Source organism: Lentzea sokolovensis (assembly GCF_033949975.1).
Lineage (GTDB): Bacteria > Actinomycetota > Actinomycetes > Mycobacteriales > Pseudonocardiaceae > Lentzea > Lentzea sokolovensis.
This window is the reverse complement of sequence record NZ_JAXAVU010000004.1, coordinates 115343-230685: the sequence shown is the minus strand read 5'-3', so window position 1 is coordinate 230685 and position 115343 is coordinate 115343. Positions and strand designations below refer to the sequence as shown.

Sequence of the window (115343 nt, the reverse complement as noted above, 5' to 3'; positions counted from 1 at the left end):
GGTACCAGGCGGCCAGGTCGTGGTCGAGCGGCTCGTCCGGGCGTCGGTTCAGGAACACCGGTGGCCGGACCGTCCTGCCCTCGAACTGGCCCTCGTGCCACAACGTCGCGCCCGGCAGCGTGGCGACGACGACCGCGGCGGCCCTGGCGGCGTCCGGCGGGAGCGTGGCCGCCAGCCTCGGTTCGTCCTGGTTCTCCAGGAACCGCACCAGCTTCGCCTGGTAGCCGATGTCGGCATGCAGGTGCGCGCGCACCCCCTCGACGTCCCGCGAGACGAGCCGGTCGTAGAGGCGTTTGTCGTAGCAGAAGGCGAAACCCTGCTGCTGCAACGTCCACTCCATGTCCCAGTACGCCTCGGCGATCAGCGAGGTCTCGGCGTGCTGATCACGCAGCCCGTCGATGATCTCCGGCCAGAACTCCCGTTCGGGCGCCTCGCGGCCCCAGGTGCGCGCGAACACGTCGTTGGTCATGAGCATCGCCATGTCGCACCGGATGCCGTCGCAGCGGGCCGCGATGCCGGCGAGCGTCGTCGCGGCCGCGGTCCGCAGGGCGGGGGAGAAGGCGTCGAGCTGCACGACGTCCGGCCACGGCGGGAAGTACGGGTCCCGGCCGCGCGCGAAGATGTGCTCGCCGATCGCGAGCCAGCGCTCGGGATTCTCCGCGTAGTCGTCCACGTCGCCGCGGACGAACAGTTCCGGGTGGTCGGTCACCCACGGGTGGTCCGGCGCCACGTGGTTCGGCACGTAGTCGAGCACCAGCCGCACCCCGCGTGACGCGAGCTCAGCCCGTGCCTTCGCGAGCGCCTCGTCGCCGCCGAACTCGTCGTCCACGACGTAGCGTCGCACGCAGTACGGCGACCCGCTCACGTCCTGCGGGCGCAGGTCCGGCAGCGCGGCCTGGAACGAGGCCCGCAGCCCGCTCCTCGCGTTGGCGAGCGCCAGCCCGGTGATGCTGCGTTCCCACACTCCCATCAGCCACACCGCGTCGACGCCGGCCGGTGTCACGGCGTCCCATGCCGCGGCGGGCACCTCGGCGAGCGTGACGGGCCGTTCGGTGGCCTGGGACAGCTCGCCCAGCCACACCGCGGTGTTGATCTCGTGGACGACGGGCCGGTCCGGCCATCCGCTCATCGCACGGCCTCCTTCGCGGACACGCGGGACAGCAGCGCCACGAGCGCCGTCCAGCCGGTCTGGTGGCTCGCGCCGATGCCCGCTCCGTTGTCGCCGTGGAAGTACTCGTAGAACAGCGGCAGGTCCCGCCAGTGCGGGTCGTCCCGGTACCGCGTCTGTCCACCGTGGACCGGACGGCGGCCGTCCTGCCCCGGCAGGAACGTCGCGAGCAACCGGTCGCCGATCTCGCCCGCCACCTGCTCCAGGGTGAGGCGCCGCCCTGACCCGGTCGGGCACTCGACGGTGAAGCCGTCCCCGTAATAGGTGTGCAGGTGCAGCAACGCGCGCACGACCATCGCGTTGATCGGGAACCACACCGGGCCGCGCCAGTTGGAGTTGCCGCCGAACATGGAGCTGTCCGACTCGGCGGGCTGATAGCCGACGCGATGCTCCACGCCGTCCAGCGTCAGCACGTACGGATGCTCGGCGTGCCACCGTGAAAGCGAGCGGACGCCGTACGGCCCCAGGAACTCGTTCTCGTCGAGCACCCTGGCGAGGATGCGGCGCAGCCGGCTCTCGTCGAACAGCGCGAACAACACCGGCCCGTCGCCGTCGGTCTGCGCGCCGTGGCCCCACAGCGCGGCCCGCACCGCGGGATGCCGGTCGAGGAACCCCCGCATGCCGTCGACGAGTCCGGGATGGTCGTGCCGCAGCTCGGCGCCGACCACGGTCGCGGCGGCGAGCGGGATCAGCCCGACCGCCGACTGGACGCGCAGCGGCGTCGACGTGCCGTCGGGATTGCGCAGCACGTCGTGGAAGAAGCCGTCCTCCTCGTCCCACAGCCCGTTGCCGACGTGGTTGGTCGCCGCCGCGATCCACGCGAGGTTCTCCAGCAACGTCGCGGCGTGCTCCAGGTAGACCGGGTCCTCGCGCGCGAGTTCCAGCGCGATCTGCAGGAGGTTCTGGCAGAACAGCGCCATCCACGCGGTGCCGTCCGCCTGGTCGGTGCGCCCACCGGCCGGCAGCGGCGCGTTGCGGTCGAACACGCCGATGTTGTCCAGCCCCAGAAAACCGCCCTGGAACAGGTTGCGGCCGTCGGCGTCCTTGCGGTTGAGCCACCAGCCGAAGTTGCGCAGCAGCGGCGGGAACACGCGTTCCAGGAACGCCCGGTCACCGGTTCCGGTGGTGTCGCGGTCGTACTGGTAGACGAACCAGGCCGCCCACGCGTGCACCGGCGGGTTGACGTCCCCGAAGTTCCACTCGTAGGCGGGCAACTGCCCGTCCGGGTGCAGGTAGCGGCGGCCGAGCAGCAGTTCCACCTGCTGCTTCGCGGCCGCCGGGTCCACCACCGCGAGCGGTACCGCGTGGAACGCGAGGTCCCAGGCGGCGAACCACGGGTACTCCCACTTGTCCGGCATGACGACGACGTCCCCGGCCGCCAGGTGCCGCCAGTCCTCGTTGGACAGACCGGTCGGTGCGCCGATCGGGTCGGCGCCGCGTTCGGTGAGCCAGCGCTCGACGTCGAGCCCGTAGTACTGCCGCGACCACAGCAGCCCGGCCAGCGCCTGCCGGCACACCAGCCGTTCGTCGCTCTTCGGATCGCCGCCGAGCACCTCGTCGTAGAAGTCGTCGGCCTCCTCGCGGCGGGCGGAGATCACCGCGTCGAACCCGCCGAACGGCTTGTCGGTGGCAGCGGTGGTGAAGCGGACGCGGACGGTCTCGCTGCCACCAGGGGGAATCGTCAGCACGTGGTGGGCGGCGGCTTTCGTGCCGACGCCGTCCGGAGCGAGCGCGGTCAGATCTCCGCGCAGCACGGCGCGTTCGACGCCGTCCTTCACGTACGGGGTGGTGTTGGGAATGCCGAAGACCCGTTCGTCGTCGGTCTCGTTGCCGGTGACCATCAGCTGGCCGTCGGCGTACCACCACCACACGCCGAGCTCGGGGTGCGCGGCTCGCACCGTGCCCGTGCCCAGCGTGTGCAGTGAGGGTTCGGTCGTGCCCGCCCACGACCACGTGTGCCGGAACCACAGCGTCGGCAACACGTGCAGCGTCGCCTCGTCCGGCCCGCGGTTGTGCGCGGTGACCCGCATCAGGACGTCCTCGGGGCCGGCCTTGGCGTACTCCACGACGACGTCGAAGTAGCGGTCGTCGTCGAACACGCCGGTGTCGAGCAACTCGTACTCCGGATCGTCCCGGCCGCGTTTCCCGTTGGTGGTGACCAGATCTTCGTAGGGGAAGGCCCGCTGCGGGTACTTGTAGAGCATCCGCTGGTACGACGAGGTGGGCGTCGCGTCGAGGTAGAAGTAGCACTCCTTGACGTCCTCGCCGTGGTTGCCCTCGCCGTTGGTCAGGCCGAACAGCCGTTCCTTGAGGATCGGGTCCGCCCCGTTCCACAACGCCAGCGCGAGACACACCCGCTGCCGGTCGTCGCTGAAGCCCGCGAGCCCGTCCTCGCCCCAGCGGTAGGCGCGATAGCGCGCCTGGTCGTGCGTGAACGACGTCCAGGCGTCGTCACCGTTCGACGCCTCCCGGACCGTGCCCCACTGCCGTTCCCCGAGATACGGTCCCCATCGCCGCCACTCGTCGGGTTCCCGCAGCCTTTCCTTCTCCGCACCGGCCACGTCGTCCTGCCTTTCGCTCGGCACATCAGGTGATCGCCAGGCTGGTGGCGGGCGGCGCGCGGCGGGTCACCCGGCGCGGGTGGTTCGGCAGGGGACCGGACTGGCCCCTCGTGAGCCGCCCCGCCCGGCGGCAGAATGGCTCGATGAAGACCGCGTTCGTATTCGCTGGCGGCGGAAGTCTGGGCGCGGTCGAGGTGGGCATGCTCGCGGCGCTCGTCGGCGAGGGCATCCAGCCCGACTTGGTCGTCGGCACATCGGTTGGCGCTGTCAACGGTGTTTGGCACGCGGCCCACCCCGGCTCCGAGGGGGTCCGCACCCTCACGGATCTGTGGACGTCGCTGTCGCGCAAGGACGTCTTCCCGATCCGGCCGGTGCGCGGCCTTCTCGGTGTCTTCGGGCTGAGCGACCACCTCGTGCCCAGCACGGCGCTGCGGCGCCTGCTGCGGACCCACCTCTCCGGCATCACGCTCCAGAACACGCCGACGCCCGCGCACGTCGGCGCCACGGACGTGTTGTCCGGAGAGGAGGTGGTGCTCTCCGAAGGTGACGCGGTGGACGCGTTGATGGCCAGCACCGCGATTCCGGCGGTGTTCCCACCGGTGTCGCTCGGCGGCCGGTACCTGATGGACGGCGGCGCGGTGAACAACAATCCCGTGTCGCACGCGGTGGCACTGGGCGCGGAAAGGGTGTGGGTGCTGCCGACCGGGTACGCGTGCGACCTCGAAGAGCCGCCGTGCAGCGCCCTCGGCATGGCGCTGCACGCGTTGACGTTGCTGGTGAACCACCGGCTCGCGGTGGACGTCGAGCGCTACCGGGACGAGGTCGACCTCCGCGTGGTGCCACCGTTGTGCCCGCTCAGCGTGTCGCCCGCCGACTTCAGCCGGTCCCGCGAGCTGATCGACGCCGCCCACCGGAGCACCCAGCGGTGGCTCGCGGCCGGTCGGCCGGAACGCGGCCTCCTGCACCCCGTCACCGGATGAGTCCTGCCCGCCGGTCCGCCGAGGTCACGATCACCAACGGGCACGGCGCGTGCGAGACGAGAGCCTGACTCGTCGAGCCGAGCAACATGCCGTCGAACCCACCGCGGCCGTGGCTGCCCACCACCAGAAGCTGCGCCTCGGCGCCGTACCGCATGAGCGCCCGCACAGGGCGATCCCGTGGCAGCGCGCGTTCCACCCGCACGTCGGGATACCGGGTCTGCCACCGGGTGAGCGCCTCGCGCGCGTCGTCATCGGCCTCGTCACGGGCCGCGGCGAACCGTGCGGTGCGATAAGCGCTCTCCACGGTGAAGCCGGGCCGGCACAGGATCACTGTGAGCCGGGCGGCGCGCAGTGAGGCGGCCGCGAAGGCGAACGCCAGCGCGGCCTCGCTCGCCGCGGAACCGTCGTGGCCCACCACGATCGGGCCGTCGGTCGCCGCCAGACCGCGCACGATCACCAGCGGGCACCTGCCGTGCGAGGCCAGCGCCGCCGCCGTCGAGCCGACCAGCAGGCCCCGGACGTTGCCGATGCCCTGCGCCCCGAGCACCAGCAGGCGCGCGTGCCGGGACTCCTCGATCAGCAGGGTCGTCGCGCTACCGCCGAGCGGTTCGGTCGTGATCTCCACGTCCGGCCCCGCGGCACGGGCGGCCGTGGCGGCCTCGGCCAGGCACGCCGTGACCCGTTCCTGATCCGTCTGGGTGAGATGTTTCGGGGTGGGCAACGAGAACGCGTGCACCAGCCGCAGGGGTGCGTCGCGCCGGGCGCATTCGTCGGCGGCCCACATGGCCGCGGCGAGCGCGGACGACGAGCCGTCGACCCCGGCCACCACCGGCGCCGTCATCGGAGCGGTCCGAACGGGAGGAGTTCCTCGACGCCGCCCCGCGTGACGACGCACGTCGACTCGGGCACCTCGCGCCAGGCGCCGCGCAGGTCGCCCAGCGGTTCCGACACCACGAGCCGCGTGTCGGGGGAGAGCCCGTGCAGTGTCGGGTTGTCCGGGTACTGCTGCCGCAGTGTCGTGATGTCGGTGCTGTGGAACAGGGTGCGCGAGCGGTGTTCGCTGGAGTAGCGGAACGCCCAGGTGGTCTCGCCGTCGGTCGTGGCGAGCGTCATCTGGAGGGGATGCACCACGCCGTGGTTCCTGCCGATCGCCTCGACGAACGCGGCGGTGCGGGCGACGGCGATGGGTGGATCGTGCTCCAGTCCGAAGGTCAGGGCGAGGAAGAAGAGGATCTCCGAGTCGGTCGATCCCTCGATCTCGGAGTAGAGCGAGGGATCGACCACCAGCGAGAGTTCCCGGCGCACCAACGGGAAACCGGCGATGAGCCCGTTGTGCATCCAGAGCCGCCGGCCGTGCCGGAACGGATGGCAGTTGGTCTGCTGGACCGCCGTGCCGGTGGACGCGCGGACGTGCGCGAAGACGACGCCCGCCGTGGTCTGCGCGGACAACTCTCGCAGGTTGCGGTCGTTCCAGGCGGGTTCGGTGCTCAGGAACAGACCTGGCCGCGGCGCGGTCGCGTACCAGCCGACCCCGAAGCCGTCACCGTTGGTGGTCTCCACGCCCAGCCGCGAGTGCTTGCTCTGGGTGACGAGCGAGTTCGCCGGGACGTAGAGGAGCTCCTCCAGCAGAACGGGGGAACCGGAATACGCGAGCCATCGGCACATGCGGCCTCCTCAGAAGAAGTTCTTTCCTGGCAAAGAGTCGTCAGAGTCCACTTCGGACCTTGATGCGCCCGGTCCTGGCCGCCTCCGCGACGAGCTCGTGGTCCTGCTCGTTGCGATCGGCGTAGCGCTCGGCGAACTCGACGAGCGCGGTGTCGAACGTTTTGCCGTCGTCGAGGTACGCGGCCATCGCGATCCGGTCGCCGGTGCGCGCGTGCGCTCGGGCCAACGTCCACCCGCACAACGCGCCGTACAGCCGCAGGCCCGCCGCGTCCATGGTCTCGATCGAGGCCGAGCCCTTCCAGTCGCGCAACTGCCGGACGTGGAAGTCCCTGGTGAGCCCGTCGATGCCCTCAGCGGTCTCCCAGCCGAGGAAGATGTCGCCGGCGGCCTGCATCAGCCGCTGCCCGGCCACGACCCGTTCGCCCTCGCTGCGGTGGGACGTGCGCACGCCATCGGGCAGGTGGTCCGCGAGAACCGATCGCGACGCCTCCTTCACCTGCAGCAGCAACGGATCGTTCTCGTCCCGCCCGTGCAGCAGCACGATCCAGCACCGGGTCCCGACACTGCCGACCCCGACGACCTTGCGCGCCATGTCGACGAACCGGAACCCGTTCATCAGGTGACGCCGGTCAGCGGACAGGGTGGTGGCGTAGCCGGCGAGCAGGTCCTGGATCAGGAACTCCAGGTCCGCGCGGTCCGCGTCGGGCATCAGGTGGCCGACCGGGACGAGCAGCGGCGGATCCGCCGTGATGCGGCGGCACCCGTCGACGACGGAGGTCAGCTTGCGGTAGGCCTGAAGGCTGTCGCGCGCACGGGCTTTCGTTTGCTCACGGGCGAAACGGCGCTGCTTCGCCTTGTCCGCACGTGCCTTGAGCAGGATCTCGACCTCGTCGGCACCGGCGTGGGCGTACCAGACCTCCAGATCACCCCGCTGTGCGAAGCGCGTCATCGCCGACCGGTAGCGGCCGGTGGCGGCGCGCACGGCGGCCGCCCGTGCCTTGCGCCCCAGCCCGTTCTGCCGGCCGGCGACGGCGATGCTGGCCGCGAGGCGTTTGACGTCCCACTCGAACGGACCGGGCAGCGTCTCGTCGAAGTCGTTGAGGTCGAACACCAGTCGCCGCTCCGGGGAGGCGAAGACCCCGAAGTTGCTCACGTGCGCGTCCCCGCTGAGCTGGCAGGTCAGACCGGAGAACGGCGTGGCCGCCAGGTCACCTGCCATCACCGCGGCCGCACCGCGGAAGAACGCGAACGGCGAGGCCAGCATCCGGCCGTACCGGATCGGCACCAGCTCGGGCAGCCGCGTGGCGTCCTGCCCGGCGAGCACGTCCACCGGGTCGCGCCGGTCACGGCCGGCGGGCAGGTCCGCGTGTCCGGCGAGCGGAACCTCCTTGCGGGCAGCCAGACCCGCGGCGATTCTCGCGGCCACTGAACCGGTCATCGCGCAACCTCCCCGCCGACTGGACCGGTGGGGCTCCGGTCCACCTGCGACGCAACACCGCCGCGGTCGCCGGCACACCACCCGTCGCGGGGGAGCACCGGCGCGGGACCTCATCCGCGCCGCGTGAAGCGCTCGGGCCGTGGCCGCCGGAGTCTGCGTGAGTGGACTCCAACGCCTTGCGCAGAGTGCTCGTGCCCCTCGCCCTCGCCCAGTTCATCTGCAGCTTCGCCGGCTCCAACATGAACGTGATGATCAACGACATCAGCCGGGACCTGGACACGACCGTCCAGGGCGTCCAGCTCGCGATCACGATCTTCCTTCTGGTCATGGCGGCGCTGATGATCCCCGGAGGCAAGCTGACCGACCGCTACGGCCGCAAGCGATGTCTCACCGCCGGTCTCGCCGTGTACGGGCTCGGCGCGGTGCTGAGCGCGTTCGCACCCGGCCTGCCCGTCCTCATCGTCGGCAACTCGATCCTGGAGGGCGTCGGCACCGCGCTGCTGATCCCGCCCGTCTACATCCTGGCGACGATGCTGTTCGCCGGCGTCACCTCGCGCGCCCGTGCCTTCGGCGTGATCAACGGCATGGCGGGCATCGGCGCCGCCACCGGGCCGTTGATCGGCGGGCTCATCACGACGGTGCTCAGCTGGCGGGTGGCTTTCCTTTTCCAGGCACTGGTCGTCGTGGTGATCTTCGTGCTGAGCCGCCGGTACGTCCGGGACCCGCGGCCACCGGACCCGAGCCGCCCGTTCGACGTCCGCGGCGCGGTGCTGTCGTCGGCCGGGCTCGTCCTGATCGTCTCGGGCGTGCTGGCGGCGGACAACAACCTCTGGCTGATGCTGGGGCTGCTCGCCGCCGGAGCCCTCACGCTCGTGTGGTTCTTCCACTCCGTGCGCGCCAAGGAACGCGCCGGGGTGGAACCGTTGCTGTCGACGGAGTTGTTCCGCAGCCGCACCTCGAACCTCGGCCTGGTCACGCAGAACGTGCAGTGGCTCGTGCTCATGGGCATCTCGTTCGTGGTCTCGGCGTACCTCCAGGTCGTGCGCGGCTACAACGCGATCGAGACCGGCCTGATCCTCACGGCCGCCACGGCGGGTGTGCTGCTCGCGTCGCTGTCGGCCGAGCGTCTCGCCCGCCGGCACGCCCAGCGCAGCCTCGTGCTGACCGGGTTCGCCGTCACGATCGCCGGCATCGCGCTCTTCCTCGCGCTGCTGGCCCTTTCCCCACAGGTGTGGGCGTTCCTGCCCGGGTTGTTCCTGATCGGGCTCGGCATCGGCGCGATGCTGACGCCGTCGGTGAACGTCGTGCAGTCGAGCTTCCCGGACGAGCTGCAGGGCGAGATCTCCGGCCTGTCCCGCAGCGTGTCCAATCTCGGGTCCTCACTCGGTGCCGCGATCGCGGGCACCATCCTCGTCGCCGGCATCACCAGGACACCCGAACTTTCCTACGCGCTGGCGATGGTCGTGCTGGCGCTGATCGCACTCGGCGGCATGGCGGCGGCCGCGTTCCTGCCGCGCGCCGCGCAGAGCCAGGTGCGGTGACCGGGATGACGGACGAACTGCCCCGGTTGCGGGCACAGGTGTACGCGCTGCAGGCACGGCTGGATCAGCGAGAGCGGCGTGCGGCCACGGTCCGGATGCTCCGCCGGATCGGCGCCGCCGTGCTGATCGCGGTGACGGCGTTCGCGCTCGTGATGAGCGTCGTCGGCATCTGGAGCGCGCGCACCGCGCTCAACACCGACCGGTGGGTCGCGACGGTCGCGCCCCTGCCGAAGGACCCGGAGGTCGCCGCGGCGGTGGCGGACTTCGCGACCGTCAAGCTCTTCGAGGCCGTCGACGTCGAACAGCGGCTCCGGTCGGTGCTGCCCGAACAGGCCGCGTTCGTCGCCGGGCCGCTGGCGAGCCAGCTGCACGCCCCGGTGCGTGCGACGGCCACCAAAGTCCTGGGCAGCGACCAGTTCCAGCGCGTCTGGACCGAGCTGAACCGCCGCGCCCACCAACGCGCGCTCGCCGTCGTCGAGGGCGACAGCGACCTCGTGGCCGTCCACCAGGACCGGGTCGAGATCGACCTGCTGCCGTTGATCAACGAGGTGCTCAGGACGCTCAGCGCACAGCTGCCCACCCTTTTCGGCAAGCAGCTCTCGCTGCCGGACCTGAGCAGCGGGGAGATCCCCGCCGATCTGCGGATCCGGGTGCAGGACTCGCTCGGCGTGACGCTGCCGGAGAACTTCGCGCAGTTCACCGTCTACGACTCCGGGCAGCTGTGGGCGGCCCAGCAGGCCGTGACGACGGCCAAGCGAGGCCTCGTCCTGTTCCTGATCGGCACACTCGTGCTGCTCGTGCTCGCACTGCTCGTCTCGCCCGATCGCCGGCGCACGGCGCTGCAACTCGGCCTGTGGCTGGTGGTCGCCGCCGTGGCGGTCACGGCGACGCTGCGCGCGGTCCGCGAGCAGATCCTGCAGAACGTGCCGGAGGGGCTCTACCGCGACGGTGCCGCGGACGTGCTGACGACGGTCTTCAGCCAGCTGCGCACACGGGGTTGGCAGATGCTCTGGACGGGCGCGCTGCTCGCCCTGCTGATGTACGCGATCGGACCGGGCAGGGGACCGGTGTGGTTGCGCCGCAAGACAGTCCAGGTGTGGGACGCGATCCGCCGGGGTGGACGGGCGCTCGCCGCGCACGGTCCCAGTTGGACCGCACGGCACCTCGACGCCGTGCGCGTGGGCGGAGTCGCCGTGGCTGTCGTGCTCGCGTTGCTGTTCTCGTCGTGGACGGCCCTGTTGTCGATCGTGGTGGTGCTGGCGGCCTACGAGCTGCTCGTGACCGCGTTCGCCCTGCGTTCCACCCGCACCGGATGACGTGACTGATCGAACAGAGGAGAAGTCGTATGGCCATCGGGCCGATCCAACTGATCGTGCTGGGCTTCACCCACCCGGACTTCCGCGGTGAGGTGATCGCCGAACTGGAGAAACTCCGCAGGACCGACACCATCCGCGTGATCGACGCCCTGGCCGTCCACAAGGACCCCAAGGGCGCCATCGCGGTCGAGCACCTGAGCAACCTCTCGCCCGCCGAGGAGGTCGAGCTGGGCAGCAAGATCAGCGCGCTGCTCGGCCTCGGTGCGGAGGTGGGAGCCGAGTCGGCGCGGGAGAAAGGAGGCGTCCACCCGTTCAGCGACGCGGACGCGTGGGACGTGCTCGCCGAGATTCCCAACGACAGCGCGGCGGCGTTGCTGCTCATCGAGCACCACTGGGCCGTGCCACTGCGCGACGCCGTCGCCCGCGCTCAGGGGTTCCGCGTCTCCGACGGCTTCATCAGCCCGCTCGACCTGATCGCGATCGGGCTGGTGAGTGCGGAGGAGGCACAGGAACTGCACGACCTCGAAACAGCAGGATCGACCCGTTGAGGAGGCAGACATGTTCGGTTCACGCCGCGTGGCCCGCCGCACCGCACGACGCATGGTGCGGCGAAGCGGAGGAGCTCCAGGAATGTTCAGGGCACGCCGGGTAGTCCGGCGCCGCTGATCGGCGCTTCTCTGACCGTTGGCGAGGTGATCCACGCTTCGTGGTGCCGCCCCCACACCCCGTACGACCAGTACGAAATGTGGGGGCGGCACCACGATGCTCCCGTCTGCTGGTACTCGCGGACGCCACCGGCCGATCGCTCAGGACAGGGCCAGCTTGCGCAGGCGCGTCCAGTCGAGTTCCGGCCGTGCCCGCGGGACTCCGGGCCGGTGGCGTGGCACCCGTACCCGCAGCGCCCCCGGCCTGACCACGCACCGCACGGGAGTCGTCATCATGACCGCCTCGCCGTCCACGCCGACCGGCAGCAACGGGGTGTCCGCCGTGATGACGACCTCCGCCGCGGTCCGCAGGACCACGGCGTCCGACCGCCGCCGGCCGCGCAACAGGCCGGCGGCTTCCGCCGCGTCGCGCACCGTCACCGCGAGCACGCCCAGCACACCGCCGTCCAGTCGCGGCCTCCGCCCCAGGCCGGCCAGATCGCTCGACCCGTAGGGGTTGTTGCTGACCAGCACCGCCTGCGGCCCGTCCAGCCGGTCCTCGCCTGCCAGCACCCGCAGCGCCGCCGACCGCGGCCCGATCAGCAGGCCGGGCAACAGGTTCAGCGTCGTCCGCCTCTTGCCTTCGCGGTAGGCGGGACTCCGCACCACCTCGGCGTACGCGCCGAACGACGCGTTGTTGACGAAGGTGCGGTCCCCGGCCACGCAGAGGTCGACCCGCATCTCGACGCCGTCGGTGAGCGCGTCGAGGCAGCGGCGGGGATCGTCGCGATCCAGCCCGAGGTCCAGCGCGAAGTGGTTGCGCGTGCCCGCCGAGATGACCATGAACGGCACCCCGCGGTCCGCCGCGATGCCGGCCACGATCGCTTGCGTGCCATCACCTCCGGCCACCCCGAGCAGGTCGGCGCCGTCGTCCAGAGCCTGCCGGGCGAGCGCGGCGACGTCCTGCGAGCCGTCGAGCACGCAGACCTCCGCGCCGAGCACTCTGGCCAGGTCGGGCAGTCCGAACCGGCCGACCTTCCCGTCGCCGGACCTGGGGTTCATGATCAGGTACGGCCGCCGGGGCCGTGGCACCTCGAACTCGACCGGCCCGCCCGCCCCGCCGTTCGCGGAGAGCGCGCGCCGTCCGCAAGCCACCGCGACGAACCAGAGCAGAGCGCACACCACGACCACCCACGCCAAGCGGGCCTGGACGTACAGAACGACCACGATCAGCGGCACGAACACCACGAGCACCCCGGCCAGCCACCGCACGAGACCGCGATGGGCGAGGAACCACCAGGCGCCCGCCAGCGCGAGCGCCGTCCCCGTCGCACCGACCAGCACCAGCCCCACGCCGGCACGCACCCCGGCCGCCACCAGCACGACCACGACGGCCGTTCCCGCGGCCAGGAACGCGAGGCGGGCCGCCCAGCGTTGTTCCGGCGTTGTCACATCGGTCACGGCAACCTCCACAGTGGAATGTCTCTCCAGCGTGGCCGTGCACGGCGCGGGCGGCCTCACCCCTCGCGGATGAACGGGCCGGCGGACTCACCCACGACGGCGGAAGCGCCACCGTCAGTGCGTCACGACGATCAGTGCGGTGAAACCGTTGTGCGTCAACAAAGTCCTCTGCTCGGCGGCCGCGGCGCTGCTGGCTCTCACCGCCTGCGCGGCTCCCCAGCCCGTCGCCCAGGTCACCTCGACGACCGCCAGTCCCGTGCCGATAGCCACGAAGTCCGTCTCGCGTCACTTCCGCGCGCAGGTCCTCGCGCGCGTCCCCACCGACCGGGCCGACGCGCGGGGCCTGGAACTGGTCGGCGATCTGCTGGTGGAGAACACGGGCCCGGTGATCCGCGCGGTGGCACCCGCCACCGGAGAGGTCCAGGCGCAGCGGACCGTGTCGCCGGGCAGCGGAACCGCGCTGACACCGGCCGGTCTGTGGCACTCCGCCGTCCTGCTGGATCCGCGCTCACTGGCGGAACGACGCCGGGCCACGATCACCGACGAGGCCTGGGGACTGTGTTACGACGGAACGCACCTCGTGCAGTCCGACGGCACCACCACGCTGCTGCTGCGAGACCACGACACCGCCGAGTTGATCCGCGAACTTCGCATCGACGCCCGCGAGTGGGGGGCCGCACGGCTGGGCGAACTCCACTGCACGAGCGTCGACGGCCGCCCGCAGGTGTGGGCGGCCGTCGACGGCACGGACTGGATGATCCGCGTGGACCTCGCCTCGGGCACCGTCACCGCGGACGCCGACCTCACCGCCGTCACCGTCGCCGAGGTGCCGACGGGCCGGAACCAGGTGATCGGCGGCATCGCGGCGGTGCCGGGCGCGGCGGGGGAGTTGTGGCTCACCGGCAGGCACTACCACCACCGCTACCGGATCGGGCTGCTGCCTCGGACGTGATCCCTGGGGTCAGGACGTGAGGAGGCCGAGCTGCCGCAGCCAGGAGCTGACCGCGTCGTCCGCTCTGCCGACCTCTTCGCCCTTGACCGCCAGTCCGTCGGCGAACTTGGCGCCACGGCAGGACTTCGCGTAGTCGCGGGCTGTGGTGCCCAAGTCCCAGCTTGGTCAGTGAGGTCTCGAACGCGCCGTCTGCGCGCCGTCGCCGGCACCGCTCCGGACCTCACCAACCTCGTCGGCGAACTGCTCCTGAAGAGCCCCGACTTCGCCGGCCTGCGGGAACGCTACGAGGTCACCGGCCGCGAACCCCGCCCGGCCGGCGCATCGGCGTCTACACGGCGGAACCCGGCAGTCCCGACCACGACGCGCTGATCCTCCTCGACAACGCCACGCCCCGACGGCCGCGGCAACGTACGGCCGCCGAGCGGTAGCCGGACGTCACTTCCGCCAGAACAGGTGGTGCGTCACGCCGCTGGAACTCGGCACGACGTCGACGTGGAACCGGTCGAGCAGCTCGTCGGGCGACTTCCACAGCGGCACCCCGTGTCCGAGTTCGACCGGCGACACCGCGACGTGCAACGTGTCGATCAGGTCGGCGTCGAGGAACGCGCGGATGGTGGTGGCGCCGCCGCCGATCCGGACGTCCTTGCCCTGCGCGGCCTCCTTCGCGAGCGCGAGGGCGTGGGCCGGGGCGCCGTTGACGAAGTGGAACGTCGTGTCGGAGAGCGTGAACGACGGCCGTTCGTGGTGCGTCAGCACGAAGACCGGGGTGTGGAACGGCGGTTCGTCGCCCCACCAGCCCTGCCAGTCGTGGTTCTGCCACGGGCCGCGGTGCGGGCTGAACTTGCCGGCGCCCATGATCTCCGCGCCGATGTTGTGCGCGAAGTCGCGGGTCAGGTAGTCGTCGAGGCCGCGGGTGCCACCGGGGTCGGTGCGGTTGGGCCAGCTCGCCGTGGCACCCGCCCACGCGAACATGGTCCCGGGATCGGCGTGGCCGAACGGCCGGTCGAGGGTCTGGTCCTCACCGGCACCGAACCCGTCCTGCGACACGACGAAGTTCTGGACCTTCACCAGCTGGGTCATGGGCTTCCTTCCGTTCTTGGTCGACGTGATGACCACGGGGGCCGCGAGAACTCATCGGTCCCGGCCGGAAGATCATGCTCCCGCGCTGGATCCGCTGCCTCCCGGCAGCTTGATGACGCCGTGCGGGGGATCAGGAGGCCGTCGTGTTCGCGGAGGCTGAGCCGGGGTGGTCACGTCCCATGCCAGTACCGCGATGACGTGGCGGTCTGCGACTCGGCCGCGGCGGTCGGCAGCGGCCATCCGGTGCAGAACGTTCGTCTGCCGGGCCGGTCGTGACGCTGGGGACGGCGAAGAGCGGGAGCGGCTGAAGGACGACCTTGCTCACCAAATACACGCCTCATCCAGGCATTGGTCAACGCTGTGCGACTGTCCAGGTGTCCCATGAGCGCCGGCGGTGGCAGGCAGGACAGGACGGGCTCGAAACCGTGTCCTGCCTGCGGCGACAGCTTGATCCGCGAGAGCGGGACGGGTGAGTGAACCCGTCCCGCTCTCGCCTTCTGGCCCGAGCCCCGCAGTGCGGAGAGTCAGTTGGACGGGGACGGGACACGGTGGATTCGCAGGTGCCTCCAGGTGATCGCGTCGTTCGACTCTGTTCTCGCTGTCGCCGGCATCGACATCGACATCGACATCGTGAAGATTCCGCCGACCGCGAGATCCTGCTGCGCGCCGAGACCACGCGCGCTACAACCGCGCCGACGCGTCCTGCCCGTTCTCGAAGTACGACACCAACTCGGGGGCGAGGCCCTGCACCTCGTGCGGGACACCTCCAGCGCGAAGGGACTCGGTGGCCCGCACGCCGGCAGCGACGGCCATGCGCGCGGCAACGGGTGAGGTGTCCGTGATGCCGCCTTCCCGCACGAAACGCAGGAATTCGTCTACGAGAAGCGGATCGGCGCCACCGTGTCCGTCGTCGCCGTCGGCGCTCGGCACGTGGTACTGGGCGTCGGCCTGATCGTTGTAGGAGGGGCTGCGGGAGTTCCACACCTTCACCACCGCGCCGGGCCCGTCGCCGAAGTTCTCGAGGCGGCCGGCGTCACCGATGACGGTGTAGTTGCGCCAGTAGTCCGGGGTGAAATGGCACTGCTGGTAGGCGGCGAGCACTCCGTTGCCGAGGCGCAGGTTGACCAGCGACACGTCCTCGACGTCGATGACGGGGTTCAGTCCGCGCTGGGCGTGCGGTGGCCAGTTGGCGTTCTCGTGCCAGTCGGCGTGCTTGGGCTCGCCGGGGAGACGCCGGTGCGGGTTGTCGCCGTAGACCATCAGGTCGCCGAAAGCCTGCACCTGCCGGGTGTAGCCGTTCGCGAGCCAGTGCAGGACGTCGAGGTCGTGGCTGGCCTTCTGCAGCAGCAGTCCGTTGGTGTAACGGCGTTCGGCGTGCCAGTCCTTGAAGTAGTAGTCACCTCCGGAGCCGACGAAGTGCCGTACCCACACCGTTTTGACCTGGCCGATCTCACCTCGCGTGATGATGTCGCGCATCAGGCGGACCACCGGCATGTGCCGCATGTTGTGCCCTACGTAGAGGCGGCTGCCCGTCTCGTAAGCAGTGCGCAGCAGTTCGTCGCACCGCTCGATCGAGATGTCCAGGGGTTTCTCGACGAAGACCGGCTTGCCCGCTTTGAGGGCCTGGCACGCGAGATCGGCGTGGGTGTGGTCGGGGGTGAGGACCACCACCGCGTCCACGTCCGGGGACTCGATGACTTCCCGGTGGTCGGCGGTGATCAGCGCAGCGGGGAAGGCCTTGCCCGCTTCCGCCCGCGCGACCGCGTCGTGCTCGGCGAGTGCGACGACTCGGCTGCCCGCGCCAGGACGGTGGGCGGTGTGGGCGATCGAACCGCGAAGCCCGTAGCCGAGGACGCCGAGACGGAGATCGCGGTGGGTGTTGGTGGTCATGGGAAAGCCTTCCGCACGGCGCTGATGGTGGAGTGTGAAAGGCGGCCCGAGGCTCAGACGGCCTCGGGCCGCCCCTGTTCAGCTCACGGTGATCTTGTCGATGTCCGGCGCCCAGCCGGAGGGATTCGAGATGGTGACGGTGTTCCCCTGCCCGGCGCGCAGGTTCAGGGTCACGGTGGTGGTTCTCGGCGTGACCCAGTCAGGGGTGGGCTGGAAGCTGACGGTCTGGGGCGCCAGAGCGTTGGCCTGGATCCTGGCGCTGCGGGCCACCTGGGTGGCGTAGTGCAGCGTCACGGTGCGCGTCCCACCGGTACCGCCGTCGACGTTGTTGAACCTGAGGGTGCCGCCGTTGCCGAGGTAGCCGACCTTGCTGCCGCCGGAACATCCGCCGCACGCGCTGGTGGTGGCGCCGCCCGCAAGGGTGTTGCCCGCGGTTTCGGCCTCGTAGCTTCCCGCGGACTGGCCGGCGCCGACGCTCATCCCGCCGAGGTCGAGCCATCCGTCGGCGTTCTGGCCCGCGTTGGCGAAGCGCAGTTTCTTGGCGTTGGCGTTGATCGTCTCCAACGGGTTCTTGGCTTTCAGGACGAGCCGGTAGTCGCCGGTGTTCACACCGGACAGATCAACCGGGGCGTCGAAGTACCGGGCGTAGCCGAAGTCCCGGTACGTGGGGTCGGCGCCGACCCCCCAGTCGGGGAAGGCGCGGATGCGGGTGGGCTGAACCTGCCGCAGGTCCCAGGAGGTGTCCCACGTCCTGACCACGTTGCCGGCCGGGTCCTTCAGGCCGAGGCTGACGGTCCAGGGGTAGTAGAACGGGGCCACGCCGGTGTTGTCGATCTGCACGCCCACCTTCGTGGTGCCTTGCGCGGTGTTGTGGAAGTAGGCGTTGCGGACGGTGAGGTTGTAGCCCATCAACCGGACGGCCGCGGCCACGTTGGGGTCGGTGGGGGAGTACTCCAGACTGCGTTCGTTGATCTTCCACGTGGTGTGCTCGAGCTCGATGCACGCCTTCATGTTGTCGACGGGACCGGAGCCCCCCGGCCAGTTGGCGAACGCGACGGACTGGATCTCGGGGCGGACCTCACCGCCCATGGAGGCCGTGATCCACCGGTTCTCCACGCCGCGTTCCAGTGCCTTCTGCAACTGGGCCCAGGGTGCGCCGCCCATGGAGATCGGGAGTGTCACGCCCTGACCGCCTTCGCGGTAGCAGAAGGAGTCGTCGTGATAGCCGATGCGAGGCAGGGTGTTGGCGGCACCGCCCGCGTTGTCCGCGTAGCGCAGTTCGAGCCTGGTGCGCGTGAACGCGCGGTTGTAGGTGTTGAGGATGTCGGCGGCGTTCGCGTCGGTGGGCATGTAGTTGGGATAGGTGTCGCCCGAGGTGTCGGTGTCGTAGGGCCAGGTGTGCCACTCACCCCACAGGCCGATCAGTCCTAAGTGGATGTAACCGAGCCGGGGGTCGCCGTCGTAGCGCGCGCCGAACGCGGTGATGAAGTTCTTGAGCCCGGTCATCAGGAACGGGTTGTCGTAGTCCGGACTCGTCACGTCCCAGTAGGCGTTGTGCCGCATGGCGACCTGCCCGTTGAAGCACGCCGGGATGGCGTTGCCGGGATGGGTGCCCGTGCCGCCGCCGGGATACTCCATGTACAGGCGGATCGCCGCGTGGTTGCCGGCCGCCGCGATGGTGTTGAGCGCGTTGTCCACGATGCTCCAGTTGTAGCTGGAGCAGTTGTTCGGATCCGTCATGACCTCGGACAGGCCGAAGTAGGCCCATGTCAACGAGAGCGGGTAGCCGGCGTTCGGGTCGGTGCCCGGCTGGAGGAAGCGGGCGAACCCCTTGAGCGGGTTGTCCAGCGGCGCGTCGGCGGTGGCGAGGGCGTGGGCGGGCAGGCTGGGATCCGGGGCCGGGCCGGGAGCCGGGCGGTCCGGAACGCCCTGTGCGGACACGTCCGCGGCCTGAGTGAGTCCGGGCATCGCGGCGGGGAGCAGGGCGACAGCCGCGGCGCACAGTGCGGCCACCAACCTCCGGCGTCTGGGCGTGGCTGTGGGCATGGTGCGACCTCCAGGGGGATGAGGAGAGCTGCAGGGTCCCAAATAGTTCCGCTTGAGGATTGACAAAGTTTCACTATTCCTCATCAATATGTAGCAACAGCACCCCACTGGCAAGAGTGAGGCGCGAAGGTCCCTGATGCGGAGGCGTGTCCATGGGCGCCGGCAAGACTGCTGCACCGCCGCGGCGACGCGACGACCGCAAGGTGGCGTGGCTGTTCCTGGCGCCGGTGCTGGTGGGCTTCGTGCTGTTCTACGCGTACCCGACGGTGCTGGGCGTCTACTACTCGCTCACCGACTACGGCATGCTGGCGGCACCGAACCTCGTCGGAGCGGAGAACTACCGCGACCTCGTGGACGACGACAAGTTCTGGAACGCGCTCAAGGTCACCGGCTACTACGTCGTGCTGAACATCGTTTCGCAGACCGTGCTGGCACTCGCCCTGGCCACGTTGATGCACCGCCTGACCCAGTCGGTGGCGATACGCGCGATGCTGCTGGTGCCCTGGCTGGTACCCAACGTCACCGTGGGTCTGCTGTGGATGTGGATGCTCGACGCCAACATCGGCTTCGTCAACCACGTCCTGCGCGCGGTGGGGTTGAGCACCACCGGCTTCCTCACCTCGCCGACGTGGGCGATGCCGACCGTCGCGGGCATCAACACCTGGGCCTACGCCGGTTACACGGCTCTGCTGCTCTACGCGGGCATGCTGCAGATCCCCCGATACCTGTACGAGAGCGCCTCTTTGGACGGTGCCGGCGAGTGGCGGATGTTCACCCGCATCACCCTGCCGCTGCTGCGCCCTGTTCTGGCCCTGGTGCTGGTGGTCTCCCTGATCGGCTCGTTCCAGATCTTCGACACCATCGCGGTGACCACCAAGGGCGGACCGGTCGGTGCCACCAGAGTCATCTACTTCTACATCTACGAACAGGCGTTCACGAACTTCCGCATGGGTTACGCCTCCGCGATCGCCGTGGTGCTCGCTCTGCTGCTCGGGGTGCTGACCGCCGTGCAGATGCGGCTCCTGCGCGCCTCCCGCTCGGACCTGGCATGAGGAGAGTGCCCATGACACCCGTCCGCACCCGGATGCCGCTGGGTCAGATCCCGCTGGGCCGGATCGCAGCCTGGACGTTGCTGGCCGTGGCCGCGGTGGCGACGATCTTCCCGTTCTACTGGATGGTGCGCACCGCACTCACGCCCGCGGCCGACCTGTACTCGGACGGGGTCGGCCTGCTGCCGGAGAACCCGACGATGATCAATTTTCTGCGGGTGCTCGGACTGACGAGTCAGCAGGAGGCGCGGGCGGCCGGTGGTTCCGGTGCCAAGGTCGACTTCCTGCGCTACCTGCTCAATTCGTTCGTCTACTGCGGACTGATCACGATCGTGCAGACGCAGTGCTGCGCGATGGCCGGATACGCCTTCGCCCGGCTCCGGTTTCCCGGCAGGGACCTGGTCTTCGGTGTGCTGATCGCCGCGCTCATGGTTCCGCCGATCTTCACCCTGCTGCCCAACTTCGTGCTCGTGAAGAACCTCGGCTGGCTGAACACCTTCGCGGGCATGGTCGCCCCGAGCGTGCTCATGACCCCGTTCGCCGTGTTCTTCCTGCGCCAGTTCTTCCTGTCGATTCCCCGCGAGATCGAAGAAGCGGCCACATTGGACGGTGTGGGCGGCTGGGGCATGTTCTGGCGCGTGGTGCTGCCGATGAGCCGCGGTCCGTTGCTCACCATCGGGCTGACGACCGCGGTGTGGTCCTGGAAGGACTTCCTGTGGCCGCTGCTGACCGGCCGTGACGAGAAGACCAGGGTGCTGACCGTCGCGCTCGGCATCTTCCAGCAGCAGTCGCCCAACACCCAGCCCGACTGGACCGGGCTGATGGCCGGTTCGACGCTGACCGTGCTGCCGGTGCTCGTACTGCTGATCTTCCTCGGCCGCCGCCTGGTCGAGTCCCTCAACTTCACCGGCATCAAGTGAGCCGGCCCGATCCGAGAGGTAGACCCACCATGCGATCCACACGACGGCGCACCGGCGCCCTCCTGCTGAGCCTGGCCCTCACCGCCCCTCTCGCCGCCTGCGCGAGCACCGGCGACGGTGCCGATGGTGCGACGACACTGGACTACTGGCTGTGGGACGACCGGCAACTGCCCGCCTACCAGGACTGCGCGGACGCCTTCCACGCCGAGAACCCGGACATCACCGTCAAGATCACCCAGACGGCCTGGGCCCAGTACTGGCAGAACCTCACCACCCAGCTCGCTTCGGGCGACGCGCCCGACGTGTGGACCAACCAGAGCACCTACTACCCGCAGTTCGCCAGCCAGAACCAGCTCCTGGACGTGGAACCCTTCGTCCAGCGCGACAAGGTCGACCTCGCCGCCTACCAGCCGGGCCTGAGCGAGGTGTGGGTCAAGGACGGCAAGCGTTACGGGTTGCCGAAGGACTGGGACACGATGGCGCTGGTGGTCAACACCGATGCGCTCGGCAAGCAGGGTGTTGCCCCCGCGCAGCTGGAGGACCTCACCTGGAACCCGGCCGACGGCGGCACGTTCGAGCAGGTGATCGCCAAGGCCACGGTCGACGCCAACGGCCGCAACGGTCTCGACCCCGCCTTCGACAAGAACAGCGTCCAGGTCTACGGGTTCCTGCCCGAGTGGGCCGACGGCGCCAACGGGCAGAACGGCTGGGCCATCTTCGCCGCTGCCAACGGGTTCACCTACCTCGACAAGAACCCCTGGGGCACCCACTACAACTACGACGACCCCAAACTCGCCGAGACCATCAACTGGTTCAAGCGCCTCATCGACAAGGGGTACGCGCCCCGTCTCGACAAGCAGTCCAGCGTCGCCAACTCCGAGCTGCTCATCGCGGGCAAGGGCGCGATGTCGATCGCCGGCTCGTGGACGATCCTCACCTTCACCGACCCGAAGGTGAAGCAGAAGTTCGCCTTCACGCCTCTGCCTGCCGGACCGTCGGGACGCAAGAGCTCCATCAACGGCCTGTCCGACGCCATCTGGGCCGGTAGCGAGCATCCGGAACAGGCCTGGAAGTGGGTCAGGTTCCTGGGCTCGTCCGACTGCCAGGACCGCGTCGCCCAGCGCGCCGTGGTCTTCCCGGCCATCACCGCCGCCAGCCAGAAGGTGGACGCCGCGCACCAGGCCGCGGGCCGGGACGTGCACGCCTTCACCGGCGCCGCGAAGAAGGACACCTTCCTGCTGCCCGTCACGGAACACGGCACCGAGCTCAATCCGATCGTCCAGGACGCCATCCAGTCCGTCATCCTCGGCGACGCCAAGGCAGATCAGGCGTTGAGGGAAGCGAACGACAAGGTCAACGCCCTCTTCAAGTAGCCGGTACGCCCGTCTGCCCGTCTCACGCGAGGACACCCATGGCCCAATTCCTGACCGTCGGCGGCCGCACGTTCGGCGCCGAGCTCGAAGGCAGCGCCATTCCGCGGCTCGTCAACGGAGGGCTGCTGCTGCCACCGGGGCGAGTCGCGCTCCTGCACGGACTCGGCGACGCGTTGTTCTACCGGCACGGACACAACTCCTGGAGTCCCTGCGGATGGCGCCGTCTCTCCGACGCTCCTCTGCGCATCGCCAGCGCGGAGCGTCGCCTCACGGCGGACGACACCACTTGGGACGACCCCAGTCGCCATCACTCGTCCGCGGTCGCTGCCCTGGAGGGACCTGACGGGCGCGTGCTTCTGCTGGGAGCACTGGGTTTGGGCGTACCCCGGCTCGCCGCCGACCAGGACACCCTCGTCGGCTGGTACGAATCCGGCGGGGCCCCGTGGTTCCTCGCCTACGGCGACGAGGACGAGGTCTTCGCCGCCTACGCGGAGCAACTCGGCGCACGCCTCGGGCACAGCGCCAAACGGGCCGGCAACGTGTGGTGCAGCTGGTACGCCTACTACGAGGACATCACCGAGGATCAGCTCGCCAAGGACATCAACTCCTTGCGGGGACTGCCCTTCGACGTGGCCCAGATCGATGACGGCTGGGAGGAGCGGGTGGGTGACTGGCACGCCAACCGCAAGTTCCCCGCCGGGATGCGCGCACTGGCCGACCGGATCACGGACGCGGGGCTGCGCCCGGGTCTGTGGCTCGCGCCGTTCATCGTCCACCCCGACTCCCAGACCGCGCGCAAGCGACCGGAACTCCTGCTGCGCGACGCCGGCGGAGCGCCGGTCGTCGCGGGCCACAACTGGGGGACCGGGTACTGGACGCTCGACCTCACCCTGCGTCCGGCGCAGGAACACCTGAAAGAGACCATCCACCGCGTCACCCACGAGTGGGGGTTCACCTACCTCAAGCTCGACTTCCTCCAGGCCGGCACCACGCCGGGGTCCCGCTTCGGCGACGTGGACCGCGAGGAGGCGTACCAGACCGGCCTGCGCGCCATCCGGGAAGCGGCTGGGGACGACGCCTACCTGCTGGGCAGTGGCGCGCCGCTGTTGCCCTCGCTCGGCCTGGTCGACGGACTGCGCAGCGGCCCCGACGTGGCCCCGATGTGGGACCACTACGCCACCCAGGACCCCTCCGACGCTCTCGCCCGCAACGCCGTCGTCAACACCCTGCACCGCCTGTGGCACGCCCCCGTGCTCGAAGTCGACCCGGACGTCGTGTACTTCCGCAGCCGCTTCAACCTGCTCACCGACCGGCAACAGAGCTGGTTGCGCGACCTCGCCGACATCTGCGGCTTCCGCGCGATCTCGGATCCACCCGGCTGGCTGCGCCCGGACGAGCTGGAGGCGATGACCCGGTACCTCGACCACCGGCCCGACATCCGCAAGCTGGGTCGCTACCGATTCTCGCTCGACGGGCGCGAGGTCGACTTCGCCCCGGCGGTCGACCCCGGCGCGGGGCAGGCGTATCCGATCGCTTGAGCCCGGCGCGCGACCGGACTTAGTAAACTGCGTAGCATTATTCAGTGGTGGTACGCGCTTTCCAGAGGGGCACAGCATGGCGATGAGCGGAACAGACCTCTCCCGGATGCGGGAGATGAACCAACTGTCCGTCCTGTGGGCCCTGCGCGGCACCCCGCCCTCGACCGTCACCGAGCTCGCGAATCGGACAGGCCTGTCCCGGCCCGCGGCGGACGTGCTCGTGCAACAGCTGGTGGCCGACGGCTGGGCAGAGGTCGAGGAACCAGGGGCCAGCAGCACGGTGGGACGTCCCGCCCGGCGCTACCGCTTCCGCGCCAAGGCCGGACACGTGCTCGGCATCGACATCGGCGTGCACAAGATCCTCGTCATGCTCTGCGACCTGGAGGGAAATCTGGTCCAGTCCCTGCGCCGCCCGGCCGACCCGCAGGCCGGTCCCGCCGAGCGGCTCGCGGCGGTGGACGAGACCATCGACGACGTGCTGCACGAGGCCGGTATGGCGACCCCGGACATCTGGGCGATCACCGTGGGAGTGACGGGCCCGGTCGACGAGAACGGGCGCAGCATCATCTCCACCCCGTTGCCGGGGTGGCGGGAGGCCGATCCCGTCGCCCATCTGCGCACGCGGTTCACCTGCCCGATCCGGGTGGAGAACGACTGCAAGCTCGCCGCGGTCGCTGAACGCTGGAAGGGCGTCGCCCAGGACGCCGACGACATCGTCTATCTGCTCGCCGGTCTGCGCACTGGCGCGGGCCTCATCATCGACGGCACCCTTCGTCGCGGTCACGGCGGTGTCGCCGGAGAGATAGGAGCACTCAAGGCCGTGCGGTGGCTCAACGCACCAGGTCACCTCACGGCCTATCCCGGCGCACCCTCGGGCGCCAAACCCGGCGAGGCGGCGGCCTGGGTGTTCCAGGCCGCGCGGGAGGGCGACAGCGCGGCGAAGACCGCCGTCCAGCGCTACATCCGCGACCTCGCCGTCGGCGTCGCCGCGCTCGTGCTCACCCTCGACCCGCAGATAGTCGTGTACGGCGGCGGATTCTCCCGTTCCGCGGACCTGGTCCTCGACTCGTTGCGCCGCGAACTCGCCAAGCACTGCCTGCGCGTGCCGGAACTGCGCGCTTCCACGCTCAGCGACGAAGGCGTCGCACTGGGGGCGCTGCGACTGGCCCTGGACCAGGTCGACAACACATTGCTCAGCAGTCAGCTCGCCGCGCCTGTCGCACCCCAGTTCTCATGACCCGCCGGACCGTCCACAGTGAACATCGGGTCTGTCGAGGTCCAGTCAGGCCTGCACCACGTGAACCCCGCGCTCACGGAACCGTTTGACGTCGTCATCGCCGGCACCGGTGTCGGTGATCAGCACGTCGACCTCCGGCGTCGCGCAGATCGAGGCGAACGCCCGCGCCCCGATCTTGGAGGAGTCCGCCACGACCACGACCTTGCCCGCCCGCTCGGCCAGCAGCCTGTTGATCGCGGCCTCTCCTTCGTGGTGCGCTGAGGCGCCCGCGGCCGCGTCGATCGCGTCCACGCCCAGAAAGGTGATGTCGAGGCTCAGGTCGTTGAGGATCTTCTCCGCCAACGAGGACATCAGCTCGTAGGACTGTGCCCGCGCCACGCCGCCCGTGACGACGAGCTTCACCTGAGGACGCACCGAAAGCTCGTTGGCGATGTTCAACGCGTTGGTCACCACCGTGATCACGGCATCGCCCTCTGACCGCATGACCAGCGTTCGTGCGACCTCGGTCGTCGTCGTTCCGCCGTTCAGCCCGACCACCGCGCCGGGCCACACCATGTCCGCGGCCGCCCGCGCGATCCGCTGCTTCTCCTCCGCGTGTCGCACCGTCTTGTAGCGCATCGGGAGGTTGTAAGCGACTGCGTGGGTCACCGCGCCGCCACGGGTCCGGGTCAGCAGTTGCTGTTCGGCGAGGTGGTCCAGGTCCCGGCGGATCGTCGCAGCCGAGACCTGCAACTGCTCCGAGATCTCCTCCACCTCGATGCGCCCACGCTCGCCGAGGATCTCCAACAGCGCGTTCAGCCGCTCATACCTGTTCATCGCCACCTCCAAACGGACATCATTGCGCACCACGCCTGGCAAGATGAGTCGGAGTGGGTGGCGAGCGGCGTCAGTGGCACTGCTCTCCTCAGTGACGGACGATCGCAGCCAGCGCCGCACCTCGGCAGCCCGCCAGGCCGCCGAGCGCCGCGCGTACCAGCCGCGGTTCGCGCTGGAACCTCAAGCGAGCCGACAGGCCTCTGGCGAGTGGTTCGAGCAGCAGGCGGTTCGCGCCGGAAAGGCCACCTCCCACCACCACTACCTCGGGGGCGAGCACGCTTGCCGTCCAGGCCAGCGCCGTGACCAGGCTCTCGACGGCGTCCTTCCACACGGTGACCGCCTCGGGTTCGCCCGCCTCGACCCGGCGCGCGACGTCGACGGCGCCTGAGGTCTCTCTGCCGGTCAGGGCTGTGTAGCGGCGTGCGATGGCCGCTGCGGAGGCGACGGCCTCAAGACACCCGGTGCCCCCGCACAGGCATGGCTCGCCGTGACCGACGTCAACGTGACCCAGTTCGCCGGCGTACCCGTCGGCATCGTGCACGTGACCGTTGGTCACCAGAGCGGAGGCAATGCCCGTACCGATCGGGAGGAACAGCATCGTGCGCGCGCCACGACCGCCGCCGAGCCGATTCTCGGCCAGCGCGCCGGCCCGCACGTCGTGGGTGAACGCGACAGGCCGGCGGAGGCGATCGGTGAGCAGGTCGGCGAAGGGCACGTCACGCCAGCCCAGGTTCTCCGAGAACACGCCAGTGCCACGCCGCTCGTCGACAACACCAGGCACCGCGACACCCACCTGGTCGGCTGGCAGCTCCTCCGCGAGATGGCCCACCACATCGAGGACTTCCGGTACGACCGAGGGGCCACGCCGCGGTGTCGGACGTGACCTCGTCTCGAGCACGGTGCCCGCGTCATCGACCAGCACCGCTTTGACGGCAGTGCCGCCAACGTCCACACCGAGCGCAGACACGGAGTCCCCGATCTGATCGAAGATGTTCATTTAAGAGGTAAATTATGCAGCTACGCACATCTATCAATCAAGGGGACGTCATCGGTGGCCGACGGCGACGTGGGAGACCCAGGCCGGGATCTGGACGTTTGTTCTCGCCGTTGAGCAGCAGGGTCGGACCGTTGAACTTCGGCAGTTCGACCGCGAGGTCGGCGAAGCTGTCGAGGTCGGCGATGTAGCGCTTGGCCGGTTCGAACACAGCCGCCGGGAGCCACGAGTACGAGCAGCACTGCAGCGAGCACCGAACCCGCCGATCACTCGCCGCCGCGGCACCCTTGCGGTCGGGTCCCAGCCCGCTCAGATCGAACGCTTCAGCGCAGATCGGCAGGACCGTCCGGGCGGAGTCGTCCACGTGCATCGCCATGCGGCTCAACCTGCATGGACGGGATTTTCGGCACACACAAGGCCGCCGGCGCATCGATCTCGGCCACGGGCCGAACGGAAGCGGCGCCGGGTGACACCGGCGCCGCTTCCGTTCGACGATCACCCGAGCACGGGCGTTACTGCGCGGTCGGGACGGGGTGACCTTCCGACGCCTGCACGACGACGATGCCCTGCCCCTGCAGTGCGAGCTGGTACGCCTCGCCGGAGCCGCGCCCGATGACGGCGCCGAGCTTGGCCGTCTTGCGAATCGAGGACTGCAGCGAGGTGGACCACAGGACGGCGGACTGCATGTCGACGAACGTCGGCACGTCCACGTTCAGCACGACCGGCGTGCCGTAGGCGGTGACGGCGAGTGCTCCCGTTCCCGTGAACGTGGTGTTGAACAGGCCGCCGCTGAGCATCGACGCGCCTTCGGTGCGGTTGATGTCCCACTTGAGGCTGCTGTCGAAGGCGAGCACGTTCTTGCCGTTCACCGTGACGCCTTCGTTCTCCAGGTACAGCACGAAGATCTCGTCGGCGTCCTGGGCGAGGAACACGTCGCCGCTGCCCGACACCTTCATCAGCGACATGCCCTCGCCGGTGAAGGCCTTCTTGAACAGCTTGCCGAGACCACCGCTGCCTTCGTAGGCGAAGTCGACGTCGCCCTGGTAGGCGACCATCGATCCCTGCTTGGCGAAGAAGAAGCCGCCGCTGCCGGTGAGGTCCACCTTGAGCATGCGTTCGTTCTGCAGTTGGAAGCTTCCCGGCTCGACGGGCCGTTCCGCGTGGTTGAACAGTGAGCTGCGCATGCCCAGATGATGCAGGTGATCATCACCTCACGCATCCGTGGGGTGGTCCTCCGCGCCGGGGCAGCAGCAGTACCGGCGAACGCGAAGTTGCCGCGAGTGTGGCGAGTGGCTGCCGGAAGGGCGTTTCGCCGGCGGAGTCACCTTGAAGCCGGCGTCGCCGAGTTGCTGTCGAGTTCTCCGGCGAGCACCGGCGCGCCCGTCTTCGCCACCACGTCCTCGACCGTGCTGCCGGGTGCGAGTTCGACCAGGCGGAACGCCCCGTCCGCGACGTCGAGCACGGCCAGGTCGGTGATGACGCGGGAGACGACCCGGCGTCCTGTCAGCGGCAGGGTGCAGGCGGAGACCAGTTTCGGGTCGCCGGCGCGCGACACGTGGTCCATCAGGACGATGATCCGCCGGGCGCCGCTGACGAGGTCCATCGCGCCGCCCATGCCCTTGACCATCGCGCCCGGCACCATCCAGTTCGCGAGGTCGCCGTGCGCGGAGACCTGCATGCCGCCGAGCACGGCGGTGTCGATGTGGCCGCCGCGGATCATCGCGAAACTGGTGGCGGAGTCGAAGAACGAGGCTCCCGGCAGCACGCTGACGGTCTGCTTGCCCGCGTTGATGAGGTCGGGGTCGACCTCGTCGTCGTAGGGGAACGGGCCGACGCCGAGGATGCCGTTCTCCGCGTGCAGCGTCACCGTGGAGTCCGCCGGCAGGTGGTCGGGGATCAGCGTGGGCAGGCCGATGCCGAGGTTGACGTACTCGCCGTCGCGCAGTTCGAGCGCGGCGCGGGCGGCCATCTCGTCGCGGGTCCAGGCCATGTCAGTTCGCCTCCTGGCGGGCGCGGGTGGTGCGCTTCTCGATGTCCTTGCGGGCGGCCTGGTCCGGGGTGAGCGCGACGACGCTCTGCACGAACACACCGGGCAGGTGCACGTGGTCCGGCTCGATCTCGCCGACCTCGACGACGCGTTCGGCCTCGACGACGGTGAACCGGCCCGCCATCGCGACGGCCGGGTTGAAGTTGCGGGCGGCGGCGTGGAAGACGCAGTTGCCCGCGCGATCGGCGATCGCGGCGCGCACGAGCGCGACGTCGGTGACGATCGACTCCTCCAGCACCATCTCCTTGCCGTGGAACGTGCGGACCTCCTTGGCAGGGGAGGAGAGCGCGACGGTGCCGTCCGGGTGGTACCGCCACGGCAGGCCGCCCTCGGACACGAGCGTGCCGACGCCGGTCGGCGTGTAGAAGGCGCCCACTCCCGAACCGCCTGCGCGCAGCCGTTCCGCGAGTGTCCCCTGTGGAGTGAGCTCCACGGTCAGCTCGCCCGCCAGGTACTGCCGGGCGAACTCCTTGTTCTCGCCGACGTAGGACGCGACGACCCGGCTGATCCGGCGGTGTTCGAGCAGCAGCCCGAGACCGGCGCCGTCGACGCCGCAGTTGTTGGAGACGATCGTGAGGTCGTCGGCGCCCTGTTCCAGCAGGGCCTCGATGAGGAACCACGGGATGCCCGCGAGCCCGAACCCCCCGACCGCGACGCTCGCGCCGGACCGGATGCCGGCCACGGCTTCGGCCGGTCCGCCGGCCACCTTGTCCAGGCTCATGAACGGCTCTCCTTCGTGAGGTGGTCGATCAGCGCCGCCGTGACGACGTCCGGCTGCTCGGCGTTGGCGAGGTGCGCGGCTCCGGGGACGACGAGAAGCCGACCGTCCTGGACGGAGGTGGCGATCTCTTCGAGGTGGTGAGGCGGTGTCGCCGGGTCGTCCGCTCCCGCGATCGCGAGCGTCGGCGCGCTGATCCCGGCGAGGTCCGCGCGCTGGTCCATGACGGCGATCGCCTCGCAGCAGCCCGCGTACCCCTCCGCCGGAGTGGCCGAGACCATCGCCTCCCACCGCGCCCGGTCCTGGTACGCGGGCGTGAACCAGCGCTGGACGACGGCCTCGGCGACCGCGCCTGTTCCCCGAGCGCGAACGAGGGCGGCGCGGTCGGTCCAGTTCGCCGCCGGTCCGAGGCAGGCGCTGGTGCACAGGACCGCGAGCCGGTCCACGCGTTCGGGGTTGCGGGCGGCGACGCGCAGCGCGGTCATGCCGCCCAGCGACAGCCCGGCCAGGTGCGCCTTCTCCACGTCCAGCCGGTTGAGCAGCACGACGAGGTCGCCGGCGAGCGCGTCGATGGTGTGCGGGCCGGGCACGACGGGGGAGCGGCCGTGGCCACGGGTGTCGTAGCGAACGACCCGGAAGTGCTCTTCGAGCGCGGCGACGTTGGCGTCCCACATCTCCAGCGTCGACCCCAGCGAGTTGGACAGCACGACGACCGGGCCGTCCGGCCTGCCCGTGACGACGTGGTGGACCTCGGCGACGCTCATCAGCGCACCGCCTCGAAGACGGCGGCGAGACCCTGGCCGCCGCCGATGCACATCGTCTCCAGGCCGTAACGGCTGCCGCGGCGGCGCATCTCGTGCGCGAGCGTCGCCAGGATCCGTGCCCCGGTCGCGCCCACCGGGTGGCCGAGCGAGATGCCGGAACCGTTGGGGTTGAGCCGTTCGTCGGCGGCGTCGACCTTCCACTCGCGCAGGCACGCGAGCACCTGGGCGGCGAACGCCTCGTTGAGCTCGATCACGTCCAGGTCGTCGAGGGTGAGCCCGGCCCGGTCGAGCGCGGCGGCCGTGGCGGGCACCGGTCCGATGCCCATCACCTCGGGTCCGACCCCGGCAACCGCCCACGACCTGAGCGCGAGGACGGGCCGCAGCCCGCGCTTCTCGGCTTCGTCGCGAGTCGTGACCACGCACAGCGCGGCACCGTCGTTCTGGCCGCTCGCGTTGCCCGCCGTGACCGTCGACTCCGGGTCGAGCTTCAGCCGGACCGGTCGCAGCGCGGCGAGGTCGTCGAGCGTCGTGTCCGGCCGAGGGTGCTCGTCTCGGTCGACGGTCAGATCGGGCTTGCCGCGGCGGCCGGGGACGGTGACCGGCACGAGCTCGTCGGCGAACCTGCCCGCCTGGTCGGCGGCACCCCAGCGCTGCTGCGACCGCAGTGCGAACTCGTCCTGCTCGGCGCGCGAGATGCCGTACTCGCGGCGGAGGTTCTCCGCCGTCTCCAGCATGCCGCCGGGCACCGGGTGGAACCGGCCACCGGCCGTCTCCCTGGCCCGGTCGAGCCGGTCGACGAGCTGGATCCCGCCGCTGCGGACACCGGTGCGCAGCCCCAGCGCGTAGTGCTCGACCTGCGACATCGACTCCGCGCCACCCGCCACGACGACCTTCGCCGCACCGGTGGCGACCTGACCCGCCGCGTAGAGGACGGCCTGCAGCCCGGAACCGCAGCGCCGGTCGATCTGCAGGCCCGGAACGCCGACGCCGAGGCCCGCGTCGAGCGCCGCGACCCGGCCGATCGCCGGTGACTCGCCGTTCGCGTAACTCTGTCCGAGCACGACGTCGTCGACATCGCCCTCCCGCAGCCCCGTGCGGCGCACCAGTTCCGTGAGCACGGCGGTGGCGAGGTCGGCGGCGCTCAGCGAGGCCAGAGCCCCGCCGAACCGTCCGACCGGGGTCCGGAGGGGTTCGCAGATCACGACGTCGGTCATGCCCTCGACCCTAGGGCCGTCCGGTGATATCCAGAAATACCTGTTTAACGGTGACTGAGACTCTGCGAGTATCAATCGGTGGAACTTCGTCATCTGCGGTACTTCGTGGCGGTCGCCGAGGAACGGCACTTCGGGCGCGCCGCCGAACGCCTGCACATGGCACAACCACCGCTCTCGCAGCAGATCCAGCAGCTGGAGGCCGAGCTCGGGGTGACGTTGCTGCACCGCACCACCCGCAAGGTCGATCTCACCGACGCCGGGCTGGTCTACCTGGACCGCGCGCGAGCCGTGCTGTCCGCGGTGGACGACGCGGCGGCCGAGGCGCGACGGGTGGCCGAGGGCGTGCAGGGCCGGCTGGTCGTCGGGTGCGTCGGCTCGGCCACCTACAGCCTGCTGCCCGCGTTCGCCCGGGCTCTGCGGGACGAGCTGCCGGCCGTCGACTTCGTGTTCCGCGGCGAGATGCTGGCACCGGACCAGCTCGAATCCCTGCTCGCCCGCCGCATCGACCTCGCCCTGCTGCGCCCGCCGGTCGAGAATTCCGGGGTGCGGGTGACCACGGTGCGCCGCGACCGGCTCATCGTGGCGCTGCCCGAGGACCACCGCCTCGCGCGGCGAAAGAGGCTGAAGATCGAGGACCTGCGCGAGGAAGACCTGATCGTGCACGCGTCCCACGGCCGCTCGGTCATGCACGGGATCGTCACGGACCTGTGCCGCGCGGCAGGGTTCGAGCCGCGGATCCGCCACGAGGTGGCGGAGACCTCGACCCTCGTCACCTTCGTCGCCTCGGGGCTCGGCGTGGCCGTGGTCCCGGAGCCCGTGGCGGAACTCGGCGTGCCCGGCACCACCTACCGTCCGCTGGCAGGCAAGCAGGGCATCGACCTCGTGGCCGCCGTACGCGCTGACGACGACTCGCCGGTGCTCGCGAGGGCGCTCGGGTTGCTGGTGCGGTGGCAGGAACGGACGACTCCGCGCTGACTCAGGCCTCCAGCCACTCCGGCCGGGTGGACGAGGCGGGGTCGAGCCGGTCGAGGATGCGTTCGTGGGCGGCGTGCAGCTGGCTCAGCTGTGCCTCGTCCAACGGATCCACGACCAGTTCGCGGACCAAGGTGACGTGACCGGGAGCGGCCTGCTCGACGGCCGCCATGCCCGCGTCGGTGAGGACCGCGCGGCTGGCCCGGCCGTCGGCGGGGTCGGGCTCGCGGCGCAGCAGATCGCGTGCCTCCAGGCGCTTCACGACGTTCGAGAGGCGTGACAGCGAGGAACTGGTGAGCTGCGCCAGGCGGCTCAGGCGCAGGGCGTGGCCGGGGATCTCGGAGAGCATCGACAGCACGTGGTACTCGAAGAACGTCAGTCCGGCGTCGCGTTCCAGCTGGGCGCCGAGGGTCGCGGGCAGCCGGGTCAGCACGCGCACCATGTCGAGCCAGGCCAGCCGTTGCTCCGCCGTCAGCCAGCGCGGGTTCGTCGAGTCCGGGGTCACACCCCCAATTTACTTGACGCTTGAACCATTCGCTCCTAGTGTCGGAGACAGAAAGTTCAAACTTGAACTATTTCAGGAGGCTCTCATGCGCGTCGCGATCATCGGTGCGGGCAACGTCGGATCCGGACTCGCCGGCGCTGCCGCCGCCGCGGGACACCAGGTCACCGTCGCCGCCGCCCACGAGGAGAACGCGGTCAAGGTCGCCGAGCAGGTGGGCGGGACGTCCGCGGCGTCCGCGGCAGACGCCTCCCAGGGCGCGGACGTGATCGTGCTGGCGGTGCCCGCCGGCGTCGCGGCCGACGTGCTGGACGAGATCAAGGGCACCGGTGCGGTCGTCGTCGACGCCACCAACCCGATCAACGAGACCTACAGCGACCTGACGACCGGCGGCACGAGTCACGCCGAGCAGTTGGCCTCCGCCGCGCCGGGAGTGAGGCTCGTCAAGGCGTTCAACACCGTCTTCGCCTCCCGGCTGGGTGACGCGAGCGAGGGCGGTCAGTCGCTCGACGGCTACTACGCCGGCGACGACGAGGCGGCCAAGCAGGTCGTGGCGGACCTGCTGACCTCGCTGGGCTTCCGGCCGATCGACGCGGGCGGCCTGCGGATGGCCCGTTCGCTGGAGGAACTGGCCTTCCTGAACATCACCCTCAACGCGCGCAACGGCTGGAGCTGGCAGAGTGGGTGGCGCCTCACCGGTCCGACCGTCTGAAAAGGACTGCCGACTTCCCGTTCCGGCTGAAGGAGAAGCATGTTCGCGTCCTGGTACGACCGGCAGGGGTCGGCCGCCGAGGTCCTGCGCGTCGGCGAGCTGCCCGATCCCGAGCCCGGCCCCGGTGAGGTGCGGGTCGAGGTGCGACTGTCCGGGGTGAACCCCGGCGACACGAAGAAGCGGCGTGGCTGGCTGGGATCCTCGATGCCGTTCCCGAGGGTCGTCCCGCACAGCGACGCCGCCGGAGTGGTCGACGCGGTCGGCGACGGCGTCGACAAGAACCGGCTCGGACGGCGCGTGTGGGTCTACGGCGCGCAGTCCTACCGTGCGTTCGGCACGGCCGCGCAGTACGTGGTCGTGCCCGAGCACATGGCCGTGCCGCTGCCCGATCACGTGAGCGACGAACTGGCCGCGAGCCTGGGCATCCCCGGCATCACGGCCCACCGCACGGTGTTCGCCGACGGACCGGTCGACGGACGGACCGTGCTGGTGCAGGGCGTGCTCGGCGGCGTCGGCTCCCTCGCCGCGCAACTGGCCCGCTGGGGCGGCGCCACCGTCCTGGGAACCGTGACCAGGACCAGCGACCTCGACCTCGTCGACCCGGAGTTCGTCTCGCACGCGGTAGCCCTCGACAACCCGGCCGCGGCCGACGAGATCCGCGCGAACGCGCCGGACGGCGTGCACCGGATCATCGAGGTGTCGTTGTCCGACAACGCGGACCTCGATGTCGCGGTCATCGCGAACGACGGCGTCATCGCCGCCTACGGCACCCGGACCGACAACACGGAGATCCCGTTCTGGCCGCTGTTGTTCGCCAACGCCACGGTCAGGCTCTTCGGCAGCGACGACTTCCCCGCCGCCGCGAAACGAGCCGCGGCTCGCGACCTCACCGCCGCTGCCGCCATGGACGCGCTGAGGGTGAAGGTCGGGCAGCTGTTCCCGCTCGCCGAGATCGCGGCGGCCCACGAGCGGGTCGACGCGGGCGGTCGCGGTCGCGTGCTCGTCACCGTCCCGTGAGCGGTTCGGCGGCAGGGCAGGCTAGTTTGCCCCGGTGAGTCTCCTCGATGACGTGGCCGAACGCGACGGCTGGCGATGCTGGGTGTGCGACGAGCCGGTCGACCCCGGCATGTCGGTGAACGACGCGCGAGGGCCGAGCGTCGACAGCCGGACGGCCGACCGGAAGGCGAAGATCGCCGAACGGCTCGCGCACCGCGGCTGCAACAGCCGCAAGGGCGCGGTCAAGGTCGTCATCGCGTGGCCGGACCGCCTGCACGTGGCCGAACCCGCGCCGCTGATCACAGTGGCCGGGCGGCTGGAGCGCAAGGGCGGCCGCGAGATGGTGGCCCGGTGCCCGACGAAGCAGGACGCCCACGAGGCGGCGGACTGGCTGGCGGACCGGTTCTCCCGGCTGGTGCCGGGGCTGCCGGTGACCGCCACCGTCGAGGCGGGCGGCGGCCAGTTCCTCGTCGTCCTGGCCACCGGACGTCGTTGAGCGTTTCCTCGGAAGAGAATTCCCGGAATCTCCCGCTGCGCATTCCTGTGCGCGCGACCGCGTGATGCGGATCACCTATCACCGAAGGTGGGAGCGGGTTTTCCGGCCTGAGGGGGAAATCAGGCGGAGGTCAGGGGAAAACCCTGATGGCACGGCACCTGATCACGGGCACGCTGGAAGTCGTCAAGGGGATGTCCCAGTTCGAGGAGAGACATGAGCGAATCCAAGTCCGAGCCCACCCGCAACCCCGTCGACTCGGTGGTCGACGCCGTGCGCGGACTGGTCAGCGAGGGCATCAACCGTCGTGTCGTCGTGCGGGACAGCAAGGACGACGTGGTGCTCGAGGTGCCGCTGGCTCTCGGGTTCGTGGCGGCGTTCGCCGCTCCGGTGGCCACGACGATCGGTGCCGGTGTCGCGCTGGTCGGCAAGTGCGGAATCTCGCTGGAGGACCGTCGGAAGCCTGGTAGCGAGCCCGCGACGACGGTCGAGGCCGAGCAGGCGTAGTCAGTGGCCGCGATTCGTCGCGGCGGGGGATGCAGGGGACGCCGTGGGCCGGCGCCGTCACCAGGGGGTGACGGCGCCGGCCCACGTTGCGGCACCTGGCTTCAGGGCCCAGGTCTCGTGCTTTGGACTGATCTGCCGTGACTCTTGCTCTCGTACGATGACCTCGTGTTCGCCTATCTGCGGTCGGTGTGGGACGAGCCCCGGCCGGCGCGCGGGGCGGCGTGGCTGTGGTGGGACTGGGCGCTGGTCGCCGTCCTCCTGCTGGTCGCGGTGCTCGAGACACTGCTGCGGACGGACCTGGGCTCGCGGGCCGGCTCGCTGGTCGTGGCGGTGGTGCTGCTGCCGTTGCTGTTGCTGCGCAGGAGCAGGCCGCTGGTCGCGGTCGCCGTCGCGTTCGGCGTGGCCGCGGTCGCCTCGCTGGTGTTCGGGGGCGAACCCGAGCTCAACGTGTTGCTGTTCATGGTGCTCTTCCCGTTCTCGTTGTTCCGGTGGGGTTCCGGGCGCGAGGCGGTGATCGGGCTGGTGATCATGTTCGCCAAGGTCGGGCTGTCGGCGGCGCTCGGGTTCATCAGCGTGGGCGAGGCGGGGAGCGGGAGCGCCGTGCTGGGGACGGCGTGCGCCATCGGGGCCGCCGTGCGTTATCGAGGACGTGCGCGGGCACGTGAGCTCGACCAGGTCAAGCTGCTGGAACGGGAGCGGCTGGCGCGAGATCTGCACGACACGGTGGCGCACCACGTGTCCGCGATGGCGATCCGGGCACAGGCGGGGCTCGCGACGGCGGCGTCGCGGCCGGAGGCGGCCACCGAGGCCCTCGGCCTGATCGAGTCGGAAGCGTCGCGGGCACTCGCCGAGATGCGCACGATGGTGCGAGCCTTGCGGCACAACGAGTCCGCGGACCTGGCGCCCAGCCCGACGGTCGCCGACGTCGCGCTGCTCGCGAGCCCCGGCAAGCCGGGTCCCGAGGTGGACGTGCGGATCGACGGGTCCGTCGACGACCTCCCGAAGTCCGTCGGAACCGCGATCTACCGGCTCACCCAGGAGTCGGTCACCAACGCGCGCCGGCACGCCCGCCACGCCACGCGCATCGAGGTGTCCGTGGTCGTCAGCGCCTCGTCGGTGTGCCTGTGCGTGAGCGACGACGGCGATGCCGCCGGCACCGCGGTGCCGGGACATGGGCTGATCGGCATGATGGAGCGCGCAGAGCTGCTCGGCGGCAGCTGCGAGGCGGGCCCGAACCCCGGACGAGGCTGGACCGTGACCGCCGTCCTGCCGCTCACCGGGGCGCGGGGATGAGCGTCCGGGTGATCGTCGCCGACGACCAGGAGATCGTCCGCACCGGACTCTCGATGATCCTCGACGCCCAGCCGGGCATCGAGGTCGTCGGTGCGGCGCCGGACGGACGGCAGGCCGTGGAACTGGCCCGGCGCCTGCGGCCCGACGTGTGCCTGTTCGACATCCGGATGCCTGGCACCGACGGCATCGAGGCCACCCGCCTGCTCGCCGGACCGGGAGTCGCCGACCCGCTCGCCGTCGTCGTGATCACCACGTTCGACCTCGACGAGTACGTCTACGCCGCGCTCCGTGCGGGTGCCAGGGGTTTCCTGCTCAAGGACGCCGGTCCCGCCCTGCTCGCCCAGGCGGTCCACGCCGCGGCCTCGGGCGACGCCCTGATCGCCCCCAGCGTCACCGCCCGGCTGATCGAGGCGTTCACGGACGTCGAGCCCGCCGGCCGCGTCGTGCAGCCGATCGAGCCGCTCACCGAACGGGAGGAGCAGGTCCTCGCCGCCGTCGCGGGCGGGCGCACCAACAGCGAGGTCGCCCAGGAGCTGTACATCACGCTCAGCACCGTGAAGTCCCACATCGCCAGTCTGATGGCCAAGATCGGCGTCAGGAACCGGGTCGAGATGGCCATCTGGGCCTACGAGACCAAGCGGGTGCGGAGCGGATTCCGGCAGCGGTAGCCGAAAGTACGACGAGCGCACCGGACCATCGGCCGGGATGATCGCGGCCCTTCTGCCGATGAGCTGACACCCCCGCACGCGACACGATCCGGTGCATGACCTCCTCGACCAAGTGGAACAGGCTCATCCCGGCCGCGATCATCCTGTTCAGCGTGATCCCGGTGCTCGGCGGCGCTCTGCGGCTGGGCGAGCTCGGCGGCGGTGCGGAGATCACGCCGGACAACGCGCGGTTCTTCGCCTCGCCCGTTCCCGTGGTGGTGCACGCCATCACCGTCAGCGTGTACTGCCTCCTCGGGGCCTTCCAGTTCGCTCCCGGCTTCCGGCGCCGCAGACCGGCGTGGCACAGGGCGGCAGGACGCGTTCTGGTCCTCTGTGGACTTCTGGGTGCGTTGTCAGGTCTGTGGATGACCGTGTTCTACCCCAAACCCTCCGATGTGAGCGCGCTGCTCACCGGCATCCGGCTGGTGTTCGGCACGGCCTGGGCGGTGTTCATCGTGCTCGGGTTCGCCGCCATCCGTCGCCGGGACGTCGCCGGGCACCGCGCCTGGATGATCCGCGGTTTCGCGATCGGGCTCGGCGCCGGCACCCAGGCGGTGACGCTGACCGCGTGGCTCGTGGCCGTCGGCACGCCCGACCGGCTCGCCAATGCGGTGCTGATGCTCACCGCCTGGCTCGTCAACCTCGCCGTCGCGGAGTGGATCATCCGCCGCCAGGTGAAGCCCTCTCGCGCGACCGTTCAGGTCGGCGCCACGCTCAGGGAGACCCGATGAAGGCGATCGTGCAGGACCGGTACGGATCACCGGACGTGCTGGAGTTCCGCGACGTGGAGCCGTCCGCGGCCTCGGGCGACGAGGTGCTCGTGCGGGTGCGTGCGGCCTCGGTCAACGCCTACGACTGGCACGTCATGCGCGGAGACCCTTACCTGGCAAGGCTCACGGGGATCGGGCTCACCGGTCCCGGCAGGAGGATCCGCGGCCGCGACTTCGCGGGCACGGTGGAGGCGGTGGGCCGGGACGTGCGGCGTTTCCGGCCCGGTGACGAGGTGTACGGCGACCTCGGCACCGCCGACGGGGCGTTCGCCGAGTACGTGTGCGCGCCGGAGGGCCTGGTGGAGGCCAAACCGGCCAACCTGACGTTCGAGCAGGCCGCCGCTGTGCCGCTGGCCGGCCTCACCGCGCTGAAGGGACTGCGCGACATCGGAAAGCTCCAGGCGGGACAGCACGTCCTGATCAACGGGGCGTCCGGAGGCGTCGGCACTTTCGCGGTGCAGATCGCGAAGTCCATGGGCGCCACGGTGACCGGCGTGTGCCGCACGAGGAACGTCGAACTGGTGCGGTCGCTCGGCGCCGACCACGTCGTCGACTACACCGCAGGCGACTTCACCAGGAACGGCGAGCGCTACGACCTCGTCTTCGACCTGGTCGGCAACCACTCGCTGACCGGCCTGCGCCGCGCGCTCGCCCCTGGCGGGACGATCGTGCTGTCCGGCGGGGGAGTGTTCCGCGGCGGCAGTCTCGCCGGGCCAATGTGGCTCATGATCAGGGCGAAGCTGTGGGCGCCGTTCGTCCGCGACCGGCTGCTCGTGCTCACCACGGCGCCGGACGGGGAGATCCTCGCGGCACTGCGGCGCCTGGCCGAATCAGGAGGCTTCACGCCGGTCGTCGACCGCACCTACCCGCTTGACGAGGTGCCCGACGCGGTCCGTTACGTCGAGACCGAGCACGCCCGCGCGAAGGTCGTCATCACCGTGTGATGCCCGGCGCGGCGACCCCGCGCTTCCAGACGCCGGCGATGTCGCGGCTGGCGGTGATGTCCTGGAGCGGGTTCCGGTTGAGCAGGAGGAGATCCGCGCGTGTGCCCGTGGCGAGAACGCCGCGGTCGCGCAACCCGAACACCGCCGCTGCACGGGACGTGGCCGCGGCGAGCGCGTCGGCGGGGCTGAGGCCCGCGTCCACGAGCAGGGCGAGTTCCTCGTGGACGGCGCTGCCGTGGGCGACGCGGGAAGGTGAGGTCTCGTCGGAGTTCGCGTCGGTGCCGAGGACGATCGTCGCGCCCGCGTCGTTCAGCGCCGCGGTCGAGGCGAGCGTCTGGCCGAAGTGCAGCGACTTCGGCTTGAACGGCATTCGCAGGTTCTCCAGGACACCGCGCATCATCACGAGGGTGGGGGACACGGCGGTGCCCGAGGAGGCGACCCGACCGGCCAGTTCGGCGGACAGCGTGGCGCTGATGGGCGCGTGGGTGATGACGTCGGCGCCCGCGTCGAGCGCGATGGCGTAGGCCCGCGGTGACGCGGCGTGGACGACCACCTTCTTCCCCGCCCGGTGCGCTTCGGTCACGAGGGCGGCGACCGTACCGGGGCTCAGGGGCCGGGGCTGGAACGGCAGCACCTTGTCCTCCAGCACGATCTTGAGGAGGTCCGGTTCCTGGTGCAGGCGCTCGGCCACCCACCGCGCGGCGTCGCCGGGGCCGCTGACGGCCGTGGAGGCGGGAAAGCCCATCTTGCGCACGGCCCGGCCACGCACGGCGCACGCCGGGTAGGAGACACCGCGGACGTCGGAGCGGTCGTCGGACTCGTTGTCCCGCATCGCGCGGAGCTCGTCCCACCGGGTCGAGGCCATGTCGAGCATCGTCGTCACACCCCACCGCAGCCCGGCGGCGAGCTCGTCGGCGTGTCCGATGTGGACGTGGGTGTCGATGAGCCCGGGAAGCAGGTAGCCGCCCCGCCCGTCGACGACCTCGCCTCCGGTGCCACCGGTGATCACGCCGTTCTCGACGCCGAGGGAGGTGAGCGGCCCGAAGGTGTGCTCAGGGGTGAACACGTGGACGTTGGTGAGCGTGAACGTCGAGATGTCACACCTCCGGGGACGAGCGGCGATCAAGCGGATCGAGCACGGCGGCAAGTGCCGCCACGGCGGCCTCGACGTCCGCGTCACCGGCCTTGCCCAGCAGGTCGTGCTGGGCGGCGACGACTTCGCGGACCACCCGCTCGGCCACGTCCGTTCCCTCGGTTGTCAGGGCGACGCGCCTGCTGCGTCCGTCGGAGGCGTCGGAGGTCTGCGAGGTGAGACCGCGGCGCTCCAACGACCGCAGCACGTTGCTCAGCCCGCCGGTCGTGAGCAGCAGCCGGGACGACAGCTCCGACGGCTTCAGGTGCGCGTCGCCTGCCGTGAGCAGCGTGCCGAGCACGTCGTACTCGGCACGGCTCAGCCCGAAGCCCGACAGCGCGGCGACCGTGACGCGGTCGGTCAAGGCGTGCATCCGTGCGACGCGCTTGGTGAACTCGATCGTCCGCACCGGCAGTTCGGGGGCGTGCCGTGCCCACCACGCCACCACTCCGCCGACCAGGTCCGTCTCGCCGCGCTCTGCCACGACGGCAATCTATCTTTGGAGATAGCTTTATGCAAAGGCATCTTGCGATCGGAGTGACCACGACTGTCGTCGCGCCATGCCCGACCTGACGGAGATCCAAAAGCGCGAGCTCGCCGTGCTGGCCGACGACCTGAGCGCGCTCGACCCGTCACAGTGGCGCACGGCCACGCTGTGCGGTGACTGGGACGTCGAGGAGACCCTCGCCCACCTCGGCGCGGCTTCGAGGCTCAACCTGGTGGGGTGGATCCGCAGCATGGCCGGCGCCCGGTTCAACGCGGACCTGCACAACCGGCGGCGCCTCGAAGAGTTCCGCGGCGCCACCCCGCGGGAGACGCTCGAACGGTTCCGGCACATCGGCACGATCGCTCTACCGGCGAAGTCGTCCCCGGCCGGGCTGGGCGAGGTGATCGTCCACGGCGAGGACATCCGCAGGCCGCTCGGACTGAGGCACACCCCCGACGCCGACGGCCTGCTCGCCGTGGCCCGTTTCTTCGCCGCGAAGGACTTCGCGGTCAACAGCAAGACCTTGGTCAAGGGCTTGGCGCTGCGGGCGACCGATGCTGACTTCGAGGCGGGCAGTGGGCCGGAGGTTCGCGGGCCGTTGCTGTCGCTGGTCATGGTGATGGCGGGCCGTGACGTGTTCCTCGCCGACCTCGGCGGCGACGGAGTCCCCGAACTGCGCCGGCGACTGGCCTCCTGAGTCACGCGCCCTGGTGTGCCGCGGACGCCTTTCTGACGATCCCGCGCGCCATCGTGGCGAACACGATGTCGTGCAACGGTTTCTGCGCCATCCAGTACAGCTGGCCGAGCAGCCCGTCGGCGGTGAACGTGATCTTCTGCCGGTAGCGCGTGCGGTCGCCTTCGCGATCGACGCGCATGTCGAGCACCGTGCGGCCGGGCATCTTCATGTCGGCCCGCAACACCAGCTGCCTCGCCTCGTCGTCGCGGCGCACGACGGTCCAGAAGTCGACCACGTCGCCGTCGCCGACCTCGGGTGCCCTGCCGCGGTACAGCCCGATGCCGCCGAACAGGTGGTCGATCGCACCCCGCACCGTCCACACGAGCGGGACCGTGTGCCAGCCGTCCTGGCCGCCCAGCGTGTTCACCGTGCGCCACACGTCCTCGGGTGACGCCTCGGTGAGCACCGTCCGTTCCTCGGTGAACACCTCGCCGCCGGTCTTCTCCGCCTCCGGCGTGGTCGCGGCGCGAATGGCGTTGTCGACGCTGGTCATGCCACCGGGCGGCGCGGGCAGCACGTCGGTGATCGGCGGACCGTCGGCCGCGAGATCGTGGTCGAGTGAGGCGAACAACGGCTCCGCGACCGCCGTGGGCACCGGCGTCACGAGCCCGGCGACCTGCGCGGCGAGCTTGTGCGACCACAACGGCGCGGGCACCGGCAGCCGGACCGGGAGCCGCAGCACCCGCGCACACCGCTGCACCAGTTCCAGATAGCTGAGCCGCTCCGGCCCCGGCACGTCGAACACGCCGCCGATCGGTTCCGTGGCGTCCGCGGCGGCGACCAGGAGGTGCACGACGTCGGCGAGTGCCACCGGCCTGCTGGTGTTGTGCATCCACGACGGCACCGGCACCCACGGCGTGAGCCGGGTGGAGGATCGCAACAGCTCGAAACTCGCCGACCCGGCGCCGATGATCATCGACGCCTGCAGCACGAGCGCGGGCACCCGTCCCGCGGTCAGGACGTCACCGACCTCGGCCCGGGAGGCGAGGTGCGCGGACAGGCCGGGGGAGTCGGGCCGCGGCCCGCCGACGTAGACGATCTGCCGCACCTCCGCGTCCGCCGCCGCCGTCGCCAGCACGGAGGCGGCCTCGCGGTCGATGCCGGCGAAGTCCGGCTGATCCAGCGAGTGCATCAGGAAGTACACGAGGTCGCTGTTCGCCAACGCTCCCCGGACCGCGCGAGGGTCCGTGGCGTCGCCGACGTGCACCATCACCCTTGTGGGGAACCGTGCCGCCTGGCTGCGGTCGCGAACCAGCACGGCCACCTCGTGCCCGTGCGCGAGGAGTTCCGGCACGAGGTGCGAACCGAGGTGCCCGGTCGCGCCCATCACGAGACACCTCAGCGGCGGGTCTTCCTGGTCGATCGTCACCCGCATGACGTGCCCACTTTCGGCCGAGCGCAATCGTCCGCACGCACGAATGCCGGCGCGGCCCCGCGTCAGCGCCGCTGGACGAGAGCACCCCGGCGCCAGACGGCACGCGTGTTGAGGGTGTCCGAGATCGTGGTGGTCGGGTCCCCGTCGACGAGGAGGAGGTCGGCGCGCAGTCCCTCGGCGATGCGGCCGCGGTCGGACAGCGCGAACCGCCGGGCCGTCGTGGCGGTCGCGGCGCGCAGTGCCTGTTCCGGGGTGAGTCCTGCCCTCACGAGGTACTGCAGTTCGTGGTGGACGCTCGCGCCGTGGGCGAGGCCGCCGAGGAACGGCAGCGGAACGGAGGCGTCGGTGCCCACCAGGACGTCGACGCCGGCATCGCTGAGCGCCTTGATGGTCGTCAGGACGTCCTTGATCTCGCCCTGCGGATAGCAGTCGAAGCTGGAGCGCAGGGTCTTGTCCCAGGCCTCGTCCAGCCGGGAGGACACCCGCGGGTCGTCGGCGAGTTCGCCGCCGGTGATGCCCATGAGGGAGGCGTTGAGGACCGCGCAGGGCACGACGAACATGCCGGTGTCCTTGATCAGGGCGATGATCTCGTCGTCGTGGGGTTCGACGAACAGGTGCGCCAGGCCGTCGATTCCGGCCTCCACGGCCATCCTGGTGGCGTCGATGGTCAGCGTGTGGGCGACCGTGAGGACGCCGTACCTCTTGGCCTCGGCCACGCCCGCGTTCAGGGTGGCCTGATCGATCATCGGAAGCCCTGGGTGTCCCTCGACGCTGCCGTCGTCGATCATGAACTTGACGTAGTCCGAGCCGTGGGCGAGCAACCGGGGGATCGAGGCCGCGGCGGCCTCCGGGCTCGTGGCGTCGGGCTGGAACGGCGGCTCGCCCGTCTGATCTCCGCCGCCGCCGGGAGTGAAGCCCGGCGGGAACAGCTCGGCGGGATGCCCACCGGGCGGCGTGAGGCCGAAGCCCGCCGAGCGCACGTCCGCGACCGCGTCGTTCTCGGTGATGCCGGCCCGCCGGTCGCGCGTGTTGACGCCCTGCATCTCCAGCTCGGTGGTCACGCCGAAGCGCAGCGCCAGCGCGAGGGCGTCCGGTGCGGTGTGGACGTGCGCGTCGATCAGGCCCGGCAGCAGTGTCGCGCCGGTCCCGTCGACCACGTCGGCTCCGGCGGGCACCTCCCCGCCGACCTGGACGATCTTTCCGTCCTCGATGGACACGGTGGTGACGCCCAGGTTCTTCTCGCCGTCGAAGACCCTGGCGCCGGTGATGGTGGTCGTGGTCATGGCCTGCCTTGATCGTGGTGGGTGACTTCCTCACTGAATCATATACCTTAAGTCATGTAAATATCTGAAGGTATGTAGATGCCTTCTGCTTCGTAGTTGCTAGAGTCGCTGGATGAGCGACTCGCCTCGGCCAGGGGACGACGAAGGCCTGCTCGACCAGGTCGGGCCCGCCCTGTCCCGGCTCCGCCGGCGGACCTCCGGCGGACGCGGGGACCTCACCCGCAACCTCGTCCTGAACGTGGTCCACGACGATCCCGGCGAGATGACGGTGGGCGGGGTCGCCGCCGAGATGGGGGTCGCCCAGCCCGTCGCCAGCCGGACCGTGGCCGCCTGCATCGCGGACGGCCTGCTCCGTCGTGCCGTCTCACAGGCGGACGGCCGCCGCACGGTCCTGGAGCTCACCGAGGCCGGCGAGGCCGAACGCGGCCGCTTCGCCTCCGAGCAGCGCGAAGCCTTCGAGTTCATCACGGCCGGGTGGACGGCCGCCGAGCGCGACCAGTTCGCCCGGTTCCTGATCCGCTACAGCCAGGACAGTTCGGACTGGTCGCGCAGGCAGGCGCTCAAGGGCCGGCCCGGCGGCTCCGCGGCCACTGGAGCTTGAGGAACTCGGCCCGGACTCTCAGGTGTGCTGCGTTTGAATCGTGTCCATGACCTTCGGTTCACCGCGGCGCATCGACCGTTCGGTGCTGACGCAGTGGTGGACCGACGTGACGTTCCTGCATTGGCGAGTTCCTCCTGAAGCGGTGGAACATCTGCTGCCCGCGGGCACGCGACCGGACGTGGTCGGTGGCGACACGTTCGTAGGGCTCATCGCGTTCCGCCTGTGCCCGCTGGGCTGGCCCGCGCTGACGCACCGCTGGAGCTTCCCGGAGACCAACGTCCGCCTGTACACGATCGACGGGCAGGGCAGGCGCGGCGTCGTGTTCCTGTCGATGGACGCCGCGAACCTGCCGTTCGTGCTGAGCGCACGAGCTCTCGCGGGACTGCCGTACATGTGGTCGGACACAACGGTGCGCCGTGACGGCGACGAGGTCACCTACACCTGCCGGCGCAAATGGCCTCATCGTCCGGACGCGACGAGCACCTTCACCGTGCGGGCGGGGGAGCGGATCGCCCGGCCGAGCCCGCTGGAGGAGTTCCTGACGGCCAGGTGGGGACTGCACACGTCCTGGCTCGGCCGGACCACGTACCTGCCGAGCCACCACGCGCCGTGGGACCTCTGCCGCGCCACGATCGTTCGCTGCGACGACGATCTGGTGGCATCGGCGGAGATTCCGGTCTCCGGCGAGCCGATGAGCGTTCTGTACTCACCCGGAGTGCGGGCCAGGTTCGGCGTCCCGTCGTGCGCGGCGTCCTGAACTCCGCGACCGGGACGACTAGCGGACGGCCTTCAGCACGTCGTCGACGGCACCGGCGATGATCTCCGGACGTTCGGTCACGATTCCTTCGTGCGTCGTGTTCTCGGCGAGCACGTGCTTCCGGTTCGGTCCCTGCGCGAAGCGGACCTGGGCGTCCCGCCACATCTTCGCCGCGTCGGGGGAGTCGGCGAACGGGGTCCCGGACGCGACGATCGCGGTCACCGGCACGTCCTGCGGCCAGGCGAGGCGGTGAAAGACGCGGTGCACGGCGGCGTAGTCGACCATCACGGCGAGCAGCTGGCGGTTCTTCTTGGTCGACGCCTGCGTCAGCAGGGCGGTCCGCTGCTTCTCGATGACCGGTTCGAACGCCGTCAGCATCTCGTCGGTGAAGAAGTCGGGCACGTTCGCGTCGACGAGCACCGCACCCGACACCCAGCCCGGGTTCTTGTGCGCGAAGTTCGTGGCGACCTCACCCGCGATCGAGTGCGAGACCAGCACCACGTCCTTCGTCAGTCCCAGTTCCCTCAGTCCGGCCTCCAGGTCGGACACCGCGTTCTCCACCCTCCACGGCCCCGAGACCTCGTCGCTCTCGCCCTCACCCGCCCGGTCGTAGGTGACGACCTTCGACCCGGTGGCCTTCGCCAGCCGCGGCGCCAGTTCCTTCCAGTACGACGAACTCAGCCCGCCGCCCGCGTCCAGGACCAGGGCGGGCAGCCTGCCGTCCACGACGTGGAAGACCAGTTCGTGCTCGGCGTTCGTCACCTTGTGCGTCCTGGACGCCGCGGGTGACGGGCTGCTCGCCGCGTTCGGTGACGAGCACGCCAGGAGCGACGCTGCGACAAGTATTCCGGAACCGAGAGCGATCGCCTTGCGGCACAAGGGATTCAGGTGCTTGACCATGACGGGAACCCTAGGAATCTCCCGGCCGCACGACGATCAGGCCACCCGGCGGATCCCCGCTGGTGCCGGCCACACCTCGACGCTGGGGGAGGCCCCCGTCACTCGGGGCGCAACGACCTGCGGATCTCCTCCAGGCGGTCGCGACCGGCCTCCTCGCGCCGGTCGAACTGGTCCTGGGTGTTCTGCGGATCGCCCGCCAGCTCGGTGGCGGCCTCGCTGGTGAGGTTCCGGCCTTCGATCTTGTCGCGGACGTAGTCGAACGTCGGCACGCCGTCTTCGGTGTAGTCCGGTTCAGTCATGTCCCCATCATCCCCGTTGACGCGCGCTGTGGTGGGAACGCACCGGGGCACGCCCTGGGGAACTCGGGGCAGCCGAACGACCAACCCAGCCGCCACCACAGCCGCCGACGCCGCCGGGACGTGCTGCTGGCGGTTCAGGGTGGCGGTACGACGCCGTCGGTCCGTTCGAGGTCGGAGATCCACAGGGCCAGTACCGCCCGCGCGTCCTGCAGGGTGCGTGCCGGCTCGCCGAGTCCGTGCAACGCCAGCCGCCGCTGTTCGAGCCTGGGGCTCCGGAACCTCGGGAAGGCGAGCTTGAGGCACGTGTCGATCATCTCGGCGTGGTAGTGCAGCAGCTGAGTCAGCCGAAACTCCAGCGACGTGAGGTCGGCGTCGCCGATGAGGTCCAGAGCCCATCCGTGCAGCCGGCAGTAGTCGGACGCGATCCGGCCGCCTCGGCGGGCCACCTGTGTCGGGACGTCGCCAGGCTGCGCGCAGGCGCCGATGATCTGCTCGGCGGCGGGCTGGAGCGCGACCGCACGGGTGGCCACCTCCAGCAGCGACCGCAGCGCGACCAGACGCGCGGCGGTGGAATCCTTCGCAGCTGCCACGTTGGCGCCTCGCCGCGGGCGACGCCCCGGAATCCGCATGTGATCCACCAGCCTCGACGAGCCAGCCTCGGAGCATCCAGTATGAACCGCCACGAGGCGCGCCGCGAGGTGCGGGAGTGTGGATCGCTTCCCGCCGGTTCGAGCGTCGCGCTGGTGTTCAGGCAGACCTCCTCGTGAGGCTTGCCGATTGGGCGAACGATGTTCGATTCCTGGTTCGTGACAGGGCAGGTCAGTTCGTGGCGTCGTTCGACTCCGTTTTGCTGACGCCGGCATCGACGTTGTGAAGATCCCACCGCGAAATCCACCACGACCCGATCACCAGCTCACTGAGTCAGGCTGCAGGGCACCCCACGCGGTTCTGCGCGGCACCTCTGGCCGAGCGCACTCGACCAGAGGTTCGGCCGACGAGGCCTACGTCGTCATGTCGCCTTGATCAGCCCCGAGGCTCGTCCTCGATCGCGCCGACCAGCTCCGGGTCTTCCGGAGCGGGCATGTGACGGATGCTGTCACTGCCCTTGTGGTCGTGGGCACGGCTGTAGCGGGAATCCAGCACCCTTCCCAACTTGTGCGCCGCCCCGGCGTAGGCGTCGTCCACGGTCGTCGCGTGGTGGGTGACCGCGACCGGCTGTTTGCCTCCCGGCCGCGCCTCGATGACGCACTTCTTGTCCTCCGGCTTGCCGCCCCCGTCCTCACTGAGGTGCACCTCCACGCGGGTCAACCATCCGCTGAACCGGGACAGGCTGCTTTCCAGGTCGGTGGTCACATAGGTGGCCAGTCGTTCGCCACCGTGGATGTTGTGGTCGGTGTTGACCTGGATCTGCATGAGCACCCTCCGGAACGGGACAGAAATGGTCTTGGTCGATACCACGGGAGCGGCCGGTTCAAACGCGGCGGTGTTCAGCGCGTGGACTGAACACCCTGTGGTTGACCAACAGGACCGTCCACGCGGAGTCATCCACGACTACCGCCATGCTGCTCAACTTGCACGGACGCAGTTTTCTGCACGCACAACACCAGAGACTGTTTCAGGCACGCGAGGCTCAGCAGGTGCCAGCGCCCAAGCCGGGCCGCACGTCCCAACGGGATCTTCCCCCGAGACGACCACCACTGTGCCCGCCTCCATGACCTCGGACGCGGGCACAGTTCCAGGCGGCTACTCGACGTCGTGGTCGTACGGATCCTGTGGATCGTCACCAACCAGTCCTGCGGTTCGCCCGGTGACGTTCAGACCGACCTGTCCTTCGGCCCGGCTACCAGCTGTTGGTCTCGCACTTCTTCGCCGCCAACGACCTGCCGCCGTGGCCCTGGATGTAGGAAGAGCCCTCGATCACGGTGCACCACTCCTGGTTGCCGTCCACGTCGGACTGCGTCGTCGAGCCGTAGCAGGCGATCGTGTCGACGCAGCGGATGGACTTGTGGCCCTGATACTGACCGTTCCGGTAGCGCGAGATCGCGTACTGGTGAACGGCGTTGTGCCCGGAGCAGGCCGCGACCGCGGAAAACGTGATGGTGTTTCCGGATTTCTGCGGCAGGTAGGCCGTGACGGAGCAGCTGTCGAGCGGCGAGGCGAAGGCGGCGCTGGGCGTGACGGCCACGCCTCCCAGGCCGAGCAGCACGGCAGCGCCGATCGCGGCGGCTCGGGACAGCTCAAGGTGGGACGGCTTCATTCTGTGATTCCTCTCTGTCGATCAGGCTTCGTTGCTGTTGTGTCGCTCCGGGTCGACCAGGTGTCCGTCGAGTGGTGTGTCTCAGCGTCAGGCGCCGATGTCCGGTGCGGGGAAACTTTGGACGAATTTGGACGCCCGCCCTCGGCGCCGTGACCCGTTCAAGGGCAGACGGCGTGGAATGTCTCGTAGGCGACCCGCCGTCGGTGATGAGGTCGCTAGGCTTCGACGCACCGAGACATCGACCGATCTCGTGGGGGTGGGCGATGCCGCTCCCCGGGGACCCGGTGACCGCGCGGACAGAGGTGTTCACGTCACTGCCCGACCCAGGGCAGGCGAATGGTTTCGCCGATCTCGTCGAGCGGTTGCGGCGGTTGAAGGTCTGGGCCGGTGACCCCTCCTATGAAACGATCAAAGACCGGGTCAACAAGGCGTGGACGGCGGCAGGCCGGCCGCCGTGTGAGCTGACGCGCAGGTCCACCGTCGCCTATTGCTTCCGGCCCGGCCGGCGACGCTTGGACACCAACCTGGTACTCGCGGTGGTTCAGGCGCTGCACCCCGACACCGGATATGTGACGCAATGGCGTCAGGCGTTGCGGGTGATCGGCGGGGAGACCGAGGCGGTGTCCCAGGTTCGGGTCCAGGACAGCCTGCCGCAGGATCTGGCCGGGTTCACCGCCCGCACCGGCGAACTGGACCGGCTGCGCCATGTGGCACAGGACGGGCAGGCGGTCGCGATCTCCGTGATCGAGGGGATGGCCGGGGTCGGCAAGACCCGACTCGCAGTGCACGCCGCACACCTGCTCCACCAGCAGCAGCCGTTCGAGAAGGTGTTGTTCGTCAACCTGCGCGGCTTCGACCCGGCGCAGCCGCCGGCCGACCCCGCAGCCGTCCTGGACGGGTTCCTGCGTCTGCTCGGCATGCCCGGCCAGCAGATCCCCCACACCCTCGACGCGCGCGCCGCCGCCTACCGCGATCGCCTCGCCGGCATCCGTGCCCTGGTGGTGCTGGACAATGCCGCAACCACCGAACAGGTCCGCCCGTTGCTGCCTGCCACACCGGGGTGCCCCACCCTGGTCACCAGCCGGTGCAGCCTGTCCGATCTGCACCCCGCGGCCCACCTGTCCCTGGACGTCTTCAGCCCCGACGAGGCCCGGCGATTCCTGACTCGAGCCGCACCCCGAGCACCGGCCGGCGACGACCCCGAGGCAGGCTCCCGGATCGCCAGGAGCTGCGGCTACCTACCGCTCGCGCTCGGGCTGGTTGCCGGACACGTACGAGCTAAACCCGGCTGGACGTTCACCGATCATGCCGACCGGCTCGATGAACGCCATCGCGACCGGCGCCTGGACACGGGTGTCGAACTGGCTTTCGACCTGTCCTACCAACACCTGCCCGCCGACCGGCGATCACTGCTGCGGCTACTTGCGCTGCACCCCGGGCAGGACTTCGACGCCTACGCCGCAGCGGCGCTGGCTGACACCGACCTGGCCGTCACCCAGGTCCACCTGCAACACCTGCTCGGCGATCATCTACTTCAACAGGGCAGCCCTGGCCGGTACACCTTCCACGACCTGGTTCGCGTCTACGCCACAGTCCGGGCCTCCGACGAGGACCGCCCACCCGAGCGCCGCACCGCACTGACCCGCCTGTTCGACCACTACCTCGCCACCGCCGCCACCGCCATGAACACGCTGAACCCAGGCGAAGCCCACGACCGGCCCGCGATCCCCCCGGCCGGGACTCCCACCCCGGACCTGACCGACCCGGACACCGCCAGGGAATGGTTGGACAGCGAACGGACCACCCTGATCGCCGTCGCCGCCCACACCGCCACCCACGGCTGGCCCACCCACACCACCCGACTCGCCCGCACCCTGTTCCGGTACCTCGACGGCGGCCACTACACCGACGCCGTGACCGTGCACGGCGACGCCCACCAGGCCGCTCGCCACAGCGGCGACCCGACCGGACAAGCCCACGCCCTGACCAACCTCGGCGCCGCCCACTTTCGGCTGGGCCGGTACGGGGCGGCCAGCGAGCACTACCAGCAGGCCCTGACCCTGTACCGGCAGATCGGCGACTCGGCCGGCCAGGCACGCGCCCTGGGCAACCTCGGCATCATCGCGGAGCGATCGGGTCGGTATCGGAGGGCCACTGACCGGTACGCACAGGCCCTGACCCTGTACCGGCAGACCGGCGACCGGAGCGGCGAAGCCCGCACACTCGGCAACCTCGGTGAACTAGAAGGGCGGCTGGGCCACCACCGCGCGGCCGTCGAGCACCACGAGCAGGCCCTGACCCTGTGCCGGAAGGCCGGCGACCGGGACGGCGAAGCCCTCACGCTGAACAGCCTCGGCCAGGTCGAGGTGCGGTCGGGCTGGTACGGGCCGGCCGGCGACCACCTCCGGCAAGCCCTGACCCTGTACCGGCAACTCGGCCACCACTCCGGCGAAGCCAGCACGCTGGACAGCCTCGGCACCCTCCACACCCGCCTCGACCAGCCCGACCAGGCCACCGAACACCATCAGCAGGCCCTGGCCATCGTCCGCGAGATCGGCAACCGGTACGGCGAAGCCTGGGCGCTCAACGGCCTCGGAGAAGCCGCCCACACCGCCGGCCACCCCACCGACGCCCTCACCCACCACACCGCCGCCCACACCACCGCCGCCGGCACCCGGCGACCGCGACCAGCAGGCCCGCGCCCACACCGGCCTCGGCCACGCCCACCAGACCCTTGGCAACCCCGCCCTCGCCCGCGAGCACTACCAGCACGCCCTGGCCATCTACACCGACCTCAGCCTGCCCGAGGCCGACGAGGTTCGCGTCCACCTCGCCGCCCTCGACACCAGCAGTGCCGAACAGCGGTGACGGGTGCCACCGCGCTGAGCCAGCCGCGGATCACCTCAGTGGCTGCCACGGAAAGGGCGGGGCCGTGCTCGGCGGCGGCGCGGCCGATGAGCCTGTCCGCAACCTGCTCGGGGACCTGGAGACACCACAGCTGACCGCCGAATGCCGATCCATGATCGAAGGCCGCCATCTTCCACGGCGACGCGGACGTCATCGGCAAGGTCTGGCGCGGCCTGGGTGAGGCCGTGGCCGGCATCAACGTCGACGACATCCCGGAGCCGCACCGCCTCTTTGCTGTTCTGGAAGGCGTTGACCATCAACACAAGACCGATCAACTTGGTCTGGATTACCCGGGTCGCGGTGGATGAGTCGTACCAATAAGGCCGAGCGCGCAAGCTGCGACCATCCTGAACAGGCATCCGGCTGGACTAGTCCGACTCATTCTCGTCAACATGTACTACCTATTGACCGTCGCAGTCGCTGAGCCCTACCTTGGGGACCTGCGCCTTCCTGCCCTCGACTCGACGACTGCCCGTGGCATTTTCGTCCACTGTGGACTCTGTGTTGGCCCGCCGCCAGCAACGAGAACTCTTCGCCAGGACTAGGAGTTCAGGCATGGCACGAGTTTTGCTGCGGGCCGTGGTCGCGGTGGTGCTGGCCGTGGCCGGGGTGACGACCCCGGTCCCGGCGGCTGGTTCCGCCGCCCCGGTGCCGGACGTGAACGGGGTCGCCGCGGGCAACGCCGCGATCGAGTCGGTCGATCTGGCCGGCAGGTGGAGCTTCACGCCGGCGGGCAGGGCGGCCACGACGATCACCGTTCCCGGTGGTGGCTGGTACAAGCAGGGTTTCACCGACGTGTCCGAAGCGACGTACTCGCGCACGATCACCGTGCCCGACTCGGGGCAGCCGCAGTCGGCGTGGATCGAGTTCGGTGCGGTGAACCACCAGGCGACCCTGTCGGTCGACGGGCGGGTCGTCGCCACGCAGACGACCGCGTTCACCCCGTCGAACTTCGACATCACCGCTGTCGCGGCGCCCGGAACCACGCACACGATCAGCGTGAACGTGAAGGGCCGCAACGCGTTGAAGACACCGGCGGGCAAGTACCTGGTTCCCGACGCCGCCAGCTGGTCCGAGGCGGTGCCGCAGGGCATCTTCCGTTCGGCGTTCCTGCGCGTGTACCCGGCCGTGTACGTGAGCGACGCCTTCGTTCGCACCTCGGTGACAGACCAGAGCCTCACCTATGACGTGTCGGTCACCAACACCTCCGGCAGCGCCCGCACCGTGACCCTCGGTGGCACGCTCGCCTCGGACAACGGCGAGAACTTCAACTACCCCGCTCTGCCCAGTCGCACGGTCACCGTCGCGGCCCGATCCACCGCGACGGTGACCGTCGGCCCGGTGGTGTGGTCTCTCGGCTCCGCGTCGTACTGGTGGCCGAACGTGCCGTACCGCCAGGGGTATCGCGCTCAGTTGCACCGGCTGTCGGTGCACGCGTCCACCGATGACGGCCGCACCAGCGACGCCACGTATCGGTTCGGGTTCCGCGAAAGCACCCAGAACGGCGAGCACTACCGCCTCAACGGTGTGCGGCTGAACGTGCGCGGCGACAACCTTCAGGGCGCCGACTACGACCGGATCAACAACGGCGGCAAGGGCGACGCCTTCGACACGCTGCCGGGCTTCCTCCCGCCGTCGGCCGGCAACGGCGGCTGGCCGCAGGCGGTCGACAACTACCAGCGGCTCAACTACAACGTCGTCCGGATCCACCAGGAGCCGGCCAGCCCGTACATGCTCGACACGGCCGACGAGCTCGGCCTGATGATCATCGACGAGACCGCCATCCGCGGCTCCGGCGGCCCACAGGACTTCAACGCCGGTCGCGCCAACATGGTGGCCCACGCCCGCGCGCTGGTCCTGCGCGACCGCAACCATCCCGCGATCATCCGCTGGAGCCAGGTGAACGAGCCGAACGGCGGCGAGTTCGACTCGGAGCAGTTCCAGCGGGAGCTGTACGCGGCCATGAACGGCGCCGACGGCACCAGACCGATCATCGCCGAGCTGGGCGTCGGCGGGTCGCCCAACCAGTATCCCTCCATGACGCAGGCCAACTTCAACCTCATCCCGCACTACCTCGACGGCTTCGGCCGCTACGGCGAGCAGACCTGGTCCGTGGCCGGTCGGCCGGACGGCGAGGGCGAGTTCATCTGGCCGGCGTGCAACACGAAGCAGGGCTTCGAGTGGTTCGCCACCGCGACCGCCGCCAAGCGCGGCAAGGACACCAGCGACATACGGCCGTACACGCTGCTGTCCGCCTGGGCGAGCGTCATCCCCGGCGTGCGGACCACGGACTTCATCCCGGAGGAGGGCGGCCGCCCCGTCTACGGCGTGGACAACCTGCCCGACCCGTGGAGCAACGCCCAGATCCAGCGGGTCCAGGCCGGGTTCAACCCGGTCGCCGCGATCGACCTGCCCTACTGGTCGGCCTCCGGTGCGTCCGACGCGAACGGCAGCTTCCCGCTACCGTCGGCCGTTCCCGGTTTCGCCGGCAACACCAGGGTCGACCGCACCGTCACCGTCTTCAACGACACCCTCACCGGCACCGCCGTGGACTTCGCCTGGAGCGCCCGGCTGGACAGCCCCACCGGCGCGGTGATCGCCTCCGGCAGCACGACCCTCACCATCCCGCTGGGTTCGCGCGTGACCCAGCCCGTGTCCTTCACGACCCCTGCCGGCGGCTCACGGGTGTACCTCGTCCTGTCCACCAGCAAGTCCGGCACCACCACGTTCACCGACACGGCCGAGTACTTCACCCTGGGCGCCGGCCAGGGCCCGACGCCGGGCAAGTACCGCATCGTCAACCGCAACAGCGGCAAGCCGCTGGCCATCGCCGGCAACTCCACCGCCGACGGCGCCAAAGCCGTGCAGCAGACCGGAAACGCGACCTGGACCGTCAGCGCCGGTCAGAACGGATCCTTCAGCCTGCGCTACGACGCGACCGGCAAGGTGCTCGACGTCAACGGTTCCTCTTCCGCCACCGGGTTGCAGCTGCAGCAGTGGACGGCGAACGGCGGCACCAACCAGCAATGGTTCGTGCGGCCGGCGACCGGTGGTTTCTTCACCATCGTCAACGTCGGCAACGGTCTCGCGGCGGACGTCTACGGAGCGTCCACAAGCGACGGTGCGCAGGTCGTGCAGTGGACTGCCAACGGCGGCGCCAACCAGCAATGGCAACTGCTGGCACAGTCCTGATCTCAGGAGGACAGGAAGAAGATCGCGGTGGCCGGCAGAAGTGCGAACACGGCGAGCACGACGAGCGTGATGCCCGCCCCTGGGTGCGCGGCCCGATCACCACGGTTCTGCTCAGCCGGTCCTCTGCGGCCAAGACGTGGAGTTGGTCGTTCTGCGGCACGAGATCGCCGTGTTGCGCCGTACCCAGGGGCGCCCGTGGTTGGACTGGGCTGATCGTGCGGTGCCGGCTGCGTTGGTGCGACGCCTGCCGAACTAGTCGCGGGATCCTCGTTTGGTGACGCGGGCACCGTGCTGCGGTGGCGAGGCCTTCTGTCGCGTCGTGTGCCGCCGTGTCGATGGGGGTGGTCACATAACGCAGCCTGCATGCGTTATCTCGTGAATCAGTGCTATGGTTCGCGTAACGCATGCAGGATGCGTTAAAGAAGGGGAGATCGCCATGAGGGCCATTCAGCTCACCCAGTTCGGCGCACCGCAGGGGTTCACCGTCGCTGACCTGCCGAATCCCGCGCTTGGGCTCGGTCAGGTCGCGATCGACGTCACCCACGCCGCGGTCGGCCTGATTGACGTCTACCTCCGCCAGGGCCTCTACGCAGGCGTCCCGGGGATGCCTCAGGTGCCGTACGTGCCGGGTCTCGAAGTGGCCGGCACCGTCCGCGCCCTCGGTGAGGGTGTGACCGGTTTCCGCGTGGGGGAGCGGGTCGTGGCGATGTCCGCTGACGCGACCGGTGGGTACGCCTCGATCTACGTCGCCGACCAGTGGCGAGTCATCTCGACCGAGGGGTACTGCATCGATCCCGCACTCGCGGTGGCTGTCGTTCCGAACGCTGTCATGGCGCATGTCGCCCTGACCGGGCCCATCCGGCTCAACGACGGCGAGAACGTCCTCGTCCACGGCGCGCTCGGTGCGCTCGCCGCGGCTTTTCCCGGAATCGCCCGGCGGTTGGGCGCCTCGCGAGTGGTGGGCACGGTACGCGGCGACAAGATCGCTGCCGCGGCAGCGAGCAGGTTGCCTTACGACGCCGTCGTCGATTCCGCTCAGCTGCCCGACGCGCTCGACGGTGAGAAGTTCGACGTCATCATCGATCCCGTGGGCGGAGAGCTCCGCACCCACAGCCTGAACCTGCTCAAGCCCTCCGGACGACTGCTCGTGGTCGGCAACGCCTCCGGCGACTGGGGCCACGGCGTCGACGGCAACCAGATCTGGCAGACCAACGTCGTGGTCGCCGGGTTCAACGCCGGAGCCTGGCTGCCGAGCCACCCCGAGGCCATCAGGTCCGCGGCCGAGGCGGCGCTCCTCACCGTCGCTGCCGGCCAGGCCGACACCGAGCTCGACGTCCTGCCTCTCACCGAGGCCGCCACCGCCCACCGGCGACTGGAAGACCGTTCCGCCACCGGCCGTCTCGTTCTCGCTGTCTGATCTCGGCGGCAACTCGCTGCCCCGCGGCGAACCTCAGCGCCGCGGCTTCCACATAGGACTCTCGCGCAGTTCGTCTTCGCGAAGCGCACGTCCCTCCGAACCGTTGTGTCCCAGGACTTGAGTGAGCAGGAGCAGCAGATGACCACACGACCGAAGATGGACCGGACGATGCGGGCCGTGGGCTGGGCGGCGCAGCGGGCGTTGAAGTTCCCGCCCGCCGTCGATCGCAAGGTCACTGTCGAGAAGGACCTGAAGATCCGCGCCGACGACGGTGTGACGCTGCTGGCCGATCACTGGGCTCCGGCCAACGCTCCCGCCGGCGAACGGATCGAGCAGCTGCCTGTCGTCCTCGTGCGCACCGCTTACGGGTCGGGAGGACCGCTGGGCTGGATGTACGGACGCGCACTGGCGGAGCGCGGCATGCACGTGCTCGTCGTTCGCAGCCGCGGCACCTTCGGTTCCGGCGGAGTTTTCCTCGCCATGCGCAACGAGCGCGAGGACGGCTTGGCCACGCTGCGCTGGCTCGCCGAACAGCCGTGGGCCGGCGGTGGCGTCGTGTTGGCGGGATCGAGCTACTTCGGCTACACCCAGTGGGCCGTGGCGGCCGACGCGCCCGTCCAGGTCAAGGCCATGGTGCCCCACATCACGTCCTTGCGACTGGCGGTCACGCTGCTCCGTCCCGACCGCATGGAGCTCGACACGCTCCTGAACTGGGTGTGGAACACCAGCACCCAGGAACGCCCCCGCGCACTGATGCGCGCAATGCTGGGCTCGGACCGCAAGCACATCGCCAAGGCGATGAACGCACTCCCGCTCGTCGACGGGGACAAGATCCTCCTGGGCGAGGAGAGCGCCTTCTACCAGGAGTGCCTGCACCACGACCAGGACGACCCGTACTGGAAGGGCACGGACCTCTCCGACACCGTCGGTGACGTCACCGTGCCGGTCAGCTCGGTGACCGGCTGGTACGACATCTTCCTCGTCGACCAGCTCAAGGACTTCCAAAGGCTCGTGGAAGCCGGACGCAACCCGAGACTCACCGTGGGCCCGTGGTGGCACGCCGACGCACGAGGCATGGCCGCCTCCATCTCGGAGGTCGTCGACTGGGGTGCCGCCCTCGCCCGCGGCGAAGCTCCTGCCGAACGGGCGCCGGTCCGGTTGTTCGTGATGGGCGTCGACCAGTGGCGTGACTTCGACCAGTGGCCGCCCGCGGGCTACGCGGAGCAACGCTGGCACCTCAACCCCGGTGCGGCCCTCGGCGCGGCCCCGACCCGAGAGGTACCGCCGTCGTCGTTCACCTACGACCCGGTGAGTCCCACTCCGAGCCTGGGCGGACCCAAGCTCGACGCCAACGGCGTCGGTCCGAAGGACAACCGCCCGCTGGAGAAGCGTGACGACGTACTGACTTTCACCTCCGAAGCCCTCGAGACAGACGTCGAGGTCATCGGTGAGGTCTCCGCGGAAGTGTGGGTGTGTGCCGACAGGCCCAGCTGTGACGTGTTCGTGCGGCTGTGCGATGTCAGTCCGAACGGGAAGTCGACCAACATCTGCGACGACCTGGTCAAGGTGCGCCCGGACGGGATCACCAAGGTCACCGTGGAACTGTCGCCGACCGCCCACGTCTTCCGCCGCGGCCACCGGATCCGGGTGCAGGTCTCGGCCGGAGCGTTCCCGCGCTTCGCCCGCAACCTCGGCAGCGGCGAGCCGACCGCGACCGCCGTGACTCCGCACAAGACCAACATGGAGATCTTCCACGACGCCGAACACCCGTCGGCGATCCTCCTGCCGGTCAAGCAGGCGACGGCACACCACCGCTGAACCAAGCGGCGCCGAGACAGTCACAAGAGACTGCGTGACAACGAATCACGCTCAAGTGCAGACCAGATCACGGACGCCGCGAGCGCGACGAAACCGATTTAACGCATTAGATGTGCGTTACTTGGCGAGGCTGACTAGGATCGCACCTGTGAACCAGCGAGCCCGTTCAGCAGAGGACAAGGTGCGTCGCACCGAGGACCTGCTCAAAGCCGCAGAGGTGCTCGCCGACGAGCTCGGGGGTGCTCGGCACGTCACAGTGACGGCTGTCGCCCAACGCGCCGGAATCGATCCGTCCGGAATGCGCCGTTATTTCTCCAGCAAGGAGGAACTCCTGCTCGAACTGGCCGAGCGGGGCTGGACGCGCTGGAGAGAACTGGTCCTGGCGGTGCCGGGAGGCCCTGATCTGTTCAGTCCTGCTGAGACGGCCGGGGTTCTCAGCAGGACGATCGCCGAGCTTCCGCTCTTCTGCGACCTGCTCACCCACGTGCCACTCAGCCTGGAGGGTGACGTCGACATGGAGAGGGCACGTCGCTACAAGATCAACGCATTTACCGCCTACGACGACATGGCGCGCCACCTGGAGGCGGCGAGCGTGATGTCCAGCAAGCAGGTCGCCGACCTCATCACCATCACGCTCGCGCTCGCTGCCAACCTCTGGCAGGTCGCACACCCCACGCCGACCCTGGCCGCTCTGTACGAGCAGGTGCCTCGCTGGGGACATGTGGCGCTCGAGTTCGCGGGCAACTTGACCCACCTGCTCGAAGCCAGCGCCGTCGGTGTCCACGCCACAGGACTCGCCACCCCGGCGAGTTGAGCGCCGGCCTGGAGGCCGTGCTCATCCCGTCGCGCAGCTCTCAGAATCCGTGCTCTTGCACTCGCCGTGCTGAGCGTGGCCGTTGTCCCCTGTTGGACCTGGCCGGTGGGCCAGGTCGGCGAACCGTTCTCCGCTGTGGTGAGGCTGGACTTCGCACCATCCTCATGCACCAGACGTGGATCATGTTCGCTGAGACCGGCGACCCCGGCCGGCCGGCGGGCACGTCCGGTCCATCGGGCCGACCCTCGACATCGAAAGGGAACACGACACCGTGGAGATGGAAGAACTGCTGTGGCGCTTGGCCGACAACTACGCGCCCGCCCGGCCGGCGTACTCCGTCGCTACCCGGCCGACGTGGTTCGACCACGCTGGTGATCTCGTCGTGCTGAACAGTCCGATCACCTGGGAGACCCCTTGGCGCACCGAGGGCGGGTTCACCCACCGGCTGCCTGTGGGCAGCCACCCCGTACACGTGGGCTCCACCCCCTTCACCCCGGACGGCGAAGACCCGGACGCGTCCTGGCACACCGTCTCCATGGTCGTGATCCCGCTGGCCGAGCCCTCCCGGATCGCTGCGGCGGACTGGAACGTCCCGGGCTACGACGACTCCCACTTCATCGAGGACTACGCCGTTCTGTGGGGTGAAGAAGCCATGCGCGCATCGCTTCCGCATGACGCGGACGGCACGCCCGCCTTCGTCCGTGACGCGCGAGACGACATCCGAGCCAGAGGGCCGCGTCAGCGGCAGGACAACTGGACGAACGTGGTGCTGGAGCAGGAAACCGGTGCGAACGCCTTCGTCCTCCCCGTGCACGACGCGGACTACGTCACGGGCTGGGAGATCGTCGACGACCAGAGCAACCTGCTCTGCCTGGTGTTAGCGGCCTGCGAATGAGGGCCGCTCGGGGTCTTGTGTTTTTTCGTACGCGTTGACCTGCACGCGGTGGTGCCCGCCGCAACGACGACGAGGGTGGCGTACACACCTAGTGCCGTGACGCGCGAAACGCTCATCTGCAGCACCTCCACTGCTGGGTCACTTGACGGCGACGGGGTTCACCGGCGCACCGACGGCACCGGTGACCGGAATCGGAGCGGCGGTGAGCCAGAAAGCGTAGGTGCTGTCCGCGGCGCAGTCTTCGGCGAGTTCGTCGAGGTTCCACATCTCGCCGAGGAAGAGTCCGATGTGGGGGATCGCGACCTGGTGCAGGGGCTGGAACGCGTCGTCGAACTCGTTGGGGCGCACCTCGCAGCCCCAGGTGTCGGTGGCGATTCCCGCGATCTCGTTGCGGTGCAGCCAGTCCAGCGTGCCGAAGGAGAGTCCGGGGGACGGGCCGCCCGCGTACTCACCCCATCCCTCACTGCGTGCGCGGGTGAGCCGTCCGGTGCGCACGCACACCAGATCGCCGCGCCTCACGTCAATGCCGTGAGCGCCGGCGGTGTCGAGGAGGTGCTGTTCGGTGATGGCGAATCCGTCCGGCAGTTCGCCACCGCCCACGACGCGGCCGACGTCGAGGAGAACTCCGCGACCGCTGATGAGGCCGCGGACGGTCTCGATCCCGGTGACCGCGTCGCCCTCGCTGGTGACGACCGCGCTTGCGCGACGCCCGTTCCACGCTCGGCCGTGGTCGAAGATGTGCCCGAGGCCGTCCCAGTGGGTGGAGCACTGCAGCGGCATCGCGATGACGTCGTCGGCGCCGCCGAGGCCGTGCGGGAAGCCTTGGTTGCCGTGCTCCGCGTCCAGTCCGGTGTCGAGCATGGTGTGCACCGGGTTGGTGCGGCGGCGCCATCCCCGCTGCGGGCCGTCCGCGGAGTACGGCAGGGACAGGGAGAAGGTGCGTCCACGGGTGACGAGCCTGGCGGCGGCGACCCTGTCGGCGTCCGTGATGTGGTTGAGCGTGCCGAGAACGTCGTCAGGGCCCCATCGGCCGATGTTGGAACAGCGCTGGGCGGCTGCGGCGATCGCGGCGGCGGCATCGGTCATGAGCTGTCACTTTTCTGCTCTGGCACCGCATCCGGTGCTGATCGGGTCGTGACGCCCCGAAGATCGCCCCGGGTCCGCACCGACCGCGCCCAGAGTCGCCGAGCAGCGGGTATCAGGGAAGGCCGACCTGCTAATGATCGATATCCGCGTGACCGATAGACGCAGCTCAGTCGTCCTTCGGGTCGAGTCCCACGGCGAGCCGCTTCGGCACCGCCGAAGACCTGGCGGCGCGCCGTCCGGACGTACCGTTCGACAGTGCCGCGCCCGCCTACCCCCACCGTCACGGACTCACCTGCGGAAGGCCTGCGATGACCGACCCCCTGACCGATGTCAAAGCCTTGGTGGAAGCCGGTTTGGCCGCCGCCCCGATACCCCGGACCGCGACGGTCGTCGTGGACGACGGCACGGAGATCGCCTTCCACCGCTGGGAGCCTGACCCCGAGGTCGAGCCGCATCCGGTTCCCGTCGTGCTGCAGCACGGGTTCACGGTCGACACGATGGTGGAGTGGGCCAGCCGCGGCATGGTCGTGGCCTTGACCGCCGCCGGGCGCACCGTCGTCGGGGTCGACGCCCGTGGGCACGGCCTGTCGCAGAAGTCCCCGGATCCCGGCCGCTACGGCGAACCGCGCATGGCCCGCGATCTCCGGGCGGTCATCGACCTCCTGGACGTGCCCGCGGTGGACCTCGCCGGCTACTCGATGGGGTCGATCATCTCGCTGCTCGCCGCCGCCGAGGAACCGAAGGTGCGCCGGCTGGTCGTCGGAGGCGTCGGCGCCGGGGTCGTCGAGGTCGGCGGTGTCGACACGCGCGAACTGGATGGAGACGTGCTCGCGCAGGCGTTTCTCGCCGACGACCCGAGTTCGCTCCCGCCGGAGATGGTCGGCATGCGCGCGTTCGCGGAGATGGTGGGCGCCGACTTCCCGTCGCTGGCGGCGCAAGCACGGTCCCTGCACACGGGCGGGGTCGACTTCTCCCGGATCACCGCCGAATCGCTCGTCATCGCGGGCGACGAGGATCCGCTGGCCGTGCGGCCCGAGGTGCTCGCTGAAGCCATGCCGAACGCACGGCTGGTACTCGTGGCGGGTGATCACAACACCGCGGGCAGCAACCCGGACTTCCGTGGCGCGGTGGTGGACTTCCTCCGGAACTGAGTTCAGCGGCCTGCCGGCAACTCGCTGCCGGCCTGGGTGAAGAGGGCGCGCAGCCAGACGTGCTCCGCGTCGTGGGTGTGCGTCGGATGCCACCACAGCGCTTCCACGAGCGGCACGACGTCCCAAGGGCAGTCCAGCACCCGCAGCCTCTCGTCCCTGGCGAGATGCCGTGCCAGTTGGGCCTGCACCAAGGCGAGTTTCTCGGTGCCCAGGACGTAGTACGGCAGCGCGAGGAAGCTCTCCACGACGCACTGGACCCGCGGCGCGGCGCCGATCAGCTGGAGCTGCCTGCCGGCACCGGTGAACGCGGAAGCGCTGTGGTAGGTGAACACCCAGGGCAGGCGCTGGGCGTCGGCCATGGTCAGGGTGTCGCCGATGGCGTCGGAGTCGCGGTCGGCGATGACGACCCACGAGTCGGTGAACAGGTTGACCGACGGAAGGTCGAACAGAACGCCGTGGGGGAGAAGGATTCCGTCGACTCCGCGCATCGCCTCGCCCCCGGCCTCGATCACCGCGGGGCTGTGGTGCTCCAGCCTCAAGGTGACGGACGGCGCCTGCTCCGCGATCAGCGCGGTGACCCGCGGTCCCAGGACCGCCATCGGGTAGTCGGAGGCGAGGACGGTGAAGGTTCTGCGCGACGTGGCGGGGTTGAAGTCCGGTTCGCTGGCGAACACGCGCTCGACCCCGGCGAGCGCGAGCCCCGTTCGCCTGCGCAGCTGCACGGCCAGCGGTGTCAGTTCGTAGGAGTTGCCGGACCGGGTCAGCAGCGGATCGTCGAAGTGCCGCCGAAGCCGGGCGAGCGCGCCGGACAGCGCGGGCTGGGAGAGCCCCAGGCGTTCGGCCGCGCGGGTGACGGACCGTTCCGCCAGCAACACGTCGAGCGGGACGAGCAGGTTGAGGTCCAGGTTCGCCAGGTTCACATCGGCACCGTAATTCGTCTCGCTGATACCCAGTATCAGGATATTCGGGTTCCCTTATATCCGCTGCTCGCGTGACAGTAGTCGCCGTCACCGTCGACGGAAGGACCTCACGTGGCCGTCCCCTTCGCCATCGCCACCATCTCGACAGGGCGTGGTACCGCCGAGGTCCGGGAGGTGCCCGCCCTCGTCGTCGACATCGACGGCGCGCCCCGGTGGCGGGACCTGTCCGACATCGCACCCGCGGTGCACGCGCTGCTGCACGACTGGGATGCGGTGTTCCCGCGGCTCCGCGGTCTCGTGGGGCAGGCGGACATCCCGCTGGAGCCCACGAGCCTGCGAGCGCCGCTCAACCCCGGCCAGATCCTGCAGGCAGGCGCGAACTACCGCACGCACGTGATCGACCTCGCGGTGAAGCACGCACCAGACAGGCCCGCCGACGAGGTGCGCGCCGAAGCAGCGGCGATGATGGACCGGCGCATCGCCGACGGGGAGCCGTACATCTTCATCGGCCTGACCTCGTCCGTCACCGGGCCCTACGACGACGTGGTCCTGCCCGCGTACTCCGAGCGGCACGACTGGGAACTGGAACTGGCGGTGGTGATCGGCCGCAGCGCTTTCCAGGTGAGCCGTGACGACGCCTTGGACCACGTTGCCGGGTACACCATCGCCAACGACCTCACGACTCGCGATCTCGTGTTCCGGCGGGACATGCCGGAGATCGGCAGCGACTGGTTCCGCGCCAAGAACGCCCCCGGTTTCACGCCGCTGGGCCCCTACCTCGTTCCGGCCGAGTTCGTGAGCGCGCACCCTCGGGTGAGGCTGGACCTCAACGGGGAGGTGATGCAGGACGAGTCCACAAAGGACATGATCTTCGACGTCGCCGCGCTGGTCTCCGCCGCGTCGAGGACCGCCGTGCTGCGGCCGGGCGATCTCCTGCTCACCGGCAGCCCCGCGGGCAACGGCATGGCGCACGGACGGTTCCTGCGCGCCGGTGACGTCATGACGGGGTCGATCACCGGCCTCGGAGTTCAGCGCACCCGCGTGGTGAAGCCGTGAGCGCCGTCGAGTCGGTCGGGATCATCGGAGGCGGGGTCGCCGGGCTGGCCGCCGCGATCCTGCTCGCCGAAGAAGGCGTGGCCGTCGACCTCATCGACGCCAAGTCCGACATCGGCGCGATCGGATCCGGCATCACGTTGCAGGGCAACGCGTTGCGGGTGCTGCACCGGCTCGGCGTGTGGGAAGGCGTGCGGCGCCTCGGTTTCGGGTTCGACACCCTCGGCCTGCGCGCTCCCGACGGCACCCTGCTGGCCACGATCCCCGACGCCCGCACCGGAGGACAGGACCTGCCCGCCACCGTCGGCATGTACCGTCCCGACCTCGCCAGGCTCCTCGCCGAACGGGCCGCCGCGCTCGGGGTGAAGATCCGGACAGGCGTGACGGCGACGGCGCTCGGCCTGGACGCGGAACTGTCCACTTCAGATGGTGGCCGGGCGCGGTACGACCTGGTGATCGGTGCCGACGGCGTGCGGTCGTGGACCCGTGCGGCGATGGGGATCGAGCTCGGCACCGAGCCGATCGGCATGGGCATCTGGCGCGCTTTCGCCCAGCGACCGGAGTCGGTGATCCAGACCGACCTGACCTACGGCGGCGAGGCCTACATCGCCGGCTACTGCCCGACCGGTGAGGACAGCCTCTACGCCTACCTGGTCGAGGACGCGCAGGATCGCAGCGGCCTGAGCCCGGACGAACGTCTGAGCACCATGCGGGCGCTGGCCGAGAACTACCACGGTCCCTGGGACGACATCCGCGCGAACCTCGTCGATCCCGCGCGGGTCAACTACACCTGGTTCGAGCACCACCTTCTGGACGGCCCCTGGCATCGCGGCCGTGTCGTGCTGATCGGCGACGCGGTGCACTGCTGCCCGCCCACCCTCGCCCAAGGTGCTGCCCAGGCACTGGAAGACGCTCTTGTGCTCGCCGAGCTGCTCACCACCCGCGACGCCGTCGACGAGGACCTGTGGACCGAGTTCTCCGCGCGGCGCCTGCCCCGTGTCCGCGCGGTCGTGGAGGGCTCGGTGCAACTGTGCCGCTGGCTGCTGGCCGGTGAACGCGGCGACACCGCCGGGTTGATGGGCAGGATCGCGGCTGTCGTTGCGGAGGCACCATGACGGCCGTGGTCGACGTGCACGCCCACTGCCTGATCGCCGAGGTCGAGGCACTGGTGGCCGGGCACGCGGGCCTGGCGGAGCACCGCGCGCTGGAAGCTCTTCGCAACGGGCCGGAATCCGCCGCGGTCTCCGGTGCGATGGTCCGGTCCGCGTTGCCCTCGCTGACCTCCGTCCAGCAGCGACTCGTGGACATGGACTCCGCCGGCGTGGACGTGCAGGTCGTGTCGCCCTCTCCGTCCCACTACCACTACTGGGCGGATCGGGACCTGGCGACACAGGTGTGCCGCGCCGCGAACCACGGCGTCGCCGCTCTTGTGGCTTCCGCACCGCGACGGCTTCGAGGTCTCGGCCTCGTCCCGTTGCAGCACCCCGAACTGTGCGCGGACATGCTCGACCACGCGATGGGCCTCGGGCTCAAGGGCGTGGAGATCTCCTCGTTCGCACCGGGCGTCGACCTGTCCGACGAGCGGCTGGACCCGTTCTGGGCGCGCGCGTCCGACACCGGAGCGGTGGTCTTCCTGCACCCCTTCGGATGCTCCCTCGACCAACGGCTGGACCGCTTCTACCTCTCCAACACGGTGGGGCAGCCGGTGGAGAACGCCGTGGCGCTCTCCCACCTGATCTTCGGCGGCGTCCTGGACCGTCACCCCGGTCTCAAGGTCGTGGCCGCGCACGGCGGTGGCTACCTCCCGACCTACCTCGGCCGTTCCGACCACGCCTGGCAGGTGAGACCCGAGGCCCGCGGCTGCGCGGACCCGCCGTCGTCCTACCTGCGCAGACTCTGGTTCGACTCTCTGGTCCACACCCCGGACGCGCTGCGGGCGCTCGTCGCCGCGGTCGGCGCCGACCGGGTGCTGCTCGGTTCCGACCACCCCTTCGACATGGGCGTCACCGATCCGGTCGCCCGCCTCGACGCCGCCGGACTGACCGCGGGCGACCGCGACGCGATCGCCGGCGGTACCGCACTGAAACTGGGGCTCGGCCCCGGGAAGGACTCGTGATGGCCCAGCGGCTGATCACCCACCTGCGCCACGTGGACCTCGCGGTGCCGGACCTGGCGCTCCAGCAGTCGTTCTACACAGGACAGTGGGGGCTCACCGAGGTCGCGACCGACACGGGACTGTCTTTCTTGGCCGCGGAAGGCTCACCCGAGCAGTACGTCGTGCGGCTGCGGGAAGCGACCGACAAGCGCATCGACCTCATCGCCTTCGGCGCGGCCACTCCCGCCGACGTCGACACGCTCGCTCAGACCCTGGCCCGTGACGGCGTCCAGCTCGTCTCCGAACCGGGCCTCGTCGCCACACCCGGCGGCGGATACGGCTTCCGCTTCTTCGACAACGAGGGCCGCACCGTCGAGGTGTCCGCCGACGTCACCCTGCGCGCCCACCGCAAGGTCGAGGAGGGAGAGTCCGTCCCGGTCCGGCTCTCGCACGTGGTGATCAACTCCGCTGACCCCGAGGGCACGGTCGCGTTCTACGAACGCCATCTCGGCTTCGCGCTCTCAGACGTTCTGATGCATCCCCGCATGGGCAACATGATGTGGTTCCTGCGCTGCAACGACTGGCACCACAGCTTCGCCATCGCCCGCGGCCCCCATCCCGCGCTGCACCACGCCAGCTTCGAGATGCGCGGCATCGACGAGTACATGCGCGGCACCGGACGCCTGCTGCGCGCCGGTGTCGAGAAGATCTGGGGACCGGGCAGGCACAAGGCGGGCAACAACACGTTCTCCTACTTCCTCGATCCCCAGGGAAACACGCTCGAATACACCACGGAACTCGACCGTCTCGACGAGGACACCTGGCACCCCGGTCTGCACGACTTCAGCGACCCCGCGGTGTCCGATCAGTGGGGGACCGCCAACCGCATGGACGAGTTCGTCGCCGCGAAGTCGTTCAACGACCCGGACCGGGGCCTCTTCCAGGCCCCGCCGGTCTGATGCGGTTCGCGACCGTCGAGGAGCCCGGCGGCGACGTCCGCTGCGGCGTCGTCGACGGCGACACCCTGATGCGCCTGCCCGCCGGGACGAGCGTGCTGGACCTCCTGAGGTCCGGCACGCTGCTCGAGGCGGGGGCGGCGGCCGACGACCCGATCTCCTTGTCCGGCTTGAGGTTCCTGCCGCCGGTCGACGCACCCACGGTGCGTGACTTCGTCGCGTTCGAGGAGCACGTCGAAGGCATCGCCGGTGTGGTCGACGAGGCCTGGTACGCCGCGCCGACCTTCTACTTCACCAATCCGTACGCCCTCATCGGCGCTCACGACGACGTGGCCGTTCCGCCCGGCAGCCACCGCCTGGACTTCGAACTGGAGGTCGCCGCCGTGATCGGGGCCCCAGGCTCCGACCTGACTCCTGAGCAGGCCCGCCACCACATCGCCGGCTACACGATCCTCAACGACTGGTCGGCCCGTGATCTCCAGTTCCGCGAGATGGCGGTCCGGCTGGGTCCCTGCAAGGGCAAGGACTTCGCCACCACGCTGGGCCCGGTCCTCGTGACCGCCGACGAGCTGGAGCCCTACCGCGATCCGGACGGGTTCCTGTCGCTGGGCATGACCGTCGCGGTCAACGGCACCGAGATCGGACGCGACCTGCTGTCCAACATGGCCTGGCCGTTCGAGGACCTGGTCGCCTACGCCAGCCGGGGCACACAGGTGCGCCCTGGTGACGTCCTCGGCTCAGGCACGTGCGGCAACGGCGGCTGCCTCGCCGAACTGTGGGGGAGAGGTAGCGAACTACCGCCACTCGCTCCCGGCGACGTGGTGACCATGACCGTCGACGGTCTCGGCGCCATCGCCAACACCGTCGTCGCGGGCATCGGCCCGCACCCGATTCCGGCGGCGCGCCGCCGCAGCCGGCACAGACCCGCTTCACCCGGTCCCACAACGATGTGAGGTGCCCATGACCGCCGCCCCGACCCGCACCGCCGGTCTGCCACAACTGCTGGTCCTGCTCGCCGCGAGCTCGCTGTCCGTCCTCGGTGCGGTGCTGATCGCTCCGGTACTGCCCCAGATGAGCGCGCACTTCGCCGACGTCCCCGGCGTCGGGATCCTCGTACCGCTCGTGCTCACCGTGCCGGCTCTGGTGATCGGCCTGACCGCCCCGTTCGCGGGCGTGATCGTCGACCGGATCGGACGCGTCCGCATCCTTCTGGTTGCGCTCGTCGTCTACGCCGCCGCCGGTACCGCCCCGCTCTGGCTCGACGACCTCGGCTCGATCATCGCCAGCCGGGTGGTGGTCGGCGTGTGCGAAGCCGCGATCATGACGAGCGCCACCACTCTCATCGGCGACTACTGGACGGGTGACCGCCGCAACCGCTACCTCGGTCTGCAGGCCACCGTCGCCACCATCTCCGCGACCGCGTTCATCGCTGCCGGCGGTGCTCTGGGCGTCGGCGGGTGGCGCGCTCCCTTCTGGATGTACCTGGTGTCCCTGATCCTGGTCGTTCCGGCCGCGCGTCTGTTGTGGACTGTCGGCGAGAGCTCGTCGGGCGAGGCATCGGTGCGAGTGCCCCTGCCCTGGCGGACTCTTGTCGTGCCGTGCCTGGTGTCCGTCGTCGGTGGTGCGGTGTTCTACGCCCTCATCGTTCAGCTCTCGTTCGTCCTGAACGGCATCGGCGTCACGTCCTCCGGGATGATCGGCGCCGCGACCGCCGTCATGTCGATCGCCACGGCGATCGGAGCGGCACTGTTCGGCAAGCTCATCCGGCTCGGCCGGAGGACGTTGCTGCCCGCCGAGTTCGCGCTGGCGGGAACCGGCCTGGTGGTCGTGTTCGCCACCAGTTCGCTACCGGTGATCCTCGCGGGAGCGATGATCACCGGATTCGCGACCGGCGTCCTGCTGCCGACCCTGCTCACGTGGGCGGTCGACCGCCTCGACTACGCCGCCCGCGGCCGGGGAACCGGTCTGTGGACGGGTTCTCTGTTCGTGGGCGAGTTCTTCTCACCTCTGGTGATCGCCGCCTTCGCGGCCGCGACCGGTGGGCTGCAAAGCGGTATCGCTGTTCTCGGGGCCCTGTCGGTCGCGGTCGCCACTGTGCTGTGGATCGGCTTGAGCGGCCGCGCGGTCGTCCCCGCCAGGTGAACGTGGTCAGAACAGGATCAAGCCGTAACCAACTTGATCAACTACGGCGCGTGCCGCTTGGTGATGTTCTCCGCGCAGTACGTCGTCCTGCCGTCGTTGTCCGTGATGCTGATCGCGACCGTCACGCTCGGGCCGTTGACTCCCGCGGTGATGTTGAGCGGGTGGTCGCGGTCGAAGAACACGTCGCGTGACTCGGCGCCATCACTGTCGTGGAAGACCATCCACGCACGGCCTGCCCCGCCAGGCACGAGGCTCGACAGATCCACCCCTGTCACCCGCACGGTCCAGGCGTGCTGCGGCTGCCCCGTCCACGAGTACAGCCCGATCCGGCCGCCGCAGTCACCGGGCGGCGGCATCTCGGCGGCATGGGCCGCGACCGACGAGGCCGCGACGGACGGCTCGGCCAGCGCGGCCGAACCGGGAAACACCAGGACGAGGGCGGCAAGCAGCCCGAGAAGGTTTCGCAAGACAATTCCCCCAGGAATCGGTGTGTGGCACGGCGCGTCGCCGCACCGGGACCGACCCTAGTGACGCGCCAGTGCCCGTGACTCCCAGTTGGACAACCTGTTCACGAGCCGTTCGGTTCGCCGAAGCGCTTCGCGAGACCGAGGAACTGCTGCGACAACGAGCCCGCTCGGGTCAGCAGCTCCTCGTACTCGTCGAGAAGGCGCGCCGCGCGCGGGTCGGCGCCCACACCGGGCGCCGTCCGCACTCGCCTGGCCACGTTCATCCCGTGGAACGCGAGCATCACCATCACCTCGCTGAGGATGTCGACCTCGCTCTTGGCCGCGGGCTCGTCACCCGAGTCCTGGTCGGGCAGCTCCAGCAGCGCTTCGCGGAGCCTGCTCCGTCCTTCCGGTGTGATCGGTGCGTTCATCGGATCCCCCAAGTGTCGTGTACCACCGCGAGGCTAGTCGTGCTCAGCGGGAGGCGACCAGCTTCGCCACGCCGTCCAGGATCATCTCCAGGTTGCACTCGAACGAGTGCTTCGGGCTGAACGCGCTCTGATGCGCCTCACACCGCGTTGCCCACGCGCGAGGCCAGCGGGTAGCGGGCCGGGTCGAACACCTTCATCAGGAACGGTGCCGCCGCGCGGTCGCTGATCGGCGGCGCAGCCAGGTCCTGGTGGCCACTGCTGGCCTCTTCTCGCGGAGTTCGGTGGTCGCGTCGATCCATCGCTTCTGCAGGGCGACCATCAGTCGTTGCTGGACTTCTGCGGTGACGTGCGAGTAGGTCTTCTGGATCCTGTCGGGGAGCTTGTGGCCCGGTCGGCGGGACTGGACGTCAGGCCCGCCGGGGCATGTTCGGCACCCACAGGCGCTCTCATCGTCATCGTCCTTTGTGGAGTTCGCGAGACTTGGATATTCCCTGCGCAGAAGAATTTGTGGCCAGGTTTGTATCCGATGAGGTAACGAACGTCAGGCCCCGAATGATGTTCGAGGCACAGCGGAGGCATTTCGTGATCTGTTGACAGGAGGACCAGTGGCTCAGGTGGTAGTGGTGCACGGCGTGGGGCAGGAGTTTCGCGGCCCGGAGACGATGCATCAGCTGGCCGGGCCGGCAGTGCGCGACGGCGTTCGTCTTGCCGGGGGACCACGGCTGCAGGAAGACGACATCGACTGCGCGTTCTTCGGCGACCTGTTCTTCGCTCCTGGATCGCGGTCTTGGGACCTTCCGCCGTGGGATGAGTACGACGTCGACGGGGAACTTGAGCTCGAGCTGCTGGAAGCCTGGTGGGCGCGAGCCGCCGAACTGGACGACGCCGTGTGGGGTCCTGACCGTCCAGGGGGACGAGGTGTCGTCGGTTACGTCGCGTCACGCGCGTTGCTCGTCCAGCGGGTACGTGCGGCGTTGGACGCGCTGAGCGCATCCAGGTTCTTCGCTGGCACGTCGGATCGACTGCTGATCTTCGCTTTGAAGCAGGTGCGGAGATACATGACGGAGCCGCAGCTGAGGCTGGACGTTCAGGCCAGGGTTGCGCAGGAAGTCCGTGAGGACACACGCGTCATCGTCGGACACTCCCTGGGATCTGTGGTCGCGTACGAGGCCCTGTGCGCTCATCCGGAATGGCCGGTGACCGAATTTGTCACCCTCGGCTCACCACTCGGGCTCAGATCTGTGATCTTCGACCGACTGGAACCCCCACCGGTCGACATGGTCGGATCCTGGCCGGGTGGAATCGAGCGATGGACCAATGTCGCTGATCCCGGCGACGTCGTTGCGCTTGTGAACACGTTGGCGAGCCGTTTCGGTCCGCGCGTCACCGATGTGCCGATCACCAACGGCGTTCAGATGCATGATCTCAGGCGCTACCTCACGGCACATGCCACGGGCGCTGCGATCGCGGCAGGACTGCCGGATCATGTGGAGGCCGATCAGCGGTGACCAGCGGTGATCGTCGCACCATCGCCAGGCGGTTCCTGATCTCGCTGGGCATCGCCGTCTATCGCGACACGGCAATCCCAGATCTCAGCGCGGCAGTCGGTGACGCGGAACGGGTCGCCGGTCTGTTGGCGCCGATGAACTATGTGAGGGCGCTGCCGGCACTGGCATCCACTCCCGCTGCCTCGGTGCCGGGAGAAATCGAGAAGTGGGCGGTGGAACAGCAACTCGGCCCGCGCGATGTGGTGGTCATCTACATCGCCGCGCACGGAAGCAAGGGGCCTGACCGGCACTACCTGTTGTGGCCGGATTCGGTTCCTGAGCGGTGGAGCACCGCCCTCGCGACGGAAGACCTGGCCCGCCCACTCATGCACGGTGGCGTCGGCAATCTGCTGATCATGCTGGACACCTGCTTCTCCGCGAGTGGTGCGGGTGACGCCGCCGTGCTGGCTTCCGAGCTGGTGGGCACCCAGCACAGCGCCGCCGGCCGCTGGACACTCGCGGCGGCACGAAGCAAGGAGGTGGCACGGGACAGTGCTTTCGTCGACGCGCTGACCGACACCCTGTCCAATCCACAAGCCGGGGCCAAACAGGAGTTCTTGTCCGTCCGCGAGGTCGCGGAACGCGTCAACAGCTACTTCTCTTCGCACGGACACCGGCAACGCGCCACACACACCACTGTGGACAGTGACGGCACGACGCCGTTCTTCATCAACGTCAACCACATACCCGGTCTGCCGCCGGGTGATCTCGACGTCGCCACGATCAACCGGCTGCGGGAGAGCAGCCGGCCGCACTTCTTCCCTCGCTCGATGGGGGTAGATCACCTCGTCGATCTGGGGGACTACTTCACCGCACGGATCACCGCCCTGCGTGAGCTCGCGGGCTGGCTGAACGCCGGCACTCACGACCGCAGGGCGCGAGTTGTGACAGGCCGTCCTGGCTCGGGGAAGTCGGCACTTCTGGGACGTCTGCTGCTGCTTCTGGATCCTGACGCTCCCGCACGGCGCACGACGCCCGCGGACGCGTTGCCTCGGGCCGGGCTCGACGTCATACCTCTGCACGCACGGCGCGCGACTTGCGAGTCACTCACCGCAGACTTGGCATCGGCCGTGGGGCATCCGGATGCGGACCGCGACGCTCTGCTGCAGGTGCTGGCCGAGAGGAAATCTCCGTTGACGCTGGTCGTGGACGCCCTGGACGAGGCAGGAACTTCGGGCGTGTCCTACGAACCGGCCCGGCTCAGCCGGGAACTGTTGCAGCCGCTCACATCTTTGCCGACAATCCGCCTGGTCGTGGGTGCACGACGCCCGGTCATCCCCGCGCTGGGCCAGGCCGTGGTCGTCATCGACCTCGACGACCCGGACTACATCGGCACGGAAGACATCGCCGCCTACGTGCACGCCGTGCTACTAGACGCCCAGGATCCCGAGAGTTTGTCCCCATACCGCGACAAATCCGATCTGGCGCGCGAGATCGCCGGGGCGATCGCGGGTCGTGCCGGTACCTCCTACCTCGTCGCACGTATGACGGCTCGAGCGCTGTTGCACGGACAAATCACCGTAGATGTCACTCGACCTGGCTGGCGTGACGAACTGCCGAGCGACGCGCGTCAGGCGTTCGAGGCGTACCTCGACCGATTCGGCGAGGATCGGCCCAAGGTGGAGCGCCTGCTTCGACCTCTCGCGTACGCCCAGGGAACTGGACTTCCCTGGTCGACCTTGTGGGCACCTGTTGCCGAGGCGCTGTCGGGGGTGCCGTGTCCACGCGAGGATCTGCGCTGGCTGCATGAACACGCGAGCGCTTACCTGGTCGAAAGCGGAACCCGGCAAGCTTCGGCGTTCCGGCTGTTCCACGAGACCATGGCCGAGTTCCTGCGTGATCGCAGCGTTGACACGGAAGCTCATCGGCTTATCACGGCCGCGTTGACGGCATCGGTGCCCGCGGCCGCCGCCAACGGTCGTCCGACGTGGACCGCAGCACACCCGTACGTTCTGAATCACCTCGCGACTCACGCCGCAGCCGGCCAGGTGCTCGATGATCTGTTGTCAGATCCCGAGTTCTTGGCGCACGCCAATCCCGAGGAACTCCTCGGCGCACTGCACACGGCGACGACTGACCGCGGGCAGCTGATGTCCGCCATCTACCGCGCATCGGCCGCCACTCACTGCCATCTCGCACCGCTGCGGCGACGGCAGCTCCTGGCCGCAGACGCGGCGCGGTTCAAAGCGACCGAGGAACACCGGATTCTGGCTCAGGATCTTCAGTGGCCCACGAGGTGGGCCACCGGGCAACAGCGGAACCTCGCGCTGCGCGCGACCTTGACCGGGCACGAGAACAGCGTCAACGCCGTCGCGTGCTGTGAAGTCGACGGAGCACCGGTCGCGGTCACGACCAGCGATGACCACACGGCGCGGGTGTGGAACCTGAGCACCGGCGCGCTGCGCAACACGCTCATCGCGCACGACGGGTGGGTCACGGATGTGGTCTGCACGAGGGTGGACGGGGCGGCGGTCGCCGTGACCATCAGCCGAGACGAGACAGCGTGCGTCTGGGACGTGGCGACCGGCTCGCTCCGCGCCAGGCTGACCGGCCACAGCGCTGAGCTGACCTCGGTCGCGTGCGTGGAAGTCGAGGGTGTGCCGGTCGCGATCACCACCAGTCGTGACGAGACTGCGCGGGTGTGGAATCTGAGGACGGGGAGGCTGCGGGCCGTCCTGGCCGGCCATCACAACTGGGTGAACTCCGTTGTCTGTTTCGAGGTTGCCGGCCGAGCCGTGGCAGTCACAACGAGCGGAGACCAGACAGCGCGTGTGTGGGATCTGAACACCGGATGTCTCCGCACGACGTTGACCGGACATGACGCGGGCGTGGCCGCGGTGGCCTGTGCCGAGGTGGACGGCCGGCCGCTGGCCGTCACCATCAGCCGCGACGAGATGGCGTTCGTCTGGGACCTGAACACAGCGGACCTTGTCGCCACACTGACCGGCCACCACGGAGGCATCACATCCGTTGTGTGCACGGAACTCGACGGACAGCGAATAGCCATCACGACAAGTGAGGACCGCACGGCTTGTGTGTGGGATCTGCGAACCGGTGTACTGCTGCACACCCTGACCGGACACAACGAGTGGGTGACCGCTGTCGTGCGCTCTGACGTCGACGGCCAGCCTGTCGCCATCACGACGAGCGACGACCACACCGCGCGGGTGTGGGACCTGCGCACCGGCCTGCAGCGCAACACGTTGGCAGGTCACGATGGCGAGGTCACCGCCGTGGCCTGCACCTTCCTCGATGGTGAACCGGTCGCCATCACTACCAGCGACGACCACACCGTGCGCGTTTGGCGACTGGCGGAGTACTTCAGCGATCACACGTCGGCAGGGCACAGCGCGGATGTCACGGCGGTCGCGTGCACTGAGATCGACAGTGAGCAACTGATGGTCACGGCCAGCGACGACGGCACGGCGTGCGTGTGGAACCTGCGGGACGGCACACTCAGGTTGACCATGGCAGCACATCACTTCGGCCTTACTGACGTGACGTGCACCGAGGTCGACGGCACCGCCGTGGCCATCACCACCGGTGAGGACCAGACCGCGAAGGTGTGGGATCTGCGCACGGGAGATGTGCGGCACAACCTCATCGGCCACAGCAAGTGGGTCAACGCTGTTGCCTGTACCGAGGTCGACGGCCGACGGGTCGCAGTGACGACAAGCGATGACAGGACCGTACGGGTGTGGGACCTCAGCACCGGTCGTTTGCTCAACACCTTCATCGAGCACCGCAACTGGGTGAACGCCGTGGCGTGCGTCGAAGTCGACGGCACGCCGCTCGCCGTCACCACCAGTCACGACCGAACTGTGCGCGTGTGGGACCTGTGCGCAGGTCAGTTGCGCGCGACGCTCACCGGCCACGAAGACGACGTGCACACCGTGGCGTGCACCAAGATCGACGGTCTCCCTGTAGCGGTCACCACGAGCCGTGACAAGACAGCGCGAGTCTGGGATCTGACCACTGCCACTCTGAGGCACACCCTCGCCGGACATGAGGACTGGGTCAACGCCGTGGCCTGCGCCGAGGTGGATGGCCGGCCCGTCGCGGTCACAACGAGCGGTGATCGAACCGCGCGGGTGTGGGACCTGGCCTCGGGAACGTTGCGACACACTTTCGCCCGTCACAACAACTGGATCAACGCGGTCGCCTGCACCGTGACGTTCGGCCAGCCGACTGCCATCACCACGAGCTCGGACGGCACCACACGGGTGTGGAGGCTGGCAACCGGCGAAGAACTCGCCGTGTTCGACTACGCCGGTTATATGAACGGTGTCTTGACCATGGGCCCTGCGGGGGAGATCGTGATTGGCACGGGGTGGGACATCCAGGTGATCGACAAGTTCTCAAGAACCGGTGCCTACAGGCCATGACAGCGCGTCCGGCGCCACTTCGTGCCGTGAGCGTGGGAATCCGCACTCGCGGGCCTCGCGCACCTTGTCGAAGTGGTTGACGCCGTCAGTTCTATCGGCACACACGATCCCGCGCAGTGCGAAATTCAATCCGCACCTGAAGTATCGCAGCCGACCTCTCGCCTCTCGTGTCATGAGTCCGCTTGGGACTCAAACCCAGTAGATTCGGGCTGCTCGCAGGACATTGAGCCGTAGACTCCTGCGGTCGACGCCGACAAGGTCCGGCCGTTGCGCCGGTGGGGAGAAGATCGCATGCAGGACCCTTCGGACTCGATGGAGATCGCCGAGCCTGTGCTGAGCGGCCGGAGCGATACCACCGACGCGCCTGTCGGGGATGATCCGACATCCGACTCGGACAGCAACCCGACGTCGACGGTCCTGGTGGAGGTGCTCCCCGGGGTGGCTGTCGTCGCTGGTGAGGTTCCGCCGGAACTGAGGCCTGATCTGATCGACTTCGGGATCGTGCCGGCTGCCGACCGCAAGCAGATCTCAGCGATCCTCGCATCGGTGGGGAACGCGGCGACCGTGGTCGGCAATCTCGGGAACGCGTTCGCCAGCGTGCAGGGGCTCTACAGGATCGGCGACACGGCACAGGCCTTGCTGAGGAGCGGCGCGACGCTCGCCGTCAAGGACGGCGGGAACCTCGGAGCGGTGACAGGTCCTGGCGGCATCCTGCATCAGGCCCGCTTCTACCCCGTGAACGCGGTGAGCAAGGCGCAGATCATGGCCTCGGTCGGGCCGGCACTGGCCATGGTCGCTTTGCAGATGATGCTGAACGAGGTCTCGGGCCTTGTCAGGACCAATCTCGCGGTGACGAACCAGGTCCTCACCACCATCCGCAAGGAGCAGTGGGCCGAACTGACGGGCCTCGTCGCCGCCGTCGATCGCGCGGTCGACCAGGCGCGAGAGATCGAGTCGGTCCCGACGTCGTTGTGGGACGACGTCGCGGGCAGTGGAGCGTTGCTGCGAAAGCAGCTCGAGCTCTACCAGGGAAACGTCCGCGACCACGTCAAGCGGACCGGTCGGGTCGACGCACGCGGTCACCGCGAGTACCTGCAGACGAACGCCGAGATCATCGCCTTCGACGTCCACGCCCTGCTGTCCTCTCTCAACGCATGGACGGGGTATCACGCGCTGCGCGCCGCAAGGGCGAGAGCCGCTGGACCTGAAGACGCTGCCGAGGCGCACTATGCAGAGGTCATCGCCCGCGACACCCGCGTGGAGTTCGACTCGACCCTCGCCGAGATGACCGGCCTCATCGACGCGCTGGTCCGGGAGCTTCGGATCACAGCCGAGCTCCGCGATCCCGACGCATGGCCGCTGTTGGGGAAGCGGAAGGACCTGAAGGCAGCTCGCGAAATCTCCGCCCGGCTTCTGGAGGCGATCGAGCCACTTGCCGACGCTCTCCACCCGCCGGTCCCTCCGCTCGAGGTCCCTGACGTCATCTGCGGACCCGAGTCGCTGGACTCAGAGCCGTACCTTCGCGTTCTGCGGTGGCTCTTCGACGACGGTGAGACTCTGCGTGCCCTCGGCTTCCCCGAGCAGCTCGACGACGATGGTCCCATTTCCGCGATCGTCGGTGGAGCGATGGGGATGTTGGCGGCAGCGATGGACAAGACCACGGACAGGACACTCGTCGCTGTCACGGATCGCCGCATCATCCTGGCCACGACGAACGCGTTCCTCGAGCAGGCCGAGATCCACCAGGACATCCCGATCGACCAGGTGCGCTACGTTCGAGTCCCGACCGCACTGGACAGCAGTTCAGGCTTGGCCATCGACATCATCACGCGCGACGAGAACATCAGGTGGCTCTTCCACTCCGACGTCGACAACAGTCAAGTGGACGCGCTCGCCGCCGTGCTAGCCGAGTCGATGACGATCCCGGACGCCGAACGCGATGAGCTTCAACGGCGGCGCTATGCCTCCATTGAGACGGGCGAGAAGAGCGAGCGCGCCGGCATGAGGTCGACCGAACCGGCTGGATTCAAGGCCATGGCCTGCGATGCCGACTAGACCGCAAGCTTCTTGAACAGTTCGTTGCAGGCACTGGGTGCCGACATCATCGATGCCGGCCCGCGGGATCGGGCACGGCGGAGAAGCACTGGCCGACGCCACCGCCTTCGACCCGTCCGAAGTGGACCCGAGGCCCGACAAGGTAGAGATCACGTGGTCCGCAACCAGCCCCAAAGGCTTCGGTTCGCCTGGTCGTGGTCGCCGGGCGCCTTGCTGCCGGATCACCGCCGCGCGCTGATCATCGACCTCAGCACGTAGTGGAGGATGCCGCCGTGCTGGTAGTACTCCTGCTCCCGGACCGTGTCGAGCCGGACCGCGACGTCGAACCTGCGGTCGTCGGCGAGCACGGTCGCTGTCGCCGGGAAGGCGCCTGGCCGGGCATCGGCGAGGCCGATGACGTGGAAGGTCTCGTGGCCGGTCAGCCCCAGCGAGTCGGCGGTGTCGCCTTCGAGGAACTGCAGGGGGAGTATCGCCATGCCGATCAGGTTGGAACGGTGGATTCGCTCGAACGATTCGGCCAGCACCGCCTTGACGCCCAGGAGAGCCGGGCCCTTCGCCGCCCAGTCGCGTGAGGATCCCGCGCCGTAGTCGCGGCCGGCGAGGATCAGCAGCGGTACTCCTGCCGACCTGTAGGACATCGCGGCGTCGTAGACCGGTTTCGCCTCACCGTCGGTGAAGTCGAGCGTCGTGCCACCCTCGACGCCCGGTACGAGGTGGTTGCGCAGCCGGACGTTGGCAAGAGTGCCGCGCATCATCACCTCGTGGTTTCCGCGGCGGGAGGCGTAGGTGTTCAGGTCGAACCGGCGGACGCCGAGTTCGGTCAGGTAGCGGCCCGCGGGGGTGTGCGGCGGGATGGCGCCCGCGGGGGAGAGGTGGTCGGTGGTGACGGAGTCGCCGAGCTTCACCAACGCCCGTGCGCCGCGGATGTCACGCACGGCCAGGGGATCGGCGGTCAGGTCGTCGAAGTACGGCGGTCGGCGCACATAGGTCGAGTCCTCATCCCACAAGAACGTCGCACCGTCCGCGGAATCCAAGGCACGCCAACGCTCATCACCGGTGAAGACGTCGGCGTAGGCGCGGGTGAACATGGCGGCGTCGAGCGTGCCGTCGATGACCTCCCGCACTTCCCTCGTGCTGGGCCAGATGTCACGCAGGTGCACCGGTTCGCCATCGGTGCCGGTGCCCAGTGGGTCGGTGGTGAGGTCGATGTCCATCGTGCCTGCCAACGCGTAGGCGACCACCAGCGGTGGCGAGGCGAGGTAGTTCAGTCGCACGTCGGGGTTGATGCGGCCGTCGAAGTTGCGGTTGCCCGACAGCACCGACACGACGCTGAGGTCGTGCTCGTGCACGGCGGCCGAGACCTCGTCGATCAGCGGTCCGGAGGCGCCGATGCACGTCATGCAACCGTATCCGGTGAGGTGGAAGCCCAGCTGTTCCAGGTACGGCGTGAGTCCGGCCTTGTCGAAGTAGTCGGTGACGACCCGCGAACCGGGGGACAGGCTTGTCTTGACCCACGGTTGCGAGCGAAGCCCGCGGCGCACTGCGTTGCGGGCCAACAAAGCGGCGGCGACCATCACCTCCGGGTTGGAGGTGTTGGTGCACGACGTGATGGCCGCGATCGCCACCGCGCCGTGCCCGATCTCGTGTTCCGCGCCCGCCAACGTGATCGGGGCGCGCGTGGCGCCGGCCACCGAGTCCAGCAACGAGGCCTGTGCGCGGTCGAGCGGCACGCGGTCCTGCGGACGACGTGGGCCGGCCAGTGACGGGACGACGGTGTCCAGGTGGAGCTCGATGGTTTCCGAGTAGCGCGGAGGCTGGTCCGGCTGGTGCCAGAGGCCCTGTTCCTTCGCGTAGACCTCGACGAGAGCCACGTGGTCGTCCGATCGGCCGGTGAACCTGAGGTATCGCAGCGTCTCGTCGTCGATGGGGAAGTAGGCGCAGGTCGAGCCGAACTCGGGGCTCATGTTGGCGATCGTCGCCCGGTCCGCGAGGCTGAGCGCCGCGACGCCGGGGCCGGAGAACTCGACGAACGCGCCGACGACGCCGTGCCGCCGCATCAGCTCGGTGATCGTGAGCACCAGATCGGTGGCGGTCGATCCTTCGGGGAGGGCGCCGTGCAGGCGCACGCCGACTACGCGGGGCAGCGGCATCGACAACGACTGGCCCAGCATCACCGCCTCCGCCTCGATACCGCCGATGCCCCAGCCCAGAACACCCAGCCCGTTGACCATCGTCGTGTGCGAGTCGGTGCCGAGGCAGATGTCGGGGTAGGCCCACCCGTCGTGCGTCATCACCACGCGCGCGAGGTGTTCGAGGTTGACCTGGTGCATGATCCCGGTGCCGGGCGGGACGACCGTGAATCCACGCAACGCCTGCTGTCCCCAGCGCAGGAAGCGGTAGCGCTCGGCGTTGCGGGTGTACTCGATCTCGACGTTGCGCACGGCCGCGTCGGGTCTGCCGAAGACGTCGGCGATGACGGAGTGATCGACGACCAGTTCGGCGGGGATCGACGGGTTGACCGCCGAGGCGTCCGCACCGAACGCGGCGGCGGCGTCGCGCATCGCGGCGAGGTCGGCGAGCACCGGAACACCGTTGGTGTCGTGCAGGAACACCCGCGCGGCGTGCAGGTCGACCGCCGCGGATCCGGGTGATCCCCAGGACAGCAGCGACTCGATCTGCGCGGCCGTCACTGTCACGCCGTCCTCGTGGCGCAGCAGGCTTTCCAGCACGATCTTGAGGCTGTAGGGCAGGTCGGGCGGTGCCACATCGGTGATTCGGTGGATCCGGTGCCGTGAGCCGCGGACGTCGATGGTGTCCGCGGTGCGGAAGCTGTCACGGAGGTCGACGTGCATCAGGCCACCGCCTTCACGTCGTAGTCCGCGGCGAGCGAACGCAACTCGTCGAGGGTCTTGGAGGGGAGGGAGATGCCGGTCTGATGGGACAAGGCCTCGGCTCTGGCCTCGATCTCGCCGGGGTGGAAGATCTCGTCGACCCCGGCGGCCTTCGGCACCGCCTTGGTGGTGGTGATCAGGTCGTCGACGCGGTGACCGAAGTCGTCCGGGTCGATCACGGCGTCAACGCGCAGCGCGAGGACGAGGTGCCCGCAGCCGCTGCGCTGGTCGGGAACATAGGGCCCTGTGACGCCGGTGGCGTAAGAGCTACCGGTGAGCACTCCGGACAGGACGTCCATCATGAACGCGATGCCGTAACCCTTGTGGCCGCCCATCGGCGCCAGGATTCCCTCGATCGCCGCCCGTGGGTCGGTGGTCGGTACGCCGCTGCTGTCGAGCGCCCAGCCTTCGGGGACGTCTTCCCCGCGGTGCAGTGCGGCGTAGATCTTGCCCCTGGCCACACCGGTGTTCGCGATGTCGAGCACGACCGGGCCGTGGTTCCCGCCGGGTGTGGCGATGGACCACGGGTTGGCGCCCACGGTCTTCTCGCGTCCGCCCCACGGTGCCATGGCGGGGCTGCCGTTGGTGGTGAGGATGCCGACGCACCCGGCGTCGGCCATGCGGCGCGTCCAGTAGGAGGCCGTGCCGAAGTGGTTGCTGTTGCGGACCGCGACCACACTGACGCCGTGCTCGCTTGCCCGGCGGACGGCGTCGCGGCAGGCGAGGTCGGTGACGACCTGGCCCACTCCGTGCCGTCCGTCCAGCACCGCCACCGCTCCCATGTCGACCACGGTTCTGGTGTCGGTGACGGCGGTCATCGCACCGGAGCGCAGTCGCGCGACGTACCAGCCCAGGCGCAGCACACCGTGCGATGGATGGCCCTGCGCGTCGGCGGTGACGAGGCTGTCGGCGACCAGCCGCGCGTCCGCTTCCGGCACGCCGGCCGCTCGCAGGACGTCGGTGGCGAACCCGGTCAGTTCGGCCGGGTCGACGCGGGCGTTCATCGTGGCGTCCTCTCGCGGTCGCGCAGCGCGGCGACCTGTTCGGAGTCGAGCGGGCGGGTCCGGTGTCCGTGCAGGAGCAGGAACAACCGAGCGGTCTCCTCCAACTCCTCGATCGCGTCGGCCGCGGCCGACAGGTCGCCGCCCGCGACCACGGGACCGTGGTTGGCCAACAGGAACGCGAGGTGGTCCCGCGCGGTCCGTTCGGCGAGCGGCCCCAGCGAGGCGTCGCCGGGTGCGTGGTAGGGCAGCAACGGCACACGGCCGACCCGCATGACGTAGTACGCGGTCAACGGTGGTAGCACGTCAGCCGGATCCAGTCCGTCCAAACAGGACACCGCGACGGAGTGCGTGGAATGCAGGTGCACCACAGCGCCCGCGGTTGGCCGTGCCCGGTAGACGGCGGCGTGCAGGAAAGCCTCCTTGGACGGCTTAGGACCATCGAGGTGGTTGCCTGCCGCGTCGATGACCGACAGGCCGCCGGGGTCCAGGGCGCCCAGGCTCGCCCCGGTCGGGGTGACGAGGACCCGGTCGCCCTCCCGGACGCTGATGTTGCCGGTCCGGCCGAACGTCAGGCCACGGGCGAACATCGACGCACCGAGGGCTGCGATCTGCTCCCCGGAGGTCATGACGCCCCGTCCATCGCCCGGACGAGCAGGTCCGGCCGGCCGAAGTTGCCGGACTTGAGCAGCAGCCCGAGCGGCACTTCGCCGTCGCTGACGCACCACGGGACTCCGCGATCCTCTTCCGCCGTGACAAGGACGGTGCGGATGCCGAGCGCGGAGACGACCGCCCCGGAGGTCTCGCCGCCCGCGACGACGACTCGCCGGGCTCCCGCGGCGACCGCGGAGCGCGCGAGGCTTCCCAGCGTGCGCTCGAGGATCTCGGAGGTCGAAGGTCCCATCGCCGCGACCGCTGCCTCGCGCTGGTCCGGTGTGGCCGAGGAGTACAGCAGTACCGGGCCCCGGCCGGCGTGGTCGGCGAGCCAGGAGGCCGCTTTGGCGAGCAGGTCGTCCGGGTCAGGGGTCGACGCGGGGTCGAGCCGGTAGGAGGGGAACCGGGCGCGCGCCTGCTCGACCTGGTCGAGGGTGGCGGCCGAGCAACTGCCCGCCAGGATGACCCCCGGCCCCGCGGGCAGGCTCGCGCCGTCGTGGTCGGGTGAGGCTGCTGAACAGGCGCCGACCGCGCGGGCCAGGCCCGCACCACCGGTCAGCAACGCCAGGGAGGACGTCGCCTCCGCGACTGCGTCCAGGTCCGCGTCCGTGACGGCGTCCACGACGACGTGCCGTGTCCCCTGGGAGGCAAGGGTGGTGAGCCGGGAGCGGATCTCCTCGACCCCGGCTCGCACGGTGTTCAGCGGGAGGAGTCCAACCGGGTGCGGAGTCTGCCGGGTGAGTACCCGCACCAGGTTCGGGTCGGTCATCGGGGTGAGCGGGTGATGGCGCATCGATGACGCGGACAGCAGGACGTCCCCGACGAAGAGGTGCCCCAGGTAGGTGGTCCGTCCGTGCTCCGGTGACGCCGGGCAGACCACCGTCATGGCAGTGCCGGTGGCGTCGAGGAGCGCGTCGGTGACCGGGCCGATGTTGCCGGAGTCGGTGGAGTCGAACGTGGAGCAGTACTTGAAGTACGTCCGGCGGACACCGTTGCCCGCCAGCCACCGGTACGTCCGCAGCGACGCGTCGACGGCCTCCGCCGCCGGGACCGTGCGCGACTTGAGCGCGACGACCACGGCGTCGCAGGCGGGTAGCGGGCTCGTCGGGTCGGGTTCGCCGAACATCAGAACCGTGCGCAGCCCGGCGCGACGCAACGCGGCGGCCACGTCGGTGCCGCCGGTGTAGTCGTCCGCGACGCAGCCCAGCGCGGTCATGGCCGGGCCTCGAAGTGCTCTCGCAGGACGTCCACCGCCAGGCGCGGCGGGCTGAGCACCGGCACGGACACGGCCGCTTCCACCGCGGAGTGCGCTGGGGCCAGCGAGAACTGGCCGAGCACGATGAGGTCCGCGCCGGGTTCCGCACGCCGGGCCTCGTCGGCCACGAGCCGGCCCAGCAGGGCGGTGTCACCCGCGGCCGCGCGTGACCCGTCGACCACGATGCCCGTGACGCGCACGTCGCCGATCCGGTCCCGCAGCCGCTCGACGGTGTCGGCCACACCGGCACGCACCGGCCCGAGCACCGCGACCGCGGCCGGTTCGTGGCTCGCGACCTGGTCGAACAGCGCCTGGTCGGACGACAGGACCGGTACGCGGTGGTCCGCCGCCGCTTCGAGCGCGACCGGTCCGTACATCGAGCACGTCAGCAGGACCGCGTCCGCGCCGCCGTCCACGGCGTGCCGGATCAGGCCGAGCATCCGCGCGCGCAACGCGGGGGTGACGCCTCCCGCCTCTTCGGCCTCGCTGATCAGCAGGTCGTCGAGGAGGTTCCACAGCCGCGCGCCGGGGAACCGGTCGGCGAAGGCGGCGAGTGCCGGCCCGATCGATGCCTGCGTGGCGTGCACGAGCGCCACGGTGGGGCGTTCGCCGCTCATGCGCCGATGAGGTCGACGACGGCCGCGGTGAACTCCGACGTCGAGGAGGAGCCACCCAGGTCCTTGGTGCAGGTGCCACCGGCCACCGCCGCGGCGACACCGGCCTCCACGCGGGCCGCCGCGTCCCGGAGCCGCTCGTCGTCGTGCTGGGTGGCCAGCCATTCGAGCAGCATCGCGCTGGAAAGGATCATCGCGATCGGGTTGGCGGCGTCGTGCCCGGCGATGTCGGGCGCGGAACCGTGGGCCGCCTGCGCCATGGCGTGGGTGTCGGAGGAGTTCAGCGACGGCGCGATGCCCAGCGACCCGGCGATCTCGCCCGCCAGGTCGGAGAGGATGTCGCCGAACATGTTCTCGGTGACGATGACGTCGAACGCGTCCGCCCGGCGCACGAGGTGCACGGTCATGGCGTCGATGTGGAAGTCGTCCACGGCGACGTCGGGGTAGCCGGCGGCGACCTCGCGGCACACGTCGCGGAACAGGCCGGTGGTCAGCTTGAGGACGTTGGCCTTGTGCACGATCGTCACCCGCTTGTCGCGGCGCTGCGCCAGGTCGAACGCCGAGCGCGCGATGCGCTCGACCGCCTGGCGGGTGATGATGCCCATCGCGATCGCCACGTCGGGGGTGGGCATGAACTCCCCGGTCCCGGCGTGGGTGTTGCGGTCGGCGTAGAAGCCCTCGGTGTTCTCCCGGACGATCACCAGGTCGGTGCCGGGCACGACCGCGTTGCCGCCGGGGAAGGCCTTGGCGGGCCTGATGTTCGCGTACAGGCCGAAGTGCTTGCGGATGGTCCCGCTCGGGTTGAGCTGGGACTTGAACGGCTCGGGGTAGGCGGCGCTGTCGTGCGGGCCGAGCAGCCACGCGTCGAGGCCCGCGAGGGTGTCCAACGTGGACGACGGGGTGTGGGCACCGTGTTCGGCGATGGCCGTGGCGCCGAGCGGGAGTTCGACCCACTCGGCGGGGTCGACGCCCGCCGCGGCGAGTGCGGCGTCGACGATCGCCACGGCCGACGGGACGATCTCGGGGCCGATGCCGTCACCGAGCAGGACACCGAGGCGGTACCGGCGGCTCGACTGCGTGTTCGTGGTCATGGGGCGCCTTTCGCGCAGGAGGGAACCGGGCCGTGTCGACGGCCCAGGGACGTGGCGGTGCCGGGTCAGGCGGTGATGGTGAGCAGTTCCTCGGCTTCGCGGTTCGGCGTGACGGCCTCGGGGTAGAGCAGCGCCGCGGCGGGGTCGAACGCGAGCTTCACCGGACCGGTGAGACCACCCCAGGTGTTCTCGACCTGCACGACGTGGTTGCCCAGCTTCAGGTCGTACTCGTAGCGGGAGCCGACGTAGGAGCTGCTGAGCACCGAGGTGTCCAGGGCGTTGGCCGCGGGGCTGGGATGGTCGGCGGGGACGACGTCGAGCAGTTCCGGCCGGATCGCCACGGTCACGTCCTGCCCGGTGCTCACGTCGCGGGAGTGCTCGACCGTCACGGTGTCGCCACTGGCCTCCAGCCGCACGACGCTGCGGCCGTCGCCGTGGTGCTCTACCTTGCCGCGCAGGAAGTTGCACCGGCCGACGAACGCCGCGACCTCCGCGGTGGCGGGAGTCCGGTAGATCTCCTGCGGTGGTGCGATCTGCAGCATGTCGCCGCCGCTCATCACCGCGATCCGGTCGGACAGCGCGAGCGCCTCGTCCTGGTCGTGCGTGACGTACACGGTGGTGATGCCGAGGTCGAGCTGGAGCCGCTTGAGCCACGCCCTGGCCTGCTCGCGCAGCTTCGCGTCCAAATTGGACAGCGGCTCGTCCAGCAGCAGCACGGAAGGGGAGTAGACCAGCGCTCGGGCCAGTGCGACGCGTTGCTGCTGGCCGCCGGAGAGCTGGTGCGGGTAGCGGTCCTTCAGGTGAGCGAGTCCGACCTTCTCCAGCGCCTCGCCGATCAGCCGCGTCTGGTCGGCCTTCGAGACCTTGCGGATCTTCAACGGCATGGCCAGGTTCGCGTGGATGGTCATGTGCGGCCACAGCGCGTAGGACTGGAAGACCATGCCGAGGTTGCGCTCCTCCGGGGTGAGGAACACCTTGGCCTCGGTGTCGACGAACGTCCTGCCGCCGACCGCGATCGACCCGCCGGTGGGCCGTTCCAGGCCCGCGATGCAGTTGAGCGTGGTGGACTTGCCGCACCCGCTCGGACCCAGCAGCGTGAAGAACTCCCCGTCGCGGATGGTGAAGCTGTTCTCCTGCAGCACGGTGGTGTCCCCGAACCGCTTCAGCAACCTGTCGACCACGACCTCAGGCATCGTTCTTCCCCTTCATCAGTAGACCCGCGATGCCGACGAACGCGGCGGTGATGGCGATCTGGATGGTGGCCAGCGCGGCGACCGAGCCGGTGTTGCCCTGCACCCACAGTTCGAGCATGGTGGTGCCGATGATGTTGGAGTCCGCCGAGGCGAGGAAGATCGCGGGCGAGTACTCCTTGAGCATGGTGACGAACGTCAGGATCATCGCCCCCGCGAACGCCGGAGTGAGCAGCCTGCCGAGCACCCACGTGAACGTGCGGACCCAGTCGGCGCCCGACACCCTGGCGGCGTTGTCGAGTTCCTGGCCGATCTGCATCACCGACGGGGCGATGGATCCGAAACCGGTGGGCAGCGCGCGCAGGCCGAAGCCGATGACCAGTGCCACCAACGTTCCCTGGACGAGTCCGCCCGCGCCGAACGGCAGGTAGGCGAACGCCCAGAACAACCCGATGCCGATGATGATCCCCGGCACGGCCTGCGGTGCCAGTGCCAGGTACTCGACCGCGCGGCGGAACCGGAAGGTGGACCGCCGGGCGACCAGCACCGCCAGCACCGACAGCAGGCTCACCAGCACCGCTCCCACACCGGCGACGATCAGACTGTTCCAGATGGACTGGGTGTAGGCCTCGAAGCTGAAGATCCGCTCGTAGTTGTTGGAGGTCAACGTTTTGAACGGCGACTGCAGCGGCGTGAAGATCAGCGTGAACGACCGGAAGACCAGCCCGGCGATCGGCAGGAACGCGCCGAACACGACGTACAGGGTGATCGCCACGACGCCGACCCACTGCACCCGGCCGAGGTCCAGCCGTCGTGGCCGGGTCGCCTTGCCCCGCACCGACACGAACCGCTGCGCCTCCTTGAGCAGCTTGGCCTGCACGGCGACCAGACTGACCGTGACCAGCAGGATGATCGTCGACGCCGCACCGAGGATGCCGTAGTCGGGGTTGATCGACTGCAGACCGTTGGTGTACAGGAAGGTCGAGAAGACGTCGATGCCCACCGGCTGGCCGTAGAGCAGCGGGACGGACAGCGTCTCCACCGACATGCTGAACACCAGGATCGAGCTGTAGACCATCGGCGGGCGCAACATCGGGATCACGACGGAGAACAGGATCCGCACCGGTCCGGCGCCGCAGACCTGCGCGGCGCTCTCCAGCGAGGCGTCGGACTTGCGCAGGGCGTTGGCGCAGAACACGTAGGCGATCGGGGCGAGCGCCACCGCCTCGGTGATCGCCATCCCGGGGATGGAGTAGAGGTTCCACGGCACCACACCGAGCCAGGACTTCACCTGCACGCTGATGAATCCGGCGGGTCCGTAGAGCGTGATCCAGCCGAAGCCGAGGATCAGCGAGGAGATGAAGAACGGCCACTGCATGGCACCCGCGAAGACCCGGCCGAACGGCAACCTGGTGCGGACGACCAGGATCGCCATCGGCACGGCGATCAGCAGGGTCAGCACGGTGGTGGCGAGGGCGAACAGGGCGGTGTTGAGCACGACCCTGCCGAACCCGCCTTCGGTGAACAGGCGGGCGTAGTTGGAGGGGGTGAAGATTCCGCCGGCCTCGTAGAGCGGCCGGTCGAGGAAGGACTGGTAGAGGGTGGGGACCACCGGCGCGAGCACGAGTACTGCCAGGAAGGCCAGGACCGCGTACTGCACCCAGGTCTCGCGGCCGATGCCGAACGGACGCCGGTAGCGAGGTGCGGTGGGTGGTGGTTCGCCGCCTGCGGGAGGCGCCGGGTCGGTGAGGGTGGTGGACATCGTGCTGGCTCCGATCGTCGTCGTCCGGCGGCTCAGCGGGCCAGCAGGCCGTCCCAGCGCTGGACGAACTCCTTGACCCGCTCGTCGGGAACGAGCGAGTACTCGGCGCGGACGACGTTCTGCTCGCCGACCTTGTCGACGACTTCCTGGTAGGTGTGCAGGCCCGGAGCCGCCTTCACGTCATCGCGGTAGGAGGTCAGGCCGCCCTCGGCGATCGCCCGCTGACCTTCGCTGGAGAGCACGAAGTCCAGGAACAGCTTCGCGGTGTTCGCGTGCGGGGCCTTCGGCGTGATGCCGATGCCGCGCGGCAGCACCACGGTGCCGTCGTCGAGGAAGGTCACCTCGAACAGGCCGCCGCTGTTGGCCACGACGGGGTAGGCGGGGGCGCCGGAGATGAAGAACCCGACCAGGTACTCACCCGCGAGGATCTTCTCGGTCTGGGTGCCCGACGACGTCTCCGGCCGTGCCAGAGGCAGCAGCTTCTCCAGGCTCTCCCACGACTTCGGGTTCGCCCCCGCGTAGGCGTTCGACACGGTGAAGCCGAACGCGCCGTTGACGTCGCGGGTGGTGATCTTGTCCTTGAACTTCGCCGGGTCCTTGGCCACGATCTCGGCCAAGCTCTTCAGCCCAGTCGGCTTCTCCTGCACCAGCGCCGTGTTGTAGGCGATCGTCATCGGGTCCAGCGCCATCGCGTGGACGTTGGGCATCAGCTTCGCGAACTCCGGGAGCTTCGCGAGCTCAGGAGAGTCGTAGGCCAGCAGCCTGCTCGGGTCCTGCCCGTACTCCGCCCACGCCTGCGCGGCGTTCGACACCAGCACGTCCGCGGGGGAGGAACCGGTGGCCTGCTCGCTCAGCACCCGCTGGAACACCTCGTCGCTGTCGAGGTTGTTGGCCGAGATCTTGGTGACCCACGGGTACTTCTTCTTGAAGTCGCGGAACACCGGCTCCCAGTTCTCCTGGTCGGTGTTCGAGTAGATCGTGAGCTCGCCGCCCTCGGCCTTCGACCCGTCGATGATCTTGCTGTACTCGGCGGGGTAGTACGACGGCACCTGACCTTCGGCGATCACGTTCTCCGGCGCCACCGGGGTGTCGGAACCGCCACCGCAGGCCGCGGTCGCGCCGAGCGCGGCGACGGCCGCCACCGCTGCGAAGACGCGGGCTCCGCGTGTTCCTGGCGACTTCCCACGTGAACTGGTCATGTTCCGCTCCTTTGCGTGTGGCACCGGATGGCCGCGACGGCAGGATGCAGGTTATAACCTATATCCGTCAACCACAGGTGGGCTCCGGAGATCGCGGGAGGAGAGATCGACAAGCCTTTGAGCAGCCACTTTTCTGATCGAGTCACAACTTTGAACGCCGTGTGGCCCCTGCGACTCGACGTGCTCGCCTGGTGGAAACGTCTCGGGGCGGTGTAGGTTATAACCGAGCCCGAGGGAGGTCCTGTGATGGCGGAGCCCGCCGAACCCTTCATGACGAAGAGCGACTTCGCGTACACGACCCTGCGCGAGAAGATCCTGTCCGGCGAGTTCAAGCCGGGGGAGGTCCTCAACCAGGCGACGCTGGCGCGCGCCATCGGCATCAGCACGACGCCGCTGCGGGAGGGTTTGCGGCGGCTGAAGTCCGAAGGGCTGGTCGAGCTCGACGCCCACCGCGACGCCCGCGTCACCGAGCTGACCGCGGAGGAGGCGCGCGACCTGCTGGAGCTGCGCCGATCCCTCGACCCGCTCGCGGTCGCGCTCGCGGCGCAGCGGCGCACCAAGGCCGACATCCAGGAGATCCGCGCGGCGGTGAAGGGAGTGGAGCCGCTGCTGAGCAACCCCGGCGTCGACGACCTGATCGCGCACCGGCGCTTCCACGCCGCGCTCTACCGGGCGTCGCACAACGACCTGCTCATCACGACCCTCGACGGCCTGTGGGACAAGGCGGACCGCTATCGCAGGCTCGGCCTGGAAGTCGTGCGCAGCGAGGAAGAACGCGATCAGAAGACCGTGGAACACCACCAGCTGGTGGAGCACGTCATCGCGGGCGACTCCGACGCGGCCGCGGCCGTGATGCACCAGCACATCTCGACCAGCCTCGGCGCGAAGGCCGCGTCACGACTGGGCGTGAGCCCGACCGCGACACCTCGCGCGCTGCCCTGAGCGGCGCCGGCGAGCGACCGGCTCGCGGACTGCTGGTCCTCCTGCTCGCACACACCGTGCTCGTCCAGCTCGTGACGTTCGTGCTGCGCCCCACCTCCACCTACCGTGCGCTGGAACTGGGTGTGCCGTCGGCATGGCTGGGCGTGCTCTCGGCCGCGTTCGCGGTGGCGCCGCTGGTGCTGGCCATCCCGTCCGGACAGGCCGTCGACCGGCTCGGCGAACGCCGGGTGCTGCTCGCGGGCGCCGTGCTGATGTCCGCCTCCACCGGAGTGTTCGCGTTCCTCGGCGACGGGGTGGTGGGCCTGCTGGCCGGCAGCGTGCTGCTGGGCACCGGACACCTGTGCTCGGTGGTCGCACAACAAGCGCTCGTCGCGAACGTGACCGCGCCACACCGTTACGACGCCGCGTTCGGCTATTACACGTTCGCCGCCTCGCTCGGCCAAGCCGTCGGTCCGGGCTTGATCCTGCTGTTCGGCGGCGCCCGGACGATCCCGCACACCGGCACGATCTTCGGCGTCACGATCGCGATCACCGTCGTGCTGCTGGGCGTCACGATCGCGTTGCGCCCGCCCGCCACCGATCGTCCGGCCACTGAGGACGGTGAACCGGCGGGCCTGCGGGATCTCCTGCGCCGTCCAGGACTCCTGCGCGCCCTCACGGTCAGTTGCGTCGTGATCGCGGCCGTCGACATCACCCTGGTCTACCTGCCCGCGCTGGGAGCCGAACGCGGGATCGCCTCCGGCGCGGTCGGCGTGCTGCTCACGCTGCGGGCCGTGGCGTCGATGGGGTCGCGGCTGTTCCTGGGACGGCTTTCCGCCTGGCTCGGCCGACGCGCCCTGCTGGTGGGCAGCATCGCGCTGGCCGCCGCCGGTCTCGTCGCGGCGGCGGTGCCCATGCCGGTGTGGCTGCTCGGCCTCGTGGTCCTCGCCATCGGCCTGGGTCTCGGCGTCGGCCAGCCGCTCACGATGTCCTGGCTCGCGGAGTCGACCCCACCAGGCCTGCGAGGCCGAGCCATGTCGTTGCGTCTCACCGGAAACCGCGTCGGCCAGGTCGTCGTGCCGAGCGCGGCAGGTCTGCTCGCGGCAGGCGGCGGAGCTTCCGGAGTTCTCGTGCTGACAGCGGTGGGACTGACCGCCGCCGGAGTCGCCGCGGGCCGCCTTCAGCAGAACCCACCAACCGACAACGGAGACGCTCGAGATGACACCTGACACGTTCGCGACCGCGGACCTGTACGACGAGTTCGGCGACGCCCTCGACTCGTGCGACCTGCAGCTGCGCCAGTACGGCGGCCGCACCCGCTTCCGCGGACCCGCCGTGACCGTTCGCTGCCACGAGGACAACGCCCTGCTCAAGTCCGTGCTCAGCGAGCCGGGCGAAGGGCGGGTGCTCGTCGTCGACGGCGGCGGCTCACTGCATCGCGCGCTCATGGGTGACGTCATCGCGGGCATCGCGACCGGCAACGGCTGGGCGGGCGTGGTGATCAACGGCGCGGTGCGCGACGTCGTAGCCCTGGCGGCGCTGGACATCGGGGTCAAGGCACTCGGATCCAACCCGCGCAAGAGCACCAAAACCGGTGCCGGTGAACGCGACATCCCCGTCACGTTCGGCAGTGCCACCTTCACGCCGGGAGCCGAGGTCTACAGCGACGAGGACGGTGTCGTCGTGCTGCCGCGCTCTGGCTGACGTTTCCCTCGCGCCGGCCTGCGGTGTGGTCGTGCGGTGGGCGCGTTCGACGGCTTGCCTCCAGCAGGTTCCGGCGACCATCGGCGCGGCGCCCAGGGATGCTCACACAGCGCGGTGCCGACGACGGTCTGGGAGACCGCCGTGGCGTTGATCGAACGGATGGCACGGGAGAACCTTCGCCGCGCCGCAAGCAACTCGCCGTCACCACGCTGGCCGTCCCGGCCGTTTGCCACGCCACGTCCACCAACGGCGTTGGCCGCTTCGGCTCGGGACCGTCACCCGCCTGCGCAGTGGCGAGCGGGGCAACTCGGTAGACGGTCAGGCGCAGCGTGTCGTCAATCGGCATGACGGCTGGACGAGTCGCTGTGACGCGATGTCGGGCCAGAAGTGCTGTCGACCGAGGTCGGTGTTCAGGCGATCGTGAGGGGGACAACGAGATCTTCCTCCGCTGCCAGCACATCACCTCTGAACTCGACCCGCGCGGCGGCCACTGAGGTCGCCCGATCGTTGCCCGGCCAGAAATGGGTGAGCAGGACCCGGCGCGCGCCCGCGAGCTGGGCCCATCGACCCGCCTCAGCCGAGGTCATCAGGTTGCGCACCGGCTGGCTGACCTCGCCGTCCCGATCCGTGGCCTCGATGATGAACAAGTCGGCGTCCCGGCCGAGTTCGGCCAGCAACGGGTCGGGACCGGTGTCTCCGGTGTAGGCGAGGGTCATCCCGTCGGCCTGCAGTCGGACGCCGGCGTTGGGCACGTGGTGCGGCAGCGGCACACCGGTCAAGGCGAACGGGCCGACCCGATAGGTGCCGGGCAGGGGGTGCACCTCGAAGACCGCCCGCAGGTCCACCTCCGGCTCCAGGCCGCTGAGCCGGGCGAGAACACCGGGCGGGCAGTACAGCGGCACCTTCGGCTCGCGTGGACCGCCGTAGAAGCGCATGCGGAACAGACCGTGCAGGTCGATGCAGTGATCGGGATGCTCGTGGGTGATGACCACAGCGTCCACTCCGCCATCCGGGCAGCGGGCCAGCAGACGAGGCAGCGTGGCGTAGCCGAGATCGAGCACCAGCCGGTATCCGTCCCAGTCCACCAGAAACCCGCTGCATGCTCGCCCGGGCTCGGGGAATGCACCACAGCTGCCCAGCACGGTGATCTGTCGCATCCTGGCAGCATTCCATTCGAAAACATCATCGAGCGCATCGTTCTGGCCTGATCCGCCACCTCGAACTCGTCTTCCGCATCGGAATACCGGTGACCGTCCGCAACTCGACATGAGCGCGCCTCTGCTGGCACACGATCTGCGACACCAAACAGATGGCGGTGGTGACCGATCATGACTCGAAAGTGTTGGCGCGCAGGACGTTCCGCTGTCGTGCCTGGAAATCTGGTGTCGCGCTGGACTGGGCCGAGCAGCGTGCGAGGGCGAAGGGCTTCGCCGGGGTGACGGTGGCGTGCGAACCGACTGGGCATCGGTGGCGGGTGCTCGGTCGGCTGGCAGCGGACCGTGGCATGCCGTGCTGATCGCCCGGCTGACCGCGCGACTTCGCTGCTATGTCCCCGAACCGGTCGACGAGACCGGGGGACGGCTGCGGCACTTGGGTGCCCGCCGCGAACAGTTGATCGTCGAGCAGGTCACGGTTCACCGAGCTTGTGGATCTTGGGCATTTGCAGGAGCGGGAGTCGCCGTGTTCGCCGGCGTCCACGGCGCGCTTGGCGAGCGGTTCGTCAATCAGGTCGCCTGGTCGACAGCGGTGAGGACGGACGGTTCCGCATCTCCCTGGCGCCAGGCGACTACACCCTGCACTCCCGCGAACCTCGCGGGAACGCCTCTGCCCATCGCGCAGCCGATCGATGTGCACGTCGTTGCGAACCGTTTCACCACCGTGGAGGTGCCCTTCGATTCCGATGTCCGCGATGCGCCGAGCCCACCCGCCTGAACCGCCCAACCGCATGCGCAACGATCCGGTCCGCTACGGCGATTCACCCATGAGGGGGAACACGGACATGCGGAGGTACCCCTATGCATGCGACCAGACGGCTCACCGCAGCTGCGGCAGTCGTCCCTCTGATCTTCTTCAGCACCATGACCGGGGCATCGGCGGCCCCCTTCTCCGCCGGGCCCGACGTACTGGTCAGCGGCCCGTCGACGCTGACCGGCTGCCCCTTCGGCGCGTCGGCGGACTTCGCTGCCGCCTACGACAACACCGAGGTCGAACCGCAGGTGGCGGTCAACCCGGTCAACCCGAGCGAGATGATCGGCGCGACCCAGCAGGACCGGTGGCCGGACGGCGGTGCGCGCGGCTTGTCCTCGTGGATCACGCACGACGGCGGCGCGAGCTGGACCAAGCTGCCGGACGTGCCGTGGAGCGGCTGCCAGGGTGGTCCGACCCGGTTCGGCCGGGTCACCGACCCGTGGGTGACCTACGACAAAGCCGGTAACGCCTACTTCATCGGCCAGCCGATCGACTCGGCCGCGCTCGGCCTGTCGGCGATCTCGGTGACGAGTCTCGACCGGAGCACCGGGGCCTGGCGGGCGCCGCAGATCATCCAGGAGGACGCCGGCGACCGGGGCGTGTTCAACGACAAGGTCTCCGTCACCGGCGATCCGACTCGTCCCGGCTACGCGTACGCGACGTGGATCCGCGGGAGCTACCCCAACGACGGCCGGCAGCACCCGATCGCGGACCTGCACTCGTTCGCCTATCGCGGGAAGCCGATGTTCTCCCGGACGACCGACGGCGGGCTGACCTGGTCCACTCCGGTGCCGATGCGTGACTCGAACGCCTACTTCCAGGGCAACCAGATCGCGGTCGGCCCGGACGGCACGCTGTACAACGTCGCCGCGAACCTCTTCACCGGCGCCGGGCTCAACGACAAGGGCGTCTACATGGGCGTCATGACCTCCCGTGACGCCGGCCTGCACTGGTCGGCGCCGGCGAAGATCGCGCCGATCACGTTCGCCCAGCTGGTCGTGCCCGACGACAACTTCCCGATCCGCGCCGAGGACTACTTGCCCGACATCGCGGTCGACATGACCTCCGGCGCGGTCTACGTCGTGTGGGCCGACGGGCTCGGCACCGCGCTGAACAAGGTCGTGCTGGTCAAGTCCACCGACGGCGGTCGGCACTGGAGCGGCCCCACGGTGGTCGCCACCGGTGGCACGGGCGTGCAGTCCTACAACCACGCGATCGACGTGTCGGACACCGGCATGGTCACGCTGACCTACTGGGACGACCGGAACAACGTGCTCGGTGACGGCGTCGCCACCACCGACATGTGGGTCCGCCACTCGCACGACGGCACCCAGACCTGGGAACCCGAACAGCACCTGCACGGGCCGTTCAACCACTACACCGCCCCGGTTTCGTACTTCGCGCCAGGCGATCCGAGGGGACTGTTCCTCGGCGACTACATGGGACTCGAAACGATCTCGGGCAACAACACCATCGCGTTCTTCACCTCGACCAGCAACGACGGAGCCGACGTTCACGCCGTGCGGCTGAACCACAGCTGACCGCGTCACGGGTGCGGGCGGCTCGCCCGCACCCTGTGCTTGCCGACGTGCCGTCTGTGCGGGTTAGGCAGCCTGATGCGGCTGAAACGACGTGGTCGCCGCGTCGTTCGCGGCTCACCACCGGCCGACGCCGACGCTCCCACCGCCGTGACGACAAAGGTCGCGTCACGGTGCGAGCGCGGCTCTAGATCTAGAACCCAGCTCGCGCGAAGTCGAAGGTGGCCGATGGTCGGCTCAGCCAAGTAGCGTCGGCATGTGCCAGAAGAGGGTGAGGTCATCGCCGGGCGTTACCGGCTGGTGTCGTCGATCGGGCAAGGATCCATGGGGGTGGTCTGGCAGGCGCGCGACGAGCAACTCGACCGCGTGGTCGCGGTCAAGCTGCTCAACACGGACCGGCGGTCCCCGGACGCGGTGGCGCAGATGCTGCGCGAGGGCCGGGTCACCGGTCGGCTGCGGCACCCGCACGCGATCAGCGTGTACGAGGTCGTCGAGCACGACGGCAAGCCCTGTCTGGTGCTGGAGTACCTGCCCTCCCGCAGCCTCGCGGCGCTGATCGCCGAACGGGGCGCGCTACCGCCGGGCGTGGTCGCGGCCGTGGGCAGGCAGGTCGCCGCCGCGCTGGAGGCGGCGCACGCAGTGGGCATCGTGCACCGGGACGTCTCGACGTTCAACGTCCTGCTGGCCGAGGACGGCATCGCGAAGATCACCGACTTCGGCATCGCCCGCGCGGTCGGCGAGGGCACGGTGACCGACGCCCGTTTGATCGTCGGCACGCCGGCCTTCCTGGCGCCGGAGGTGGCGGCGGGTGAGGCGGCGACGTTCGCCTCGGACGTGTTCTCCCTCGGTGCGACCCTCTACGCGGCACTGGAGGGCACGCCGCCGTTCGGCGTGGACGACAACCCCTACGCGCTTCTGCAACGCGTGGTGCGGGGGGAGTTCGAGCCGCCACGGTTGGGTGGCCCGCTCGGCGAGGTGCTCCTGCGCCTCCTGCATCGTGACGCGGCACAACGCCCGACGATGGCCGAGGCCCACAAGCTGCTCGCGGCCGTCGCGGAGGGGCTGCCGCTGCCCGCTGCGCCCCCGCAGAGCGGGACGCGGACGCTGCTCGTCCGCCGCCACCTGCCACGCCGGGTGATCGCGATGGTCGCCGGTGCGGCCGTCCTGGTCGCCGCCGGTGTGGTGATCGGCACCGTCGTGCAGGGCGACCGCCCCAGCAGCAGCGCCCAGACCAACTCCACCACGGCGACGACCACGGTCACGACCGCGACCGCCTGCGTTGCCCGTTACGAGGTGACCAACTCGTGGCCGGGCGGCTACCAGGTCGAGGTGATCGTGGACAACACCAGCCGAGGCGGCCTGACCGGCTGGACCATCACGTGGCAGCCGGCTGCGGGCCACACCATCGGCAACCTGTGGAACGGCACCCTGACCCAGAACGCGACCGCGGTGACCGTCACCAACGCCGGCCACAACGCCGTGCTCGCTGCCGGGGGAACCACCTCGTTCGGGTTCGTCGCCGCCGGTCCTGAACCCGCTCGCCCGGCCGTGACCTGCACCACCGCCAACTGAAACGGTGGCTTACCGGCCAACGGAAGGTAGGCGGCGGGGCTCCGGGAACGCAGCCACCAGGTAGGCGGGGTGATCAACGAGTACCGATGTGCGGCTTGAGCTGCAGCGATGAGCATTCGACCGGTACAAGATCGGCGAGAAACGTAATGCGGACGTCCGCATACTCGGGCAGCGGCTGGTGACGGCGCGCGAGCTTCGGTGACTTCGGCGACGTACTCACGGCGGAGCTGCCGCGCGTCGGGTTCAGGATGTACGTACGGCGCCTGGGACACTGGACCCTCGACCCACCCGCTAGACCAGGAGTGCACCGTGCAGCAGGGAACCGTCCGCTGGTACGACCTCGAGCGCGGCTTCGGCTTCCTCGCCCCCGACGACGGCGGCGACGACATCTTCGTGCACGTCTCGCAGGTGCAGGGCGAGGGCGCGGCCCGGGCGCTGCGCGAGGGCCAGACGGTGGAGTTCGAGACCGGTGAGGGACCCCGCGGTCCGCAGGCGTTGCACGTCGCCGTCACCGGGGACGTCGCGCCCGACGCGGCCCTGGGCGTGCTCGCCACCGTCTCCTGGTACGAGCCGGCCAAGGGCTACGGGTTCGCCGCGCCGGACGGCGGGGGTGCGGAGGTGTTCGTGCACTCCTCCGCCATCGTCACCGGGGGCGTCCTCGCGGCCGGGCAGCGGGTGGCCTTCGTCGTCACCGCCGGGGAGAAGGGTCCGCAGGCCCAGCACGTGGTGCCGCTGGCCTTCGACGCCGGGGTCCGCAGGGCGCCTCTGGTCGTGCCCGGCGACGGCGCCGACGGCTCCGTCCTGTGGTTCGACGAGGAGAAGTCGTTCGGCTTCGTGGTCGCAGACGACGGGGCGGGCGACGTCTTCCTGCACGTGCGCGCCCTGGTCGACGACCGGTACCTGCCGGCCGAGGGCGACCGGGTCACGTTCACCACGATCACCACGGACCAGGGTCGTCAGGCGCGCGAGGTGCGGTTCGTGGCCGCCGGCGAGCCGGTGGAGGCCGCCGCAGCCCCCAGTCAGGCTCGTCCGGCCGCCCGGCCCGCAGCCCGCGCCGGCGACGGCTCGGTGGCCCGGTACGACGCGGACCGCGGCTTCGGCTTCATCACCCCCGACGCGGGCGGGCCCGACCTCTTCGTGCACGTCTCGGTGGTCTCCGGCGAGCCCCTGGTGGCCGGCGAGCGGGTGCGCTTCCGCATCCGGCAGAGCGACCGGGGGCCGCAGGCCGATGCCGTCGAGCGCGCCTGACCGTCCAGGATGGTCGGGCGCCTCGAAGCGGGCGACGTAGCGGCGCCGTCACGGCGTCTCGACCGAGCGGTGGTCGTAGCGCGCCCGCACGTACGCGACCGCCGTCCAGGCACGCCAGCGCGGTGCGGTGCGACCGTGACCCCGCCGCAGGCGAGTTCCACCCGCTCGTCGCGCGCGCGGCTCCACGCCTCCCACAGCGGGTCCGCGGCGGGTCGGTGCTCGCAGCCTTGCTCGTGCCCTGGCCCGCGCGACGCTGTGCCGGTTCCGGCTCCTGGTGAGCCCGGACACGGCGCTGAGGTGGCATCGCGACGTGATCAAGCGCCGTCATGCCGGCATGAGCGTGAACCGAGTGCCTGGACGTCCGCGTACTGTCGCTTCGATCCGCCGTCTCGTGACTTCATGCCGTGTTCTTGGCCCGGCATGACCCTTGGGCCGCTAATCTGATCAGCAAGTCATCGGCCGTAAGACCCGGCAAGGGTTTCAAAACTGGCTCCACATTCTCATGGGCGATTTCATGTCAGCTTCATTTGTGAAGTCGGTTTGAGGCGGGCGCCCTAAACAATATCGGTTGCTTGTCCGGAATCTGGTTGTGATCGAGCACTGTTGTTGACCTGTGGTCCGCTGAGTAGGCCCGGACGGCTGGGCGCCGAGTTGTCCGGGCCTACTTGGCGGATTTGACGCCCGTGCGCGGGCACGGCACCGTCCCGGTCTGCGGGGCGCCTTGACGGTGGACCTAGTGCAGACCGTCGACGCAGACGCTGTAGTTGCGGTAGCAGGTGTCTCCGTCGATGTAGTTCCCGTATGGGTCGGTCATGTAGACCCAGATGTTGTCGGCCCCGCCGACGACGTTCGCGTCAAGGCCCATCGGTGCCTGTCCAGTTCTGTTGCACCAGGTGCTGGAGCTCTTGAAGTCCAGCGAGGTGCTGCCTGTGAACGCCCGCCCGTAGATCCGACGGCACTGGACGGCCTTGAACGTTCCGGTGAGACCGACCGACCGGTTGTACCAGGTGGCCGTGCCGTAGTAGTAGCTCCCCTCACCGTCCGAGATGCTGAAAGAGCTGGTGGGGTATTCGGCGGCGGTGGCGGGCGCCGCCGCGAAGACCATCCCGGCAACCGACGCCACCGCGGCCACAGCCGCGCCGGCCTTCCTCGCGCGACTCTTGCCGCGAGCACGCCGGGTGCCGCTCTCCTCAGCCGCAGCAGAGCCGGCTGTTTCCGGACTCAGCCTGGGAACAGCAGTGATGACGGCTGCCAATCCTGCGATCATTCGCGCAACTCGCATGTCGATCCCTTCTGAATTTTCCTGGTTTCCAGCTGTCGTCCGGGTGATTTCGTCGATTTCGCAACGATGTCCGGTCGAGATATCCAAGAGTCGTTCCACCGCCCTGGCGAATTCCGCCCTTCTTCTCGGATATCTGCAGCGATGTCGTGGTCGCGGGCGGGAACGGGTCCCGTGTCCTTCCGTCCGGTGCGGCAGGTGGACTGCCATAGGTGCCACGAGCCCGAGTAACGATCACGGGTTTTGTCCGTGCTGCGCTTCGGTGCCCATGGGAACAATGCGGGTCCGATCGTGTGAACTTCTCACAGGTTTTCTGTACTGCGGTGCTCAGGTCGCTATGCCTGTATCCCTGGGGGCAACAGGGGAAGGGGGCGGTGAACGTGGTGGTGGTGCGTCTGTTGGGTGAGGTTGGCGCGGAGGTCGGCGGGCGGCCGGTGGACCTGGGCACGCCCCGGCAGCGGTGCGTGCTGGTCGCGTTGGCGGTCGACACCGGGCGGGTGGTGCCGGTGGATCGGCTGGTCGAACGGGTCTGGGGTACCGATGTCGTGCCGAAGGCGCGGTCGACGCTGCACAACTACATCTCCCGGCTACGCCGAGTGCTGGCCTGTACGGACGGCGTGGTGATCGTGCGTCGGTCGGGCGGCTACGTCTTGAGCACTGATACGACCGAGCCGGTGGTGGATCTGCACCTGTTTCGCGATCTGCGCACCAACGCCGATGCGGATGACGACGAGCAGGCCGCTCGGTCGCTGACTCTCGCACTGGAGTTGTGGCGGGGGCAGGCTCTGACAGGCGTGGACGGCGAGTGGGCCGAAGCCGAACGTGACCGGCTCGAGTTGGAACGATCGGCCGCGCAGCAAGACCTGGCAGACGTCCTGCTCCGGCTGGGCCGCGGCGGACAACTGGTGGTCAGGTTGGCCGAGCAGTCCAGTGCGGCCCCTTTGGACGAGCGAGTGGCCGGCCAGTACATGCTGGCCCTGCACCAGGCCGGCCGCACGGCCGACGCATTGGAGCACTACCTGCAGGTTCGTGCTCGACTGGCCGAGGAACTGGGTTCAGACCCTGGCGCGGCCCTGCGAGACCTGCACGGTCAGATCCTGATCAGCGGCTCCGGGCACGGGGTGGATCCGGAGCGCGGCATCGAGCCTCGGAGCGCGGTGAACGAGGTGGGTGCCACCCAACCTCGGCGTCGATCGCGATCCGAGGTCCGCCCGAGTGCCACAGGTATCGCGCAGTTGCCGTCCGCCCCACGGAGTTTCGTCGGTAGGGAGGAAGCGCTGAGCGTCATGAATGGCGAACATGACGGGGTCAACGGCAGCCCGGTGGTGCACGTCCTGACCGGCACTGCGGGCGTGGGCAAGACCGCGCTGGCACTGCACTGGGCTCACGGCAACCGGGACCGCTTTCCCGGCGGACAACTGTTCGTCAACCTGCGCGGACACAGCGCCGGAATGCCGCTGACGGCAAGGCAGGCACTGGAGGAGTTGCTGGAGGCGCTCGAAGTCGCGCCGATCAGGCGACCCGCCGGCGTGGACGGCGCGTCCGCGGTCTACCGCTCGACGTTGGCGGACAGGCAGATGCTGGTCGTGCTCGACGACGCCGTCGACGCGGGTCAGGTTCGTCCCCTGCTGCCGGGCACGCCGGACTGCACCGTGGTGGTCACCAGCCGCTACAGGCTCGACGGCCTGGTGGCACACGAGGGTGCCCGGCAACAGCGGCTGGACGTGTTGGGCGTGGACGATGCCAAAGCGGTACTCGACCGGATCATCGGGGGGACGCGTGTCGCCGCCGAACTCGAAGCCGCCAACGAGCTGGTGGCACTGTGCGGTGGGTTGCCGCTCGCCCTCCGCATCGCCGCCGCGCACCTGGCTGCCCAGCCGAACCGCTCGATCGGCGACTACACGACCGCGCTGCGCGGCGGCGACCGGCTCGCGGCGCTGGAGCTGCACGGCGACCCGACCGCGGCCGTCGGCGCCGCCATCGAGTTGTCCTACGCGGCCAGGGCCCGGTCGACGCAGCGGGTGTTCAGACTGCTCGGGCTGGTGCCGGGACCGGACGTGACCGCACCCGCGGTCGCGGCGCTCGCCGACACCGGCCTCGCCGAGGCCGAGCGCGAACTGCGGGACCTGGTGGCTGCGAGCCTGGTCGAAGAACCTGCCCCCAGCCGCTACGCGCTGCACGAGCTGACCCGGCTGTATGCCGCCGACCGCGCCGTCCAGGACGGACGCGACCCCGTGGACCGTCTGCTCACCTGGTACGCGATCGCCGTCGACACCGCCGCGGACATCCTCGATGCCGGAAGGCTCCGCTTACCGGGGAGCACTTCATGGACAGGCCACGGGCCGATGTCCTTCGACAGCAGCGGTGCCGCCCTGGCCTGGTTCACCGCGGAGGCGTCCAACATCACGGCGATCGTGGGGCTGGCCTCGGCCACCGGTGAGCACCGACTGGCCTGGCAGGTGGCCGACGGGTTGAAGGGGTACTTCCTGCGGGGCAACACCGCGCAGTGGGAGACCGTCGTCCGCTGTGCCCTCCATGCCGCGCAGACCGACGGCAACCCACATGCGGTGGCCGCGATGGACAACAGCGCCGGCGTGCTCGACTTGATGAGGGGCGACCACGCCTCGGCGGTCGACCACTTCGAGTCGGCGTTGACTGCGGCGACAGGCGCCGAGTGGCCCCTGGGCAGGTGCACCGCGCTGTCCAATCTCGGCATCCTGCACTACTACACCGGCACGCTGCAGGCGGCGTTGGAACACCTGCGTCGAGCCGACGAGATCGCCACCGCCGAATCCACGTGCCTGATCCACACCGGCACTGTCCTGATCAACCTGGGGATGACCACACTGAGGCTCGGCCGCCCGGCGGAAGCCCTCGACTACCTCACCAGGGCACGCGCCGCGCAGGACACGTCCGGCCACGACCGGGGACGCGGCGCCGCGCTGACGTGCCTGGCCGAAACCCACCTGCACCTCGGCGACCTCAAGAAGACCGAGGAACTCCTCGACTCGGCGGCTCCGCACATCCGACGGGTCTCGGCGGGCTACGAGACCGCCTGGTACCTGGGGGTGAGAGGGAGGCTCGTCGCCCTCCGCGGCGACTACGACCAGGCTGCAATCCTGCTCGAACAGGCAGTGGGAGCCGCAGAAGGCCACCACGCCGTCGCGGTCGACACGCAGAACACACTCGCCGCGATGCACTGCTTCAGAGAGCGGCTCGACGAAGCTGAGTCGCTGCACCGACACGCACTCACAGCCGCCGACCACTCGCACTACGGACAAGGACGGATCGAAGCACTGCTCGGCCTGGCTGCGGTTCACCACCACCGCGGTCACCTGGCGTCCGCCGTCCACGACGCCACCGCGGCACTCGACCTCGCCCGCCACACCGGCCATCGACCTCACGAGGGCCACGCCCACGCCGCCCTCGCCGCGGTCCATGTGTACCGAGGCGACCACCGGACAGGAGCCGACCACGCCGAACAGGCACGACTGATCCACGCGGAGACGGGGCACCTGCTGGGCGAGGCACAGGCCCTGCTGCTGCTCGCCATGACGGCTGGACACGACGAAACGACCTGAGCACCACTGACCTTGGTCGAGCACCCGCACAAGATCGACATGGTGTCCGCGGCGAGAACCTACATGTGTTGTAGGGTCTCGATTCCTGTGGCTTGCCCGGATTTCGAGGGTGGGACGGGTGCAGCACCCGTCCTGATCTGACCCCTTGCTCGCGAGAGTCTGCGCTTCAGACCGTTGCAGATCGAAGGATTCATCCCATGCTTGCGCGCCGTGCGTTCATCCCCGACGAGTTGCTCCCCTCAGGGCCGCGAAGGGCCTGGCCGTTGGATGTGCCGTGCGTTGCGCAGCTCGCGGAGGAGGGGATGACGTTCGAGCGGCCGGTCACTTTCCTGGTGGGGGAGAACGGCTCGGGGAAGTCCACGCTTGTCGAGGCGTTCGCGGAGGCGTGGGGTTTGGACGCGCAGGGTGGGCGGGCTGGGCGGAAGTACGTCAACGACAGGCCGAAGTCGGAGCTGGGCGAGATGGTGCGGTTCGACACGACCGCCCTCGGTGCCCGGCATCGCGTCGGACCGCGGACCAGACGCAAGGGCTACTTCCTGCGTGCCGAGACGGCGTTCGGGTTCATGAACGCGGTCAGCGGCATGAACGGCTACTGGGACGAGGACACGAGCGAGATGAGCCACGGCGAGGGCTTCCTCACCGTGTTCGCCTCGATGTTCCGCGAACCAGGCTTCTACTTGATGGACGAGCCGGAGGCCGCACTGTCGTTCCAGTCGTGCCTGCGTCTGATGCACCTGATGTACGAGCTCGGCAAATCAGGCGCGCAGATCATCTGCGCGACCCACTCGCCGATTCTGGCGTCCACACCGGGCGCGGACGTCATCGAGGTGGGGGAGCACGGTTTCCGCCGGTCGAAGTGGGAGGACCTGGCGCTGGTCGACCACTGGCGCAGGTACATGGCCACGCCCGAGGCCTACCTGCGCCACATCGCCGAGGAGTAGCGGTGCACGACCACCTGAACGACGGCGTTTGAAAAGCGCCTTGGCGGCCGGTCCTCGCCGGTCAGTTGCCGGTACACCGGCCACTCACGTGCGCTCATGCTGTGCCGTCCGTTGGTGCAACCGGGGCAGAGGTTGCCCATCTGCCTGCGAAGCGCGGTCCTGACCTTGTAGCGTCAGGTGATCAACTGCGGGATCGGGCAGTTGCGCGGCCGGTGACGTGCGGAGAGGGCGATGGGCGATCCTTTGTCGGACACCCGGAACATGATCGACGACTGGGAGCGGAACGCTGTCGAGAAGGCGGCGAAGTTCCAGGCGATGGCCGATCGAGTGTCCGAGGTGCGAATCACGGAGTCCGTGGCCGACGGCGCGGTGAGCGTGACCGTCGGGAACAACGGGTTGCCGACGGACATCGCGATGACCGATCGGGTCAAGGCCATGACACCGGCCGAGATCGCCGCGAACGTGCTGGCCGCCATGCGCAAGGCGCAGGCGAGATATCCGCAGGCCCTGGCCGAGATCGTGGCGCAGACCGTGGGTGACGACCCGGCGGGCCGCCACGTCGTCGCGACCGCGGAGGCGAACTTTCCCGCACCGGACGACGAGGAACCGCCGCCGAGTGGAACCACCAGGCGGATCGGGGACATCGAAGAGGACGAGCGGCAGGTGCCGCCGCCTCCTCGTCCGCCTCGCAGGTCGACCGGGCGGGACGAGGGCGATGACGGGGACTTCGGCGACGAGTCGATCCTCAGATGACGCGTGGGGGTGCGTTCGATGAGCGGCTATGAGGTTCTGAGCGGAGAGCTCTTCTCCCACTCCGGCAAGGTGGAGGCGCTGGCGGGCCGGCTGCGTGCCGCGGCGGACGCGGCGAACACGGTGACGATGGACAACAGCGCGTACGGCGTGGTGTGCCAGCCGTTCGCGATGATGTTGCAGCCCTTCGAGGAACTGGGCGTGCGCACCTTGCAGAAGGCTGCGGAGGCTGTCAGCGACGCCGCCGTGAAGATCCGCGGCACGGCCGAGCAGTACGACGCCACGGACGCCGCCCAAGCCGTTTCGCTGAAGGGGATCGAGGGGGCGCTCTAAATGGCGGAGGGGAACCCGCTCGTCGCGCGGCCGCAGAACGCGACGACCGCGGTCACGGGGATCGGCATCGCGGAGTCGGCGCAGGGGCTCGCGCACGGCGTCAGCAACGGTGACTGGGTCGAGGCAGGCCTGTCCGCGGCCGGTGTCGGTCTCGAAGTGCTGTCGATGGTGATCGACCCGCTCGGCACGCTCGCGTCCTACGGCGTCTCCTGGCTGATCGAGCACGTCCAGCCGCTGAAGGACGCGCTGGACTGGTTCGCGGGTGATCCGCCGGTGATCCAGTCGTTCTCCGAGACCTGGGCCAACGTCGCCAAGGAGGTCAACGCGGTCGCCGCCGAGCTCGGCAACAACGCCAAAGCCGACACGGCGGGCTGGACCGGCGCGGCGGGGGACACCTACCGCGGTCACGCCGCCGAGACCGCGGACGCGATCGCCGGAGCGGGCGCGCTGGCGGACGGGATCTCGGCCGGTGTGATGATCATGGGCGAGGTCGTCTCGTTCGTGCGCGAGTTCATCCGTGACATGGTCGGCGAACTGGTCGGCAAGCTCATCTCCTGGGCGCTGGAGATGGCCGCGACGCTCGGTCTCGCGACCCCGGTCGTGGTCGCTCAGGCCACCTCCGCCATCGCCAGGGTGGTCAGCAAGGTCTCCGACCTGGTGCGCAAGCTGGTCAGGACGATCAGCAACGTCGCCCCGCGCATCCGCGGCGTCATCACCAAGCTCGACGAGATCATGGCCAAGCTCAGCAAGCTGCTGCGCAAGGCGGACGGCGGCACGACGCCCGGCTCGTCGTCCACGAGACCGAGTTCGGCGACCACTCCAGACTCGGCCCCGACGCCGAACTCGACGACGACTCCGAGTTCGTCCACGACGCCGGACTCGACGACCAACCCGAGTTCCACGACGACTCCGAGTTCCACGACTACGCCCAGCTCGTCCACGACACCGAGCTCGACGCCCAACTCGTCAACGACACCGTCCACACCGGACACCACGGCACCGTCGTCGACGAACGCGCCGGACACGACGAAACCGTCCGGCACCACCACTCCCACCGACAAGCCCGGCCCCATCCGGGAGCAGACCGGCGACGCACGCACCACCGCCCAGCAGGCCGACCGCCGGACCGGGTGCGCCGACCCGGTGGACGTGGTGAGCGGGCACATGTTCGTCACCCACACGGATGTGCTGCTTCCCGGCGTGCTCGCGCTGACCCTGCGCCGCACGCACATCTCCTCGTACCGCACGGGCCGTCTCTTCGGGCGCTCCTGGGCGTCCACTCTGGACCAGAGGCTGGAGGTCGACCGGGACGGCGTGTGCTTCGCCGGAGCGGACGGGATCCTCCTGGTCTACCCGGCACCGGTGCCGGGTGTTCCGGTGCTGCCGCTGGAGGGCCCGCGCTGGCCGCTGAGCGCGGGACCGGACGGCACGCTGACGATCATCCAGGACACCGGCGAGACGTTGCACTTCGCCGGTGTCCACGGCCTGCACCCGTTGAGCGCGATCACCGACCGCAACGGCAATCGGGTCGACGTCGTCACCGACGACGCCGGGCTGCCGGTCGAGATCCGGCACTCCGGCGGCCACCGCGTCGCCGTGGACCACAACGGCAGCCGGATCATCGCGCTGCGGCTTGTGAACCCGGAACCGGGCGGGGACGACGTGGTGCTGATGCGCTACCGATACGACGAGACGGGCGATCTGAGTGAGGTGGTCAACGCCTCCGGCCTGCCGCAGCGGTTCACCTACGACGCGGACGGCCGCATCACCGCCTGGCAGGACCGCACCAACACCCGCTACCGCTACCTCTTCGACACCGAGGGCCGGGTGGTCCGCACCGAGGGCACAGGCGGCATTCTCAACGCCGTGTTCCACTACGACCGCCAGTTCACGGTGGTCGAGGACTCCCTGGGCCACCGCTCGGAGTTCCACTTCAACCACCTGGGCCAGGTGGTGAGGACCGTCGATCCGCTCGGCGCGACGTCGCGGTTCGAGTGGGACCGCTACGACCGGCTGCTCGCCAGTACCGACCCGCTCGGCCGCACCACCCTGTGCCGGTACGACTCCGAAGGCAGGCGCACCGAGGTCGTCCGCGCGGACAGCTCCGTTCTCCGCGCCGAGTACGACGCATCGGGCCTGCCGGTCAGGGTCGCCGACGCAGCCGGGGTCGCCAACACCTACGACTACGACGAGCGTGGCAACCTGGTCGTGATCACCGACCGGGCGGGCGCGGTCACCCGCGCCGAGTACGACGGGCGGGGGCACCTCGTCGGGATCACCGATCCGTCCGGGGCGCGAACGCGGATCGTCACGAACGCCGCGGGACTGCCGATGGTCGTCGTCGACCCGCTGGGCCAGGCGCACCAGTACGTCCGCGACGTGTTCGGGCGACCGGCCGTCGTGATCGACCCGCTGGGCGTCCAGACCCGCTACAGCTGGACCGTGGACGGGCAGCTCGCCTCCCGCGTCGACCCGGACGGCGCCACCCGCACCTGGCGCTACGACGGCGAGGGCAACCTGGTCGCGCGGACCGACCCGGACGGCGGCCGGACCGTGATCGAGGTCGGCGACTTCGGACTGCCCCGGGCGGTCATCACCCCGGACGGCGTGCGGTCCACCAGCTTCACCTACGACACCGAGCAGCGTGTCACCGCCGTGACCAACGCGCTCGACGCCACCTGGACGTACACCTACGACCCGGCCGGGAACCTGGTCTCCGAACGCGACTTCTCCGGACGCACCACGACCTACACCTACGACGCCGCCGGGCAGCTGACCTCGCGCACCAACGGCACCGGCCAGACCGTGTCCTTCGAGTACGACCAGCTCGGCAAGGTCGTGCGACGGCACGCCGGCGACGACACCAACTACGTCTACAACCAGCAGGACCTGCTCGTCTCGGCGATCAACCAGACGGGCACGCTGACCGTGCGCAGGGACGCCGCGGGCACAGTCCTCGCCGAGTCGTTCAACGGCCGCGCCCTGCGTTTCGGCTACGACCCCAGCGGCCGCCGAGTCCGGCGGATCACCCCTTCCGGTGCGGTCGAGGACCTCGCGTACGACCTCAACGGCCAGCTCTCCGTCCTGCGCACGGCCGGTCGCGCCGTCGCGTTCGACCGCGACCAGCTCGGCCGCGAGACCGGCCGCCGCCTCGACGAGGGCGTGACCCTCGCTCAGCGCTGGGACCCGATGGGCCGGCTCACCGAGCAGAACCTGGTGGTGCCGAACGCGCCGATGCCGTTGCAACGCCGTTTCCACTGGCGGCAGAACGGATCCCTCGCCGCCGAGGACGACTCGCAGCGCGGCGACCGCAGGTTCGAACACGACCCGCTCGGCCGGCTCACCGCCGTGCTCGGCCCAGCCGGCGCCGAGCGCTATCGCTACGACCCGACCGGCAACCTGACCCACACCGAGGGCCAGCCGGACAACGACGCGCAGGGACCCCGCGCGTTCCAGCGCGGCCTGATCCGCAGCGCCGGCCGCACCACCTACGCCCACGACGGCCAGGGCCGGATCGTCGAGATGCGCCGCCGCACCCTGTCAGGAGCGGTCCGCACCTGGCGCTACACCTGGAACGCCGACGACCAGCTGGTCGAGGTGAGCACTCCTGGCGGCGACCTGTGGCGGTACCACTACGACCCGCTGGGCCGCCGCAGCGCGAAGGTGCGCTACGCGCCCGACCGCATCACCGAGATCCTGCGGATCGAGTTCACCTGGGACGGCATCCACCTCGCCGAGCAGCACGCCGCGGGTGTCGTCACGACCTGGAGCGTCGAGCCCGGCACGTCACGTCCCGTGGTCCAGGTCGAGCGGACGGCGCAGGACGGCGGGACGCGGTTCCACCACGTCGTCACCGACCACCTCGGCAGCGCGCGCGAACTCGTCGATCCCGGTGGCCGCGTCGCCTGGAGGTCGGCCACCACCGCCTGGGGTGTGCCGGTCGACGAGCACCAGGCGCGGTGCCCGCTGCGGTTCCCCGGCCAGTACCACGACCCGGAAACCGGCCTGCACTACAACATGTTCCGGTACTACAACCCGGACACCGGCCAGTACCTCACCCCGGACCCGCTGGGCCTGGGCCCGTCGCCCAACCCGTACGCCTACACGACGAACCCGCTGCGGTTCATCGATCCGCTCGGCCTCACGATGTGCGAGCGGTTCAACAACTTCCAGCGCCAGGTCACGCCGGGGGAGCTGCACGGCGCACCGCCCCCGTACCCCGGCGGCCGCCCCGGTCACGCGGCGTCGAAGCACGGAGTCAGCCCCCAGGTGCAGGCATCGATGCTGAACAACCCGGACCGCGTGTTCAGCGGCCACTACCAGGGCACCAACCACCACACCGGCCAGCCGTACACGCGCGAGGTCGACGTCTACTACAGCAACGGCTCCGTGGTGATCACCGAGGCGGGCAACAAGAACTCGGTCATCACGGCCTATGGTCTGGTCGACACGAGGACCGCGAACCCGAGAGCCGTCGACCCGGAACAATGGGCGGGCAACCCGGGCTTCGTCGAGGTCCGGACGAGCAACGGCGTGAACGAAGTGGTGTACCCCAACCGCGAACGCTGGGAGAGGAACGACTGGCCGTGACGGTCGAGAACGGACCCGAGGACACCACCGCAGGCCGGTGGCGGCCGACGATCGGCGCCTTGGCCGCCTCCCTCGGCGAGCACCTCGGTGAGCAGGTCGCGGTGGTCAACGTGACCGAGATGGAGGACGCGTTCTCCTGCCTGGTGCGCGGGCCGGAGTCGTCCGGGTCCACCCTGCGGGTGGGCTGGGAAGCGGTGCTCGGCATGGAGCACTTCGACGGGAAGCCGAACGTGAGCGCGACGGTGTTCCTCTACAGCCGGGGACGCCGGTTGCGGTTGGACGATCACCGCGGCAGTTACCTGGAGATCGTCTACGACGGGCCGCTGGACGGTTCGGGCACGTGGCGTGATCTCGGCTGGCTGCAGGATGACTTCGGCGAGTACGACGCGCACGACCGGTACGGCGGCTGATCTGCGCGGCTGCGCCCCAGGGCTGAAGCTCGGTTCTGCCACCTGCAGGCGCTGCCCTGCCACACCCTGCGGGGTGCCAAAACTCCGCACACATGCGTTGAGCTGCGGTGGTCAGGTTCTGTTGTCCTGCGGGCATGATCGCGGCCCGGTTCGCCCTCCTTCAACGACCAGCTCTGCACACCGCCGTGGTCGAGCGAGTGGTACGTGAAGGGGGCGAAGCTCCACCGCGTCGACGGCGTGGTGCACCTGGTGTCCGACGACGCCCGCAGCAGCTACTTCACCAACCGCGCTCTGCGTGCCGCGGGCATCCCCGTGTACGAGCTTCACGCCGACAACGTGGGCGCCCGGTCCTTCCAGGAATCGGCGGAGCGCTCGCTGGAGGACTGGCTGGAGCGGGAGGTCGTGCGTTCCAGATCACCCGTGGTGCGATGGGCGCGTTCGACGGCCTGCCCCCAGTAGGTTCCCGCGACCATCAGCACGGCGCCCAGTGATGCCCACACGGTGAGGTGCTCGCCGCCGAGGCTGATCCCGACGGCGACGGCCCAGATCGGTTCGGTGCCCAGCAGCAGGCTGGCCCTGCTGGCCGAGGTGCCCTGGATCGCCCAGGTCTGGGCCAGGAAGGCGAAGACGCTGCAGAACAGGGCGAGGTAGACCAATTGGGTCCAGGTCGTCGTGCTGGCCGCGGCCAGCACGGGCAGGTGCGTGATCGCGAGCGGCAACACCAGCGCGGTGCCGACGACGGTCTGGGCGGTCGTGAGGTGCAGCGGGTTCACGGCACGTCCGGCGGTGAGCCGGCCGACGAGCGCGACGTGGCCCGCCCGCACGACCGCGGCGGCGAGCATCAGGGCGTCTCCGAGCCGCGGCGCGTGCAGGCCGGTGGTCGAGGTCAGCAGTCCGACGGCCAGCACGCACAGACCCGCCGCGAAGAAGAACGCCGGGGGCAGGCGGCGACCGCCGCGGTCCAGCAGCGGCGTGAGAACGATGGTCAAGCTGATGATCAGTCCGGCGTTGGCGGCGCTGGTGTGCGCCACCCCGTAGGTCTCCAGCAGCAGGACGGCCGCCTGGGTGACGCCGAGGACGGCGCCGAGCCGGACCTCGTCGCGCGTCCACCGCCGGCGGAGAAGCCCGGTCAGGGCGCCGCACGCGAGTGCGGAGATGGCGTAGCGCGCGAACAGCACCGCCAGGACCGGGAGCGCTGTGGTGGCCGTCTTGGCCGACAGGTAGCTGGAGCCCCAGACGAGTGCGACCAGGAGTAGCACCACGTCGGTGCGGCGGGTCGTGAGCATGTCCCCAACGCTCCACCACCTGCACGTTGAAGCCCATGACCAACGTCTTAAACGATGTTGTAGCCGTCCTACACTGTCGCACGTGGACGAACGGCAACTGCGCATTCTGCGCGAACTGGGGGAGCTGGGGAGCGTCACCGCGGTCGCCGAGGCCCTGCACGTGACGCCGTCGGCGATCTCCCAGCAACTGCGCCTGCTTCAGCGTTCGATCCCGGTTCCGTTGACCGAACGGACCGGCCGCAGGGTGGTGCTGACCGACGCCGGGCAGGCCTTGGCCGTGGCGTCCGTCGAGGTGCAGACGGCGTTGGCGCGGGCACGCCGTGCCGTAACGGACTTCTTGAAGGAGCCGGACGGCGAGGTGTCCGTGGCCGCCTTCCACAGCGCGGCCTCGGCGTTCTGGCCGTTGTTGTTGCGCGGCCTCGCCGACGCGGGTGGCCCCCGCCTCGCTCTCGCCGACGAGGACGTCGCCCAGGACCGCTTCCCTGCCCTGACCCGTCACCACGACCTCGTGCTCGCCCACCGTTTCGACCACGGTCCACAATGGCCGGATTCGGTGATCGCCATCACGCTGATGCACGAGCCTCTCGACGTGGCCCTGCCGATCGGCCACCCGCTGACCGCGAAGCCACGGCTGTCGCCGCAGGACGTCGCGGACCAACCGTGGATCACCGTCAAGGACGGGTTCCCCCTCATGGCGATCATCGACGCGATCGCCAGCGTCGCCGGCCGCCGGCTCGACATCGCCCACCGCATCAACGACTTCACGGTGAGTGCCGAAGCGGTGGCCGCCGGCGCGGGCATCGGGTTGATGCCGCGCTGGACCGCCCGTGCCCATCCGGACGTCGTGCTCAGGCCGTTGAGCGGAGTCCAGGCCCACCGCGACATCGACGTGCTGCACCGGCCGGAACGGACGGCGCGCAAGGCCGTTCAGACGGTGCTGGCCGAGCTGCGCCGCGCCGCCGCGGTGATCCAGACGCCGCCCACAACCCCGTCACCAAGCTGATCAGGAGCAGACAACCCAGTGCCCGCCCAAGACAGGGCGACGGAAAACGCGAGGGCGCGCCATCGGTCGCGGGTCATCACCAACGGCAGCACTACGGCCGGCACACACGCGGTGATGCCGGTGTCGAGGTACCCGAGCAGGTTCAGGTGCCACAGGCCTTCCATGCCGAACACCGCGCCGAGGTCGGTCAGGACACCGAGCACCAGTCCCGGGGGAAGCGCGTAGATCAGCGTCCCGGTGACGGCCGCGGCACCGCCGAGCCGGGGTCGACGCCGGAGAACGCCAGCCCGATGACGAACCCGGCGACCTCCTCGAGCTGCCGGGCGCGGCTCAGCCCTCCCAGCACCGCCGGCCGTGCGCCCACGTCGCGGACCAGGCCGGAGGTGATCCGCAGCGCGTCCTCGTGGTCACCGGCGAGCACCACCGTCACCGGCTCGCGGCCCTCGTCCCACTGGTCGGCGGCGAACAGGTGGAACGCCTTGACCACCTGGGCGCCCGGCGCCCAGTCGGCGACGTGTTCGGCCGCCGACCGGCCGTCCGGGACGAGCAGCCCGCCGACGCCGTGCGCGACGGCGTTGGTGGGGTCGATCAACGGCGTGCCGGCCAGTGCTCCGTCGGCCGCACCGGAGGCGCGCAGGGCGTCCGGCAGTCCCTGCCAGGACACGGCGAGCAGCACCGCGTCCCGCCCGGCGACCGCCTCGGCCGGGGAGACGGCTGGCGTCGCTCCCATCCGCGTGGCCGCGGCCGCCGTCTTGTCCGGTGAACGACCGCCCACCAGCACTTCGTGCCCGGCACGGCACCACGCCGTGCCCAACGCGACGGCCATCGTGCCGGTGCCCAGGATTCCGATTCGCATGAGGTCCAACGTTAGGAAGCCGACGCACACCGATCGGTAGGGAACGGACCCGCGAGAATGGCACCGTGAACGACGAGCTGCTCGTGGACTGCCGGCTGCGCGCGGCCACGGAACTGTTGTCCCACACCTGGGACCCGGTCGTGCTCGCCGGCCTGCGCGCCGGACCACGGCGCCGTTCCGAGCTGCTCGACGCGGTGGGCGGTCTCAGCGACAAGGTGCTGACCGAGACCCTGCGCCGGCTGCTCGCCCACGGCCTGGTCGAGCGCCGCAGCCACCCGGCCGCGCCGCCCCGCGTCGAGTACCGGCTGAGCGCACTGGGGGAGAGCCTCGTCGAAGGCCCGCTGCGCGAGCTGGGCCGGTGGATCGCCGAGCACGGCGACGAGCTGCTGGAGGCGCAGGACCGGGGTGGAGCCTGCTCCACCTGATCTCGGCAGTCCGCGGTATCGGCGGAGCCGGCGAACGCACCTAGTTTCATTGCCATGAACACGGAAACGAACTCCTCGCCCGTCCGCAACCGCGCCCTCCTGGCGATGCTCCTGGTCGGCAGCCTCGCCGCCAACGTGACCGCTCAGGCGTTCGGCCTGAGCCTCTTCATCAGCGCCGCGTTCGGGCTGATCGCCATCGCCAGCGGTGTCGCGCTCTTCTCCAGCTACCGCAGGAACCGCGGAGACGCGCGGAACTGAAGCGGCCACCGCCGCGCGACCGGCGATTTGTTCCTATCGCTGAAACCACGCGATACAGGTGCTCCCATAGATGTCTCGTCATCTTCGACGAGTGATCCATTCATCGGAACGGCTGGCACCTCACTGCCTGCGGCGCAGGGGCTGGCGGCCACCTGGTGGTGGCCGAAAGCACAGGTCGGCAACACCCGCCCCGGCGCGACGTCCCCGCTCGGCATGGATCACGCCCTACAGCGAGGGCATCACCGTGGAGCGGCCCGGGCCGGTCGGCGACTACCGGGTATCCGATGGCCGCTACCTGGCCGGGCTGACGGGACGCCTGGTCGAACTGTTCGCCGAACCGGTCCCGACCACCTGCGTGTCGATGTACCTGGCTCTCCCACGACGCCGTGGTCCGTGACGCCGTCGACGCGGCACGTGCGTCCGGCAGCTGAGAACCCGTCGTGGGGGTATCGACGCATCCACGGCGAACTCGCGTTTCTCGGTGTCGCGATCGCTGCCTCCACGGTGTGGGAGATTCTCAAGACCGCCGACATCGATCCGGCACCGCGTCGGACAACCGTTACCTGGGTGGACTTCAT

Annotated in this window: 104 protein-coding genes and 2 pseudogenes (2 of these 106 running past the window's edge); 59 read left to right on the top strand and 47 right to left on the bottom strand. The window is 69.6% G+C overall.

Annotated features, from left to right (window positions below):
• Both SK854_RS06540 and SK854_RS06535 read right to left on the bottom strand, forming a co-directional pair.
• Positions 1 to 1129: the 5' portion of an alpha-amylase family glycosyl hydrolase gene (locus SK854_RS06540; RefSeq protein WP_319974080.1), read on the bottom strand. 320 nt of this gene lie to the left of the window's left edge; the window shows 1129 of its 1449 coding nt (coding positions 1-1129); its start codon is at positions 1127 to 1129; its stop codon lies off the left edge, out of view.
• Entirely contained in the window at positions 1126 to 3729 is a 2604-nt protein-coding gene (locus SK854_RS06535) for an MGH1-like glycoside hydrolase domain-containing protein (RefSeq protein WP_319974079.1), read from the bottom strand. The genes SK854_RS06540 and SK854_RS06535 overlap by 4 nt, the downstream gene beginning before the upstream one ends.
• A 143-nt stretch (positions 3730 to 3872) precedes the next feature.
• On the opposite strand from SK854_RS06535, the gene SK854_RS06530 reads away from it, so the two are divergent.
• Positions 3873 to 4709 (top strand): patatin-like phospholipase family protein, encoded by an 837-nt coding sequence (locus SK854_RS06530; protein WP_319974078.1) that lies wholly within the window; start codon positions 3873 to 3875, stop codon positions 4707 to 4709.
• Here SK854_RS06530 and SK854_RS06525 read toward each other — a convergent pair.
• Genes SK854_RS06525 through SK854_RS06515 form a run of 3 tightly spaced genes read right to left on the bottom strand, consistent with a single transcriptional unit; the run spans position 4699 to position 7812 of the window.
• Entirely contained in the window at positions 4699 to 5550 is an 852-nt protein-coding gene (locus tag SK854_RS06525; RefSeq protein WP_319974077.1) for a universal stress protein, read from the bottom strand. The genes SK854_RS06530 and SK854_RS06525 overlap by 11 nt on opposite strands.
• Positions 5547 to 6374, bottom strand: a complete 828-nt coding sequence (locus SK854_RS06520; RefSeq protein ID WP_319974076.1) for a class II glutamine amidotransferase — start codon at positions 6372 to 6374, stop codon at positions 5547 to 5549. Before SK854_RS06520 ends, SK854_RS06525 begins: the two co-directional genes overlap by 4 nt.
• Positions 6375 to 6414: 40 nt before the next feature.
• Complete coding sequence (locus tag SK854_RS06515; protein WP_319974075.1) at positions 6415 to 7812, bottom strand: DUF2252 domain-containing protein; 1398 nt, start codon at positions 7810 to 7812, stop codon at positions 6415 to 6417.
• A 161-nt stretch (positions 7813 to 7973) separates the two neighbouring features.
• Here SK854_RS06515 and SK854_RS06510 point away from each other — a divergent pair, with 161 nt between their 5' ends.
• The 3 genes from SK854_RS06510 to SK854_RS06500 are packed head-to-tail and all read left to right on the top strand — an operon-like array spanning position 7974 to position 11217.
• Complete coding sequence (locus tag SK854_RS06510) at positions 7974 to 9353, top strand: MFS transporter (RefSeq protein WP_319974074.1); 1380 nt, start codon at positions 7974 to 7976, stop codon at positions 9351 to 9353.
• Between the two features lie 5 nt (positions 9354 to 9358).
• Positions 9359 to 10669 carry a hypothetical protein gene (locus SK854_RS06505; protein ID WP_319974073.1) on the top strand — a complete coding sequence of 437 codons (1311 nt, stop codon included), beginning with the start codon at positions 9359 to 9361 and terminating at the stop codon, positions 10667 to 10669.
• A 29-nt stretch (positions 10670 to 10698) separates the two neighbouring features.
• Complete coding sequence (locus SK854_RS06500) at positions 10699 to 11217, top strand: hypothetical protein (RefSeq protein WP_319974072.1); 519 nt, start codon at positions 10699 to 10701, stop codon at positions 11215 to 11217.
• 258 nt (positions 11218 to 11475) lie between these two features.
• Here SK854_RS06500 and SK854_RS06495 read toward each other — a convergent pair whose 3' ends face one another.
• Positions 11476 to 12774 (bottom strand): diacylglycerol/lipid kinase family protein, encoded by a 1299-nt coding sequence (locus tag SK854_RS06495; RefSeq protein WP_319974071.1) that lies wholly within the window; start codon positions 12772 to 12774, stop codon positions 11476 to 11478.
• A 139-nt stretch (positions 12775 to 12913) separates the two neighbouring features.
• Here SK854_RS06495 and SK854_RS06490 point away from each other — a divergent pair, with 139 nt between their 5' ends.
• Positions 12914 to 13726, top strand: coding sequence for a glutaminyl-peptide cyclotransferase (locus tag SK854_RS06490; RefSeq protein WP_319974070.1), 813 nt, complete (start codon positions 12914 to 12916; stop codon positions 13724 to 13726).
• A gap of 9 nt (positions 13727 to 13735) precedes the next feature.
• Here the strand turns inward: SK854_RS06490 and SK854_RS06485 are convergent, their stop codons facing one another.
• Positions 13736 to 13879: a hypothetical protein gene (locus SK854_RS06485; protein WP_319974069.1), complete on the bottom strand. Its 144-nt coding sequence runs from the start codon at positions 13877 to 13879 to the stop codon at positions 13736 to 13738.
• A 15-nt stretch (positions 13880 to 13894) separates the two neighbouring features.
• Here SK854_RS06485 and SK854_RS06480 point away from each other — a divergent pair, with 15 nt between their 5' ends.
• Positions 13895 to 14095 (top strand): hypothetical protein, encoded by a 201-nt coding sequence (locus tag SK854_RS06480; protein ID WP_319974068.1) that lies wholly within the window; start codon positions 13895 to 13897, stop codon positions 14093 to 14095.
• Between the two features lie 66 nt (positions 14096 to 14161).
• On the opposite strand, the gene SK854_RS06475 is transcribed toward SK854_RS06480, so the two are convergent.
• The 3 genes from SK854_RS06475 to SK854_RS06465 form a co-directional block, all read right to left on the bottom strand.
• Positions 14162 to 14806 carry a dihydrofolate reductase family protein gene (locus tag SK854_RS06475; protein ID WP_319974067.1) on the bottom strand — a complete coding sequence of 215 codons (645 nt, stop codon included), beginning with the start codon at positions 14804 to 14806 and terminating at the stop codon, positions 14162 to 14164.
• A gap of 681 nt (positions 14807 to 15487) precedes the next feature.
• Positions 15488 to 16696 (bottom strand): Gfo/Idh/MocA family protein, encoded by a 1209-nt coding sequence (locus tag SK854_RS06470; protein ID WP_319974066.1) that lies wholly within the window; start codon positions 16694 to 16696, stop codon positions 15488 to 15490.
• Positions 16697 to 16774: 78 nt separating this feature from the next.
• Positions 16775 to 18742, bottom strand: coding sequence for a DUF4832 domain-containing protein (locus SK854_RS06465; RefSeq protein WP_319974065.1), 1968 nt, complete (start codon positions 18740 to 18742; stop codon positions 16775 to 16777).
• Positions 18743 to 18894: 152 nt separating this feature from the next.
• Between SK854_RS06465 and SK854_RS06460 the strand changes: the two genes are divergently transcribed.
• From SK854_RS06460 to SK854_RS06440, 5 genes are all read left to right on the top strand, one after another.
• Positions 18895 to 19794 (top strand): carbohydrate ABC transporter permease, encoded by a 900-nt coding sequence (locus SK854_RS06460; protein WP_319974064.1) that lies wholly within the window; start codon positions 18895 to 18897, stop codon positions 19792 to 19794.
• An 11-nt stretch (positions 19795 to 19805) separates the two neighbouring features.
• Entirely contained in the window at positions 19806 to 20711 is a 906-nt protein-coding gene (locus SK854_RS06455; RefSeq protein ID WP_319974063.1) for a carbohydrate ABC transporter permease, read from the top strand.
• Positions 20712 to 20740: 29 nt separating this feature from the next.
• Positions 20741 to 22084, top strand: a complete 1344-nt coding sequence (locus SK854_RS06450) for an ABC transporter substrate-binding protein (RefSeq protein WP_319974062.1) — start codon at positions 20741 to 20743, stop codon at positions 22082 to 22084.
• A gap of 38 nt (positions 22085 to 22122) precedes the next feature.
• Positions 22123 to 23622: a glycoside hydrolase family 36 protein gene (locus SK854_RS06445; RefSeq protein ID WP_319974061.1), complete on the top strand. Its 1500-nt coding sequence runs from the start codon at positions 22123 to 22125 to the stop codon at positions 23620 to 23622.
• An 82-nt stretch (positions 23623 to 23704) separates the two neighbouring features.
• The gene (locus SK854_RS06440) at positions 23705 to 24859 is read left to right on the top strand and encodes an ROK family transcriptional regulator (RefSeq protein WP_319974060.1); all 1155 of its coding nucleotides are present in this window, start codon (positions 23705 to 23707) and stop codon (positions 24857 to 24859) included.
• A 45-nt stretch (positions 24860 to 24904) separates the two neighbouring features.
• Here SK854_RS06440 and SK854_RS06435 read toward each other — a convergent pair whose 3' ends face one another.
• The 8 genes from SK854_RS06435 to SK854_RS06400 all read right to left on the bottom strand — a co-directional run bounded on the left by SK854_RS06435 (position 24905) and on the right by SK854_RS06400 (position 31412).
• Positions 24905 to 25675 (bottom strand): DeoR/GlpR family DNA-binding transcription regulator, encoded by a 771-nt coding sequence (locus tag SK854_RS06435; RefSeq protein ID WP_319974059.1) that lies wholly within the window; start codon positions 25673 to 25675, stop codon positions 24905 to 24907.
• A gap of 88 nt (positions 25676 to 25763) precedes the next feature.
• Entirely contained in the window at positions 25764 to 26672 is a 909-nt protein-coding gene (locus SK854_RS06430; RefSeq protein ID WP_319974058.1) for an ROK family protein, read from the bottom strand.
• Between the two features lie 37 nt (positions 26673 to 26709).
• On the bottom strand, positions 26710 to 27045 hold the full coding sequence (locus tag SK854_RS06425; RefSeq protein WP_319974057.1) for a hypothetical protein: 336 nt from the start codon (positions 27043 to 27045) through the stop codon (positions 26710 to 26712).
• Between the two features lie 136 nt (positions 27046 to 27181).
• A complete protein-coding gene (locus SK854_RS06420; RefSeq protein ID WP_319974056.1) occupies positions 27182 to 27853 on the bottom strand; it encodes an AIM24 family protein in 672 nt (223 codons plus the stop codon).
• A 137-nt stretch (positions 27854 to 27990) separates the two neighbouring features.
• A complete protein-coding gene (locus tag SK854_RS06415; protein WP_319974055.1) occupies positions 27991 to 28659 on the bottom strand; it encodes a CoA transferase subunit B in 669 nt (222 codons plus the stop codon).
• 1 nt (position 28660) lies between these two features.
• Complete coding sequence (locus SK854_RS06410) at positions 28661 to 29437, bottom strand: CoA transferase subunit A (RefSeq protein WP_319974054.1); 777 nt, start codon at positions 29435 to 29437, stop codon at positions 28661 to 28663.
• A complete protein-coding gene (pcaD, locus tag SK854_RS06405) occupies positions 29434 to 30198 on the bottom strand; it encodes a 3-oxoadipate enol-lactonase (protein ID WP_319974053.1) in 765 nt (254 codons plus the stop codon). Before pcaD ends, SK854_RS06410 begins: the two co-directional genes overlap by 4 nt.
• A complete protein-coding gene (locus SK854_RS06400) occupies positions 30198 to 31412 on the bottom strand; it encodes an acetyl-CoA C-acetyltransferase (RefSeq protein WP_319974052.1) in 1215 nt (404 codons plus the stop codon). The genes pcaD and SK854_RS06400 overlap by 1 nt, the downstream gene beginning before the upstream one ends.
• 78 nt (positions 31413 to 31490) lie before the next feature.
• Between SK854_RS06400 and SK854_RS06395 the strand changes: the two genes are divergently transcribed.
• A complete protein-coding gene (locus tag SK854_RS06395) occupies positions 31491 to 32387 on the top strand; it encodes a LysR substrate-binding domain-containing protein (RefSeq protein ID WP_319974051.1) in 897 nt (298 codons plus the stop codon).
• 1 nt (position 32388) lies between these two features.
• Here the strand turns inward: SK854_RS06395 and SK854_RS06390 are convergent, their stop codons facing one another.
• Positions 32389 to 32889, bottom strand: a complete 501-nt coding sequence (locus SK854_RS06390) for a MarR family winged helix-turn-helix transcriptional regulator (protein ID WP_319974050.1) — start codon at positions 32887 to 32889, stop codon at positions 32389 to 32391.
• An 85-nt stretch (positions 32890 to 32974) separates the two neighbouring features.
• Between SK854_RS06390 and SK854_RS06385 the strand changes: the two genes are divergently transcribed.
• The 8 genes from SK854_RS06385 (at position 32975) to SK854_RS06350 (ending at position 39308) form a co-directional block, all read left to right on the top strand.
• On the top strand, positions 32975 to 33598 hold the full coding sequence (locus tag SK854_RS06385) for an NADPH-dependent F420 reductase (RefSeq protein WP_319974049.1): 624 nt from the start codon (positions 32975 to 32977) through the stop codon (positions 33596 to 33598).
• 39 nt (positions 33599 to 33637) lie between these two features.
• Positions 33638 to 34615 (top strand): NADPH:quinone reductase, encoded by a 978-nt coding sequence (locus tag SK854_RS06380; protein WP_319974048.1) that lies wholly within the window; start codon positions 33638 to 33640, stop codon positions 34613 to 34615.
• A 34-nt stretch (positions 34616 to 34649) separates the two neighbouring features.
• Entirely contained in the window at positions 34650 to 35090 is a 441-nt protein-coding gene (locus SK854_RS06375) for a hypothetical protein (protein ID WP_319974047.1), read from the top strand.
• A gap of 213 nt (positions 35091 to 35303) precedes the next feature.
• Positions 35304 to 35594: a DUF4342 domain-containing protein gene (locus SK854_RS06370; RefSeq protein ID WP_319974046.1), complete on the top strand. Its 291-nt coding sequence runs from the start codon at positions 35304 to 35306 to the stop codon at positions 35592 to 35594.
• A gap of 165 nt (positions 35595 to 35759) precedes the next feature.
• Positions 35760 to 36887 (top strand): sensor histidine kinase, encoded by a 1128-nt coding sequence (locus tag SK854_RS06365; RefSeq protein ID WP_319974045.1) that lies wholly within the window; start codon positions 35760 to 35762, stop codon positions 36885 to 36887.
• Entirely contained in the window at positions 36884 to 37555 is a 672-nt protein-coding gene (locus SK854_RS06360; protein ID WP_319974044.1) for a response regulator transcription factor, read from the top strand. The genes SK854_RS06365 and SK854_RS06360 overlap by 4 nt, the downstream gene beginning before the upstream one ends.
• 95 nt (positions 37556 to 37650) lie before the next feature.
• Positions 37651 to 38325, top strand: coding sequence for a DUF2306 domain-containing protein (locus tag SK854_RS06355; protein ID WP_319974043.1), 675 nt, complete (start codon positions 37651 to 37653; stop codon positions 38323 to 38325).
• On the top strand, positions 38322 to 39308 hold the full coding sequence (locus SK854_RS06350) for an NAD(P)-dependent alcohol dehydrogenase (RefSeq protein WP_319974042.1): 987 nt from the start codon (positions 38322 to 38324) through the stop codon (positions 39306 to 39308). The genes SK854_RS06355 and SK854_RS06350 overlap by 4 nt, the downstream gene beginning before the upstream one ends.
• On the opposite strand, the gene SK854_RS06345 is transcribed toward SK854_RS06350, so the two are convergent.
• Together SK854_RS06345 and SK854_RS06340 are read right to left on the bottom strand one after the other, a co-directional pair.
• The gene (locus SK854_RS06345; RefSeq protein ID WP_319974041.1) at positions 39298 to 40374 is read right to left on the bottom strand and encodes an amidohydrolase family protein; all 1077 of its coding nucleotides are present in this window, start codon (positions 40372 to 40374) and stop codon (positions 39298 to 39300) included. The two genes, SK854_RS06350 and SK854_RS06345, sit on opposite strands and share 11 nt — an antisense overlap.
• Before the next feature lie 31 nt (positions 40375 to 40405).
• A complete protein-coding gene (locus SK854_RS06340) occupies positions 40406 to 40924 on the bottom strand; it encodes a MarR family winged helix-turn-helix transcriptional regulator (protein WP_319974040.1) in 519 nt (172 codons plus the stop codon).
• 76 nt (positions 40925 to 41000) lie between these two features.
• Between SK854_RS06340 and SK854_RS06335 the strand changes: the two genes are divergently transcribed.
• Positions 41001 to 41624: a maleylpyruvate isomerase family mycothiol-dependent enzyme gene (locus SK854_RS06335; protein ID WP_319974039.1), complete on the top strand. Its 624-nt coding sequence runs from the start codon at positions 41001 to 41003 to the stop codon at positions 41622 to 41624.
• A gap of 1 nt (position 41625) precedes the next feature.
• Here the strand turns inward: SK854_RS06335 and SK854_RS06330 are convergent, their stop codons facing one another.
• Both SK854_RS06330 and SK854_RS06325 read right to left on the bottom strand, forming a co-directional pair.
• Positions 41626 to 43038 (bottom strand): DUF2867 domain-containing protein, encoded by a 1413-nt coding sequence (locus tag SK854_RS06330; RefSeq protein WP_319974038.1) that lies wholly within the window; start codon positions 43036 to 43038, stop codon positions 41626 to 41628.
• A gap of 62 nt (positions 43039 to 43100) precedes the next feature.
• A complete protein-coding gene (locus SK854_RS06325) occupies positions 43101 to 44321 on the bottom strand; it encodes an amidohydrolase family protein (protein ID WP_319974037.1) in 1221 nt (406 codons plus the stop codon).
• Between the two features lie 112 nt (positions 44322 to 44433).
• On the opposite strand from SK854_RS06325, the gene SK854_RS06320 reads away from it, so the two are divergent.
• Together SK854_RS06320 and SK854_RS06315 are read left to right on the top strand one after the other, a co-directional pair.
• Positions 44434 to 44922 (top strand): MarR family winged helix-turn-helix transcriptional regulator, encoded by a 489-nt coding sequence (locus tag SK854_RS06320; RefSeq protein ID WP_319974036.1) that lies wholly within the window; start codon positions 44434 to 44436, stop codon positions 44920 to 44922.
• 46 nt (positions 44923 to 44968) lie between these two features.
• Positions 44969 to 45679, top strand: a complete 711-nt coding sequence (locus SK854_RS06315) for a YqjF family protein (protein ID WP_319974035.1) — start codon at positions 44969 to 44971, stop codon at positions 45677 to 45679.
• A gap of 18 nt (positions 45680 to 45697) precedes the next feature.
• On the opposite strand, the gene SK854_RS06310 is transcribed toward SK854_RS06315, so the two are convergent.
• The 5 genes from SK854_RS06310 to SK854_RS06290 all read right to left on the bottom strand — a co-directional run bounded on the left by SK854_RS06310 (position 45698) and on the right by SK854_RS06290 (position 49135).
• The gene (locus SK854_RS06310; RefSeq protein ID WP_319974034.1) at positions 45698 to 46579 is read right to left on the bottom strand and encodes an alpha/beta fold hydrolase; all 882 of its coding nucleotides are present in this window, start codon (positions 46577 to 46579) and stop codon (positions 45698 to 45700) included.
• Positions 46580 to 46677: 98 nt separating this feature from the next.
• Positions 46678 to 46878: a hypothetical protein gene (locus SK854_RS06305; RefSeq protein ID WP_319974033.1), complete on the bottom strand. Its 201-nt coding sequence runs from the start codon at positions 46876 to 46878 to the stop codon at positions 46678 to 46680.
• A gap of 134 nt (positions 46879 to 47012) precedes the next feature.
• Positions 47013 to 47468, bottom strand: a complete 456-nt coding sequence (locus tag SK854_RS06300) for a hypothetical protein (RefSeq protein WP_319974032.1) — start codon at positions 47466 to 47468, stop codon at positions 47013 to 47015.
• Positions 47469 to 47901: 433 nt separating this feature from the next.
• A complete protein-coding gene (locus SK854_RS06295; protein ID WP_319974031.1) occupies positions 47902 to 48291 on the bottom strand; it encodes an HPF/RaiA family ribosome-associated protein in 390 nt (129 codons plus the stop codon).
• A 427-nt stretch (positions 48292 to 48718) separates the two neighbouring features.
• Positions 48719 to 49135 (bottom strand): hypothetical protein, encoded by a 417-nt coding sequence (locus SK854_RS06290; protein ID WP_319974030.1) that lies wholly within the window; start codon positions 49133 to 49135, stop codon positions 48719 to 48721.
• Positions 49136 to 49398: 263 nt separating this feature from the next.
• Here SK854_RS06290 and SK854_RS06285 point away from each other — a divergent pair, with 263 nt between their 5' ends.
• From SK854_RS06285 to SK854_RS06255, 7 genes and pseudogenes are all read left to right on the top strand, one after another.
• Positions 49399 to 52137, top strand: a complete 2739-nt coding sequence (locus SK854_RS06285; RefSeq protein WP_319974029.1) for a tetratricopeptide repeat protein — start codon at positions 49399 to 49401, stop codon at positions 52135 to 52137.
• Between the two features lie 24 nt (positions 52138 to 52161).
• A pseudogene (locus tag SK854_RS06280) lies at positions 52162 to 52272 on the top strand (pyridoxal 5'-phosphate synthase lyase subunit PdxS); the annotation flags it as partial.
• 325 nt (positions 52273 to 52597) lie between these two features.
• Positions 52598 to 55234 (top strand): RICIN domain-containing protein, encoded by a 2637-nt coding sequence (locus tag SK854_RS06275; RefSeq protein ID WP_319974028.1) that lies wholly within the window; start codon positions 52598 to 52600, stop codon positions 55232 to 55234.
• Positions 55235 to 55670: 436 nt separating this feature from the next.
• The gene (locus SK854_RS06270; RefSeq protein WP_319974027.1) at positions 55671 to 56651 is read left to right on the top strand and encodes a quinone oxidoreductase family protein; all 981 of its coding nucleotides are present in this window, start codon (positions 55671 to 55673) and stop codon (positions 56649 to 56651) included.
• A 138-nt stretch (positions 56652 to 56789) separates the two neighbouring features.
• Complete coding sequence (locus SK854_RS06265; protein WP_319974026.1) at positions 56790 to 58469, top strand: CocE/NonD family hydrolase; 1680 nt, start codon at positions 56790 to 56792, stop codon at positions 58467 to 58469.
• Between the two features lie 148 nt (positions 58470 to 58617).
• Entirely contained in the window at positions 58618 to 59283 is a 666-nt protein-coding gene (locus SK854_RS06260; protein WP_319974025.1) for a TetR family transcriptional regulator, read from the top strand.
• 271 nt (positions 59284 to 59554) lie between these two features.
• Positions 59555 to 60178: a hypothetical protein gene (locus SK854_RS06255; protein ID WP_319974024.1), complete on the top strand. Its 624-nt coding sequence runs from the start codon at positions 59555 to 59557 to the stop codon at positions 60176 to 60178.
• Between the two features lie 138 nt (positions 60179 to 60316).
• On the opposite strand, the gene SK854_RS06250 is transcribed toward SK854_RS06255, so the two are convergent.
• Positions 60317 to 61264, bottom strand: a complete 948-nt coding sequence (locus SK854_RS06250; protein WP_319974023.1) for a cyclase family protein — start codon at positions 61262 to 61264, stop codon at positions 60317 to 60319.
• Positions 61265 to 61572: 308 nt separating this feature from the next.
• On the opposite strand from SK854_RS06250, the gene SK854_RS06245 reads away from it, so the two are divergent.
• Positions 61573 to 62415: an alpha/beta fold hydrolase gene (locus tag SK854_RS06245; protein ID WP_319974022.1), complete on the top strand. Its 843-nt coding sequence runs from the start codon at positions 61573 to 61575 to the stop codon at positions 62413 to 62415.
• A 2-nt stretch (positions 62416 to 62417) separates the two neighbouring features.
• On the opposite strand, the gene SK854_RS06240 is transcribed toward SK854_RS06245, so the two are convergent.
• On the bottom strand, positions 62418 to 63335 hold the full coding sequence (locus SK854_RS06240) for a LysR family transcriptional regulator (RefSeq protein ID WP_319974021.1): 918 nt from the start codon (positions 63333 to 63335) through the stop codon (positions 62418 to 62420).
• Between the two features lie 111 nt (positions 63336 to 63446).
• Between SK854_RS06240 and SK854_RS06235 the strand changes: the two genes are divergently transcribed.
• The 6 genes from SK854_RS06235 to SK854_RS06210 are packed head-to-tail and all read left to right on the top strand — an operon-like array spanning position 63447 to position 69581.
• On the top strand, positions 63447 to 64391 hold the full coding sequence (locus tag SK854_RS06235; protein ID WP_319974020.1) for a fumarylacetoacetate hydrolase family protein: 945 nt from the start codon (positions 63447 to 63449) through the stop codon (positions 64389 to 64391).
• Positions 64388 to 65503, top strand: coding sequence for an FAD-dependent monooxygenase (locus SK854_RS06230; protein ID WP_319974019.1), 1116 nt, complete (start codon positions 64388 to 64390; stop codon positions 65501 to 65503). Before SK854_RS06235 ends, SK854_RS06230 begins: the two co-directional genes overlap by 4 nt.
• Entirely contained in the window at positions 65500 to 66504 is a 1005-nt protein-coding gene (locus tag SK854_RS06225) for an amidohydrolase family protein (protein WP_319974018.1), read from the top strand. Before SK854_RS06230 ends, SK854_RS06225 begins: the two co-directional genes overlap by 4 nt.
• Entirely contained in the window at positions 66504 to 67442 is a 939-nt protein-coding gene (locus SK854_RS06220; RefSeq protein ID WP_319974017.1) for a VOC family protein, read from the top strand. The genes SK854_RS06225 and SK854_RS06220 overlap by 1 nt, the downstream gene beginning before the upstream one ends.
• Positions 67442 to 68392 (top strand): fumarylacetoacetate hydrolase family protein, encoded by a 951-nt coding sequence (locus SK854_RS06215; protein WP_319974016.1) that lies wholly within the window; start codon positions 67442 to 67444, stop codon positions 68390 to 68392. Before SK854_RS06220 ends, SK854_RS06215 begins: the two co-directional genes overlap by 1 nt.
• 7 nt (positions 68393 to 68399) lie before the next feature.
• Entirely contained in the window at positions 68400 to 69581 is a 1182-nt protein-coding gene (locus SK854_RS06210; RefSeq protein ID WP_319974015.1) for an MFS transporter, read from the top strand.
• A gap of 41 nt (positions 69582 to 69622) precedes the next feature.
• Here SK854_RS06210 and SK854_RS06205 read toward each other — a convergent pair whose 3' ends face one another.
• The 3 genes from SK854_RS06205 to SK854_RS06195 all read right to left on the bottom strand — a co-directional run bounded on the left by SK854_RS06205 (position 69623) and on the right by SK854_RS06195 (position 70757).
• A complete protein-coding gene (locus SK854_RS06205) occupies positions 69623 to 70048 on the bottom strand; it encodes a hypothetical protein (RefSeq protein ID WP_319974014.1) in 426 nt (141 codons plus the stop codon).
• A 101-nt stretch (positions 70049 to 70149) separates the two neighbouring features.
• On the bottom strand, positions 70150 to 70458 hold the full coding sequence (locus SK854_RS06200) for a hypothetical protein (protein ID WP_319974013.1): 309 nt from the start codon (positions 70456 to 70458) through the stop codon (positions 70150 to 70152).
• A 137-nt stretch (positions 70459 to 70595) separates the two neighbouring features.
• On the bottom strand, positions 70596 to 70757 hold the full coding sequence (locus tag SK854_RS06195; protein ID WP_319974012.1) for a hypothetical protein: 162 nt from the start codon (positions 70755 to 70757) through the stop codon (positions 70596 to 70598).
• Between the two features lie 324 nt (positions 70758 to 71081).
• On the opposite strand from SK854_RS06195, the gene SK854_RS06190 reads away from it, so the two are divergent.
• From SK854_RS06190 to SK854_RS06180, 3 genes are all read left to right on the top strand, one after another.
• Complete coding sequence (locus tag SK854_RS06190; RefSeq protein WP_319974011.1) at positions 71082 to 71966, top strand: hypothetical protein; 885 nt, start codon at positions 71082 to 71084, stop codon at positions 71964 to 71966.
• Positions 71963 to 76390 carry a WD40 repeat domain-containing protein gene (locus SK854_RS06185; protein WP_319974010.1) on the top strand — a complete coding sequence of 1476 codons (4428 nt, stop codon included), beginning with the start codon at positions 71963 to 71965 and terminating at the stop codon, positions 76388 to 76390. Before SK854_RS06190 ends, SK854_RS06185 begins: the two co-directional genes overlap by 4 nt.
• Before the next feature lie 291 nt (positions 76391 to 76681).
• Entirely contained in the window at positions 76682 to 78445 is a 1764-nt protein-coding gene (locus tag SK854_RS06180; RefSeq protein ID WP_319974009.1) for a hypothetical protein, read from the top strand.
• Positions 78446 to 78666: 221 nt separating this feature from the next.
• Here the strand turns inward: SK854_RS06180 and acnA are convergent, their stop codons facing one another.
• The 9 genes from acnA to SK854_RS06135 form a co-directional block, all read right to left on the bottom strand.
• Positions 78667 to 81297, bottom strand: coding sequence for an aconitate hydratase AcnA (gene acnA, locus SK854_RS06175; protein ID WP_319974008.1), 2631 nt, complete (start codon positions 81295 to 81297; stop codon positions 78667 to 78669).
• Positions 81297 to 82340 (bottom strand): Ldh family oxidoreductase, encoded by a 1044-nt coding sequence (locus SK854_RS06170; protein WP_319974007.1) that lies wholly within the window; start codon positions 82338 to 82340, stop codon positions 81297 to 81299. Before SK854_RS06170 ends, acnA begins: the two co-directional genes overlap by 1 nt.
• Complete coding sequence (gene otnC, locus SK854_RS06165; protein WP_319974006.1) at positions 82337 to 82966, bottom strand: 3-oxo-tetronate 4-phosphate decarboxylase; 630 nt, start codon at positions 82964 to 82966, stop codon at positions 82337 to 82339. The genes SK854_RS06170 and otnC overlap by 4 nt, the downstream gene beginning before the upstream one ends.
• Positions 82963 to 84207 carry a 3-oxo-tetronate kinase gene (gene otnK / locus SK854_RS06160; RefSeq protein WP_319974005.1) on the bottom strand — a complete coding sequence of 415 codons (1245 nt, stop codon included), beginning with the start codon at positions 84205 to 84207 and terminating at the stop codon, positions 82963 to 82965. Before otnK ends, otnC begins: the two co-directional genes overlap by 4 nt.
• Positions 84204 to 84863 (bottom strand): aspartate/glutamate racemase family protein, encoded by a 660-nt coding sequence (locus SK854_RS06155; RefSeq protein ID WP_319974004.1) that lies wholly within the window; start codon positions 84861 to 84863, stop codon positions 84204 to 84206. Before SK854_RS06155 ends, otnK begins: the two co-directional genes overlap by 4 nt.
• Complete coding sequence (locus SK854_RS06150; RefSeq protein ID WP_319974003.1) at positions 84860 to 85951, bottom strand: isocitrate/isopropylmalate dehydrogenase family protein; 1092 nt, start codon at positions 85949 to 85951, stop codon at positions 84860 to 84862. Before SK854_RS06150 ends, SK854_RS06155 begins: the two co-directional genes overlap by 4 nt.
• Before the next feature lie 65 nt (positions 85952 to 86016).
• Positions 86017 to 87144, bottom strand: coding sequence for an ABC transporter ATP-binding protein (locus SK854_RS06145; protein WP_319974002.1), 1128 nt, complete (start codon positions 87142 to 87144; stop codon positions 86017 to 86019).
• Positions 87137 to 88903, bottom strand: coding sequence for an ABC transporter permease (locus SK854_RS06140; protein WP_319974001.1), 1767 nt, complete (start codon positions 88901 to 88903; stop codon positions 87137 to 87139). Before SK854_RS06140 ends, SK854_RS06145 begins: the two co-directional genes overlap by 8 nt.
• A gap of 32 nt (positions 88904 to 88935) precedes the next feature.
• Complete coding sequence (locus tag SK854_RS06135; protein WP_319974000.1) at positions 88936 to 90102, bottom strand: ABC transporter substrate-binding protein; 1167 nt, start codon at positions 90100 to 90102, stop codon at positions 88936 to 88938.
• Positions 90103 to 90348: 246 nt separating this feature from the next.
• Between SK854_RS06135 and SK854_RS06130 the strand changes: the two genes are divergently transcribed.
• From SK854_RS06130 to rraA, 3 genes are read left to right on the top strand one after another with little or no spacing between them, the layout of a single operon-like run.
• A complete protein-coding gene (locus tag SK854_RS06130; protein ID WP_319973999.1) occupies positions 90349 to 91044 on the top strand; it encodes a GntR family transcriptional regulator in 696 nt (231 codons plus the stop codon).
• A gap of 56 nt (positions 91045 to 91100) precedes the next feature.
• The gene (locus SK854_RS06125) at positions 91101 to 92252 is read left to right on the top strand and encodes an MFS transporter (protein WP_319973998.1); all 1152 of its coding nucleotides are present in this window, start codon (positions 91101 to 91103) and stop codon (positions 92250 to 92252) included.
• Entirely contained in the window at positions 92242 to 92727 is a 486-nt protein-coding gene (gene rraA / locus SK854_RS06120) for a ribonuclease E activity regulator RraA (protein ID WP_319973997.1), read from the top strand. Before SK854_RS06125 ends, rraA begins: the two co-directional genes overlap by 11 nt.
• Positions 92728 to 93137: 410 nt before the next feature.
• Here the strand turns inward: rraA and SK854_RS06115 are convergent, their stop codons facing one another.
• A complete protein-coding gene (locus SK854_RS06115; RefSeq protein ID WP_319973996.1) occupies positions 93138 to 93884 on the bottom strand; it encodes an MBL fold metallo-hydrolase in 747 nt (248 codons plus the stop codon).
• 352 nt (positions 93885 to 94236) lie between these two features.
• On the opposite strand from SK854_RS06115, the gene SK854_RS06110 reads away from it, so the two are divergent.
• The 5 genes and pseudogenes from SK854_RS06110 to SK854_RS06085 all read left to right on the top strand — a co-directional run bounded on the left by SK854_RS06110 (position 94237) and on the right by SK854_RS06085 (position 99053).
• Positions 94237 to 94659, top strand: coding sequence for a hypothetical protein (locus tag SK854_RS06110; RefSeq protein WP_319973995.1), 423 nt, complete (start codon positions 94237 to 94239; stop codon positions 94657 to 94659).
• A 146-nt stretch (positions 94660 to 94805) separates the two neighbouring features.
• Complete coding sequence (locus SK854_RS06105; RefSeq protein WP_319973994.1) at positions 94806 to 96236, top strand: sialidase family protein; 1431 nt, start codon at positions 94806 to 94808, stop codon at positions 96234 to 96236.
• 255 nt (positions 96237 to 96491) lie between these two features.
• The gene (locus SK854_RS06100; protein ID WP_319973993.1) at positions 96492 to 97805 is read left to right on the top strand and encodes a protein kinase domain-containing protein; all 1314 of its coding nucleotides are present in this window, start codon (positions 96492 to 96494) and stop codon (positions 97803 to 97805) included.
• Positions 97806 to 98114: 309 nt separating this feature from the next.
• A pseudogene (locus SK854_RS06095) lies at positions 98115 to 98318 on the top strand (cold-shock protein); the annotation flags it as partial.
• Between the two features lie 30 nt (positions 98319 to 98348).
• Positions 98349 to 99053 carry a cold shock domain-containing protein gene (locus tag SK854_RS06085; RefSeq protein WP_406601749.1) on the top strand — a complete coding sequence of 235 codons (705 nt, stop codon included), beginning with the start codon at positions 98349 to 98351 and terminating at the stop codon, positions 99051 to 99053.
• A 733-nt stretch (positions 99054 to 99786) separates the two neighbouring features.
• Here SK854_RS06085 and SK854_RS06080 read toward each other — a convergent pair.
• Positions 99787 to 100422: a hypothetical protein gene (locus SK854_RS06080; protein WP_319973992.1), complete on the bottom strand. Its 636-nt coding sequence runs from the start codon at positions 100420 to 100422 to the stop codon at positions 99787 to 99789.
• Positions 100423 to 100730: 308 nt separating this feature from the next.
• Between SK854_RS06080 and SK854_RS06075 the strand changes: the two genes are divergently transcribed.
• From SK854_RS06075 to SK854_RS06050, 6 genes are all read left to right on the top strand, one after another.
• Complete coding sequence (locus SK854_RS06075; RefSeq protein WP_319973991.1) at positions 100731 to 103913, top strand: AfsR/SARP family transcriptional regulator; 3183 nt, start codon at positions 100731 to 100733, stop codon at positions 103911 to 103913.
• Positions 103914 to 104215: 302 nt separating this feature from the next.
• On the top strand, positions 104216 to 104854 hold the full coding sequence (locus SK854_RS06070; RefSeq protein ID WP_319973990.1) for an AAA family ATPase: 639 nt from the start codon (positions 104216 to 104218) through the stop codon (positions 104852 to 104854).
• A gap of 231 nt (positions 104855 to 105085) precedes the next feature.
• Entirely contained in the window at positions 105086 to 105607 is a 522-nt protein-coding gene (locus tag SK854_RS06065; protein ID WP_319973989.1) for a YbaB/EbfC family nucleoid-associated protein, read from the top strand.
• Positions 105608 to 105625: 18 nt separating this feature from the next.
• A complete protein-coding gene (locus tag SK854_RS06060; protein ID WP_319973988.1) occupies positions 105626 to 105937 on the top strand; it encodes a type VII secretion target in 312 nt (103 codons plus the stop codon).
• On the top strand, positions 105938 to 110527 hold the full coding sequence (locus tag SK854_RS06055; protein ID WP_319973987.1) for an RHS repeat-associated core domain-containing protein: 4590 nt from the start codon (positions 105938 to 105940) through the stop codon (positions 110525 to 110527).
• Positions 110524 to 110937: a hypothetical protein gene (locus SK854_RS06050; RefSeq protein ID WP_319973986.1), complete on the top strand. Its 414-nt coding sequence runs from the start codon at positions 110524 to 110526 to the stop codon at positions 110935 to 110937. Before SK854_RS06055 ends, SK854_RS06050 begins: the two co-directional genes overlap by 4 nt.
• A gap of 323 nt (positions 110938 to 111260) precedes the next feature.
• On the opposite strand, the gene SK854_RS06045 is transcribed toward SK854_RS06050, so the two are convergent.
• Positions 111261 to 112223, bottom strand: coding sequence for a DMT family transporter (locus SK854_RS06045; protein ID WP_319973985.1), 963 nt, complete (start codon positions 112221 to 112223; stop codon positions 111261 to 111263).
• Positions 112224 to 112305: 82 nt separating this feature from the next.
• Here SK854_RS06045 and SK854_RS06040 point away from each other — a divergent pair, with 82 nt between their 5' ends.
• A complete protein-coding gene (locus SK854_RS06040) occupies positions 112306 to 113226 on the top strand; it encodes a LysR family transcriptional regulator (protein ID WP_319973984.1) in 921 nt (306 codons plus the stop codon).
• Here SK854_RS06040 and SK854_RS06035 read toward each other — a convergent pair.
• Positions 113151 to 113429 carry a hypothetical protein gene (locus tag SK854_RS06035; RefSeq protein ID WP_319973983.1) on the bottom strand — a complete coding sequence of 93 codons (279 nt, stop codon included), beginning with the start codon at positions 113427 to 113429 and terminating at the stop codon, positions 113151 to 113153. The two genes, SK854_RS06040 and SK854_RS06035, sit on opposite strands and share 76 nt — an antisense overlap.
• 23 nt (positions 113430 to 113452) lie before the next feature.
• Entirely contained in the window at positions 113453 to 114082 is a 630-nt protein-coding gene (locus tag SK854_RS06030; RefSeq protein ID WP_319973982.1) for an NADPH-dependent F420 reductase, read from the bottom strand.
• A gap of 65 nt (positions 114083 to 114147) precedes the next feature.
• On the opposite strand from SK854_RS06030, the gene SK854_RS06025 reads away from it, so the two are divergent.
• From SK854_RS06025 to SK854_RS06010, 4 genes are all read left to right on the top strand, one after another.
• On the top strand, positions 114148 to 114507 hold the full coding sequence (locus SK854_RS06025) for a winged helix-turn-helix transcriptional regulator (RefSeq protein ID WP_319973981.1): 360 nt from the start codon (positions 114148 to 114150) through the stop codon (positions 114505 to 114507).
• A 54-nt stretch (positions 114508 to 114561) separates the two neighbouring features.
• A complete protein-coding gene (locus SK854_RS06020) occupies positions 114562 to 114765 on the top strand; it encodes a hypothetical protein (RefSeq protein ID WP_319973980.1) in 204 nt (67 codons plus the stop codon).
• Between the two features lie 244 nt (positions 114766 to 115009).
• On the top strand, positions 115010 to 115162 hold the full coding sequence (locus SK854_RS06015; RefSeq protein WP_319973979.1) for a hypothetical protein: 153 nt from the start codon (positions 115010 to 115012) through the stop codon (positions 115160 to 115162).
• Positions 115159 to 115343, top strand: partial view of a hypothetical protein gene (locus SK854_RS06010; protein WP_319973978.1) — the 5' portion only. The gene runs 172 nt beyond the window's last position; only the first 185 of its 357 coding nucleotides appear in the window; it begins with the start codon at positions 115159 to 115161; its stop codon lies off the right edge, out of view. The genes SK854_RS06015 and SK854_RS06010 overlap by 4 nt, the downstream gene beginning before the upstream one ends.

Coding starts and splice junctions, on each gene's coding strand:
- SK854_RS06530 (WP_319974078.1), top strand. CDS start 3,873: ATGAAGACCGCGTTCGTATTCGCTGGCGGCGGAAGTCTGGGCGCGGTC.
- SK854_RS06525 (WP_319974077.1), bottom strand. CDS start 5,550: ATGACGGCGCCGGTGGTGGCCGGGGTCGACGGCTCGTCGTCCGCGCTC.
- SK854_RS06520 (WP_319974076.1), bottom strand. CDS start 6,374: ATGTGCCGATGGCTCGCGTATTCCGGTTCCCCCGTTCTGCTGGAGGAG.
- SK854_RS06515 (WP_319974075.1), bottom strand. CDS start 7,812: ATGACCGGTTCAGTGGCCGCGAGAATCGCCGCGGGTCTGGCTGCCCGC.
- SK854_RS06505 (WP_319974073.1), top strand. CDS start 9,359: ATGACGGACGAACTGCCCCGGTTGCGGGCACAGGTGTACGCGCTGCAG.
- SK854_RS06500 (WP_319974072.1), top strand. CDS start 10,699: ATGGCCATCGGGCCGATCCAACTGATCGTGCTGGGCTTCACCCACCCG.
- SK854_RS06475 (WP_319974067.1), bottom strand. CDS start 14,806: ATGACCCAGCTGGTGAAGGTCCAGAACTTCGTCGTGTCGCAGGACGGG.
- SK854_RS06470 (WP_319974066.1), bottom strand. CDS start 16,696: ATGACCACCAACACCCACCGCGATCTCCGTCTCGGCGTCCTCGGCTAC.
- SK854_RS06465 (WP_319974065.1), bottom strand. CDS start 18,742: ATGCCCACAGCCACGCCCAGACGCCGGAGGTTGGTGGCCGCACTGTGC.
- SK854_RS06460 (WP_319974064.1), top strand. CDS start 18,895: ATGGGCGCCGGCAAGACTGCTGCACCGCCGCGGCGACGCGACGACCGC.
- SK854_RS06455 (WP_319974063.1), top strand. CDS start 19,806: ATGACACCCGTCCGCACCCGGATGCCGCTGGGTCAGATCCCGCTGGGC.
- SK854_RS06450 (WP_319974062.1), top strand. CDS start 20,741: ATGCGATCCACACGACGGCGCACCGGCGCCCTCCTGCTGAGCCTGGCC.
- SK854_RS06445 (WP_319974061.1), top strand. CDS start 22,123: ATGGCCCAATTCCTGACCGTCGGCGGCCGCACGTTCGGCGCCGAGCTC.
- SK854_RS06440 (WP_319974060.1), top strand. CDS start 23,705: ATGAGCGGAACAGACCTCTCCCGGATGCGGGAGATGAACCAACTGTCC.
- SK854_RS06435 (WP_319974059.1), bottom strand. CDS start 25,675: ATGAACAGGTATGAGCGGCTGAACGCGCTGTTGGAGATCCTCGGCGAG.
- SK854_RS06430 (WP_319974058.1), bottom strand. CDS start 26,672: ATGAACATCTTCGATCAGATCGGGGACTCCGTGTCTGCGCTCGGTGTG.
- SK854_RS06425 (WP_319974057.1), bottom strand. CDS start 27,045: ATGGCGATGCACGTGGACGACTCCGCCCGGACGGTCCTGCCGATCTGC.
- SK854_RS06420 (WP_319974056.1), bottom strand. CDS start 27,853: ATGCGCAGCTCACTGTTCAACCACGCGGAACGGCCCGTCGAGCCGGGA.
- SK854_RS06415 (WP_319974055.1), bottom strand. CDS start 28,659: ATGGCCTGGACCCGCGACGAGATGGCCGCCCGCGCCGCGCTCGAACTG.
- SK854_RS06410 (WP_319974054.1), bottom strand. CDS start 29,437: ATGAGCCTGGACAAGGTGGCCGGCGGACCGGCCGAAGCCGTGGCCGGC.
- pcaD (WP_319974053.1), bottom strand. CDS start 30,198: ATGAGCGTCGCCGAGGTCCACCACGTCGTCACGGGCAGGCCGGACGGC.
- SK854_RS06400 (WP_319974052.1), bottom strand. CDS start 31,412: ATGACCGACGTCGTGATCTGCGAACCCCTCCGGACCCCGGTCGGACGG.
- SK854_RS06385 (WP_319974049.1), top strand. CDS start 32,975: ATGCGCGTCGCGATCATCGGTGCGGGCAACGTCGGATCCGGACTCGCC.
- SK854_RS06380 (WP_319974048.1), top strand. CDS start 33,638: ATGTTCGCGTCCTGGTACGACCGGCAGGGGTCGGCCGCCGAGGTCCTG.
- SK854_RS06370 (WP_319974046.1), top strand. CDS start 35,304: ATGAGCGAATCCAAGTCCGAGCCCACCCGCAACCCCGTCGACTCGGTG.
- SK854_RS06360 (WP_319974044.1), top strand. CDS start 36,884: ATGAGCGTCCGGGTGATCGTCGCCGACGACCAGGAGATCGTCCGCACC.
- SK854_RS06355 (WP_319974043.1), top strand. CDS start 37,651: ATGACCTCCTCGACCAAGTGGAACAGGCTCATCCCGGCCGCGATCATC.
- SK854_RS06350 (WP_319974042.1), top strand. CDS start 38,322: ATGAAGGCGATCGTGCAGGACCGGTACGGATCACCGGACGTGCTGGAG.
- SK854_RS06335 (WP_319974039.1), top strand. CDS start 41,001: ATGCCCGACCTGACGGAGATCCAAAAGCGCGAGCTCGCCGTGCTGGCC.
- SK854_RS06330 (WP_319974038.1), bottom strand. CDS start 43,038: ATGCGGGTGACGATCGACCAGGAAGACCCGCCGCTGAGGTGTCTCGTG.
- SK854_RS06325 (WP_319974037.1), bottom strand. CDS start 44,321: ATGACCACGACCACCATCACCGGCGCCAGGGTCTTCGACGGCGAGAAG.
- SK854_RS06320 (WP_319974036.1), top strand. CDS start 44,434: ATGAGCGACTCGCCTCGGCCAGGGGACGACGAAGGCCTGCTCGACCAG.
- SK854_RS06315 (WP_319974035.1), top strand. CDS start 44,969: ATGACCTTCGGTTCACCGCGGCGCATCGACCGTTCGGTGCTGACGCAG.
- SK854_RS06310 (WP_319974034.1), bottom strand. CDS start 46,579: ATGGTCAAGCACCTGAATCCCTTGTGCCGCAAGGCGATCGCTCTCGGT.
- SK854_RS06305 (WP_319974033.1), bottom strand. CDS start 46,878: ATGACTGAACCGGACTACACCGAAGACGGCGTGCCGACGTTCGACTAC.
- SK854_RS06295 (WP_319974031.1), bottom strand. CDS start 48,291: ATGCAGATCCAGGTCAACACCGACCACAACATCCACGGTGGCGAACGA.
- SK854_RS06290 (WP_319974030.1), bottom strand. CDS start 49,135: ATGAAGCCGTCCCACCTTGAGCTGTCCCGAGCCGCCGCGATCGGCGCT.
- SK854_RS06285 (WP_319974029.1), top strand. CDS start 49,399: ATGCCGCTCCCCGGGGACCCGGTGACCGCGCGGACAGAGGTGTTCACG.
- SK854_RS06275 (WP_319974028.1), top strand. CDS start 52,598: ATGGCACGAGTTTTGCTGCGGGCCGTGGTCGCGGTGGTGCTGGCCGTG.
- SK854_RS06270 (WP_319974027.1), top strand. CDS start 55,671: ATGAGGGCCATTCAGCTCACCCAGTTCGGCGCACCGCAGGGGTTCACC.
- SK854_RS06265 (WP_319974026.1), top strand. CDS start 56,790: ATGACCACACGACCGAAGATGGACCGGACGATGCGGGCCGTGGGCTGG.
- SK854_RS06250 (WP_319974023.1), bottom strand. CDS start 61,264: ATGACCGATGCCGCCGCCGCGATCGCCGCAGCCGCCCAGCGCTGTTCC.
- SK854_RS06245 (WP_319974022.1), top strand. CDS start 61,573: ATGACCGACCCCCTGACCGATGTCAAAGCCTTGGTGGAAGCCGGTTTG.
- SK854_RS06225 (WP_319974018.1), top strand. CDS start 65,500: ATGACGGCCGTGGTCGACGTGCACGCCCACTGCCTGATCGCCGAGGTC.
- SK854_RS06220 (WP_319974017.1), top strand. CDS start 66,504: ATGGCCCAGCGGCTGATCACCCACCTGCGCCACGTGGACCTCGCGGTG.
- SK854_RS06215 (WP_319974016.1), top strand. CDS start 67,442: ATGCGGTTCGCGACCGTCGAGGAGCCCGGCGGCGACGTCCGCTGCGGC.
- SK854_RS06210 (WP_319974015.1), top strand. CDS start 68,400: ATGACCGCCGCCCCGACCCGCACCGCCGGTCTGCCACAACTGCTGGTC.
- SK854_RS06200 (WP_319974013.1), bottom strand. CDS start 70,458: ATGAACGCACCGATCACACCGGAAGGACGGAGCAGGCTCCGCGAAGCG.
- SK854_RS06195 (WP_319974012.1), bottom strand. CDS start 70,757: ATGGATCGACGCGACCACCGAACTCCGCGAGAAGAGGCCAGCAGTGGC.
- SK854_RS06180 (WP_319974009.1), top strand. CDS start 76,682: ATGCAGGACCCTTCGGACTCGATGGAGATCGCCGAGCCTGTGCTGAGC.
- acnA (WP_319974008.1), bottom strand. CDS start 81,297: ATGCACGTCGACCTCCGTGACAGCTTCCGCACCGCGGACACCATCGAC.
- SK854_RS06170 (WP_319974007.1), bottom strand. CDS start 82,340: ATGAACGCCCGCGTCGACCCGGCCGAACTGACCGGGTTCGCCACCGAC.
- otnC (WP_319974006.1), bottom strand. CDS start 82,966: ATGACCTCCGGGGAGCAGATCGCAGCCCTCGGTGCGTCGATGTTCGCC.
- otnK (WP_319974005.1), bottom strand. CDS start 84,207: ATGACCGCGCTGGGCTGCGTCGCGGACGACTACACCGGCGGCACCGAC.
- SK854_RS06155 (WP_319974004.1), bottom strand. CDS start 84,863: ATGAGCGGCGAACGCCCCACCGTGGCGCTCGTGCACGCCACGCAGGCA.
- SK854_RS06150 (WP_319974003.1), bottom strand. CDS start 85,951: ATGACCACGAACACGCAGTCGAGCCGCCGGTACCGCCTCGGTGTCCTG.
- SK854_RS06145 (WP_319974002.1), bottom strand. CDS start 87,144: ATGCCTGAGGTCGTGGTCGACAGGTTGCTGAAGCGGTTCGGGGACACC.
- SK854_RS06140 (WP_319974001.1), bottom strand. CDS start 88,903: ATGTCCACCACCCTCACCGACCCGGCGCCTCCCGCAGGCGGCGAACCA.
- SK854_RS06135 (WP_319974000.1), bottom strand. CDS start 90,102: ATGACCAGTTCACGTGGGAAGTCGCCAGGAACACGCGGAGCCCGCGTC.
- SK854_RS06130 (WP_319973999.1), top strand. CDS start 90,349: ATGGCGGAGCCCGCCGAACCCTTCATGACGAAGAGCGACTTCGCGTAC.
- rraA (WP_319973997.1), top strand. CDS start 92,242: ATGACACCTGACACGTTCGCGACCGCGGACCTGTACGACGAGTTCGGC.
- SK854_RS06115 (WP_319973996.1), bottom strand. CDS start 93,884: ATGCGACAGATCACCGTGCTGGGCAGCTGTGGTGCATTCCCCGAGCCC.
- SK854_RS06105 (WP_319973994.1), top strand. CDS start 94,806: ATGACCGGGGCATCGGCGGCCCCCTTCTCCGCCGGGCCCGACGTACTG.
- SK854_RS06070 (WP_319973990.1), top strand. CDS start 104,216: ATGACGTTCGAGCGGCCGGTCACTTTCCTGGTGGGGGAGAACGGCTCG.
- SK854_RS06065 (WP_319973989.1), top strand. CDS start 105,086: ATGGGCGATCCTTTGTCGGACACCCGGAACATGATCGACGACTGGGAG.
- SK854_RS06060 (WP_319973988.1), top strand. CDS start 105,626: ATGAGCGGCTATGAGGTTCTGAGCGGAGAGCTCTTCTCCCACTCCGGC.
- SK854_RS06055 (WP_319973987.1), top strand. CDS start 105,938: ATGGCGGAGGGGAACCCGCTCGTCGCGCGGCCGCAGAACGCGACGACC.
- SK854_RS06045 (WP_319973985.1), bottom strand. CDS start 112,223: ATGCTCACGACCCGCCGCACCGACGTGGTGCTACTCCTGGTCGCACTC.
- SK854_RS06030 (WP_319973982.1), bottom strand. CDS start 114,082: ATGCGAATCGGAATCCTGGGCACCGGCACGATGGCCGTCGCGTTGGGC.
- SK854_RS06020 (WP_319973980.1), top strand. CDS start 114,562: ATGAACACGGAAACGAACTCCTCGCCCGTCCGCAACCGCGCCCTCCTG.